Genomic DNA, 114,545 nt, shown 5'->3' on the forward strand with positions numbered 1-114,545 from the left:
CCGGAGGAGCTCGAAGAGCCGATCGGCACGATCGACGGCGAGCGCGCCGTCGAGATCGAACGCCGCTACGTGACCACGTTCTTCGACCAGCACCTCCGCCGCCACCCCTCACCACTACTGACCGGCCCGTCCCCGGACTACCCGGAGGTGACCTTCACCCCCTAGCGGTTGCTGCGGAGCCAGGTCAGGACGGCCAGGACGCGGCGGTTGCCGTCCGTCGTCGGCGGTAGGTCGAGCTTCGTGAGGACGTTGCCGACGTGCTTGCCGACGGCGGCCTCCGACAGGAACAGCCTCTTGGCGATCGTGGCGTTGGAGTGCCCCTCGGCGACGAGCGCGAGTACGTCCCGCTCCCGGTCCGACAGCCGGGTGACCGGGTCGTTGCGCCGCCGCAGGAGCTGCCGGACGACGTCCGGGTCGACGACCGTGTCCCCGGCGACGATCCGACGCAGCGCGGTGACGAAGTCCGCGACGTCGACGACTCGATCCTTGAGCAGATAGCCGACCCGCCGACCGTCGCCGGACTCGAGCAGGTCGGTCGCGTAGGCGTGCTGGACGAACTGGCTGAGCGCTACCACCGCCAGCCCTGGATGGCGTTCCCGCAGCGTGAGGGCCGCGCGTAGCCCTTCGTCGAGAAAGTCGGGCGGCATCCGGACGTCGGTGATCACCAGCTGGGGGTCGACGCGCGCGACGGCGTCCAGCAGAGCGTCGCCATCTCCGACGGCAGCGACCACCTCGAACCCGAAGCGGCCCAGCACACCGGCCAGCCCTTCGCGGAGCAGCACTCCGTCCTCGGCGAGGACGGTCCGGATCAGTTCCACGGCAGCTCCACTCGCAGCCTGGTCGGGCCTCCGTCCGGACTGGACAGCAGGAGCCGACCGCCCACTGCTGCGACGCGGTCGGCCAGGCCGGTGAGTCCGGTGCCGCGGTCGGGAGATGCGCCGCCGCGTCCGTCGTCGCTGACGGCGACAGTGAGGGTCGGCCCCTCCCGCGCGAGGGTGACGGTCGCAGTGTGCCCGTTACTGTGCTTCGCGACGTTCGTCAGCGCCTCCGCGACCACGAAGTACGCGGTGATCTCGACGTGCGGCGCCGGCCGACCCGGCAGCGACGCGTGGACGGCGACCGGCACCGGACTGCGATCGGCCAGCTCCCGAACGGCGTCCGGCAGACCGAGCTCGGTGAGCAGCTGCGGGCGGATGCCGTGAATGAGCTCACGCACCTCCACCATCAGGTTCTTCGCCTGCTGATGGGCGTCGGCGACGGCATGGGCCGCCGGGGTCTCGTCGTCCAGCAACACCTTGGCGACGCCGAGCTGCAGCGTGAGGCTGACCAGCCGCTGCTGGGCACCGTCGTGCAGGTCACGCTCGATCCGGGTGCGCTCGGCCTCGAACGCGTCGACGAGCCGCGACCGCGACCGCGTGACCTCGATCAGTTCCTCGGACTCCCCGAGCATCGCCCTGGCGACGGCACCGTGCGCCCAGGCGGTGAGCGTGACCAGGTACGGGAGCAGCAGGAGGACCACCAGGCCGGCGACCGCGTACGGCAGGGCCTCGGCCACCGTGGTCACCGCTCCCAAGCCGAGCACGACCGGCCCGTCCCCCACCGCCAACGGGGCGACCAGCCAGCTCGCCGTCAGCACGAGGACGAGGGCCAACGCGCTGTACAGCACAGCGCCCGCCGTCAGGAGCAGTAGCGCGTAGGCGACCTCGCGCCAGGTCGCCGCCTCGGTGTAGCGGGTGCGGAGCCAGCTGCCCGGCGACACCGGCCGGTGCCCCGAACGGACGACGCTGTAGCCGAGCAACCGCAGCCGCGCCCGCTCCACGTCGGCGAGGGGCAGCGCCACGAGCGGCCCGAGCCCGACGACCAGCCCTGCTCCCGGCACGATCCACACCGGCTCGTGCCGGGTAAGCGCCAGCAGGAACGGCAGCCCGAGCACCCCGAACGGCACCGCCGCCGCCACACCGACCGGCACCGTCGACGCGACGAACGCGGTCGCGCGCCACGGCCACAGGCTGAGCAGGAAACGACGGTCGAAAACGTTCACCGACGCCAGTGAACCGCCCACGCAGGCCGATGTCGGTAGACCCAGCTCTACTCCGAGTCGATGGCTGCGGTCCGTGTGCGAGGAGCCGTCCCGCTGGTGTGCTCCGACGCATGCCCAGATCGGAAGGCCGCATGATGCTGGAACTCGTCGACCTCACGAAGGACTACCGGAACAAGAAACGCGCTGTGGACGACGTCACGCTGCGGTTGGACGCCGGTGTGCTCGGTCTGCTCGGTCCGAACGGTGCCGGCAAGTCGTCGCTGATGCGCATCGCGGCCACCGTGACGCGCCCGACCGGTGGCCAGGTGCGCTTCGACGGCGTCGACGTCGTGAAGAAGCCGGACGCGCTGCGGCGCACGCTTGGCTACCTGCCGCAGGACTTCGGCGTCCATCCGCACCTGACCGCGCTCGAGTTCCTGTCCTATCTCGCCGCGGTCAAGGGCCTGTCGCGGCGCACGGCGCGGACGCGGATCCCGGAACTGCTGGAGCTGGTCAACCTGAGCTCCGCCGCCAAGCGGCCACTGGGCGGCTACTCCGGCGGCATGCTGCGTCGCGTCGGGATCGCCCAGGCCCTGCTCGCGGACCCGCGCGTGATCGTCGTCGACGAACCGACAGCGGGCCTCGACCCGCAGGAGCGGGTGCGTTTCCGCACGCTGCTCAGCGATCTGGCGTCGGACAAAGTGGTGTTGTTGTCGACGCACATCGTGTCGGACCTGGAGACGGTCACCGACGACATCGCGGTGCTGGCCGGAGGCCGGCTGGTGCACCGCGGAAGCCTCGACCGGCTGCTGGACACCGTGGCCGGGCAGGTGTGGGAGCTGACCGTCGCCCCGGCCGACGTGCCCCGGCTCCAGGCCGGCTACCCCGTGACCCGGCTGATCCGGACACCGTCCGGGGTTCGCGTGCGGGTGCTCGCGCCGTCCTCGCCGAGTCCCCACGCGGAGCAAGCCGTGCCCGACCTGGAAGACGCCTACCTGGGCCTGGTCCGATGATCCTCGCCGTAGCCCTGGCCGGCTTCCGCGAACGCCGCCGACGCCCCGCCTACGCGATCGTGCTGCTCGCCGCCGTCGGCCTGGGATACCTGGCGGTCCCCGCCACGAGTTCGCACTGGACGATCGTCAGCCTCGGTGATTATCGGGGGGTCTACAACAGCGCGTACACCGGCACTGTCGCCGCACTCGCCGGCGCGCTCTGGCTCTGCGTCGGCGGGTTCTACGTGGTGCGCACGGCGCTCGCGCAGGACCGGGCGACCGGCGTGCGTGAGCTGCTCGTCACGTCCCGGCTGCGCAGTGCGTCGTACCTGATCGGGACGTTCCTCGGCAACTTCCTCGTGCTCGCGTCGATGGCCGGCGCGTTGGCGCTCACGGCGGTGCTCATGCAGCTGGCGCGCGGTGAGTCGCACTCGATCGCGCCCGGTGCGCTGCTGCAGCCGTTCGTGCTGCTCACGCTGCCGGTGCTGGCGGTCACCGCCGCGCTCGCGGTGTTCTGGGAGACCGTTCCCGGGCTGCGCGGCGGCCTGGGGAACGTCGTCTGGTTCGGCGTCGCGCTGGTAGGGATGATCGCCGCGCAGTCGCCGACCGCCCCGCTCGGTGGTCTCGGCACCGGTCTGCTCACCGACTCGCTGCAGGCAGCAATGACCTCGCAGGGCCTGCGGCCGGAGGACGGCGCGATCGGGTTCATGTACCTCGACACACCGCCGACCACGTTCCGCTGGAACGGTCTGCCGCTCTCCGCGTCGCTCGTCTCGCAACGCGCGCTGCTGGTGCTCTGCGCCGTCGTGGTGGCGCTGGTGCCCGCGCTCTGGTTCGGGCGGCTCAGTCCGCTCCGGTCGTCGGATGGCCCCGCGCGGCCCACCGGTGATCTCACGACTCCGGATGCTCCGCCGGTCGCCTATCCGCGCGGCGCCGTGCTGGCTCGTTCGACGTTCGGCCGGCTGGTCGTCGGGGAGGCGCGGATCCTGCTCTCCGGCATCTCGCGCTGGTGGTGGCCGGTCGCCGTGGTGCTGTTCGTCGCGGCGATCGTCGTACCGCAGCGGGCCGTCGCGCCGCTGTTGCTGGCGTCGTGGGGGTGGCCGGTGCTCGTCTGGTCGCGGCTCGGGATGCGGGGCCGGGACGTCGGCGTCGACACGCTGCTCGCCGCGTGCCCGGGGCCGGTGGCGCGGTTGCTGGCCGAGTGGATCGCCGGGGTGGCGTTCACGGCTGTGGTCGGCGGTGCGGCGATCGTGCGGCTGGGTTTGTCCGATTCCATCGGCGCAGTGTTCATCCCGTCACTCGCACTGCTGCTCGGGCTGGTCAGTGGTGCGCCCCGCCTGTTCCAGGCCGGGTACCTGACGCTGTGGTGGTGCGTCGTGAACGAGTTCGCGGGGCTGGACTACCTGGGTGTGGTGGCCGGCGGTCCCGGTTCCTGGGAGATCGCCGCCACGGCGCTGGTGCTCCTCGGTTCGGCCGTCGCCGTGACCGTCGTCCGCGAGCGGCTTCGCTGAGCCGACGCACCCCGGAACCGCTCGGAACCAGGCTCGGAACCACGGTGGAACCGCCGTGAATCCACGGCCCCTCACAGTTCTGGCAAGCCCCTGACGGAGGAGGAACCGTGACCAGTCCCCAGCCGGCGATCGCAGTCGCCGGGCTGCGCAAGTCGTTCGGCGAGCAGGTCGTGCTCGACGGCATCGACTTCGACGTAGCCGCCGGAACGATTTTCGCCCTGCTCGGCCCGAACGGTGCCGGCAAGACCACGACGGTGCACATCCTGTCGACGCTGCACTCGGCGGACGCCGGTGAGGTCCGCGTCGCCGGGGCCGACCCCACGAAGAACCCCGACGCCGTCCGCCGGGCGATCGGCGTCACCGGCCAGTTCTCCGCGGTGGACGGCATGCTGACCGGCGCCGAGAACCTGAACCTGATGGCGAAGCTGCACCACCTGGGACGCGGCGAGGGCCGCAAGCGCACCCGGGAACTGCTGGAGCGGTTCGAACTGACCGAGGCCGCCAACAAGCAGGCGTCGACGTACTCGGGAGGCATGCGGCGTCGCCTGGACCTCGCGATGACGCTGATCGGCGACCCGAAGATCATCTTCCTCGACGAGCCGACCACCGGGCTCGACCCCCGCAGCCGGCAGACGATGTGGGAGGTCATCCGGCGGCTGGTCGCCGACGGCGTGACGATCTTCCTCACCACGCAGTACCTCGAGGAAGCGGACCAGCTCGCGGACCGCATCGCGGTCCTCGACCACGGGAAGCTCGTGGCCGTCGGCACTGCTGCCGAGCTGAAGCGGCAGGTCTCGGGCGGTCACGTCCGCCTGGTCTTCGCCGACCTCGCCGCGCTGGACGCCGCTTCCGCCGTGCTGCCGGAGGCGGAGCGGGACGGCCTGGCGCTGACCGTGCCCGGCAACGGCAACGTCCGTGCCCTGCAGTCGCTGCTCGATCGACTCTCCGCCGCCTCGATCGAGGTCGAGGAGTTGTCGCTGCACACCCCGGACCTCGACGACGTGTTCTTCGCCCTCACCGCTTCCAAGGAGATCGTCCGATGACGTACGCACTGAGTGACTCCGCAGCGATGTTCCAGCGAAACATGACGCACCTGCGGCGAAATCCGACAGCGATCATGGTCTCGGTGCTCATCCCGGTGTTCCTGCTGCTGCTGTTCGTCGGCGTCTTCCGCGCTCTCGGGCAGGCCGCGACGACCGGCGGTGGCGACTACATCGACTACCTGGTCCCGGGCATCCTGCTGATGACGATCGCGTACGGCGTGCAGTCGACGACGCTGGCCGTGAACCAGGACATGACCGAGGGCGTCATCCAGCGGTTCCGCACGATGGCGATCGCACCGTCGTCGGTGATGACCGGACACGTGCTGGCCGCGGTGATCCGGACCCTGGTCAGCGTCGCGCTCGTGCTCGGCGTCTCGCTCGCACTGGGGTTCCGGCCGGACGCCGGCCCGCTGGAGTGGCTCGCCGTCCTGGGAATCGTGACGCTGATGACGCTGGCGCTCGCGTGGTTGTCGGTCGCCGTCGGTCTCGCCGCACCGACGGTGGACTCCACCGGTGGCTTCCTGATCATCATCCAGCTGCTGCCGTTCATCAGCAGCGCGTTCGTCCCGACGGAGACGATGTCCGGCGCGGTGCGATGGTTCGCGAGCAATCAGCCGTTCACGGTGATGATCGACGCGATCCGGGCGCTGTTCTCCGGCGCTCCGGTCGGGTCCGACGGGTGGGTCTCCGTCGCCTGGTCCGTCGGGCTCACGCTGGCAGGCTACGTGTGGGCACGGAGGGCGTTCCGACGGATTCGCGTCCGCTGACCGCCGCATGGGCGGCGAGCAGGGCCAGGGCGGCGGCCGGGATCTCGTCACGCGCGAGCGTGGCGTAGCTCTCGACCGCCGCCCGATAGGCGTCCGTGTCCGCGACCCGGTCGCGGATCCGCTCACCACTGCTGATCGACGACGGGAAGCCGCCTCCGCCGAGGCTACAGAGTTCGGCCAGCGCGATCAGATCGCCGTCGGGTCGCACCGCCGCGAGCGCGGTGAGCACCGCGCCGCAGGCGGACATGCTCGGTGACGGGTTCCCCGCCAGCAGCGTCGCGGGGTCGATGTCCGGGATCAGGTCGAGCCGGTCGGCCCCCGCGTGGGCCAGCAGGGCCGCGGACTGCGCCTCGGCCGCCCACGACAGCCCGGAGGACGTCGCGTCGTCGGAGTCCTTGGCGATCTCGACGACCTCCCGCCAGAGCCGCAGCCCGGCGTCGACGTCGCCGCGCTGGAGCATGAGCTCGGCCCGGAGCGCGAGGTCGAACCCGTACATGGTGGTGCGTTCGTCGGGATCGTGGCGCATGCACTCCGCCAGCCAGCGCTCCGCCTCGTCGAGCCGGCCGGCACTCAGATTGGCGAACACGAGCGCCCACCGGATCCGCGTCGCGGTCGCCCAGGCGCCCAGCTCGGTGAAGACGTCGAGCACGACGGTGAAGTGCATCCGCGCTTCCTCGGTGCGGTCGGTGCCCAGCAGCTCGCCGACCCGGGAGTGCGCGGCCGCGCGGATCCAGCGGTTGCCCGCGTCACCCAGCACGCGGAGCGCGCGTTCGGCGGTGGCCAATGCCGTCTCGCGGTCACCGGCGGACTCGGCGGCGTAGCTCAGGACGCTGTTGGCGACCGCGGCGAGCATCGGTTCCGGCCTTCCGGCGAGCTCCCGGATCTCGTCGAAGTCGCGGCAGCGCAGCACCGCGTCGGCGGCGCTGACCAGCGTCGTCGGGCGTGTCGGCGGGAGACGCCGCGCGGTCACCAGCGACCGGGCCGCCCGTTCGGGCTGGAGCAGGCCGACGCTGATCGCGGTGAGCACCGCCGCGACGCGCGCGACCTCGACGCCGTCCGGTTCGGGCCGGTAGTGCGACAGCGCCCAGGCCGGTTCGTCGGGCAGCGTCAGCAGCTTGGTGAGGTTCGACTCGACCATCCACAGGCCGCCGAGCGCGGCGACCGTCGCCGCGATGCTCGGCCCGTCGGACCGCTCGATCGCGAGCCGGAGCGCGAACGCGAGGTTGTCCTGCTCGGCGCGGACCTGGTGGACCGTCCGCACGAAGTCGGGGCCGAACAGCCCCTCGTGGTGGGCGGTGCCGAAGTCGCGGGCCCAGGTGAGGAAGCGGTCGCGGACGCTGTCGTCCTCCCCGGCCTCCGCGCGGCGCAGCGCGCTGAACTCCCGCACGGTCTCCAGCATGCGGAACCGCAGTTCGGAGCCGGTCTCGACGACAGTGAGCAGCGACTGGTCGACGAGGTGGGCGAGCGTGTCGTTCTCGATGCCGAAATCCTCGGCGGTCTCACCGGGAAAGCCGCCGGGGAACACCGACAGCGCCCGCATCGCGGCCTGGCTGGACGGCGTCAGCAGGTGCCAGCTCCAGTCGATGACCGCCGACAGCGTCCGGTGTCGTTCCGGCGCGTCCCGCGAGCCGCCTCGGAGCAGCGTGAACCGTTCCTGCAGCCGGTCGGCGATCTCGCGCACGGGGAGCGCCCGGATCCGCGCGGCGGCCAGTTCGATCGCGAGCGGCAGACCGTCGAGGTGCCCGCAGATCTCACTGACGACGTCGTCCGGCAGATAGGCGCCGGGACGCACGGCGCGGGCGCGCTGCCGGAACAGCTCCTCGCTGTCCCGGGCCTTGAGCTCGGGCAGGAGATGGATCGCCTCGGACGACAGGCCGAGCGGAGTGCGGCTGGTGGTGAGCACACGCAGGTTCCGGCTGCCCGCCACCAGGCGGTGGACCAGGTCGGCGGCGCCGTGGATGACGTGCTCGCAGTTGTCGAGCACGAGCAGCGACGAGCCGAGCGCGTCGACGATCCCGGGAATGTCGGTGGGGCCCTCGGCGATACCGAGGGCGGTCGTGATCTCGCCGAGGACGTCGCTGTCGGCCGCCACGCCGGCGAGCGCGATGAAGTGGACGGTGCTGTTGTCGGTGGCGCGCGCCACCGCTTGCGCCAGGCGCGTCTTGCCCAGTCCACCGATGCCGACGATCGACGTCACGCGGGAGGTGCGGATGAGCGCGGCGACCGCGGCGAGGTCGTCGTCGCGGCCCAGCAGGGGGTTGGGGTCGAACGGGATGCCGTGGTGTTCGGTGCGGGGCTTGGGTCGGAGGAGCTCGGTGTACGTGGCCTGCAGTTCTGGGCCGGGGTCGGCGCCGAGTTCGTCGCGGAGGGTGCGGCGGTAGGTGTCGTAGCGGGCGAGCGCGGCCGCGGGGCCCTGGGTGGTGGCTTCGGCGCGGAGCAGTTCCGCCAGGATCTCCTCGTCGCGCGGGGCGCTGTCGTGCAGCTCGGTCAGGGGCCCGACCGCGTCGGCCCACCGCTCGAGCCCCGCCAGCGCGAGCGCCCGCGCCCGCGCCAGCGCCCGGTAGGTGGCCACGCGCTCCGCCCGGAGCTGCCCGAGCGGATTACCGGCTGCCTCGCCCGAGCCGATCGCGCCGGCGGAGCGGCCCGTGGCGGCGGCCGGGTCGGGGGCGAAGAGGGTCAGGCCGGCTTCGGCGGCTTCGAGGGCGGCCGGGTGCGCGTCCCGTCGGGCTGCTGTTGCGGCTTCCGACGCTCTGAGCAGCACTGCCGTGGCGTCGACCTGTTCTTCGGTGAGCGCGAGGCGGTAGCCGCGCGGCGTGTTCACGATCAGGTCGGGCCCGAGCGCCGACCGGGCCCGGAACACCAGCGCCTGGAGCGCCTTCGTCGGATGCTCCGGCCGTTCGTCGGGCCACAGCTCGTCGATCAGCCGCTCGGAGCTCTGCCCGGACCGCAACTCCCCCGCCAGCAGCGCGAGAAGGTGCCGCACCCGGGGGCCGACGACCTCCACGCCGCGAAAGGCCACCCGGGGCAGCAGGACGAGCTCGACGGTCACACGCTCAGGCTAGTGACCTCCGCCTGGGCCTCGCGCTGCTGTCGGAGCAATAGGAACGCGAGCACGAACGCGGCGACGAGCAGCGCGGTCCCCACCGCGAACGCGGCGTGGTAACCGCTGGTCAACGCGACGGCCCTGCCTTCGTCGAGCATCGATTCGGTGCGCGCCGCCGCGAGTGTGGACAGCACGGCCACACCGAGGGCCATCCCGATCTGCTGCGTCGTGTTGAACAGCCCGGACGCCAGGCCGGCGTCGTCCGCCTTCGCGCCGGACATGCCGAGCGACGTCAACGCGGGCAACGCGAGCCCGAATCCACCCGCGAGGAACATCAGCGGCAGCAGGTCGGTGACGTAGTCGGCGCGCACCGGTACGCGGGTGAGCAGCGCGAGCATGGCGATCAGCAGGAGGATCCCGGCGAGCAGCACGGCCCGCTCCCCGAACCGGGCGTTGAGCCGCGCCGCGACCCCGAGGGAGACAGCGCCGATCGTCAGCGCGGCGGGCAGCATCGCCAACCCGGTCTCCGCGGCCCCGTAGCCCTGGACGTTCTGCAGGTACAGCGCGAACAGGATCTGGAAGCTGAACAGCGCCGCGACCATCAACACTTGCACGCCGTTCGCCACCGACACGCTGCGTGTCATGAAGATGCGCAGCGGCATGAGCGGCGTCTTCGCGGTGGCCTGGCGGACGACGAACCCGATCAGCAGCGCGAGGCCTCCGACGCCGACGAGCGGGGTCTTCGTGACGACCGCGGAGATGCCTGCCATCAGGCCGCCGGTCACCAGGACCGCGCCCACGACGTCGGCACCGGCTTCGAGGCCGATCCCCCGGTCGTCGGGCAGAGCCGGAATCGCGAGCGCGATCGCGGCGATCCCGATCGGCAGGTTGATGAAGAAGATCCAGTGCCAGCTCAGGGCATCGGTGAGCACGCCGCCCACCACCTGCCCGATCGAGGCCCCCGCCGCCCCGGTGAAGCTGAAGACCGCGATCGCTACCGATCGCTCCTTCGCTTCGGTGAACAGCGTCACGAGGATGCCGAGGCTAACCGCGGCGCTCATCGCGCTCCCGATGCCCTGCAGGAAGCGGGCGACGATCAGGATCTCGGGGCCGGTCGCCGCGCCGGCGAGCAGCGAGGCGAGCGTGAACACGGTCGACCCGGCCAGGAACATGCGCTTGCGGCCGATCAGGTCGCCGAGGCGTCCGGCGAGCAGCAGGAAGCTGCCGAATGCGATCAGGTAGGCGTTGACGACCCAGCTCAGCCCGGCGGGTGAGAGCTCCAGGTCGTCCTGGATGGCCGGCATCGCGACGGTGACGATGCTGCCGTCGAGCACGCTCATCAACAGGCCGGTGGCGATCACGCCGAGGGCGATCCAGCGGGACATGACGGTCCTCCCGTAGTGGCTACAGGTAGGACAGTAGTAGATAGTTTTGTTGCAGACAATCCCTTACGAACGTTGTCGTGCTCGACGGGCGGGGCCTTCGGCGGGTTCGGCGAGATGGTGGGTGGCCAGTTCGGTGAGGACCGCGAGCAGCGCGTCGCGGTCCTTCGCTCCGAGTGAGCCGAGGGCGTCCGCGTGCACACGGTCGACGATCTCCTGGCTCCGGCGTGCGACTTCGGCGCCCTTCTCGGTGACCGCGATGATGCGTGCGCGGCGGTCGGTGCTGGACGGGCGGCGCTCGGCGAGGCCGGCCTCGTCGAGGGCGTCGACAGTGACGACCATCGTCGTCTTGTCCATGTCGCCGATCTCGGCGAGTTGGGCCTGCGTCCGCTCTCCTTCCAGCGCGTGGACGAGGACGCAGTGCATCCGGGCGGTGAGGCCGATCTCCGCCAGCGCCGCCGCCATCCTGGTCCGCAGAACGTGGCTCGTGTGGTCGAGCAGGTACGAGAGGTCCGGGCTCGTGCGGTTGGGCGCCATCGCGGTCATGCCCCCAGCGTACGACTGCTCCCGTTGCAGATCATCCGCCTCCGAACGCCGAGAAGGCCCCCGACCGGGGGCCTTCTCGGCGTCCAGGACGCTGGTCCGCCGCGAGCGCGGCGCCGCAGGGCGAGCACCGCCGCAGGTGGCCGTCGGCCAGCGAAGCGCAGCCCGCGGGTGCGGGGGCCGTCAGGCCAGTGGCGCGGGGCCTGCGGGCGCGGACGCCGGGGTCGGCCGAGGGGCGGCGTCGGCATCGGAAGCAGCTTCGGCGGTGTCGAGGCCCAGGCGGCCGCGGGTGGCGATGATGAGGATGATCGCGCCGATCGTCGTGACGATGATCAGGCCGTGCAGCGTGTCCTTGGCGTGGTCGAGCTTCGGGAACACCTCGGGCCACACCAGCGAGTACGTGCTGTTGATCAGCGCGTGCAGCAACATGACCAGCGGCAGGCTCTGCCCACTGCGGTTGAACACCCACGTCATCACGAGGCTCAGCGGGATGCACGACGCGACGAACTCGACCGGCTGGATCCAGTCGACGTCCGGGTAGCCGCCCCACTCGGTGAGGAACAGCGGCAGGTGCCAGCAACCCCAGAGGAACCCGAGCACGCAGGTACCGACGACCGGACCGAACCGGCGCTGCAGACGGGGCAGCGCGAAGTCCCGCCAGCCGGGCTCCTCCGCCGTCGCGGTGGTGATGAACTGCACGATCACCATCGGGATGAACGCGACAGCGATCAGAACCGACGGGGCCCGAACCTCTTCCCACGCCGCGGGCAGAGCAGCCGTGCTGAGCAGGATCGCGGCCGGCACACCGAACAGCACTCCGAGGAACCAGCCCCACCCGACCCGCCAGCGGAACAGCCGCCCCTTCCAGTGCCGCAGCCCGGCCCTGCCCTCCGCGACCATCGTCACGATGAACGCGGCGGTCAACGGCCCGAGGTACGCGCCGGGGAGTAACCCGACGAGCTGACCGGAGCCGCCGATCTCCGGGATGTGGATGTCGGGCTCCACGTTCGTGCCGTGATCCCCCAGCACGTAGGGCATCCAGAACATCCAGCTGACCCCGAAGGCCAGTGCGAAGAAGCTCGTGAGCGGAAAGCGTCGGATCAGGTTTTTCAGCATGGGAAGAGTTCATCGTTCCGCGGCGTTCCGAACACTCCCGCTCATTGCCGTGCTGAAGTAGCGCCTGCTGTACCCCGCCTGCACTACTGCTTGCGGCGGACGTCCTCGAGGTACCGCAGCACCGCGGTGACCCGGCGGTCGTTCTCGTCGTCGGGCGGCAGGTCGAGCTTCGCGAAGATGCTGCGGATGTGCTTGTGCACCGCCCCGTCGGTGACGACGAGCCGCTCCGCGATCGCGGCGTTGCCCAGCCCTTCGGCCATCAACGCCAGCACGTCGCGCTCCCGTGGGCTCAGCCGTTCCAGCCGCGGATCCGTTCTCGTCCGGGACAGCAGCTGCGTGACGACGTCCGGGTCGATCGCGGTGCCACCGTCGGCGACGCGGTACAGCGCCTCCAGGAACTGCTCCACGCGTCCGACGCGCTCTTTGAGCATGTATCCGAGGCCGTTGCTGCCGCCGGCCAGCAGCTCGGTGGCGAACGCCTGCTCGACGTAGGCCGACAGCACGAGGATCGACAGCTTCGGGTGGCGCTTGCGCGCCTCGACCGCGGCCTTGATCCCCTCGTCGGTGTGCGTCGGCGGCATCCGGACGTCGACCAGCGCGACGTCCGGCCGATGGGTGTCGATCGCCTCGAGCAACTCGGCCGCGTCACCGGCCGTCGCCACGACGTCGAGCGCTTCGGCCCTCAACAGGAGAGCGAGCCCCTCACGCAGCAGGGGGTCGTCCTCACCGATCACGATCCGCACGGGAGCTCCACGGCGAGGATCGTAGGGCCTCCCTTCGGACTGTCGAGACGCAGGACTCCGTCATACGCCTCGATCCGGCGCCGGATGCCGTCCAATCCGGACCCGTTCTCGGCGTTGGCGCCGCCGTGGCCGTCGTCGGTGATCTCGACGAGCAGCTTTCCGCCACGCAGCGCGGCGGTGACTCTGGCCTGCTGCGCTCCGCTGTGCTTCGCAACGTTCGTCAACGCTTCGGCGACGACGAAGTACGCCGTGGCCTCGACGGACGCCGCACATCTGCCCGACACGTCGATCTCGGCTTCGCAGGGGACGGCGGACGCGCTGGCCAGGCCGGTCAGAGCTCCGGCCAGGCCGCGGTCGGCGAGTACGGGCGGAAGGATGCTGCGGGCCACGGCACGGAGTTCGGCCAGTGCGGTTTCGGCGGCGTCCTGTGCGCGGGCCAGGATCGCTTCGGCTTCGTCCGGGTTACGCGTCAAGGCTCGGCGAGCGGCGCCGAGCAGCACGTTCACCGCGACGAGGCGGTTCTGGCTGCCGTCGTGCAGGGCCCGTTCGATCCGTCGCAGTTCGACGGCGTGCGCGTCGAGCGCGGCGGCGCGGGTGGAGGTCAGTTCGGCGACCCGCATCGAGAGGTCGACGCTCGGGTCGGGGACGAGCAGCTTGCGCGCCGGCCACGACTGCACCCGCGCGATGTTCGGCACCACGCCGATGATCAACGCGACCCAGCCGACGCCCAGCAGCGTGGCCCAGAGCGCCTCGAACGGGCTGTCCACGTGGCCGATGCCGATCGACGTGGTGGACGGGGTCTCCGGACCGATCCACCACCAGAGGAAGAACGTCAGGTCACGCAGCGCGAAGAGGGGCAGCAGCACGCCGATCAGGCCGATCAGGAACCCGAGCGTCGCGTGGACGGCGATCCAGCCCAGCTCGCGCCGGAGCGACAGATCGGCCAGCGCCCCACGGACCCCACGCGTCGGCGGATCGAGTTCGGGCAGGTCGACGTCGTAGCGGGCCAGCCGATGCCGCTCCCGGTTCGCCAGCGAGCGCACCGTCCTGGCCACCACCGGAACGGCGAGCAGACCGACGCCGGCCAGTGAGGCGACCGCCGTGACGACGATGACCATCAGCAACAACAGCGCCACCACCGCGGTGCCGAACCCGCCGATCAACTGCTCCAGGCCGGTCAGCCCTCGACTGGCGGCTCTGCCGAGCGCCGCGCGCACGCTGCTCCGCTCTGTGCTCATGCTCGACGACCCTAGAGCGTGCCGGTCTACCGGTCGGTACAGCCTGCTGTACCTCGAAACGGCAGTTGAGGGGCTCGGCGCGCGCTCCCGCCGTGCCTAGCGTTCATCTCGTCACCGCGACCGACGAAGGAGCCCACGATGTCCCAGCAGTCCACCTCGAGCAACTCGCAGATCCTCCGCCCCCTCCTCTGGGTCCTGCTGACGATCGGCCTGGTCGGCAACATGGCAGTGTCGCTGGTCGGCGGCTCGATGGTCGTCCACACCGCGTTCGGCGTCGTCACGTTGGCCAGCGGAATCGCGCTGGCGGTGCACTACTTCCGCCACCGCTGACCGCAGGTCGCCGACGTGGCGCTGATCAGTCGGCCCGCGGTGTGCAGGGCAGCTCGCAGGTCGATCTCCGACCGGCCGAGCCCGGCCAGCACACCGTGGGCCGCTTCGGCGAAGTCCAGCGGCGCGCCCGACAGCGCGGCTGCGGCGTCGACAGCGCCTTTCTCGTTGATCAGCCACACACCGGCGTTCGCGTGCAACGCGTGTGCGCAGAGGCCGACCACCCGGAACAGGCAGCCGGCGACGTACGCGGTGTCGCGCCTGCCGACGCCTTTGCGCGCGATCGTGAGCGCGAACTCGGCCTCGTTGAGCGCGGCGGTGACCACGCGCTCCTGGAGCGCGGGCGGGTAGTCCTGTGCTTTCTGCCGAAAGTCCGTGAGTGCCCCGGACGGGTCGGCGAGCACCTGCCCGAGCGCGACCTCGCCGACGTAGGAGAAGTCGGGGACGCCGAACGGGTGCCCGACCTGGAAGTGGAAGCTGAACCGGCCCTCGCGGGCGTCGTGCCAGGCGGTGTCGACGCGGTCGAGTTGGCGGTAGATCCAGTCGACAGGGGTGTCGGCGATGCGAAGCCAGCCGCCGCCGTCGACCCACGGGCCCCAGGCGCCCGTCGCGGTGACGGTTGCCTCGGGGCCGGACAGTTCTCTGGCGAGCGCGCCGAGAGCGTCGACGTCGAGTGGGGGCCGGTAGTACAGGCCGAGGTCGACGTCCGAGGAGTCGGTGTGGGCGCCGCGGGCGCGGCTACCGCCCAGCATCACGCCGATGATCCCCGGTACGTCGACCAGTCGCTGCGCCATGGCGTGCAGTTCGTGGTCGCTGAGCACGTTCTGATGATCTAACAGGCGACCTTGGAAGGGCTGGGGCTAGGGCTCGGACTCGGTGAGCCGGTCGGGGTCGGCGACGTCGACGGGGACGGGCTGGCGCCGCAGGTCTTCGCGGCGGAGCTCGACTTGCTGGGGGTCGCCTTGCTGGGGCTCGCTGACGGCGAGGGCGGCCCGATCGGCGAGGGCGTTCCGGTCGGCGAAGAGGTCGCTGACGGCGAACCCGACGCCGCCCCGGACGGCGATCCGGAGGCCGACCCGGACGGCGAGCCCGACGCCGCCCCGGAGGGCGAACCCGACGCGGTCGCTGACGGCGAACCTGTCGGTGACCCGGACGGCGACCCGGACGGCGAACCCGTCGGTGACCCGGACGGCGAACCTGTCGGTGATCCGGAGGCCGAACCCGATGGCGAGCCCGACGGCGAGCCGGAGGCCGATCCGGATGGCGAACCTGTGGGCGATCCCGACGGGGAACCCGAGGGCGAGCCGGAGGGGGAAGCCGACGGGGACGGGGTCGGCTTTGTGGGGGATGGCGCGGGAGCCGGGGCCGGGACGGGGATCGGCCGCGGCTTCACGCTCCCCGGCGCAACGCGGGTAGCGGCGTAGAACTCCTCCCACCACACGGGAGCAACTCGCACCACGTCCCCGGTGGTCGGCGCGTGCAGCATCTTCCCGTCACCGAGATAAATCGCCACGTGATGGATCGAGTCCCAATTCGACTTGTCGGTCGCGAAGAACAACAGGTCACCGGGGAGCAACTCGGTAGTAGGCACCAACTGCGTAGCCCGGAACTGCGGCCGGGCAGTACGCGGCAACGACACCCCGGCGTACGCGAACGCGGTCTGCACGAGCCCCGAACAGTCATACGTGCTGGGACCTTCAGCCCCCCACACATAAGGCTTCCCACGCTGCGCCAACGCGAACTCGATCGCGTTCAGCACCGCCGGCGCGGCAACCCCCTTCGCGTCCCGGATGTACTCCGACGACCGCGCGGCGTCCACCGCCTCCTGCCCCGCCTCCGCGGCGTCGATCACGTGCTCGCGGCCGGACCGCAGTTTCTTGATCTCCGTAGCCCGGCGGGACAGCTCCGCGCCGATCTGCTCGACGCGATCCGCCGCCGCCTCCGCGAGCGCGGTCGTCACGTTGACGTCGCTGATCGCGGTGCGTTCCGCGGCCTCGGCCCGGGCGAGGAGAGCCTCGGCGGTGTCGGTCTCCGGGTCGGGGTGACCGAACATGCGACGGCGGGGGTCGCCGGGTAACGCGGACGGCTGGTCCGCCGACTCGATGTACGTCTTGCGCGCCCACTCGTCGAAGTCCGCCCGCGCGGAAACGACGTCGTCGGCGGCGGTGGCCCGGCGGCTTTCCGCGCTCGCCTGGTCACCGCGCGCGGTGGCCAGCTCGCCCTTGGCCTCTTCCAGCCGCTCCGCGACTGCTTCGGCGGCGATCTGCTTCTTCTTCACCTGCTGCGCGAGGGTCTCCCCTGCGGCCGGCGCTTCGTCGGACGCCGTTTTCTCCGCGGTCTTCTCCGCGGTCGGCGTGGTGGTCGGCGTCGTCTCGGCCGCTGGGGGTGGCACCGGGGTATCGGCTCGCGCCACGCCCGCTGAACCAAACAATAACCCGGCGGTGACCAGCACCGACACCGCTGCGGTAGTCCTGCGTCGCCCGATCATCGCGTCACCAAGTACCCGGGCCGCCACCGGCCCAGTCCTCACCAAGCGCACTGATCGACGCAAACGCACATCCTCACCAGAGCTATGCCCAACGCGACCTAGGTTTCCATCGTTGCCACAATTGACGGCGAACGCATCGTGAAACGGCAGAAAACCTGAGGATCCACAGGATCGCCTTACGTGAGCGAACCATCCACCTTCCGTCGCCGTGTACCTACCGCTGGTCATGAAGGCGCACGGGAAGGACGGGTCTCAGGATGCAGCACGGCTGAATCTCAGGGTGGCCTCCCAGGGCTCTCCCCGATGTATCGAATCGTCCGAAAGCGAGAGTCTGCAGGCGCCCGGCCGGTGGAGCCGGTGACGCGGAGGTCGCCTCATGCAGACCGTCTTGGACAACCTCCTCGGTCTCCCGGCGCCCGTCGTCGTCGTTCTCGCTTTTCTGATCCTGGCCGGAGAGCCCGCCCTGCTCGCCGGCGTACTCCTGCCGAGCGTCTCGACCGCCCTCGGCTTGGGATTCCTCGCCGACAACGGCACGATCAACCTCCCCACCGCGATCGCCACCGCCATCGCAGCAGTGATCACCGGCGACACCTGCGCCTTCTTCGCCGGCCGCCGGGGCCGTTCTGCCGGAGGGCGCGGTTCGGGGTCGTGGCGGAGGCGGTTCGTCGAGCGGCGGCTCGAGGGGGCGATGGGTCGTGCGGCGGGGCTGACCGCTCGGCACGGCGGGCGGTCGGTGTTCTTGGCGCGCTGGATCGTCGGCGCGCGCACGCTGGTGCCCCGCCTGGCCGGCACCGGCGAGATGCCACTGGGCACGTTCCTCCGGTACAGCGTCCCGGCGGGCGTGCTGTGGTCGGTGTGCTGGGTCGGCGCGGGGCAACTCGCCGGGAGCTCGTACCGCCAGGTCTCGGCGGTCGCGGGACAGGCCACGCTCGGCCTCGTCGTGGCACTGGTCGCCATGGTCGCCGGCATCGTCGCGGGACGTCGACTGGGTCGGCTCGGCGGCACGTCCACCCCGCGGCTCGTCGCCGCACTGACGATGATCGGTGGCGCCCTGACCGCCCTGGTCGTGCTCGCCGTCCAGGCCGGTGGGCTCCCGCGGGTCGACGAACCGGTCGCGGCCGCGCTCGACTCCCTCTCATGGGGCGGCCTGGACCTCGCCGCCGAAGTCCTGCTGACGTCCACGCCGTCGTACAGCGTCATCGCCGTCGCGGCCGTCGTCGTGCTACTTCGCCCCGTGCGCTCACCCCGCCGGCGCGGCGCGCTGGGCCTGCTCGCCTCGGGCGGCGCCGTGGTACCCCTCGTCCTGCTCGTGATCGTGCTGAACGTCGCCGAAGCAGTGGCACACAGCGAGCGTCTCTTCGCGATCCAACACGCGACCTCGACCACCGCGATCGTGCTCGCGTCCTGGACGGTCGCCCGGAAACAACCGACCTTGCTGCGCCGGGGTTCGGCGTGGACGATCGGCGCCGCAGCGGTCACCCTGCTGGCCGCGGGCCGGATCTATCTGGGCTGGGGATCGGTGAGCAGCACCGTGGCGGCGCTGCTCATAGCTGTGGCCTGGGCCGGAGTGTTCGCCGCCGCGTGGGCGGCCACACCGGCAGCCCAGGCCACCGTGGCAGATCGACGAGGTTCAGGCAGCGAGACCGCCGGGGCGGCCGAAGATGCGGCGACGGAGCACAGCTACCGGGCTTCCGCGGTGAACCAGGCTGTTGTGGAGTTCGAGAAGGGCCTGTACCTCGGCTCGGTTGTCACTCGACGCTCCTGGCTGGGCGCAGGCTCCACAGTGAAGTTCGAACATGACGGTTACCTCCTGGCCCTTCCGGCGCCGATCGCTCCGGACGATCGGTTCGCAATCCCCACCGGATAAATCCGGTCTTCGGGTAGTCCCCAGTGGAAACCTGATAGAAACACGTTCTCGAAACGTCACTCTGTGCAGTCAGCGCACGATTCCGGCATCCCGGGCAAGTAGTGCGGCTTGGACACGATCGCTCACGGACAGCTTGTTGAAGACCGCTGACATCTGGTTACGGATCGTTTTCTCGCTGACGTTCAGGTGGCGGGCGATCTGCGCGTTGGTGTCACCCATCGCGAGCCGGTTGACGATCTCCAGCTCGCGTGTCGTGAGCTGGTCGAACGGGGGTGGGAGCACTGCCGGTGCGCGGCGGAGCGCGGTGAGGACCGTCGGCCCCACCCGCGGCCCGAGGACCACGCCGCCGCTGGCCACGGTGCGTAACGCGTCGATCACCATGTCGGGGTCGGTGTCCTTGAGCAGGAAACCCCGGGCACCGGCATTGAGGGCCTTGGCGACGATGTCGTCGTCGTCGGCCATCGTGAGCATCAGCACCGCGGCGTCGGGGCAGGCCTCGAGGATGCGGCGGGTGGCGTCGATGCCGTCCCCGTCGGGGAGTGCGACGTCCATCGCGATGACGTCGGACTGGCACGTGATCGCCTCGCGCACGGCTTCCTCGACGCTGGCGGCCTCGGCGACCTCGCTGACCCAGGGTTCGTCCTCGAGCATCACTTTGAGTCCACGTCGGACGACGGGATGGTCGTCGACGATGAGAACCCGCTTCGGCTCGTCCACCGGTGTGCCTCCCTGGAACGACCACGCGCCGCTCACCGGAATCACACCACGCTCGTCATCGGGACGGCGACCGTGGTGGGCGCGCCACCCGTGAGCACCGGGCAGGCGGCGGCGGTGACGAGGTCGCCGGTGGCGATCGTGCCGTCGCCGGAGACGTCGACGTGCGCCTCGACCGTGTAGACGGCGTCGGGGTCGACGCCGGTGACCGGGACCCGGAACGGGATTCCGGCGCCGCCGCTCAGTGGGACGTTGGTCATCGTCACCTCGCCGACGGGGGTCATCGGTCCGCCGGTCGTGGTCGTGTCCCGAACACTGACCACGACACTCGCGGCTCGGCCGCCCGGACCGTCGTCCGGCAGACGCAGCACCCCGGTCACCGCGTCGACGTCGCCTGGCGCTTCAGCGGGCGCCCCCACGACAGCGGGCGCCCCCGCGGCGGCGGGCGCCGCGGCGGATGCGCCGACTCCGGCGGACGCCGCGGTGGGCGCGCCGACTTCGGTGGGCGCCGCGGTGGGTGCGCCGACCTCGGTGGGTGCCGTCGTGGGCGCCGGTTCTTCGGCCGGCGCGTCTTGGTACATCCGCTCGAGTACGCGGCAGTCGCCGTCGGAGAGTTGTCGCCGCTGCCCGAGCGGGAGGCCGCCCGGGGGCGGGGGCATCACGGTGTCGAGGGTCCGCTCGCCGTTCAGCGAAAAGGCCACCCGGGGGTAATGCATGATCGACTCGTAGTCGTAGGGGCCGGATTCCGGGCCGACCGCCTGGATGAGGAAGTTCGGCCGGGCCTCGGTGGTGATGTTCTGCCAGTGGATCGTGACGTACTCGTCGCGGTCGGTGCGGCAGTGCTCGTGCCAGCGGCCGAGCGTGTGGACCATCTCGTGCAGGACGCGGCCCATCTCTCCGCCCGCGAGGATTTCGATGAGCTGCTCGCCGCCGATGCGTCCGACCCGGGACGCGAATGACTCACCGATTACGAACCGGACGTAGTCGACGTGCTCGCTCGCCCGCGGCACGAACCGAATCCGGGTGCGGCTGTGCAGATGCGCGATCGCCTCCGCAACGTGCTCCTCCGCCCCCACCTCCCCCGCAACCTCAAACGGAACCACTCCCCCCGGCCACAACCGGACCCCCACCCCGAGCCCCGCCGCAGGCGCTCCGGGCACGGCAGGCGCGGGAACGCCCCCCGGCGCGGCAGGCGCAAACAAGCCACCTGGCCCGACGGGCGCGGGCCCGGCGGGCGCCGCGGGCGCGGAGGGCACGGCAGGCGCCGCGGGCGCGGGCGCGGAGGGCGCGGCAGGCGCCGCGGGCGCGGGCGCGGAGGGCACGGAGGGCCCGGTGGGCGCGGTACGCGGAGCCGCCGGCGCGAAGGCGCTACCCAGCGGCGCGGGCTCGAGCGCGCCATCCGGCGCGGAGGGCGTGGGGGCGCCGCTCGGCGCGACGGGTGTGGGTGCGGCGAGCGGGGGCGCGGAGGATCGAGGGGGGAGGGTTGGGGTGGGGGCGTCGGCGGCTCGGGGGGTGGGTATCGGGGCGGCGGGCTCGACGAGCAGCAACGATGCGGCGGGGAAGTGAACCCGCACCGTTGTGCCCGTCGGCTGCGCCGGCACGATCTCGCATTCGCCCCCGAGCTCACCGGCCCGGTCCCGCATCGACGCCAACCCCACCCCGCCCCGCACCGGGCCGGCGATCCCCACCCCGTCGTCGGTGACCTCGATCGTCAGATCGCGCCCCCGCCGCACGGTGACCCGGCAGTTCCGCGCCCCGGCGTGCCGGGTGACGTTGTTGAGCGCCTCGGCCACGACCCGGTACGCCGCCACCTCCACCGCGGCAGGCAGCCGGTCGAGGTCGTCGTGCAGATCGAGATGGACGGACAGCGCCGAGCTGTCGAACCGACGACACTCGTCCCGCAGCGCGACCGCGAGCCCACGGTCGAGCGCCGGCGGGCGTAGCTCGTCGACCAGCTGCCGCACCTCGGCCGTGCAGGCCGCGAGGTCACCGGCCAGCGCGTCGAGGATGTCCCGCACCCGCCCGGGCCCCGCGACCTTCCGCGCAGCCCGCACCTGCATCGACATCCCGGTAAGCGAAGGCCCCAACCCGTCGTGCAGGTCACGACGCAGCCGCCGCCGCTCCTCCTCCTGCGCACGCACCAACCGTTCGCGCGACTCCTGCAGGTCGCGAGTGAGACGGCTCGCCTCGACGGCCACCCCGGCGTGCAACGCGATGTCGGCGAGCAGCTGCGTCTCGCGCGGCGTGAAGTGCCCCCCGTCGGTCCGCGGCGACACCAGCAACCGTCCGATGTGCTCACCACGCGAGATCATGTCGAACGCCTGCACAGTGGGCCCGACCTGCCCGTACCAGGCCAGCAACCGGGACCCCTGCTGCTCGGACACCTCCACCGCCACGTACGGCACCTGCAACGAGCTCGCGATCGTGCCGGTGAGCAGCGGCAACACGGCGTTCGGCTCCGCGGTCTGCCCGAGCACGTCCCCCATCTCGGCGATGACCTTGTACGGATCGTGCCGGTCGCCGTACAGCAACTGATTGACGCCCTGCTGCACCCGACGGTGCAGCGGCGCGTACGCGATCGCGATCACCCCGGTGGTGACCAGCGAGATCGAGTCCGCTGACGTGTTGCGCATGATCAACTCGCGCAGCACCGTGACGATGGAGACGAAGCCGACCACGACCAGCGCGGTCATGACCAGCCAGACCAGCGTCCGGTTGAGAACGCGGTCGAGGTCGTACAGCCCGTAGCGGACGATCGCGACCGTCATCCCGAGCGGCACGGCGACGGCGGCGAGCACGTACCCGCCGTCGAGGTTGAAGAACGAGAGCCCCCAGCCGAGCAAGAGCAGCACGACCGCGGGCAGCAGACACGCCAGCTGCTGCCGGGTGTCGCTGTCGGCCCGGCGCCAGCGCGACCACAGCGCCCACAGCACTCCGAACGCCGACAGGATCGTCAGGAACAGCGCGACCGCGAAGATCCGGACGAACAGGTGGGAGAACGGCGTCAGTGGCTCGTCGACCCGGCTCAGCAGCGTCCGCGGCTCGTCGTACGCGGCGACGGCCAGCGCCACCGCGCCGACGGTGGTGAACAGCCCCAGCGCGATCGCCAGCGGCCGCCAACCACGACCCGGTAATCGGCCGTCGGGGAAGACCAGCAGCGCCAGGAACAGCAGCCCGTATGCCGGCCACCACGACCACTGGCTGAGCCACGCGACCGGCGTCCACTCGGTCCAGCTCACCGCGACCGTGCCGAGCGCCGCGGTGGCGCCGGCTGCCAGGAGCAGCCGGCCGACCAGGTGGCGCGGCACGGCGACGAGGATGAGAACACCCAACGCGGTGCACGACACGGCGACCGCGATGCTGATCCCCACCGGCCCGGCGTCCGGGTCGTGGTCGCCGACGAGTTGGCCGACCAGAACGGCCGCGACGACGAGGGCCACGACCGACGCCCCCGCAACGGCGCGGGGAGACGGTCTGGTCAGGAAGGGATTAGGCATCCGGTTACCGTTCGCGAGGAGGTCAGAGCTTGTGCATCAGGTTGTGGAACCAGTTTCCGGGGTCTCCCTGGGCCTCCCCGGCCACGCCGGCGCCGTGCGTGATGCCGCTCAGCACCGCGATGCTCTCGGTCAGCGACTTGCCGTCCAGCGCCGGGAGCTCACCGAGAGCCTCGTCGACGCTGAGCCCGTAGTCCTCCGAGATCTCGTCGGGGTGCGACGAGGTGTACTCGGCCAGGTAGGCGAAGACCGCCGCGATCCGCGCCTGCACGGCCGCGGGGTCGGGCTTCTCGTTCGTCTTCACCAGGCCCCGCAGCGTCCAGGCCTCGTCGAACACCGGGGCCAGGCGCTGCCCGTCCTGGTCGTAGAAGTCGAGCCCGCGCGGCGGCTTGAGGTGGGCGCCCTCGTGCGTGTCGAGTAAGTCGCTCACGTTGCAGAACAGGTGGGCGAACCGGTCATTGACGTCGATGACGAAGACGGTCTCCGTCGAGATGGTCTCGTGGTCCGAGATGGTCACAAGAAGTCCTTCGCACTGTGGACGGAGCGGTCGCTCCGTCGATAGGTCAATGGTGGGGTATGCGGGGCTGTCGGCGCCCACGAGTGGGAGCCGAGATCCCCCTCGGATCCCGGCTCGCACCCGGAGGACACCGTCCTCACCAGCCCCCCAGCTCTCACGTCCGTAGGCGTGCGGAAGTTCGCGTGCGGATCGTCTAGCCATCCGTCACGCGAACACCCAGCAGCGACTGGACGGCGACGATGTTGTTCAACACGCTGACCCGCCCGGATCCGGCGAACAGCAGACCCACCGCACCCTCGTCGGGGTCGGTGACGAGGCTGCCGGAGTCTCCGCCGGCCGACATGTTCGTGGTGACGATCTGCTGGCCGAACCGCGCGATCCGGCCCCGGTCGTAGTGGACGTCGACCGTCACATTGACGTTGAGCACGAACCCGGTCGTGAAGTTGGTGGTACGGCCCCACTTCTGCAGGGTGTCGTTGATGTTCGGCTTCGCGTTGAGCGTCGTCACCTCGCCCGCCCAGTAGACGCGGCGGTCGGTGTCGTGCACGCCCTCGGCTATCGCGGCGTCCACGAAGTTCACGGGCTTGCTGGAGCCGTCGTGGAATTGGATCGGAACGAACCGCACCAAGCGGCCGATGACGTCGGCCGGGTAGCGGCCGCCGTCGACCAGCGCCGGTTGGAGCACCGGATCACCCGAGCGACCGGCGTTGCAGTCGGCGAGCGCGTAGTTCGTGCTCAGGATGTAGTAGCGGCCAGCCTCGTCGGTCGCGGGCTGCGCATCGAAGCAGCCGGCGCCGAACGTGCCGGCGTTGCCACGGAAGTGGCCGACGCTGACGCCGGCGAACGCGGGCCGCACCCGCTGGCCCAACTGGAAGGGCCCGACCCCGAGCGATGCGGTGGCGCTGCCCCGATCGGCCCAGGGCTGCGGACCGCCGCCGGCGCGGATGAGCCCGACCTCCTGCACGTCGGTCGCGATGCCGTCGAGTTCCGCGGGAACGATCGCGGTGGGTGAGAGGTAGCGGGCGTCGACTTTCCGGTGGACCAGAACGGTGATCGCCCGTTCGCCGGTGTTGATGCCGCCGCTGTAGCGGTGGCCGAGACCCACACCGACGACGTTCGGGCGGCCCAGCAATGCGTCCTGGTATTTGACCTGGGTCTCGACCAGAGGGAGGAACTCTGAGCGAACGACCTGCGGGAGCATGCGGTGTCCCTTCGGGGGAGTTGCACTCCACCCTGGTGGGTCCGCTGACCCGGTCGACAGAGACGGCTGTCCCGACTCGTCGGGCACCCTGCCCGAACCACCGGGACCCGCTTGGACCGTCTCGGGAGAACCTAACCCGCGAATGCGAACGGCGTCAGCCCACGGACGCCGGGCCGGACGTGGAACAGCGCGCCCGCCTGCGGTTCGGCGTCCGACGGCAGGTTCTCGCGCGTCGTCGTGACGAACAGGTCCCGGTCGACGAACGCGCAGGACGTCGGCTGGCTCACCGGCAGTTCGACGACGAGGTCGAGCCGACCAGACGAGTCGTAGCGGTGCACCGCGCCGGCCCCGTAGAGCGCCACCCACACGCCGCCGTCCGCGTCGATCGTGAGGCCGTCCGGCGTACCCTCGTCGATCGCGACGAATTCGCGCCGCTCGTGCAGGTCCCCCGACGAGGGGTCGACGTCGAACACGTCGACCCGCTTGGTCGGCGAGTCGACGAAGTAGGCGCGGGCGCCGTCGGGCGTCCAGGACAGACCGTTGGAGACCGTGAGATCGGTGAGCACCGGGTGCACGCTGCGGTCGGGGTCGAGCCGGTAGAGGGTGCCGCGGCCCGGCTCCTGGCCGTAGGACATCGTGCCGCAGTAGAAGCGGCCCCGCGGATCGGCTCCCCCGTCGTTCATCCGGATCCCGTCCTCGCTGAACGCCTCGATCCAGACCGGTTCGGCCTCGTCGGGGGCGTCCAGGTCACCGGGGTCGAGCAGGGCGAAGCCCCGCTCGGTGGCGAGCACCCAGCCGCCGTCGCGCCGGGGACGGAGCGCAGCCGCGACGTCCGACACCAGACGGCGGGTGACTCTGCTGGTGAACGGGTCGTACGTGAGAACGGCACCCTTCAGCATGTCGACGAAGCGGAGAGTTCCCTCCGCCGCGTCCCACACCGGTCCCTCGCCGTGCTCCGTGCACGCGTCGGTCACCTGCTCCGCTCGCACGTCCACCTCCTGTCGACGGGCTACCTGTACCCCGAGCGTCCGCCGTTATGCGGAGCGTGTCACCACCCGGCGCAGCGCGTTGCGCGGCACCGCGGCGGCGATCGCCCCGGCGGCCGTCGTCAGCGCGGCCAGCGTGAACGCCAGCGCCACACCGGACTCCCGCTCGACCAGCACACCGGCCACGGCAGCACCCGCCGCCGAGGCGGCGAACACCACTGTCGCGACCCAGGTGTAAGCCTCGTTCACCATTCCGGCCGGCGCGATCCGCGAGACCAGGTTGTTCTCGACGGTCAGCGCCGGAGCCAGCGTCAGTCCGGCGACCACCAGCACCACGGCCATGAAGCCCGCCGACGGCACGAGCGCCATCGTCGCCAGACCCGCAGCGACCGCGCCGAGCGCGACCGCCCACTGCGTCGGCAGCGACCGTCGGAACGAACGCGTGCCGTACCAGAGCCCGCCGGTGACGCTACCCACGCCCCAGAGGCCGAGCAGCAGGCCGGCCAGCCCGTCGGCGTCGGCAGCGGACCGCTCGGCCGCGAACGCCGGGATCGCGACCCCGACGACGCCGAACGCGAACGCCAGACCGGACGAGACCGCGAGCAGCAGCGGCATGCCGAGCGCGACCGCCGGGCCCAGACCGCGCGCGGGGGCACGACCGGGCTCCGGACGCCAGGCGCGCGTCGCCTTGCCGGCCGCCACCGCGAGCGTGCCGCCGAGAGCCAGCACCGCGGCCACGACCAGCGAGACCGACGGCTCGGTGACGATCGCCAGCGCACCGACGACCATCGGGCCGAGCACGAACACCAGCTCGAACGCCGTGGTCTCCAGCGCCAGCGCGGACTCCCGCAGCCGGCTCGTCTCCGGGGTGGCCGTGAGCTCGGCCCAGACGCTGCGCACGGTCGCGGTCAGCGGGGGCAGGCATGCGCCGAGCAGCGCGGACACGGCCCAGAGCACGGGCGCGGCGGCGTCGGCCGCCGTGGCCACCAACACCGCTGCCGTGGCCACCGGCCACGCCACCCCGGTCGCGACCAGCACCGGAGCCGGTCGGAACCGGTCGGCGAGCCGGCCGAGCACCGGGCCGACGATCGCGTTCGCGACGGCGTACGCGGCGCTGGCGATACCCGCTGCCGCGTACGAGCCGGTGGACCGCTCGACCAACAGCACCAGCAGCAGCGGCGCCATGCCGATCGGGAGCCGTCCCAGAATGCTGCCGACGAGCATCGTCCGGGCTCCGGGCAGCCGCCACACCTCTGCGTAGCGGCTCAGACCCGCGCTCACGCTTCCACCTCCGACGTAGTAGTCAGTCCGGTGCCGGGCACCGTGGCGACCGCCCAGGCGATCGCCGCGGTCAGCGCGGCGAGAAGAAGGGCCACTGTCACGCCGCCGGGCCGGTCGACGAGCAGGCCACCGATGGCGGTGCCGGACGCCACGGCGGCGTACGTGATCGTGGACAGCCAGGTGAACGACTCGGTCAGCGAGCCGCGCGGAGCGAGCGCGGCCACCAGCGAGTTCTGCACGGTGATGGCCGGGGCGAACGCAGTGCCGCCGAGGAACAGCACCAGGCCGATGAGCCAGGCGTTGCCGAGGAACGCGAGCGGGGCGAAGCCCACCGCACACGCTGCGAGCGTCCACCGGTACTGCCGGATCATCGGTGCCGCGAAGCGCCGGGCGCCGAACCACAGGCCGCCGATCGCGCTGCCGACGCTCCACACCGCGAGCAGCACGCCGGACAGCGCCGGAGTGCCGTGCGCATCCGCGAAGCCGGCCACCGCGGCCTCGATCGCACCGGTGCCGAACAACAGCGCGAACGCCACGAGCAGCGCCGGGGCCATCCCACGGGCGCGCAGCGGCGTGCGCCGCACGGTGCCCGGCTCGGTCGGCCGCGGCCGCCAGCGACGGCTCGGGCGGCTCGCGGCGACGGCCAGCGAGCCGACCAGCGCGGCAGTGGCGGCGCCGAACAGCGCCAGCACCGGGCCCGTCGTTCCCGAGGTGGTCGCCACGGCGAAGGCCACCAGCACCGGGCCGATCATCCAGACGAGCTCGAGCGCGATGGCGTCGAGCGCGAACGCGGTCTGCCGGGTGGAGTCTGTGCCGGACAGGTCGGTCCAGATCGCGCGCAGCGTCGAATTGAGTAGTGGAACCACCGTTCCGGCGAGCCCGGCAGCGAGGTACACCGCGATCACCGGGGCGTCGGACAACGCAGTGAAGACGAGCACGGCGACGGCGAGCGGATAACCGACGCCGGTGCCGATCAGGACGGCGGTGAAGCCGCGCCGGTCGGCGAAGCGACCCAGCAGCGGCGCGACCGCCGCGGTGGACAAGCCGTACACACCGACCGCGATCCCGCCTACTCCGTACGAGCCGGTGCGGTCAGCCAGGAACAGCAGAATCGCCAGCGGGGCGATGCCTGCGGGTAACCGGCCGACGATTCCGGCGACGATCAGCAGCGGGGCCGACGGTAGGCGCCAGAGTTCTGCATAGCGGCGCATGACGCGTCGAACCTGCCTTCGCACTCGAAGCTGTTATGGGCATAAATGATTTAGCCCCCTACACTTGCTCCCGACACTACCTCTGGAAGCGGTAGGTGGCCAAATGGAATACGACACTTACAACGCTGACGCCGTGCAGCTCGCGGTGGACCTCGCCAACCTCACCTCGGCGGATGACGTGGCGGTGGCCGATCTGACTCCGGCCAGCGAAGAACTGCGGGCGACGTGCGAAACGTTCGTGGCGACGCACGTCGACTGGTTCTCCGAGCTCGCCGACGTGCCGATGACCGACGTCGAGGTCGTCGAGATCGCGGAGTTGTCGCACTGTCTGCGTGACGTCGCGGAGGCGAGCACCGACCAGGAGTCGGTCGACCGGCTCAACGCGCTGTTGCACCAGTGCAGGCCGGCGCCGCGCGCGACGAACCACGACGGGCGGATGCACCTCCACTACTCCGACGACGACGCCCCGCTCACCGAGCAGCTCGGCGCCACCGTGTCGATGGCATTCGCCAACGTCATCGTCCGGCAGGGGCGGAATCGGATCGGAATCTGCGCCGCGACCGACTGTGCCGATGTGTTCGTCGACACGTCCCGCAACCGCTCGCGCCGCTACTGCTCCGAAACCTGCGCCTCCCGCACGACGGTGTCCGCCTACCGCAAACGCCAGAAGGCTGGCGCGGCCAAGAACGCCTAACCGGCCCTACGACGGCTTCCCGGGCCTACAGTCGCCCGCCGTAGGCCCGGGAACTCGTCGAAGGCCCGGTTGGCCGTCGTCGGCCCCGGACACGCGAACGCCCGCCCGGCGTACCCCGGGCGGGCGTTCGACAGCAGGCCATCAGCGGGCGGGCATGTACCTGGCCATGTCCTCCAGGCGCGCGACTCGCTGCTCCATCGGTGGGTGGGTGCTGAACAGGTTGGCCACGCCGGACTTGCGGAACGGGTTGTCGATCATCAGGTGGCTCGACGACAGCAGCCGCGACTCCTGCGGCAGCGGCAGCGTCTGCGTCCCCATGTGGATCTTCCGCAGGGCGCTGGCCAGTGCCAGCGGGTCACTCGACAGCTTCGCGCCGTCGGCGTCGGCCTGGAACTCGCGGCTACGGCTGATCGCCAGCTGAACCAGCGACGCCGCGATCGGCCCCACGATCAGCGTCAACAGCAGGACGGCCGGGTTCGGGGAGTCGTCGTCGTCGCCCCCGCCGAGCGGGATGAAGAACGCGAGGTTCGCGATCATCGTGATCATCGTGGCGAGCGCGCCGGCCACCGACGAGATCAGGATGTCGCGGTTGTAGACGTGGGACAGTTCGTGCCCGATCACCGCCCGCAGCTCGCGCGGGGTGAGGATCTGCGTGATCCCCTCGGTGACGGCGACCGCCGCGTTCCGCGGGTTGCGTCCGGTCGCGAACGCGTTGGGCTGATTGGTCGGGCTGACGTACAGCCTCGGCATCGGCTGCCCGGCGACGGTCGCGAGCTCGCGGACCATCGCGTACAGCGCGGGCTGGTCGACCTCGCTCACCGGGTAAGCGCGCATCGAGCGGAGGGCCAGCTTGTCGGAGTAGAAGTAGCTGAATCCGTTCATGCCGATCGCGATGATCCCAGCGATCACCAGGCCGGTCGACCCGCCGAACACGTACCCCACGGCCAGAATGAGGCCGCTGAGGACGCCGAGCAGTAGCGCAGTCTTCAGCCCGTTGAAGTGGTGGTGCACCATTCCTCCAGGCGAGTGGTAGCACGGAGTGGGAAAGCTCCGTCAGTCCGTAGAACGCGAGGTACAGCTCGGACGTTCCCGTCGTTAACCCAGCTCACACCCGACTACGGCGCGTCACGCCAGCGCGTTCGCGACCCGCTCAGCGACGTCGAACACCCACTGCGGCCACGCTCCGAGCGTCACACCCGCCGTCGCCGTCAACACCACCGTTGCTCCAACAACCGCTGTCGACGCCCGGCCGCTGCCCGCCGGTAGCTCGGTGACCGCGGCCGCGGCAACCGCCGGCTCGAGCGCGGGCGCGGACGCCACGGGCGCGGGCTCCGCGGGTGGCGCGAAGCAGGCTGTGGCTGCGCGGGCGTAGTAGGCGAGGCCGATGACCGCGTTGAGGGCGATCACGACGGCGAGCCAGCCCGCTGAGCCGTCGAGCGCGGCCTTGATCACGACGACCTTCGCGAACAGCCCGGCGAGGCCCGGCGGCAACCCGGCCAGCCCGGCCAGGCCCAGGACGAACGCGGCAGTGGCCCACGGAGCTCGCCGAGCGGATCCGGCGAGATCGTCGAGCGTCCCGCCGTCCCCGGCGCTCCGCAGCGCGACGACAGCGGCGAACACCCCGACGCTGGCCACGAGGTACAGCGCAGTGAACCCGGCCAGCCCGGCGATCGCGTCCCGGAGTTCGTCCCCCCGCGCAACGGCCAGCGGCGCCAGTAGATACCCGGTCTGCGCCACCGACGACCACGCCAACAGCCGCAGCAACCGGCGCTGCCGCAGCGCGACCAGGTTGCCGACCGTCATCGTGCCCACCGCGACGACCGCCAGCACCGGCCCCACGACGTCGAGCATCGGACGCAGCGCGATACCGACGGTCACCACGACCGCGATCGCCCCACCGAGCTTCGACGCGGTGCCGAGCCACGCGGCGATCGGCAGCGGCGCGCCGTCGTACGTGGCCGGCGCCCAGGCGTGGAACGGCGCGGCCGCGAGCTTGAACAGCAGCCCGGCGAGCACGAGCAGCGCCGCCGCGCCAACCAGCGGCAGGTCGCGGGCGTCGGGTCGGGCCGCCAGCGCCGCCGCGACCCGGTCCAGGTGCACGGCCCCGACGATGCCGTAGAGCAGCCCGATGCCGAGCAGCGTGAGCGTCGTCGCAACCACCGACGTGACGAAGAACGTCACCGCGGCCTCCGCCGACGCCGGGCGCCGCACCAGCCCCACCAGGACGTAGACCGGAAGCGTCAGCGTCTCGACCGCGACGAGCAGCGTCAGCAGGTCACGGGCCGACGCGAGGACGACGAGCCCGGCCAGCGAGCAGAGCAGCAGGAACACGTACTCGCCGGGAGGCACCGTGTTGTCGCGGACGATCGGCACCGACATCCCGAGCACGACCAGCGCGAGCGCACACCCGAACACGGTCACCGCGACCGACGCGGAGTCCACCACGAACGAACACGACGGCGAAACGGACACCCCGCCAGGCAACACACCCCCAGGCGTACAGAACGTCCCCCGCCGCCCGGTTCCGACCACCAAGGCGGCAACGATCGCAGCAACAGGCCCGAGCGCCCCGACTCCGAGCAGCAAGGCACCGCGTCCCCACCGGGAGCGGTCCCGTTCCGACGCCCCGGAGCCCGCCGGAACGGGACCGCTCGGCGGGCGCCCACCAGCCGCAGGGCGCCGCTCGCCCGGCGTGAGCACCAGATCCACGAGCAGCGCCAGCACCGCGGCTGCCACGATCGCGTACACCGGCGCCAACGCGGCATGGTCCACACTTTGGACGGTCACGGATTGACCACCGCCACGAGAGCCTCGACCGGGGCGACCGTCAGCGACAGCAGCAGATCCGGCGCCAACCCGAACGCCAGCGCCAGCACGATCAGCGGTGTCCACGCGACCGCCTCGGCGGCGTCGATCCGCCGTACGTCGGCAACGACGGCGGACCCCAGTGGGCCCACCGTCGTCCGCCGCAGAAGGCGCAGGAAGTACGCGGCGGCCAGCGCCGCACCCAGCGCAGCCACGACGGCGAGTGCGGTGAAGAACCCACCCCGCGCAAGCGCGCCGACCACAGCGAACGCTTCACCCCAGAACCCGGCGAGCCCTGGCAACCCCAGACTGCCGACCGCCGCGAACGCGAGCACCCCGGCGAGCGCCGGGAACACGGTCGCGATGCCACCCAGCCGGTCGAGGTCACCGGTCCCGTACCGGTCCTTCACGGCCCCGACGAGGAAGAACAACAACCCGGTGAGGACGCCGTGCGCGATGTTGCCGAACAGCGCCGCCTGGATCCCCGGGACGCTCAGCGTGGCGATACCGAGCAGCACGAACCCCATGTGCCCCACCGACGAGTACGCGATCAACCGCTTGAGCTCGACGGACGCAAGGCAGACGAGCCCCGCGACGACGATCGCCGCCACCGCGAGCACGCCGAGCGCCGGCGCGACCGCGCGCGCCCCCTCGGGCGCCGCCGGCAACGCGACCCGCACCAGCCCGTACGTACCCATCTTCAGCAGCACGGCGGCCAGCACCACCGACCCGACGGTCGGGGCCTCGGTGTGGGCGTCGGGCAGCCAACTGTGCAGCGGCCAGAGCGGACTCTTCACCGCGAACGCCACCAGCAGCACGACGAACACCGCGATCTGCCCGCGCTCGGACATCCGCGAGCCCGCCTCGGCCCATGCGGCCAGGTCAGCGGTGCCGCGACCGATCGTCGCCGCGATCACGCCCACGAGCAGGAGCACGGAACCGAACAGCGTGTAAAGCAGGAACTGCCGCGCGGCGGCCCGCCGACCCGCCCCGCCCCAGACCGCGATCACCGCGAACATCGGCAGCAGCGTGACCTCGAAGAATACGAAGAATACGACTGCATCCAGCGCCATGAATACGCCGAATACACCGCATTCCAAGACGCTGAGCAGGGCCAGAAGTTTGCGCGGATTCCCCGGCGATGGGGTGTGCCGGAGTGAATACAGGGCGCACAACAGGAAGGTGAGCCCCGTCAGCGCGATCAGCGGCCACGAAATCCCGTCCACACCCAGGTGCAGGCGCACGTCCAGGCTCGGTATCCAGGCGACGTCCACCTCGTGCCACGTGCCGGGGGAACGGCCGCTCAGCAGCACCAGCGCGAGCGCGAACACCACCGCGCTGAGCGCCACGGCGAACCATCCGGCCGCCCGCTCCGCACGTGCGGGCCACAGCGCCAGCGCGACCGCACCCAGCGCCGGGAGGACCAGCACCGCCACCAGCACCGTGCTCACCAGCGGCTCCCCACCACTGCGAGAACGGCCAGCAGCACGCCCCCGGCCAGCGCTGTGGTCACGTATCCGCCCAGGCCACGGGCGTGGGTACCAGCAAGCGCCCGCCCGAGTCGCACCACACCCCGGCCAGTGCCCAGCACCGCTCCCCCGACCACGCGGGCGTCCAGACTCCGCACCACACCGGCCAGCACCGTCACCGGCCGCACCACCAGCGCACGCTGGACGGCGTCCAGGCCGAAGCCGGTCGCGTACAGCTCGGCGCCGGGCAGCGCGGGATCTCTCCGCCGCCACCGCCACCACGTCGCGCCGGCGCCCAGCAGCGTGAGCGCGGTCGCCCCGATCGCCAGCACGGGGTGCAGCGTGAACGCGCCGGGTGCCGTCAGCTGCGCCAGCTGGTCGCTCGCGACGTAGCCGAACCAGCCCACGTCGTCGGGCACGGTCCAGAGCACGACCACACCGCCCAGCGCCGCCGGCACCGCGAGCAGCACCACCGGCCAGCGCATCAGCGCCGGTGGGTCGTGCGGCGGCTCGCTGCCCTGGTACAGGCCGAAGAACGTACGCAGCCAGAGCCGCATCGCGTACGCGCCGGTGAGCGCCGCGGTGAGCAGCCCCGCGACCAGCACGACCCCGCCCACCCACGGCTCGACCCCGCCGTGCCCGGACGCGGCCTCCTCCGCCGCGCCCAGCACGCCCTCCTTCGTCCAGAAGCCGGAGAACGGCGGGATGCCGGCGAGCGCGGCGAGGCCGATCGTCGTCGCCCAGAACGTCACCGGCATGGTTCTGCGCAGGCCACCCATCGAGCCCATCGAGTTCGACACGACCGCGTGGATCACCGCCCCGGCTGCGAGGAACAGCAGCGCCTTGAACGCGGCGTGCGTGAGCAGGTGGTGCAGCGCGGCGCCGGAGCGTCCGACGGCGAGCGCCCCGCTCATGTACGCGAGCTGGCTCACGGTGGACCAGGCCAGTACGCGTTTGAGGTCGTCCTGGGCGAGCGCGGCGAACGCTGCCAGCACCATCGTCACCGCTGCGATCAGACCCAGTACCGCGAGCGCGTTGGGCGTCGCCGTATACAGCGGGTACAGCCGGAACACGACGTAGATGCCGGCCGCGACCATCGTCGCCGCGTGGATCAGCGCGCTGATCGGCGTCGGGCCGGCCATCGCGTCGGGGAGCCAGGTGTGCAGCGGGAACTGCGCCGACTTGCCGGCGACGCCCGCGAGCAGCAACAGGCACGCGGCGAGCAGCGTGCCCCGGCTGTAGTCGGCGCTCAGCACGTCGGCGATCCGGAACGAGCCGGCCCCGACGCCGAGCAGCACGATGCCGAGCAGGAATCCGACGTCACCGACGCGGGTGACCAGGAACGCCTTGACCGCTGCGCCCGGCGCTTCGGGCAGGCTGCGGTCGTGGCCGATCAGCAGGTACGAGCAGAGGCCCATGACCTCCCAGCCGACCAGCAGGAGGAACAGGTCGCCGCTGACGACGACCAGCAGCATCGCGGCGGTGAACAGTGACACCTGGGCGGCGTAGGGGCCGTACCGGTCGTCGTCGTGCAGGTAGGCGATCGAGTAGACCTGCACGGCGAGCGCGACCAGGCAGACCATGATCGCGACCACCGCCGCCGCGGTGTCGATGCGGACCGCGAGGTCCACGTGGAGCGGGCCGAAGTCGGCGAGGCGGGTCGAGGCGTCAGAGGTCGCGATGTAATCGGCATAGCGCCGGGGCATCGCATTGGTGCTGACGACGCGCCACCAGAGCACGACAGCAGCGACCAGAGCCACCCCCGCGGTGGCCACCCCCAGCGCAGCAGCCCACCGCCGACGCGCCGGCGGCACCAGCAGCCCGAGCAACCCCGCCCCGCCCGGCAGCACCGGCAGCGCCGCCGCGAGCGCCACGTTCGCGTTCACCGGCTCTCCCCCGCATCCGCCGCAGGCGCCGCTGCGGCTGCCGCGTCCGCCGGGGCGTCGACGTGGTCGACAGCTACCGTCTGGCGCAGCCGGTAGAGCTGCAGGATCAACGCCAGGCCGACGCCGACCTCCGCCGCCGCGAGCACGATCACGAACAGCGCGAACACGCTCCCGGACCGCGGCACGCCAACCGTCGAGACGTCCGCGGTGACCAGGATCAGGTTCACGGCGTTGAGCAGCAGCTCGACTGCCATCAGCAGCAGGATCAGGTTGCGCCGGACCAGCACCCCGTAGAGACCGATCCCGAACAGCACCGCCGCGAGCAGGTAGGGCACTACCGGATGCATCAGGCGCGCTCCTTCCGCGCCGACACCACGATCGCGCCGACGAGCGCGGCCAGCAACAACACCGACAGCACCTCGAACGGCAAGACCCACTGCCGGAAGATCTCGGTACCCACCTGCTCGGCGGTACCGGCCGGAACGTCGTCCAGATCGATTGTGGACCAGCGGTAGGCGTCGATCAGCAGGACGATCAGCGCGGCAGCGGACCCGCCACCCACCAGGAACGCGGGCCACCGGGCGCGGTCGAGATCGGGGCTGGCGCCGATCGGCGCCCGGGTGAGCATCACCGCGAACAGCAACAACACGACGACCGCGCCGACGTAGACGAGCATCTGCACCCACGCGACGAGTTCCGCGGTGAGCACCAGGTAGACGCCGGCCAGCCCGCCGAGCGTGACCACCAGCCACAGACCGGCACGAACCACGTGCGTGGTGGTGACCACCGCCAGCGCAGCGCCCACCACGACGACGCCGAGCGCCGCGACGAGCCAGTCGGTCAGGGTCACCGGGGCATCCTGTCAGGCCCCACCGACAGGCGGGTGGTCAAAACTCCGGTCACTGCTCTTCGCGGATCTCTGATGCCTCATCGCGCGCGGCGTCGGCGGCGCGCTGGGCGGCCACCGCGCGGTCGGCAGCGACGACCTCCTTGGCCGGCTCGCCGAGCGGGTCGTGCGCCGGCGGCGGCGGCACCGTCCACATCCACTCGCGGAGGCGATCGGACTCGTGCAGCAGGTCCTTGATGTCGTACTCGGAGAACTCGAACTCCGGCGACCAGTACAGCGCGTCGAACGGACACACCTCGATGCAGATGCCGCACCACATGCAGAGCGAGAAGTCGATAGCGAACCGGTCGAGCATGTTGCGCTGCCGGGCCCGTGCGGCGCCGGGCGTCTCGACGGTCTCCTTGTGACTGTCGATGTAGATGCACCAGTCCGGGCACTCCCGGGCGCAGAGCATGCACACCGTGCAGTTCTCTTCCAGCAGCGCGATCACTCCGCGGCTGCGTGGCGGCAGGTCGGGCTTCACGTCCGGGTACTGATGGGTGTGGGCGCGCCGGGACAGCGTCCGCAGCGTCACCGCCAGACCCTTCGCCAGCCCTGCTCCCGGAACACCCATGCGCCGCATCCTAGAGCGCCACCTTCACGACGGCGGTGAGAACGAGTTGGGCGAGGGCGAGCGGGACGAGTACCAGCCAGCAGAAGCGCTGGAGCTGGTCCTCGCGCAGGCGCGGGAACGACACCCGCACCCAGATGACGACGAACGCGATCGCGAACACCTTGAGCAGCGTCCAGAGCCACCCGAAGTGGGCGTCGTCGAACGGGCCGCGCCAGCCGCCGAGGAACAGCACGGTCGTCAGACCGGAGATGACGACGATGCCCGCGTACTCGGCGAGCAGGAAGAACGCGAACCGCAGACCGGTGTACTCGGTGAAGTAGCCGGCGACGAGCTCGGACTCGGCGATCGGCATGTCGAACGGCGGGCGGCGGATCTCGGCCAGGCCCGCGACGAAGAACACGAACGCGGCCGGTGCCTGCCAGAGCAGCCACAGGGGATGCCAGGCGTCGACGATGCCCGGCAGGCTCAGCGTCCCGGCGGCCATTGCGACGCTCGCGGCCGAGAGCACGAACGGCAGCTCGTAGCCGAGCAGCTGGGCGGCACCGCGGACGCCCCCGAGCAGCGCGTATTTGTTCGCCGACGACCAGGCAGCCATCAGCACACCGACCACACCGACGCCGACGACCGCCAGCACCAGGAACAGCCCGATCTCCAGCGGCTGCGCGACCAGGCCGTTCGGGCCCAGCGGCAGCACGAGGAAGACGAACAGGTACGGCAGCAGGCTCACCGCCGGCGCCAGCCGGAAGACCGGGCGATCGGCGTTCGCGGGAACGATCTCTTCTTTCTGGACGAACTTCACGCCGTCGGCGATCAGCTGCGCCCAGCCGTGGAACGCGCCCGCGTACATCGGCCCCAGCCGGCCCTGCATGTGGGCCATCGCCTTGTGTTCGAGCTGCCCGACGAGCAACGGCAACGTGAGGAACGCCCCCAGCGCCGCCACGACCCGCAACACCAATTCCAACCAGGCAGGCATCATTCACTCCCGCCGTCGGGCTTCTCTTCCCTCGGCCGACGCGCAGCGCGAGCCGGCCGTTCGCGGCGACCGGCGGGTTCCGGCGGGAGTTTCCCCTTGTCGGGGCCCCACTCGTTCGGATCGGGGACGCCGGGCGGGCGGGCGCGGCGACGGCTGGGGGCGCCGGTGTCGCTCTCCCCCGGTTCCTTCGCGCCGGGCCACGCCTTGGCCACCCGGGCGGCGAGCACGAACTCCTTGCGCAGCGGATGGCCTTCGAACTCGTCCGGCAGCAGCAATTTGCCGGGGTTCGGATGCCCGGTGAACTCCACACCGAACATCTCCGCGGTCTCCCGCTCCGGCCACGAGGCGCCGGGGAACACACCGGTCAGCGTCGGCACCGTCGGCGTCTCGCGGGGCACGACGGTGCGCAGCAGAACGCCGAACCGCTCGGTCAGCGACCACAGGTGCACGACGACAGCGAACCCTTCGTCGCCCTCGTCGACACCGCTGAGCCAGTCGAAGTACTGCAGGTCCAGCGCATCGCGGGCAGTCCGCACGGTGTCGACCCACGACGCCACCGGCACCGTGGCGCACGGCCGCGCGAACGAGCCGCCGGCGGACACGGAGACGTCCGCACCGATCGCCTCGGCGAGCCTCGCCCCCACTTCCTCCGCCGTCACGAGCGCCGATCCTACGGGCAGCCCCCGTCAAGAATGTTTTAGACTGACCGTTCCAGATTCAGTTATCGTGTCCCCATGCCACGCCCGAAGGGGTTCGACCCGGCCGAGGCGCTCGACGCCGCCATGCAGGCGTTCTGCGCCCGCGGCTACGAAGCCACCTCCGCTGCGGACCTGTGCGAGTCGACCGGCCTCGGCCGTTCCAGCCTCTACAACGCGTTCGAGAGCAAAGAGGCGCTGTACTCCCAGTGCCTCGACCGGTTCGCCGAGCTCCAGACCCTCGGCCAGGCCCAGTTCCTCGACGGCCCCGGCACCGGCTACGACCGCATCCGCGCCGTGCTCATGGCCACGGTGGACGACGAGGACCGCCCGAACTCCACCGGTTGCCTGGTCACCCGCACCGCGGTGGAGCGCGACGACGAGGCCACGACCGAAACTGTCAGACGCCTGATGGACACTTTCGTCGCTCGGCTGACGGGCGTGATCACCGAAGGCCAGGCAGACGGCTCGATCACCACCCGGCAGAGCGCGCGGACGCTGGCCCGGTTCGTGCACGGCGCGATCAGCGGCCTACGCGTCCAGGGCCGGGCCGCGGCGCCGCGCGATCTCCTCGTCGACGTCGTCGACGTGACCTGCTCCGCGCTTCGCACGTGAGAGGACCGGAATGCCCGTCGTCGTCTACGTTCTCGGCCTGAGCATCTTCGGCCTCGGCACCACCGAGTTCATGATCGCCGGGCTCCTGCCGCTGATCGCCGACGACCTCGGGGTGAGCGTTCCGGCCGTCGGTGGCCTGATCTCCGCGTTCGCGATCGGCATGGTCGTCGGCGCACCCGCGCTGACCGCCGCCAGCCTCCGGCTTCCGCGCAAGACGACGCTGATCGCCGCACTGACCCTGTTCATCGCCGGGCAGGTACTGGGCGCACTCGCACCGACCTACGCGCTGCTGCTGGTCGCGCGTGTCGTCACCGCTGTCGCGACCGGGGCGTTCTGGGGTGTTGCGGCCGTGACAGCCGTGCGGGCGGTGACGCCCGACCGCACCTCCCGTGCGCTGTCGGTCCTGCTCAGCGGGTTGACGGTCGCGAACGTGGTCGGGGTGCCGGCCGGCACCTGGATCGGCCAGTGGCTCGGCTGGCGGGCGACGTTCTGGGCGGTGGCGATCGTCGCAGTCCTCTCGCTGGTCGGCGTCGTCGTCGCCGTGCCGCGCGACAGCCGCGAGACGGCCGTGCCGCGCCTGCGCGACGAACTCCGCACGTTCACCAGCGCGCGGCTCTGGGTCGCACTGACGACGATCGTGCTCTACGGCGGCGCGGTGTTCGGCATCTTCAGCTACGCGGCGCCGCTGATCACCGACGTCGCGGGAATGCGGGAGTCGGCGGTGCCCGCGATTCTGTTCCTGTTCGGACTCGGGGCGTTCTTCGGCAACGTGATCGGCGGGCGGGTCGCCGATCGCGGCATCCTGATGAACCTGCACATCTCGTTCGTCGCGCTGCTGGCCACGATGGTCGCGCTGGGCCTCGCCGCCGGGTCCGCGGTCGCCGTCGTCGCGCTGCTGTTCACGATGGGCGTCACCGGTTACTCGGCGGCGGCCGCGCTCAACGGCCGGGTGTTCCGGCTCGCCGAGGAGGCACCGACGCTGGCCAGTGCGGTGAACACGTCGGCGTTCAACGTCGGCAACACGATCGGACCGTGGCTCGGCGGCACCGCGATCGCGGCCGGCCTCGGCTTCCGCGCCCCGATCTGGGTCGGCGTGGCCCTCCTGCTCGGCGCTCTGACCCTCACCTTCGTCTCCCGCGCGATGGACGCGCGGCTACGGACGAACGAGCGGCGCGGTGAGCTCAGCGGCGCCGGGGCGGGCGCCACCCCGTAGCGAGACCGATTCGTCGGCGATCTTCTGCTGGAGCCGCAGGATGCCCTGCAGCAGCGCCTCCGGCCGCGGCGGGCAGCCCGGTACGTAGACGTCGACCGGAATGATCTGGTCGACGCCCTTCGTGACGCTGTACGAGTCCCAGTACGGCCCACCGCAGTTCGCGCACGACCCGAACGAGATCACGTACTTCGGCTCGGGCATCTGGTCGTAGAGCCGCCGCACGGCCGGCGCCATCTTGTCGGTGACAGTGCCCGACACCACCATCAGGTCGGCCTGGCGCGGCCCGTTCGCGAACGGGATGACACCGAACCGGATGAAGTCGTGCCGCGCCATCGACGTCGCGATGAACTCGATCGCGCAGCACGCCAGCCCGAAGTTGAACACCCAGAGCGAGTACTTCCGGCCCCAGTTCAGGACGAACTTGATCGGATCGGGCAGCGTCGGCCCCGCGCTGCGTTCCCGGCGTGCAGGCATCGGCAGGTCAGTGGCCATCGCACGAGACTACGACAGGCTTCAAGTTACAGAACTTGAAATCTGTAACCCACAGCCTCTACGGTGCCGCCATGAACCCACGAATCGGCCTCGGCTGCGAAGGACTCACCGGCAAGTCGGGCGAAAAGACGTCCGTCGCCACCCTCCACGCCGCCACGAACAGCGGAATCACCCTGTTGGACACCGGCGACTTCTACGGAATGGGAAGCAACGAAGCGTTCCTCGGCCGGCACCTCGGCGACCGCGAGAACACCGTCCTGAGTGTGAAGTTCGGCGGGCTGCGCGACCCGAACGGCAACTTCGTCGGCATCGAGGGCCGACCCGCGCACGTAAAGGCCTCACTCGCCTACTCGCTCCAGCGGCTGAACACCGACCACGTCGACGTCTACCGTCCCGCCCGGCTCGACCCCGCAGTGCCGATCGAGGACACCATCGGCGCGATCGCCGAGATGGTCCAGGCCGGTTACGTGCGCCGGATCGGCCTGTCCGAAGTGGGCGCCGAAACGATTCGCCGCGCCCACGCCGTGCACCCGATCGTGGACCTGCAGATCGAGTACTCGCTGTTCAGCCGCAGCATCGAGACGAACGGCATCCTCGAGACCTGCCGCGAGCTGGGCATCGGCATCACCGCGTACGGCGTGCTGGCCCACGGTCTGCTGACCGGCAGCTACCGGCCCACCGGGCAGCCGCCGTTCCACCTGCCGTGGTTCCACGAGGAGAACCTCGCCACGAACCTCGCGCTCGTCGACGCGCTCCGGACGATCGCCGACACCAAGGGCGTCTCGGTGGCGCAGCTCGCGATCGCGTGGGTGCTCGCGCAGGGCGAGGACATCGTCCCGCTCGTCGGCGCCAGCCGACCGGAGCGGATTCCCGAGGCGGTAGCCGCCGCGGAACTGCACCTGTCCGACGACGACCTGGCCGCGATCGCGGCAGCGGTGCCGCCGTCCGCCGTCGCCGGTACCCGTTACGCTGCTCCCCTGATGAGACTGCTTGATAGCGAGCGTTGATGCTGGATGCCGAGGCGATCCTCGCGGCGACCGAGGACGTCCTTCGCCGCTACGGACCGGCGAAGGCCACCGTCGTCGACGTCGCCCGCGCACTCGACGTGAGCCACGCCGCTGTCTACCGCCACTTCCCGTCGAAAGCGGCACTGCGCGAGGCCGTCATCCGGCGGTGGCTCGGACGCGGCCTCGAGCACCTGGTCGGCATCGCCGAGGATCCGCGGGTGCCGCCGCCGGCCCGGCTGCGCGCTTGGCTCGTCGCGATGAGTGCCGCGAAACAGGCGAAGGTCCGCGAGGAGCCGGAGCTGTTCGCCACGTACAAGCGGCTGGCGGAGGAGCACAGCGAGGTCGCCGCCGAGTTCGCCGGTGGCCTGATCGCGCAGCTTCGGACGATCGTCGACGACGGGATCGCCTCCGGCGACTTCTCCGCCCGGGACGGGGCGGCCACCACCCGCACGGTCTTCGAGGCGACAGCCCTGTTCCACTACCCGGCCTTCGCGGAGGCCTGGCTCGCGGACGACATCAACGCGCGGCTGGAGGCCGTCTGCGACGTCCTCCTGGACGGCCTCCGCGCGCGCTGAGCGTTGCACGCCTTGGTGGGTTATGACCCCCCAACGCGTGCAGGCCTCACCAGCGGTCGTGGACGTGCGGGCGGATCAGGCGGTCGTACACCTCGGCGACAGCGGCGTGGGCCTCCGACGGCAGCGGCGAAAGCTCGCCGACCGCGGCGTTGCCGCGCGCCTGCTCCGGGTTGCGCGCGCCCGGAATCACGGTGCTGACCTGCGGCTGGTCGATGATCCAGCGCAACGCGAGCTGCGCCGTGGTCCACCCCGAAGGAGCAATACCCTGCAACTCGCGAACCGCGTCCAGCCCGACCTCGAACGGCACACCCGAGAACGTCTCACCGACGTCGAACGACTCGCCGTGCCGGTTGAAGTTGCGGTGGTCGTTGGCCGCGAACTGCGTGTTCGCGTCGTACTTGCCCGACAGCAGCCCGCTCGCCAGCGGCACTCGCGCGATGATCCCGACGCCCGCCTCGGCCGCGGCCGGCAGCACCCGCTCGAGCGGCTTGAGCCGGAACGCGTTCAGGATGATCTGGACGGTGGCGACACCCGGCCGCGCGATCGCGGTGAGCGCCTCGTCGACGGTCTCCACGCTGACGCCGTACGCCGCGATCGCTTTCTCTTCGACCAGCGTGTCCAGCACCTCGAACACCCGGTCGTCGGAGTAGACCGGCGTCGGCGGGCAGTGCAACTGCACCAGGTCGAGCGTATCGACGCCGAGGTTCTGCCGTGACCTGTCGATCCACGCGCGCAGATTCGCCGCCGTGTACTCCTCGGGCACGAACGGGTCGGCCCGGCGGCCGGCCTTCGTGGCCACGGTGATGCCCGGAACTGCGGCGCCGCTTTCGAGGTACGAGCGGATCAGCCGCTCGCTGCGCCCGTCGCCGTAGACGTCGGCGGTGTCGAAGAACGTCACACCCGCGTCGGCCGCGGCCGCGAGGACGCCGATCGCGTCCTGCTCGTCGACGTCTCCCCAGTCGGCGCCCAGCTGCCAGCAGCCCAGTCCGACCACGCTGACGTTCCGTCCGGTACGCCCCAGCTTTCGACTCTCCATGACAGTGAGCGTAGTACCGCCCGACGCAGGCCCGCGCTCAGCAGGACCTGCCGTCGATCGCGATGATGACCTGCCGGTTCTGAACGGCCTTGGTCTCGATCAGGTTCCCGTTCTTGTCGGTGTCGGGGACGAACCCGTCGAAGTTGATGCCGACGCCGCGCGTCTCCAATGAGTCGGCGGGGACCCCCAGGTTGACCAAGCGGGCTTTCACCGCCTCGGCGCGTCGGAGCGACAGACCGGTTCGGTCCGGCACCGCGGTCGTGCCGGTCAGCGTCGCGGAGGCCGACTCCGCCTTGAGCTTCTCGGCGGTGGGGCGCAGTACGTCTTCGGCTGCGGCGTCGTCGCGGAAGGTTGCCTCGTCCGGGAGGAAGCCGATCTGGTCCTCGCGGACGCGAATGCACGGCAGCGGCACGGGCGGCTTGGGTTCCTCCACCGGAACCTCGGTAACGGCCGGTAGACCGCCCAACGGCGGGTTGTCGACAAGCTGCGCGGTGTCGATCTGAACTTTCGCGCCGCCGGCCTCCAGCACCGTCTGCCACAGCTTCTTCAGCGTGCTTCTCTTTCCTGCCGGCAGTGGTGTCTGCGGCTTGACGGTCGATCCGAGGCCGGTGAAGAGAACGTTCACGCCCTTCAACGAGTCCAGAGAGCCGGCCTTCTTGAGGGCGGTCGCGACCGCTTTCGGATCGGCGGCCATCGCGCCGGGGTCCTGCAACGGCATCTCTCCGGCCGTCTGGAGGCCGCTGTCCACGACGACGAGCTGCTTGGGGCCGCTCCCGGTGAAGGCGGACAGGTTATCCGCCGCGATGCCGATCGCCCCGAGTGTGTCCGCTTCGGGCGCCTCGGCCTTGGCGTCCTCGATAGCCCGAGCGATCGCCTGCGTCTGCTTCCCGACCTCGGTATCGCAGGCCTTCTTTGAGTCGCAGTCGTGCTCGATCTTCAGCTGACGGACCAGTTTCGGCTCACCGGACACCGCAACCAGGTAGACGGTGTCCTTACTCAAAATCGAGTCCTCGATGATGTCGACCACGCGTTTTGGCAGTACCGGGAGCGGCATGTTGCTCCGATTGCCGATCACTAGGGCGAGCGCACCGGGCTCGTGCGGAGCATCCGGCGCCTCGAAGCACCCGGTGAGAACCAGCACCCCGGCCGTCACCCATGCGGCAGACAGTAATCTTCGGCTGAACATGACCCACCGTCACTTGTCGTTGAGACCGAATATCTCGTCGGAATTCCGTGGATCGGGCCGGCTGCGGGCGAACGCCATCTTGACTTCCTGATTGAGGATTCCTTCGTGGACTTCGAGCCCCTCGTGCCGGAGGTCGCGGTCGTCGTCGTTGAACTTCTGCAGGGCGTCGAACTGCTCGAGCCGGCGTCGTTCCTCCGCTACCGCGATTCGATCCAGCGCCAGCTGCCGCATCAGCCGCTGTCGCCGACGGAGATAGGCCCGCAGCTCGCGGCCGCGGGGATCGGAAGTTCGATAGGCGTGCCACATCGCCAGCAGGCCGGTCATGAGGAAGAGCGAGACCAGGAGCACCGTGATGCCGATGTCACCGGCTCCGCTGGTGCTCACCGCGGATTCCTGATTGCCGAGCAGAGAACTCTTGCTACCACCCGACCCGGCATCGGAACCGTGCGACAACCGGATGTAGGCGATGGAGGTTCCGAGGGCCAGCCAGGCCACGACCAGCGCTCCCACCCACGCCCAGCTGCCGCCCTGCGAATCCTTGATCGACCTGGCGATCTGGCCGGCGACGTGCGGGCCCGTCACCGCACCGATCCCCAGTGCGACGACGAGGACGATGAGGAGCGCGCTGTCGCGCCCGAAGATCTCCACCAGGGTGTTCCAGAACCCGTAGGCGTCGGCGGCCGCCATGACCGCCAACAGCGGATAGATGACGATCGACGACGTCCAACGCCGCTCCACGCCGATGATCGGAGCGATGTCGTCCCGGGGGCTCTGGAACCGGAGACGCGAGGGGCCGTCCGGCTCGGCTGAGGGAGGTGCGTCGGTGGAGGACGCTCCCGGAGCGGGCGCGCCCGAGGTCGGCGTCTCCCTCGACGAGTCCGAGCGCCGTCCGGTGGCGTTGCCCTCGTCGCGAACCCGGCCCTGCGCTGCCCGGGGGTCAGTTTCGCGGCGCGCCCTCGCCCTGGGAATCGACTCCCCAGGCGCCCAGGCCGGGCGCCCGTCCGTCGGACCGTCACTCATCGCGGGTCTTCCTCACGTTGTTCTTCTTCGGTGGTGGCCGATCGTCCGGAGGCGGCGGGTTTCTCGGCGGATTCGGCCGGTCCGCCGTCCAGCCGGATCCACCGCTGCGCCTGCGGCCAGGCCGCGTGAACTGCACGAATCTGTTCCTCGACGTACATCAACTCGTCGCCGGTCGCCGCCAGCTGGTCTTCCCGACGACGTAGCCGATAGCTCTGTTCGAGGCGCGCACGCTGGATGGACATGCGCGCTCGCAGGTGGTCGCCGTCGATGGAGTTCGCGAGGTGCCGGCTCCACAGCTGGATCGTCGGCTCGAACACCGGGAGGTGATAGGTGTCGATCGCGTCCTTCGTCAGCAGCTCCGCCACCAGGCTGCTGATCACGGCGCTGGAGTGGTTGAGCTTCGGCACCAGAACCCCCGACTCGTGCGTGAGGTGATCGAGCCCGGCTATGTCCCCGACACTCTCGGGAGCGGGCTCCGGTGGGCGGTCGGGGAACAGGTAGTTCAGCCAGCGCCGCAACCCGCCGGTCAGGTCCCGCCGGATCGTTCCCCGCCAGGACCGCGGATACGTCGTCACGCGCCGTCTCCCATGGTCCGCTTGAGGTCAGTCAGCCAGTCCGGCTTCGGCGGATCGGAGGTGTCGAGTTGGTGAGCGAGCATCAGGCCATCCGGATGCCGAGCGATCAGAGCGTGGTCATACGCGGCGCGCCGAGCGCGGAATAGCTGGTACTGCCGCTCGGCGTCCCGCACGGTTTCGGCACCGAGCTTGCCCAACTCGGCGGATCGAGCAGCCTTCGCTCCATCGTGTTTCTTGAGCGCCTGCTGTAAGCGGTCCCGTTCGTTCAGAAGTGCGCTCCGGTTCCGGTCACGACGACGTCGGTAGCGGTCCCTGACCACGTCTTCCGGCGTGTTGCGGTCACGCCATCCACGCTCGTCGGACCAGTTCGTCGACCGGGACCGGTCAGCCGCCTCGCGGTCGATCTCCGCCTGTACCTCTTTCAGATCCTGCTCGATCGCGGCCCGCTCATCCGACGAGACCGAGAAGCGCTGCTCGATGTCGATGCGTCGCGTGTCCCACGTCGCCCTCAACCCGGCGCATTCCTCGTACAACGCGTGGACCAGAAACGCCCGGGCAGGCGTTGTCACGGCCGAATCCGACACCGTGAGATCAGGAACGCCGTAACGCCCGTCCGTCCGGCCGAGGCGTTTCAAGGCTTTGACCTCCGCCTCGGGCAAGGTCGCGGAATTCCCGGACGGTGGCACGCGGAAGACCCCCGATCACAGACGTACCGACAACGACCTTCGATGTTCTCGCCGGAAAAGTGACGGACAGTTCCCCACACCGTCCGCGCCTGGCACCCCCGCCATTCTGTCCGTCAAAACATAATCAGGGTTCGGGCCGCAGCGCTCCCCTATCCACATCCTCCGGAGGCACGATGACGGACAACGTTTCCCCGCGCGACGTAACGACTAGTACAGACGGAGACGGCGTGGGCGCCTGGCTGCGCATCGACGGCGGCAGCGGCTATTACTGGCTCAAGGGATACGAGCGTATCGTCATCGGACGCAACTGCGAGAACGAATGGATCGCCGCTCGCCTTACCTCCAAGAAGATCGGTAAACTGCACGTCGCTGTGACGATCAACGACTCGCAGGTGCTGGTTGAGGATCTGAAATCGAGGAACGGCACCTGGGTCAACGGCCGGCTGCTCGTGCCGTTCAAGCCGTACTGGTTCTCACTCCCGACCGAGATCCGCCTCGGCCAGACGCAGCTACTCCACCTGGAGCTTCCTACGTTCGTCCCGCCCGGCCGATGACGCAGGCGGAGTGAGTCGTGCCGGAGTACGAGGAAGATTACGACCGGCTCCCGGTCGAGGTCCGCGAAAACCTGTCCGGTCCGGAGTATCTCGCCAAGGGGGGCCAGGCGGTCCTCTGGAAAGCACGGTGGCACGGCCCCTGGCCGACGGCTCTGGCCGCCGACGGTGACCACGAGGTCGTCGTCAAGGTCTACGACGAAGGGCGCCGCACCAAGGAGGACGTTTGGGAGCCGTGGCGTGCGTTGCCCCCAGAATGCGCCGTTCCCCTGATCAAGTTCGCTTACGTCAACGAAACGGATACGACGTACGAGATCACGCAGTATCTGCCACACGGGTCGTTGAAAGAATATGCGGCTAGGCGCGGGGGAAATCTCGACTTTGCGGACGCCAAATCGCTACTCGAGAGCCTGTACGACGCTTTCCAGTACATTCATGATCTGCAACCAGCGGACGGACATAGTTATCGGTTGATCCATCGCGACATCAAACCGGACAATCTGCTCGTCACCGGCCTCGATCCCTTACGCGTCTGTCTCGCCGACTTTGGAATCGCCAACCTACAGCCCGGAATGGAGGTGGAAGCGAAGAACTGGAACATGCGCAGCGCGGCCTACGCCCCACCCGATTTCGAATCGAAAGTGTCCTCGCCGGCTGCGGATTGGTGGAGCGTCGGCATCACCCTGCTCGAAGCACTCGACCGACACCCGTTCAGGAAGAACGACGGCTGGATGGAACGCCAGGCCATCGTGGACCGATTCCACGCCGGGCCGATCGAGGTCCGGCTCTCCGACCCTCGATGGACGCAGGCCATTCGCGGACTGGTGACCAGGGCGAAGAGCAAACGGTGGGGCGCCGCCCAGGTCGCCGAGTGGCTGGATGACGGTAACCCGCGTGTCCGGGAGACAGGTGGCGATCTGCGCGAGGAGCCCGTCTTCTTCGCCGGCGACGTGCTGGACAGCCCCGCCGCGCTGGCCGCCGCGATGGCCCGGCGGTGGGATGCGGCGGCCGGGCTGCTGCTCAGCCCATTGGAGTGGGACGGAATTCGCACCTGGGCCCGGTCCGTGTCCGCGACGCTCGGGGACGCCTTGGACGACGTCGATCGTCAGTACGTCCAGACGAGGCAACCGGTCGACCGGAGCATCACCGAGGTGATCACCCGGTTGAACCCCTCTGGCCACCCTGTCTTCCGCGAGTACCAGGTGACTCAACCGGATCTCGTCGACACCGCCCGCTGGGCCGCCCGTGGGAACGCGGAAGCGATCGAGTTCCTCGACGCGCTGTTCGACTCCGGCAGTCTGCTGGCATTCCGCCACCTCGACGACTACCGCGGTCTATCGATCGCCGACGTGCGATGGCAGAGATTGTGCATGCTCGCGGGCGAGGCGGCTGCCCTCGCGGTGTCGCACGGACCACGGGCGCGGTCCGACGCAGAGGACGGCTCGGACGCCACGCTCGGCGCCCTGGAGAGCGCGTTACCGGGAAGCAGCGCGTTCATTCGCGCCGAACTGCTCAACGCGGCGCTGGACGAGCAGCACGTCACGGTGCTGCGGGCCGACGCCGCGCAGCTCATGACTCGGCAGAACCTCCGAGTGGGCTGGTTCCGAGCCATCTGCGAGGAAGCCGAGAGAGCCGAGCGGGCCCAGGATCCCGAGCGCGCCGTCGCGCACTACGTCGCCGCGCTGGTCTTTCGCAACGTCATCCTCGAGCGCGAGTGGCGGGTCGGCGGCGCGACGCTCGAACAGGCACGGCGCGCGATCGAAGACCGGCGCGCGATCATCGAACAACGCCTGCGAACGTTCCGGACGTTCAGGCGCCTCGCCGGTCGCACCCTCCGGGAGGCGATTCGCGAGGTGCAGCTCAACCGGTGGCGCTCGCAGCTGAATCGGTGGGTGGGGATATTCCACGGCATCCTGACGGTGCTCACGGCGGTCGGCGTGGCGATCTCGACGAGACTCGCGGTGGGCTTGGTGGTCGGCGCTCTGCTCGCCGTCTGCGGGGGTGCGATCGGCGTCGCGCGCAGTAGTTCCAGTGCGCGGGGGGCCGACATCGCACTCGGCACGACGATCGGCGCCTGGATCGGTTTCGTCGCCGCGGCGATCATCGCGTCGTGGTTGACGATCCCTCTCGGGCCGGCCGTCGGCTGGCCGGCATTTTGGTTGGTCTGGCTCGGCACGACCGTTCTCGGCGGGGTCAACGGCAGCCGTCGAGCAGCCCAGCACGACCGGGGCCTGGTTTCGACAGATCACTCGCGACGAAGCAGGAGTACCCTATGAAGGTACAGGTCAGCGGTTTCCGGATCGGTATCGCGGCGGCGGGCGACGACCCGTCCGACGATTCTCCGCGCTATGCGGTCGGGCTCAACGGCTGGGCTATCACAGCCGTCCACGCCACCCCCGTCAGCCTCTGGGTTCCGGTCGACGGGAGAACACCGCTCCGGCTCGCGCTCGCCACGACGCTGTCGAACGGTGGACGTGGCCCCGCGGCGCTGGTCCGTCAGCTCACGAGCCCCTCCACCAAATTACGAAAACGGCGGGCGCCCGCCGACTCGGACCCGAACAGGGCTGCGACCGGTCTCACCATGGACGTCACCGGTGAGGTCGCGGTGCTCGACACCACTGCCACCCGGATCTACCGATTGGCCGACGGATACCTCGGCTTGACCAATCCGAGAGAGGAGTCGCCGATCGCGGACCGCATCGACGACCGGCCGACCAACATGGCACTGTCTGTGCTACCGAACGATCGCCTCATCCTGGTCGCCGGCCACCGCCTCGCCGGAGAGAGTTCACTGGCCGCCGAAGACGCCGGCCTCACGGATCCGATCTTCGCCGCATACGCGCTTCTGCGGACCGCCCTCACCAAGCGCACCGAGTACGCGGTCGTCGTCGTGATCGATGCGGAGGGCACCGTCGAGCGAGAAACATCCGTTGGATCCGGCGTCGCTCGTCGGTCGGTCGAGAGGGAGCCCGCCGCCCTCGCCGGCACCTCCCTTTCCGTCACTCGGGGGGCAGAGCCGGCTGAATGACCGTCCGGCGCGACAGGATCTCGCCGCGGCGCTGCCAGGCCCGCCCGTACGTGTCACAGAACTCCAACCGCACCGGTGTCCGAGCGCCCGGCGCTCCGGACTGAACGCTCGCTGCCAGCAGCGCTTCCGCCTCGACGCCGATCAGCTCCCACCGCACAGCGACGCTCTGCGTCGGACCGAGCATCGCGCGCTGAACCGGCTGCCGCGCGCCGTCGATCCCCGCGGTGACGTCGAATACCGGCGCTTCGCTGAAGTTGAACAGCTCCCCCGTGACCTCGACCCCGTCCGTCCACGTCGTGCCCAGCTCGGACATTCCGCACGGCACCCTAGTCGGGCAAACCTCGCCGAACCGGACGCGGATCAAGCGGGCCTGCCTGGCCTCTTCGTCCCGCCGAACGCTCTGCCGGATCTCCTCGGCAGAACGACGCGCCTTGCTCTCCCGCGAGATGAGTACGAGCCCCGTGAAGAACGCAGCGACCGAACCGATGCCGCCCAACATTCCCCCGAGCGCTTCCCACCAATCCGCGCTCAACCCCAACACCGTCATGACCGGGCCCTCCTCATCCGGCGTCTTTCCAGGACATTCCATGGGTTCCGTTGTCACGCAGGATTTGACGCGCCTGCCCGGCGATGCGCCGACGGTAGAACGGGTCACGAAGCTGCTCCGTGATCCAGTCCGCCGCTTCGGTGGGGACCTCGGCCGCGGAGCCGAACAGCGCGTCGACGGTGTCCGCGACCGCCGAGACGAAGCCGCCGTCGACGGCGTCCTCCGCTCCGCCGACCGCGGCCCGGTGTGCGCCCAGTCGCTGCAGAGCCAGGGCGGCGCGCTGCGTCAGGTCGTCCTCGTGGGACGGTTCTGCTACCCGGTCGGCGAGGCTAGCCATGAGTTGGTCGGGCGAGAGCGCTACGGCCCGTACGTCCCGACGGTCGAGCGGACCGGCGATGTGCGCTTCATACCAATTCGCCCGGGCGCGCATGGCCTGCAGCACCCGCTCGATATCCGCGGCGGTGGCGGCGGGGTCGGGCCGCATGTCACCGAGCCGCCACATGCGACGCTCGGCCCAGGCAGGTGTCGGCCACGGATCGAGGCCCACCGCCTCCGCACCGCCGACCCAATCGATGATGTAGAGCGCCAAGTCGCAGAGCCAGGGGTCGCCGCCGAGGCGCGTACCGAGCCAGGCGGGGAGACGCGGCCGCTGGATCGCCCCACGAGCACCCCGGCGATGCCGGTTGCCGTCTGCGGTGGCGTACGGCAGCTTCCGCACGATGAAGCCCTCCAGGTTGCCGATCGGACCTCCCGCGTACCGCATCGTGTAATCGACGACCGCCTCCAGGTCGTCCTCGAATCGGTCGACGCAGCCGGGCACGAGCCGCTCGACGGCGGAAGCACACCAAGGGTGGCCTCGCCGGTACTCGAGCGGACGGGTGTGCCGGACGAAGACGAGAGACCAGCTCACCGCGTACAGACCAGCGCGGATGGCCCGCCCGCGGAGAGGATCCGACGCCGCCACCGCTGACAGAGACGGCACTGTGGCCGCCAAGCGCTTGACCTCGATCGCTTCGTAAGACAGCTGAGGAGAGATTTTCATAGTCGATTACTTTAATATCTAAATTGGGATCTTGCTACTGAGAGGATTCTCTTTCATGAACTCGCAGCTAGGCTGATGCCGTGGAACCCTTCGCCGTGTCCGTGCCCGACGCCGAGGTGCGTCGATCCGAAGTCGTGATCGCGCGAGTGGCCCGGAAGGTGGCACCCCTCTTTGGCGTCGTCTGGGACCAGAACCCGTACGACTGCACATGGGTCTCCGACTTCCGGCGCATCACGCTGGCGGAGATCGCACGCGGCGCCCCGTTCCCGTCCCGGGAACAGCAGTCGGCGCTCGATGCGCAGAACCGCGACGATCCGCAAGCGATGAAGGCAGGCACGTACGGTGCCGGCTGGGCGCTCCGCGACCGGGCGGTCTGGACGCCGAATCGCGCACAGACACCGACCGGCCTGGCAAATGCGACCGTGAACCGCTTCGGCCCGGACACCAAGGCCGCCGTGGTCCTCGCCGGGGCCAACCGGTTGTTCGAGACCGCAACGGCCGCGATCGAGGATGTCTGCCGTCGCTCGCGCGATGCCGCCGTCGACCCAGCGATACGGATGGCGATGTGGGCCGGGATGATCGTCGAGACCTACCGCGCGCAACCAGCTCTGGTATCGGCCGCACTCCAAGCACGAGCTATTCAGCGTGCTCTGCTGCTGTCGTGGAGCGACCGGATGGATTCGCGTGGCTTGGCGGACGGCGCTCGAAGTGAGCCCGAGGAGCCGGAACCGTACGCGGGACCGACCGACGCCGACCCCGACAGCAATCAACCCGACCAGTTCAACCTGCTCGATGTGAGCGTGCGGGCCGTCGGCGCGATCGATGACTACGGCGCCGCTGACGGGGACGAGATCCGCAACGACCTCGTCGACTACCTCACTCGGCTGCTGCTGTCGATTGGATCGTCCGGCCACGGCATGCTGTGGGTCCGGGAGCGCCCGACCGACCACCGCACGATGCAGGCTCACCTGCGGGTCGCCGACGTCGCGGTTCCGCTCGTCTCCCGGTGGAGTCGCCTGACCGGCGGGCACCTCCCGTCGCCGTCGGCACCCAATCTGCCCACTCCAGAACTGTTCCGAGCGCTGACACCAACCGCTCGAAGTGCGTACGCCGTCGCCGCCTACGCGGCCGCCGAGTACACCCGGGTGACGCATCCGGCACGATCGGGCGACACACCGTTCGGGTGGAACTCGCCATACCTGACGGAGACCGCGAGTCTCGCCGCCCAGTACTGCGATCGCCATGACGTGGCGTTGCTGTTGCTGGACTGCCACCGGATCACCGAACAGGTAGCAGGCCTGTGCGCGGATCCCGCCCGGAACGACGCCGAGCTGGAGGAGCGGGTGCAGCGCCTCGATCGCTTCCACCGCCTGCTGGGCGATCGCTGGCGCCGTGACCGGATGAGCGCAGGCACAGCGTCGATGCTGCTCGAGACGGTGTGCCTCACGCTGGACCGCGCGAGCACGATTCTCGGGAGGCCGGAACAGGTGGAGGTCGGTCTGGAGCGTCGCTGGAGAGACGCGCTGTCCAGCCGCGAGTTGACCGACGATCTCGTCGTCAGCGGCGCGGTGCGGACGATCGGTACGGCGAAACTCGCGGCGCTGTCGCACTACACGGCTTACCGGATGAGCCGATCGGCCGGTGACGAGCTAGGGCCGCTGATCCGGCTGCAGGAGATGATCCTGGAAGTCGAACCCCGGAACGGCCCCGAGGCGCCCCTCACCCGTGCCCGGCTGCACGCCGTCGCCGCCCTGGGCTACTACCGCCGGACCGATGTCGACGACACCGCGGACGGCGCGCTCGATCACGCCTTGCTGGCGCTGCGCGCGCTGGACATCGATGCGGTGCGCGCCCGGTCGGAGCCCGCGTTCGCGTTGGTCGAGCTGGCGGAGTGGACGCTGCCGCCGCTCGCGGGCGCAGTCCGCACCGGTCTCCTCGAGCCGGACGACGAATCAGTGCGGCTCGCTGGGTGTCTCCTCGATGCCGCACGCGACGCGATCGCCGCCGCCGGAGCCACGGAAGGAAGCTATGAACAGCGGTCAGTGGCAGGTCTGGCGAATGTGCTGGCGGACACCTAGTGTCCAGTGCTCGATCCAGGTGCGGATGTCAGTTTCGAGTGCAGTGTCTGAGCGGTGGACGCCGCGGCAGATGAGTGCAGGTGGAAGCGGATGGGCCAGCAGCCACGCGCGGACGGCGGGTGTTTGTGGGTGGCGTAGTTGTCCAGGATCAGGTGCAGATCCAGGCCCGCTGGGCTGTTGCGGTCGATGGCGCGGATGAACTGCAGGATTCCTGATTTGTCGGGCTGGCACGCCGGGCAGCCTCGGCAGCACGGGCGCTGAGCGGTCCAGCGCCTGGATCTGGGACTTCTTGTCCACGCAGAGCACCAGCGCCCGTTCGGGCGGGTCGAGATACAGACCCTGTGCGGTTTGAGGCCGAACGCCGCCAGATCCGGGAGACCGCCGACTAGCTCATCCCGGTCCGCGCCGCCAGCGACCGGGTGGACCAATGAGTGGCGTCGACAGGTGTCTCTTCCAGCGTCGTCACCATTACCTGCTCGACCTGCTGTTCGGTCACCGATCGAGGCCGGCCTGGACGAGGCTCGGCCAGCAGCCCGTTCGGGCCTTCACGCAGAATCGCGACCGCCGACGATCCACATCACGTCCAGCGCAGTACGCCCTTGCGCCAGGCGTAGAGCAGGCCGAGCGCCAACAGCCCAACAAAAATGCCCATTTCGACGAGAGTCACCACGCCGAACCCTGGGCGGTCGAACACGACCGCCCAGGGGAAGAGGAACACACTCTCCACCGCGAACAGCACGTACAGATACGCGTAGACGTAGTACCGGATCTGCGCCTGGGCCCAGTCGCCACCGACGGGGTCGACACCGCACTCGTAGGTGCTGAGCTTGGCCGCCGACGGCCGGTACGGCGCCAGCACGCGATTCGCGCCGAACGACACCGCGACGAACCCCACGCCGACGATCAGCAGCAGCCCCAAGCTCGCGTACTGACCCAGGTACCCGTCCATGGGCTCAGATTACGGCCATCGCGGTGACCAGACCGATCGCTATGTTCGTGATGCCCAGGAGCACGGCGGCCGGCGAGACGGTCGGCTCGTGCACCAGCCGACGCACATCGATCCGCGTCAGGATGTTGAACACGAACGCAGCGACGACCTGCGACACGATGCCGATCAACCCGAAGATCGCGGTCGAGATCAGGCCCTCCACCAGCCGTCCGCCCGACGACCAGATCGCCGCGACGATGATCAGCGCCACCGCGAACACACCGCAGCCGGCGAGCACCGTCGCGTTGATGTTCCGCTCGTCGCGGATGATCGTCGACAGGCGGCCCGGCGTCGCGAGGTCGATCGAGTAGTAGCCGACGACCAGCAGCACGAGGCCCAGCGCCGCGTACGCCACGATCGAGCCGGCTCCCTTGCCGACCGCGTTCCAGTACGTGCTGTCGAGCGCCAAAACAACGTCGGTGGCCATGCTGCCTCTCATTGGGACGAAAGAATTCGGTGGGGAACGTAGGAGGACGTGTCGTCGGTGATCAGGCCGGTCGTCTCGCGGATGCCCAGCCCGGCGGCCTCGTCCTCGACGACCCAGGCGCCCAGCACCGGACGCTGGTTGTCGAACTCCGGCAACGGCCAGAACTCCTGATAGACGAAGCCCTCGGCACCGTACTGGCCATGGGTGGCCTGTGTCCCGGACGGCGTGACGATCTGCATGCTCGCGCCCTCACGTCCGAGCAGAGGCTTCTGGATGTAGCTGAGCAGCGGCCCCGGCGTGCGCAGGTACGCGGGCAGCAGATTGGGGTGGTTGGGATACATCTCCCAGAGCACCGCCAGCAACGCCTTGTTGGACAGCAGCATCTTCCAGATCGGTTCGACCCAGAGCATCGTCGATAGCGTGTCGACGACGTTGCGGCCGAACAGGTCGTCGACCGCCCACTCCCACGGGTAGAGCTTGCAGACCGTGTTGATCTCGCGCTCCTGCAGGTCGACGAAGCGCTTGCGCCCGTAATGCCAGCCGATGTCCTCGACAGCGATCGAGATGCCGTCGAGGCCGGCCTGCTGCGCGGTCTCCTGCAGGTAGGCGATCGTCATCACTTCTTCGCCGGACTCGTCCTCGTTGGTCCAGGTGAAGTGGACGGGACCGGACGGCGCGCGGGCCGCGACCTTCTTCCAACCCTCGACCAGGCGCTCGTGCAGCGAGTTCCACTGGTCGTCGTCGGGGTAGACGTCCTCTTTCCAGTACCACTGGATGATCGACGTCTCGACGAGGCTCGTCGGGGTGTCGGCGTTGTACTCCAGCATCTTGGCCGGGCCCGTGCCGTCGTAACGCAGGTCGAAGCGGCCGAACAGGTGCGGGTCACGCCGCCGCCAGGAGGCTTCTATGGAGGGCGCGACCCAGCCGGGGATGCCGAAGTCGACGTACCGCCCCGTGCTGATCACGTGCTCGACGGCTTCCAGGCACATCTGGTGCAGCGTCTCGACGTCCGCCTCGATCGACAGGACCTCGTCCATCGTGAACGTGTAGTGCACCGATTCGTCCCAATAGGGACGAATCAGGTGGTCGGGGTGGGACGTGCGGTGGAACGCCAGACCCTGGGACTCGATCTTCTCTTCCCACCCCGGACGCGGGGTGGACTTCTCACGGCGCATGCCCTCAGCTTCCGCTGGAGGAACGACTACCGAACCCGCCGCGCTGCAGTGTCTTGCCCTTGGTGGTCGTGATGTGCGCGTCCTTGGGCTTCACGGTGGTGCCCCGGTAGATACGGGAGCCCCGACTGGTGCCGCCGTAGTACCAGAAGTAACCGCCGTGGCTGCCGTAGTAGCGGCCGTCGTCGTCGCAGTAGTCGTCGTCGACGACGTTGTAGGAGCCGTCGTTGTTCTGATAACTGCGCTGGTCGACGCAGCGCGCCTGGACGTCGTCGCCGCTACCGCACGCAGCGACAGTCAACGAGAGCGCGCCGATCATGCCGATGCGGACCTTCGCGGAACTCATCCGGCGGCCCGGCGGCTTCCGCGTCACCGTCGGGACCGGTCGGCTGGTCGGAATCTCGCGCTCGGCAGGGCCGGTGCCCACTGTCGGAACTCCATCCGTTTTCCCACACCTGATCGGCGACCGAGTGTAGGCGCATCTCGCCGGTTCACACATGTTCTGCGTCGAAGTTCCGACCCGTGAGCTGGCTCATTACGGTTTCGCGGCAACCCGGTGGTGCACGCGGACCCACGTCGGTCGACGACGTACGCTAGCCCCGCGTTAATCCCTACCGTTCGAGTCGGAGATCCGATGAACCGCTCCTTGCCCGTTGCAGCCCTTGCCCTGTTCGTCGCGCTGGGGGCCGTCGGCTGCGCGCCGGCCGACGAGGACACGGAGACCACCGCGAGCGCCTCTGCCTCGAGCGGCGACTGCGCTGCCGGTGCCCTTCCCACGCTCACCGCGGGAACGCTGACGATCGGCACCGACAAGCCTGCCTACGAGCCCTGGTTCTCCGACGACGACCCGACGAACGGCAAGGGCTACGAGGCCGCGACCGCCTACGCGGTGGCCGAGCAGCTCGGCTACTCGAAGGACAAGGTCGCCTGGGTGACCGTGCCGTTCAACAACGCGATCGCGCCCGGCAAGAAGACGTTCGACTTCGACATCAACCAGGTCAGCATCTCCGACGAGCGGAAGAACGCCGTCGACTTCTCGTCCGGCTACTACGACGTCCGGCAGGCGATCATCGCGCTGAAGAGCTCGCCGGCCGCGAAGGCGAAGTCGATCGCCGACCTGAAGGGCTACAAGATCGGCGCCCAGGTCGGCACCACCTCGCTGGACACGATCAACGACGTCATCAAGCCGACGACGAAGCCCTCGATCTACCAGAAGAACGACCTGGCCAAGACCGCGCTGAAGAACGGCCAGGTCGACGCGATCGTCGTCGACCTGCCGACCGCGTTCTACATCACCGGCGCCGAGGTCACCGACGCGGCCGTCGTCGGCCAGTTCGAGAACACTGTCGGGACGCCGGAGCAGTTCGGTCTCGTGCTGGACAAGGGCTCGAAGCTCACCGCGTGCGTCTCGAAGGCCGTCGAGGCGATCGGTGAGGACGGCACGCTCGCGAACATCGAAGAGGAGTGGCTGTCCAAGGCCACGAACGCTCCTGTTCTCAAGTGACCCAGCCTTACGTCAAAAGCGAACGGCAACTCGCCCGGGAGCAGTACCGCCGCTCCCGGGCGATTCGTTCCGCCGGGATCGCCGGTGCCAGCTCGCTGGTCGTCGTCGTCGCGCTGGTCGTCGGCGTCGTCAGTTCACCCGGCTGGCAGCGCGTCCAGGACACGTTCTTCAGCTGGAAGGACGCGCGCGCCGCGTTTCCGGCGATCCTCGAAGGGCTCTGGCTCAACGTCCGCCTGCTGCTCTTCTGCGGGGTGGTCATCCTCGCGTTCGGGCTGCTGCTCGCCCTGATGCGGACGCTCCGCGGGCCGGTGTTCTTTCCGCTGCGGGCGTTGGCCACCGTCTACACCGACCTGTTCCGCGGGATGCCGGTGATCATCACGTTGCTGCTGATGATCTACGGCGTGCCGGCGCTGCGGCTGACCGGCGTCACGAACGATCCGATCTATCTCGGTGGGGCGGCGCTGGTGCTGACGTACTCGGCGTACGTCGCCGAGGTGTTCCGGGCCGGCATCGAGTCCGTGCACCCGTCGCAGCGGGCCGCGGCCCGGTCGCTCGGGCTCAACTGGCGGCAGACGATGCGGTTCGTCGTGTTGCCGCAGGCGGTGCGGCGGGTCGTGCCGCCGTTGCTCAACGACATGGTGTCGCTGCAGAAGGACACCGGGCTGGTGTCGATCGCCGGGGCCGTGGACGCGGTGTACGCAGCGCAGATCTACACCGGCCAGACGTTCAACTACACGTCGTACGTGGTGGCCGGGTTGTTGTTCGTGGCGCTGACGATTCCGATGACGCGGTTCACCGACTGGGTGACCGCGCGGATGAACCGGCGCCAGTCGCAGGGTGGTGTGGTGTGAGCGTCCTGAGGTGCGAGAACGTTCGGAAGGTGTTCGGGTCGCACGTCGTGTTGGACGACGTCGATCTGGACGTGCCGTCGCACACGGTGACGGTGTTGATCGGGGCGTCCGGGTCGGGGAAGTCGACGCTGCTGCGGTGCGCGAACCTGCTCGAGACGATCGACGACGGGGCGATCTTTCTGGAAGATCGGGACATCACCGATCCGCGGGTGAACGCGGACGGGGTTCGGCAGCAGATCGGTGTCGTTTTTCAGGCCTACAACCTGTTTCCGCATCTGTCGGTGCTGGAGAACATCACGTTGGCGCCGCGACGGGTTCACGGAGTTGCCCGAGCCGCGGCGGAAGAGAAAGCGGTGGCGCTCCTCGACCGGCTAGGGCTGGCCGCCAAAGCTCACGATTACCCGGACCGGTTGTCGGGTGGGCAGCAGCAGCGGGTGGCGATCGTGCGGGCGCTGGCCACCGACCCGAAGCTCCTGCTGCTCGACGAGATCACCGCGGCGCTCGACCCCGAGCTGGTCGGGGAGGTGCTCGAGGTCGTGCGGTCGTTGAAGGACGACGGCATGACGATGGTGATCGCCACCCACGAGATGGGGTTCGCCCGCGAGGTAGCCGACCAGGTCTGCTTCCTGGCCGACGGCAAGGTCCACGAACGCGGCACCCCGCAACAACTCTTCGGCGCCCCCCGGGAAGAACGCACCCAACAGTTCCTACGCCGAATCACCGAAGCCCACCGGCTCTAACGGACTGACTTGATGGGTTGGACGGTCAGGGCGGCTATCAGTGCTGTGATCAGGGAGAGGGCGTAGAGGACCGGGTAGCCGAGGGCTTCTCGGCCGAAGAGGGCCAGGGCGGCGCCGCCCAGGGCGCCGGCGAAGACGTAGGGCAGGTTGTTGGCGATGTTGATGACGCCGAGGTCCTTGCCGCGATCCTCCGGCCGGGGCAGCACCTGCGTGATCAGCGCCTGATCAACCGCCGCATAACACCCGAACCCGACCCCGAGCAGCAGCGATCCGATGATCGCTCCCCACGTCGTCGGCCAGACCATGTAGAAGATCGCCGCGATCCCCTGCAACACCGACGACCACACGATCAGCATCTTCCGACGCCCGGTGCGGTCGGAGATCCGCCCGGCGACGATCGCCGCCCCCACGACCCCAGCCGTGTAGAGCACCACCAGATACAGCGTCCAGTCGTCCGGGTCCACACCCACCCGGTCTCGCAGGTAGAACCACAAATAGACCTGAGCCAGCGCATTCGAGAGCTGGATGAAGAACCGTCCCACCCAGGCCCACGCGAAATCCGGGAACTTCAACGGCGCGAGCGTCCCCCGCACGATCGCCCCGAACGACGTGCTCGGCCGCTCCGCGGCCAACAGCGGCACCCCCCGCGTGAACACCGCGAACGGCAACGCCAGGAACACGGTCAGCACGGCAAGCGCGAGATACGCCGAAACCACCCCGGCGAACACCGTGCTCACGAGCGCGATCCCGATCAACGGCCCGGCCGCCGACGCGATCCCCCACAGCGAGGACGCCCGCGCCCGCTCGGTCACCGGCACCTCGTCCGGCAACGCCGCAGTCAGGGCGGCACTGATCGACGAGAGCCCGACCTGCACCAGCGCCCAGATCACCACCATCCCGACGACGGTGTTCTGATACCCCTGCGCCACCAGCCCGATGATCGTGACGACAGCACCCAGCAGCACCCAGATCTGCCGCCGCCCCCGAGCCGCCAACGTCCGATCGGAATACGCCCCGACCAGCACGTTCACCACGATCGTCACCAGCGCGGCCACCAGCGTGACGACGCTGACCACCGTCTCCCTGTGTGCCGGCGAGATCGCCTCGGCCTGCCGCGGCAATACCACCTGCGCCGCAGCGAACATCACCATGAAGAACGCGAAGTGCCCGAGCGTCCAGGACGTCAGCCAGCGACCACCGGGCGATCTGGTCGGCTCGTCGAGCGCGGACCGACGAGCGACCATAATCCGTCCTCATTCAACGGGCGGAACGTGAATGCGACTCTTATATCGCCAGCGCCTCCGATACCGCAACGTACCGCTGGTACCGCTCGTCCAGGTCCTGCGAAGGCTCGTGTCGCCGCACCACCCGTACACACGCGTCGACGGATGCCCCGAGATCCGAATACACCCCAACCCCGACGCCGGCCAGCATCGCCGCACCCCGCGCCCCAGCCTCGGTCGCGTCGGTCACCTCCACCGGCAACCCGAGCGCATCAGCCAGCAGCTGCGCCCACTCCGCGCTGCGCGCACCACCCCCGCACAGCCGCGCCGGACCCGTCAGCGGGAACGACGACCCGAGCGCCGAGACGTGCCAGCGATGGTTGAAAACGACGCCCTCGAGCACGGCCCGGAACACGTCGGCGCGCGTGTGCCAGCCCCGCAACCCGACCAACCCGGCCCCGGACGAAGGCACCGGCGCGCCGTACAGGAACGGCAGGTACAGCGGATCGTCGGCGTGCGGCACCAACCCGCCGTCGCGCGCCGACGCTTCCGCGATCGCTTCCCCGTACGACGAAGAAAACTGCCGAACTGCCCACTCCAGGTTCGACGCCCCGCTCGGCGACGTCGACATGTGCAGCCACCGCGGCGAACCGCGGTCGGTGAAGAACGTGCGTGCCTGCCAGCGCGGATCGGCCACGGGGGCGTTCCCCACCACCTGGTTGATGCTGAAAGTGCCCATCACCAGGCTCAGCGCGCCGGTACCGACCGCCCCGATGCCGAGCGCGTTGGCGTCGACGTCGTGGCAGCCGGTCACCACCGGAGTGCCGACCCGGAGGCCGGTACGTGCCGAAGCCTCCGCCGTCACCCCTCCGACGACGGCGGAGGAGGCACGCATCGGCGGCAGCAGCCGGGCGAACTCGTCCAGGCCGTACATCTCCAGCACGGCCGCGGACCACTCCTGCGTCCACAGGTCGGTCGCGAACGCACTCCCGTCGGTGGGATCGGTGGCCACCTCGCCGACCAGCCGCAACCGCAGCCAGTCCTTGCAGTACAGCAGCGCGGCGGCTGCTTCGAGCGACTCCGGTTCGTGTTTCCGCAGCCAGGCGAGCAACCCGGCCGGGTTCCACGGCCACGGCACCTGGCCGGTCAGCGTCAGCGCCTCGTCGCCCGCGGCCTCGCGCAGCGCGGCGGCCTCCGCGGTGGCCCGCGAGTCCGTCGCGAGGATCGCCGGGCGCACCGGCCGCCCGGCGGTGTCGACGAGGTGCGCCCCGTCGTTGTGGCCCGCCAACCCGACCGCCAGCACCGCGGTCGGGTCGACGTCCGCGGCCTGCAGCGCGCGGTGCACCGCGTCGGCGGCCACGTCCCACGCCGCGTCCATGTCCCGCTCCTGCCAGTGCGGGCGTGGCGAGGAGATCGCGGTGGCGCCCTGCGCGACCGCGATCTCCTTACCCGAGAGGTCGAACAGCGCCGCCTTGATGACGGTCTGCCCGGCGTCGATTCCGAGCAGCAGTTCGCCCCCCAAAGTCAAGGGATTACCTCGATCTTGCGACCCTTTCCGGCCGCGAACTGATCCAGGGCCGCCGCGTACGAGTCCAGCGGAAGGCGGTCGGAGATGAACACGTCCGGGTCGAGGACACCGGCGGCGAACAGCTCGGCAGCACGCTCGAAGCTGTGCAGCACGGCCATCGAGCCGGTGATCGTGATCTCCTGGTTGTAGATCTTGTACGGCTCGATCGTGGCCCGCGCGGCATAGTCCGACACCCCGAACTGCAGGAACGTGCCGCCCTTGCCCACCCGGCCGAGGCCGTCCTGGATCGCTTTGGCGTTGCCGGTCGCGTCGATGACCAGCTCCCATCCACGCGGGCGGTCGAACTCGTCCGGCGTGGCCGCCGTCCCGGTGACCCCGAGCAGGTCCGCGGTCTTCAGCCGCTCCGGGTTGAGGTCGACGATCTCGACGCTGGCGGCGCCGACGCGCTTGGCCAGCTGCAGCATCATCAGGCCCATCGTGCCCGAGCCGTAGATCAGGATGTGCGCGCCGAGCTGCGACTTCAGCACGTCGTACCCGCGCACGGCGCACGACAGCGGCTCGATCAACGCCGCGTCCTCGGTGCGGATGTGGTCGGGCAGCTTCACGCAGTTGGCCACCGGCGCCACCGCGTACTCGGCTGCGCCACCGGCCGTGGTGACGCCGATCGCCGCCCACCGCTCGCACATGTTGTTCTTGCCGAGCCGGCAGTAGTGGCACTCGTGGCAGTAGAGCGACGGGTCCACCGCGACCCGGTCACCCACGGCCAGCTCGGTGACCGCCGAGCCGATTTCGACGATCACCCCCGCGAATTCGTGCCCGGGTACGACGGGAAGCGTCGGCGCGAACTCCCCCTGCAGGATGTGCAGGTCGGTCCCGCACAGACCGCAGGCGGCGACGTCGACGACGACCTCACGCGGGTTGGGTGTCGGGTCGTCGACGGTGGTCACCTCGACCGAGCCGACTCCGGTGATGACGGCGGCTTTCATGGAGCATCTCCCAGAGTGGTTATTTGACGGCACCGAGCGAAAGGCCCTGGACCAGCTTGTCCTGGGCGGCGAACCCGGCGGCCAGCACCGGCAGCGAGATGACGGTCGCTGCCGCGCAGACCTTCGCCAGGAACAGACCCTGGCTGGTGACGAAGCTGGTCAGGAACACCGGGGCGGTCTGTGCCACGACGCCGGTGAGGACGCGGGCGAACAGCATCTCGTTCCAGCTGAAGATGAAGCAGATCAGCGCGGTGGCGGCGATGCCGGGCATCGCTACCGGCACGATCACCCGGCGCAGCACGGTGATGAGCCCGGCGCCGTCGATCGCGGCCGCTTCCAGGATCTCGACCGGTACCTCGGCCAGGAACGAACGCATCATCCACACCGCGATCGGCAGGTTCATCGACGTGTAAAGGATGACGAGCGTCCAGACGTTGTCGAGCATCCCGGCCTGCTGCGCGATCAGGTAGATCGGGAGCAGACCGGCGACGGCCGGCAGCATCTTCGTCGAGAGGAAGAAGAACAGGACGTCGGTCCACTTCCGGACCGGCCGGATCGCCAGTGCGTACGCCGCGGGGATCGAGAGCGCCAGCACGATGAGCGTCGAGACGATCGACGCCATCGCGGAGTTGATCAGCGGCGGCCACGGGGACGCGCCGCTGGTGGCGCCGAAGAACTCCCGGAAGCCCTGGAGCGTCAGGTCGGCGGCGATCGACGGGGGGTTCGTGGCGGCGTCGGACTCGCTGTGGAAGGCGGTGAGCACCATCCAGGCCACCGGCAGGAAGAACGTGATCCCGATGATCCACGCCAGCAGCCCCAGCAGCGGAGCGCCCTTGCTGCGGGCCGGACCCGCCTTCGTGGGTTTCACCTTCGCGACGGCGGTCGTCATGCCCGGCCCTCCTCTTCCCTGAACAGCGACGACACGACGCGCAGCGCGAACGTGGCGATCGCGATCGTTCCGATGACCACGACCACGCCCGCCGCGGACGCTCGTCCGTAGTCGTGGGCCTGGTAGAAGGTCTGGTAGATGGTGTACGGCAGGTTCGCCGTGCCCAAACCACCCGACGTCAGCGTGAACACCGCGTCGAAGTTCTGGACGATGTAGATCGAGCCGAGCAGCGCGCCCAACTCCAGGTATCGGCGCATGTGCGGCAGCGTCAGGAACCGGAACATCTGCACCGGCGTCGCGCCGTCGACCTTGGCGGCCTCGAGCGCGTCCAGCGGCTGGCTCTGCAGGCCGGCCAGGAGGATCAGCATCATGAACGGCGTCCACTGCCAGACCAGCGACGCGATGACCGCCCACAGCGGCGCCTCGGTGATCCAGTCCGGCTGCGGGGCGTCGTCCCCGAAGATCCAGGTGAGGACGCCGTTGAACAGGCCGTACTCCGGGTTGAACAGCGCGTGCTTCCAGAGCAGCGCGGCCGCCACCGGAACGACCAGGAACGGTGCGATCATCAGCGTCCGCACGATGCCCCGGCCGCGGAACGCGCGGTTGAGCAACAGCGCGATGCCCAGGCCCAGCACGAGGCTGATCAGGACGACCGCGACCGTGAGGACGATCGTCGTGACCACCGACGAGCGCAGCGACGCGTCGGTGAAGACGTCGACGTAGTTGCCGAGGCCGGCGAAACCGCGCTGGTCGGGGTAGAGCGAGTTCCAGTCCATGAACGAGATCACCAGCGTGGCCACGAACGGCAGCTGGGTCACGATGATCAGGAAGACGAGCGCGGGCAGTAGCGGCGCCCGACGGGCCCAGTCCCCGGTGCGGCGAATCGCGCTGGGCTGTCGCCCGGGGTCGGGCGGGGCCGTCTTCTCGGCCGGCGGAGCGATGGCGGTCATTGAAACCCCCTTCAGGGCGCCATCGGAGGGTGCCGGGGCCGGGCCGGGAGGCCCGGCCCCGGAAGGGGATTACTTGTACTTGTCGGCGGTCTTCTGGGCCAGGGCCTGGCCCTTGTCGAGCGCCTCCTTGACCGTCTGCCTACCGGCGATCGCGGCGCTCACTTCCTGCGAGACCTGCGTCCCGAGGTCCGTGAACTCCGGGATCCCGACGAACTGGATGCCGGGCGCCGGCCGCGGCTGCAGACCGGGGTTCTCCGGGTCGGCGTTCGTGATCGCCGCGTCCGTGACCTTGTAGAACGCCGACGCCGCTTCCTGGTACTTCGGGTTGTCGTACAGCGACTGGCGCTTGCCCGACGGCACCTTCGCCCAGCCGAGCTTGGTACCGACCAGCTCCTCGTACTTCTGGCTGGACGCCCAGGAGATGAACTTCCAGGCGTTGTCCTGCCGCTTGCTGGCCTTCTGGATCGCCCAGGCCCAGGTGTAGAGCCAGCCGGAGCTCTTGGTCTTGACGACCGGCGCCTCGACGTAGGCGAGCTTGCCCTTGACCGGCGAGTCGTCGGCCTCGAGCGAACCGGCGGCCGACGTGGCGTCGTACCACATCGCGGTCTTGCTCTGCTGCATGTTGTTCAGGCACTCGGTGAAGCCGGCCTGCGGGGCACCGGACTCGCCGTGCGACTTCACCAGGTTCACGTAGAACTCGGTGGCCTGCTGGAACTCCGGCGCGTTGACCTTCGGCGTCCAGTCCTTCTCGAACCAGGTGCCGCCGAACGTGTTGACGACCGTCGTCAGCGGGGCGAACACCTCACCCCAGCCGGGCAGACCGCGCAGGCAGATGCCTCGCATGCCGGGCTGCGCGTTGTCGACCTTCGCCGCCAGGTCCGCGACCTGCTGCCAGGTCGGCTTCTCCGGCATCTTGAGGCCCTTGGCCTCGAAGACGTCCTTGCGGTACATGAGGAACGACGACTCACCGTAGAACGGCTCGGCGTAGAGCTTGCCGTCCTCCGCGGTCAGCGACTTGGTCATCGAGCCGAGGACGTCGTCCTGCTTGAACGCACTGTCCTTGGAGACGTAGTCGTCGAGCGGGGCGAGCCACTGGTTCTTCGCGTACGACGGCACCTCGAAGTTCGAGATCGTCGCGACGTCGTACTGACCGGCCTGGCTGGAGAACTCCTGGCTGATCTTGTCGCGGACGTCGTTCTCCGGCAGCACCGTGTAGTTGACCTTGATGCCGGTCTCTTTGGTGAAGTTGTCCGCGGTCAGCTTCTGGATGTCGAGCATCTGCGGGTTGTTGACCATCAGGACGTTGACCGTGTCGCCGTCGCTCGACGTGCCGCCGCCGCCCGCGCCGCTACACGCGGAGAGCGCCATGGACGCGAGAACGACAGCTGAGAGCGAAGCAACTACTCTGCGTAATGGCATAGAGCCCACGCGAGCCACAAGCGCCTCCGTTGGTGCGATAGGGGGTTAGTTGTTACGAAGGGTCAAGCCATCAGGGCCCTGCTGCGGGAACCCCGAGATCATGGATCTGGACGCGTTGCGGGTCGGCCGTCGCGGCGACGTCACCCGCCGTGGACGCGAGCAGACAGGCGGCTGTGCCCCAGGCGACGGCGGTCCGGAGTCTCAGTGCCGGGTCCATGCCGCCGGCCAGCCAGCCGGCGAGCAGTGCGTCGCCGGCACCCGCGGTGTTCACCGGTGTCACCGGTGGCGCCACCCCGTGCAGGGCGTTCTCCGCGTCCACCCAGACCGCGCCGTCCGGTCCGAGGCTGACCAGCACACCACCGCCGGTGTCGGCGGCCAGCGAGTGCGCGGCGTCGAGCGCGGCCCGGACGAGCGGCCGCCCGCCGGGCGGGAACGCACGGCCGGTGAGCTCGCCGAGCTCCTCGGCGTTCGGCGCGAGCAGATCGGGGCCGGCTTCGGTGGCGGCGACCAGCGCCGCACCGGAGGCGTCCACAGCGGTCAGCGCGCCGGAACGCCGTCCGGCTTCGACCACGCGACCGATCAGGTCCGCCGGGGTCCGCGGTGGCAGCGATCCGCTGCAGACGACCCAGTCGGCGCCGAGCGCGAGGTCCTCGACGGCGGCGACCAGCGCATCGGCGTCCGCGGGGGTGAGCGGATGGCCGGGCGCGTTGATCTTCGTGGTGCGGCCCGGTTCGAGCAGCGTCACGTTGGTGCGGACCGGGGTGCCGGTCGGAACGATTCGGTGGGTGAGGCCTTCGGCCTCCAGCAGCGTGTTCAGCTGCGCGCCTTCCGGCCCGCCCGCGGGAAGCACGACGCCCGTGCGGACTCCGGCTGCCAACAGCGTCCGGGCGACGTTGACGCCCTTGCCGCTGGCCTCGAGCGTGTCGGTGCCGGCGCGGTTGAGTTCGCCGAACCGGATCGTCGTCAGCGCGTAGGTGCGGTCCAAGCTGGGGTTGGGCGTGACGGTGAGGATCATGCGCGGATCACCTGGGGCCCGAGCACGGAGTAGCGCTGCGCCTCGACCGCCGACAACCCGGTGTCGGTGACGATCGCCTCGAAGTCGGCGACCGACGCGAAGCGGCAGAAGCTGTTGACGCCGAACTTGGTGTGCACGCCGGCGAAGACCCGGCGCCGGGAGGCCCGGACGACCTGCGCCTTGACGTTCGCGACCGCGGGGTCGGGCGTGGTGAGCCCGTACCGGCGGGAGATGCCGTTGGCCCCGAGGAACGCCAGGTCGATGACGAACCCGGAGAGCATCTGGGTGGCCCAGTGGTCGACGGTCGCCAGCGTGCGGCCGCGGACCCGTCCGCCGAGCAGGTAGACGGTGGTCTCCGGCTTCGAGGCGAGGTGGCTCGCGACCGGGATGCTGGCCGTGATGACGGTGAGCGGGCGCCCCGGCGGTAAGGCCTCGGCGACGAGCTGCGGGCCGAACCCCTCGTCGATGAACACGGTCTCGGCGTCGCCGAGCAGTTCGACGGCCGCCGTCGCGATCCGACGCTTCTCCGGGACCCGGAGAGTGGCGCGGTCCACGAGGTTCGTCTCGAAGCCTGCGCTCTCCACCGGATAGGCGCCGCCGTGGGTACGGCGGACCAGTCCGTGCTGCTCCAGCAGGCGGAGGTCACGGCGGACCGTTTCGGGCGCGACCGCGAGGTCCGCGGCGATGTCGCTCACGTCGACCCGGCCGTCGCTGCGGGCCCGCGCGAGGATGCGGTGTTGGCGTTCCTCAGCGCGCATCCCCGGCCTCCTTCGGCAGCTGCCCGAGTCTCCGTCGACTCTGGCCTGTGACCTGTTTAACACCTCCATTTAACGGCTCCAACAGGTTGAGTGGGCGGAATGCCGCCCGGTCCTGCCCGGATAACAGGTTGGTCTCTTCGCTGGCCAGGCCGGGAGCAAGCGCTTTCATGCGGAGAACGGCATGCCCGAATCACGGAGTATCGGTGCCCGGATGACGCCCGTCCGGCTAAAACGGGCACCCGCTCGGCCGGGCACCATCCGGCGGCCACGATCGTTCCGGCGAGAGTTGCCGTAAGGTTTTCGGGAGAGGCTTCCCGGCTCCCTGTGTGATGGCGGTAACAAGCCTCTCGGCGGCGCACCGAAAGCCGAGAACACTGACATACGGACGTAGCATCGAGAACAAAGTCCGGCAACAAGCCGCCCGCTCCCCGAGGTGCGGCAGAGGAGGACAGCCGAGTGAGCAAGCAGGTCCAGCGGTTGGACCGTGTGGTTATCCGGTTTGCCGGTGATTCCGGTGATGGGATGCAGTTGACCGGTGATCGGTTCACGTCGGAGACCGCGTCGTTCGGTAATGACCTGTCGACGCTGCCGAACTTCCCGGCCGAGATCCGCGCGCCCCAGGGCACGCTGCCCGGTGTCTCGTCCTTCCAGGTGCATTTCGCCGACCACGACATCATGACGCCGGGGGACCGTCCGGATGTCCTGGTGGCGATGAACCCGGCGGCGTTGAAGGCGAACCTGCCGGATCTGCCGCGGGGAGCGACGATCATCGTCGACACCCACGACTTCACCAAGCGCGCGCTGGCGAAGGTCGGCTACGACGCGTCGCCCTTGGACGACGGGTCGCTCGAGGCCTACCACGTGCACACGCTGGCGCTCACCGACCTGACGCTGCAGGCCGTCGACGGGTTGGGGCTCTCGCGCAAGGACGCCGGCCGGGCGAAGAACATGTTCGCGCTCGGGCTGGTTTCCTGGCTGTACTCGCGCCCGATCGACTCGACGGTGACGTTCCTCGAGAAGAAGTTCGCCACCAAGCCCGACGTCGCGCAGGCCAACGTCGCAGCGCTCAAGGCCGGCTGGAACTACGGCGAGACCACCGAGGACTTCTCGGTCACCTACGAGGTGAAGCCGGCACCGATGCCCTCGGGCACGTACCGCAACATCTCGGGCAACCTCGCGATGGCCTACGGGCTGCTGGCGGCCGGACAGCGCGCCGAGCTGCCGCTGTTCCTCGGCGCGTACCCGATCACCCCCGCCTCCGACGTGCTGCACGAACTCTCGAAGCACAAGCGGTTCGGCGTCCGGGCGTTCCAGGCCGAGGACGAGATCGCCGCGATCGGCGCCGCCCTCGGTGCGAGCTTCGGTGGCGCGCTGGGCATCACCACGTCCAGCGGCCCGGGCGTCGCGCTGAAGTCCGAGACGATCGGCCTGGCCGTGTCGCTCGAACTGCCGCTGGTCGTCGTCGACATCCAGCGCGGTGGTCCCTCCACCGGCCTGCCGACCAAGACCGAGCAGTCCGACCTGCTGCAGGCCATGTTCGGCCGCAACGGCGAGGCGCCGGTGCCGATCGTGGCCCCGCGCTCGCCGAGCGACTGCTTCGACGCCGCGATCGAGGCCGCACGGATCGCGATCACCTACCGCACGCCGGTGTTCGTGCTCTCCGACGGTTACCTGGCCAACGGCTCCGAGCCGTGGCAGGTCCCCACCGTGGACGCGTTGCCCGACCTGCGCACCGAGTTCGCCACCGAGAAGAACCACGGCGACGAGTTCTGGCCGTTCCTGCGCGATCCGGAGACGCTGGCGCGCCCGTGGGCCGTGCCCGGCACGCCGGGCCTGGAGCACCGCATCGGTGGCATCGAGAAGGCCGACGGCTCGGGCAACATCTCCTACGACCCGGCCAACCACGACCTGATGGTCCGCACCCGCCAGGCCAAGATCGACGGCATCGCCCGCTCGATCCCGGCGCTCGAGGTCGACGACCCCTCGGGTGACGCGGACGTCCTGGTCCTGGGCTGGGGCTCGACGTACGGCCCCATCGGTGCCGCCGCGCGTCGCGTCCGGAAGGCAGGCTTGAAGGTGGCGCAGGCGCACCTGCGGCACCTCAACCCGTTCCCGGCCAACCTCGGCGAGGTACTGCGCGGCTATCAGCGCGTGGTGGTGCCGGAGATGAACCTCGGTCAGCTCGCCCTGCTGCTGCGGGCGAAGTACCTGGTCGACGTCATCTCGTACAACCAGGTCCGCGGGCTGCCGTTCCGCGCCGAAGAACTGCAAGAAGTCCTCACCAACGTCATCACGCAGGCCGCCGGCACCACCGACACGGCCGATGAGATTGGGATCACCCGATGACTGAGCCCCAGCTGCCCTCCGAGCGGCAGGTGGAAGAAGGCCGCGCTCCCGAAGCGCTGCAGTCCCCCAACCGCCGCAGCCCCGTCGCCAGCGGGAAGGGCGCCACCGTCGCCTTGGACTTCCCGAGCATGCGGCTGGTGCCGAAGACCGACACCCCGCAGAAGGCCGGCGACTTCAAGACCGACCAGGAAGTCCGCTGGTGCCCCGGCTGCGGTGACTACGCGATCCTCGCCGCCGTCCAGAGCTTCATGCCGCAGCTCGGCCTCAAGCGCGAGAACATCGTGTTCGTGTCGGGCATCGGCTGCTCCAGCCGCTTCCCGTACTACATGAACACGTACGGGATGCACTCCATCCACGGACGCGCCCCGGCGATCGCGACCGGCCTGTCCACGTCGCGGCCCGACCTGAGCGTGTGGGTCGTGACCGGTGACGGCGACGCGCTGTCGATCGGTGGCAACCACCTCATCCACGCGCTGCGTCGTAACGTCAATCTGAAGATCTTGCTGTTCAACAACCGCATCTACGGGCTGACCAAGGGTCAGTACTCCCCCACGTCCGAGGTCGGCAAGATCACCAAGTCGACGCCGATGGGATCGCTGGACTACCCGTTCAACCCGGTGTCGCTGGCGTTGGGCGCGGAGGCCAGCTTCGTCGGCCGGGCGATCGACTCGGACCGCAAGCAGCTCACGTCCGTGCTGCAGGCCGCGGCCCAGCACGAGGGCTCCGCGCTCGTCGAGATCTACCAGAACTGCAACATCTTCAACGACGGTGCGTTCGAGCTGCTGAAGGACAACAGCACGAAGGACGACTGGACGATCCGCCTGGAGCACGGCCAGCCGCTGCGCTTCGGCAGGGAGAGCGAGAAGGGCGTCGTCCGGAACCCCAACACCGGCGCGTTCGAGATCGTCGACGTGAACGCGGACAACGAGGACAAGCTCGTCGTCCACGACGCACACGTCGACGACCCGTCGTACGCGTTCGCGCTGTCCCGGATCTCGACGCAGGACCTGCGCTACACCCCCGTCGGCGTCTTCCGGTCGGTCCAGCGGCCGACCTACGACGCCGAGATGGCGGCGCAGCTCGAGACCGCTCAGTCCCGCGGCGGCGCCGACCTGCAGAAGCTCATCCAGGGCAACGACACCTGGACCGTGGCTTAACTCACGGCGTCGGGCGGCCGCTTCGGCGGCCGCCCCATTACCGTGGGATTACGTGACTGATCAGCGACGTGGACTGCTCTTCGGAGTGGCCGCATACGGTGCCTGGGGCATCTTTCCGCTCTACTTCCGGCTGCTGAAGCCGGCCGGGGCGCTGGAGATCCTCGCCCATCGCATCATCTGGTCGCTGGTCACCGTGGGCGTGCTGATCCTCGTGCTCCGCCGCTGGCGCTGGTTCCGCACCGCCGGGCTGCGGTCGCTCGCCCTGCTGACGCTCGGTGCGCTGCTGATCGCTGTCAACTGGTACACGTACATCTACGGCGTCAACTCCTCGCGCGTCGTCGAGACCGCACTCGGCTACTTCATCAACCCGCTGATCTCGGTGCTGCTCGGCGTCGTCGTGCTGCACGAACGGCTGCGTCGCCTGCAGTGGGTGGCGTTGGCGATCGGCGCGGTCGCGGTCGCGGTGCTCACCGTCGACTACGGGCGGCCGCCGTGGATCGCGATCACGCTCGCGCTCAGCTTCGGCACGTACGGGCTGATCAAGAAGGTCGTGGGCGCCCCGGCCGTGGAGGGACTGGCGACCGAGTCGCTGGTGCTGCTGCTGCCCGCGCTCGGCTACGTCACCTGGTTGACCTGGCAGGGCGACGCCGAGTTCGGGCACGTGAGCGCCGGGCACACGGCGCTGATGGTGCTCTCGGGAGCGCTCACCGCCGGTCCGCTGCTGGCGTTCGCCGCCGCGGCCAACCTGGTGCCGCTCACCACGATCGGACTGCTCCAGTACATGACGCCGACGCTGCAGTTCCTGCTCGGCGTCACGATCCTCGGCGAGCACATGCCGCTCGCCCGCTGGGCCGGCTTCGCGCTCGTCTGGATCGCCCTGATCGTCTTCAGCGCGGACGCGCTCAGGCGACCGCGTCCGCGTGCAGCGCCCGTTCCCGTTCCGTCTGACCCGCGACCAGCGGTCCGACGTCGAGGATGAGCGCGACCTCGCCGTTGCCGAGGATCGTCGCGCCGCTGATGTACTTCGCCCTGGCGAACAAGGGCCCGAGCGGCTTGATCACGGTCTGGAACTCCCCCATCAGCGCATCGACGACCAGCCCGGTGCGCTGACCGGACTGCTCGACCACCACGACGCTCTGCCGCCGCGCGGGCTGCCCGTCGATGTCGAACATCGTCCGCAGCCGGATGAACGGGAGCACCTCACCGCGCAGGTCCATGACGTTGCGCGCTTCGCCACCAGGGACGAGAGCCCCCGGGGGTAGCTCGACGCACTCGGTCACCCGGTCCAGCGGAACGATGAAGTAGCGCGACCCGACCCCGACCAGGAACCCGTCGATGATCGCGAGCGTCAGCGGCAGCCGGAGCCGCATCGTGGTGCCGACCCCGACCTCGGTCTCCACCTCGATCGTGCCCCGCAGCGCGGTGACGTTCTTGCGGACGACGTCCATGCCCACGCCCCGACCGGACAGGTTCGACACGGCCGCCGCGGTGGAGAACCCCGGTTCGAAGATCAGCTCGTAGATCTCGGAATCGCTGAGCACCGCGCCCGGCTCCACCAGGCCCCGCTCGACCGCCCGCTCCAGGATGCGGTCCCGGTCGAGCCCTTTCCCGTCGTCCGCCACCTCGATGACGATGTTCCCGGCGTCGTGGAACGCGTTGAGGCGCAGCGTCCCGCGGGCGGGCTTGCCCCGCCGCAGACGGTCGGCCGGCGACTCGATGCCGTGGTCGAGCGAGTTGCGGACGAGGTGGACGAGCGGGTCGCCGATGCGCTCGACGAGCGCCTTGTCGACCTCGGCGTCGCCGCCGGTCACGACCAGACCGACCTCCTTTCCCAGCTCGTGGCTCACGTCACGGACGACACGCTCGAAGCGGCGGAACGTCGTCCCGATCGGCACCATTCGCAGCGAGAGCGCGCTGTCGCGGACCTCCTCGACCAGCCGCATGACCTCGCTCTGCGCCTCGGCCATCCCGGACCGGTCCTCGCCGTCTGCCAAACACACGACACCGGCGCTGGCCTGGGCGATCACGAGCTCGCCGACCAGGTCGATGAGCTTGTCCAGCCGAGCGGCGTCGACCCGGAGCGTCTGGGTGTCCTGCTGGGCACGAGTCTCGCCGCTCTTGCGCTGCTTGCGCAGCGCGGCGTCGACGACCTGGCGCGGGACGATGTTCAGTTCGACGAGGATCTCGCCGAGCGGCGCCATCGTGTTGCTGCCCCGGGAGCGCTCCTGCTGGAGGCTCATCGCGTCGGCGATCTCGCGCTCGGTCGCGGCGCCGCTGCGGATCAGGATGTCGCCGATCCGGTCGCTCTCCGGCAGCGTCCCGATCAGCCGCACGTAGGAGTCGACCTGCGCGGCACCGGGCGCGATCCGGATGTCGCTGTCCTCGCGGACGAACTCGAAGATGCTCTCGATGTCGGCCTTGGGCACCGACGTCTCGTACTCGACCTCGAAGCCGAGGTAGCAGGTCTCCGGGTCCATCTCCTCCAGCGACGGCAGGTCCTCGACCTGGACGGTCAGGTTCGTGATCGTGCCGACGGTGGAGAGGTAGCGGATGAACGCGAGCGGGTCCATGCCGTTGCGCAGGCTGTCGGGGCCGAAGCGCAGGGTGAGGCGCCAGGAGCGTTCGTCTTCCTGAGTGTGGACCTCCTCCGGGGGCGGTGCGGCGGCTGAGCCGCCGGGAAGACCCGTGCTTCCTGGAAGAAAGGGCTCGAGTCGGCTCAGCAGCACGGCCCCCGTGCTGAGCTCGTCCGGCGTCGCGTCCGCCCGCCCGTGCGCGATGGCCTCCACGAGGTTGAGGATGTGGTCACCGCAGGGCAGAAGAGCGCTCACCAGGTCGGGCGTCACCGCCAGCTCGCCCTGCCGCACCAGGTCGAGCAGCGTCTCGATCACGTGCGTGAACTGCACCATGTGGTCCAGGCCGAACAGCCCAGACGACCCTTTGAGCGTGTGGATCGCCCGGAACAGCGCGTTGACGCTCTCGGTCTCGACCGGCGCTTCTTCCAGGCGCAGAATGCCTTCCTCGACGTCCTGGACGAGCTCCCGCGCCTCGGTGATGAAGATTTCCAGCGACTCGTCCTCGAAGCTCATTGCGCGCTCAATCGGGTGAAGTCCAGCAGGTCACTGACGGTCGGGCTCGGTTCGGACAGCACTGCGCCCTCCTGCCGCGCCGCGAGCAGCAGCTGGAGTCCTGCGGTGTCGATGTCGGACACCGCGGACAGGTCGAGCTCCAGCGCCGTCCCGGTTTTCAGGTAGGGCACGAGCCGTTCGCGCGTCTCTGCGGCGGTGACGATCGTCAGCTCGTCGCCCAGCTCCACTCGGGTCACGGCGCGATGAGCTTCTGGACCGCGGCGAGCATCTGCGGCGGCTGGAACGGCTTCGTCACCCACGCCTTGGCGCCGGCGGCCTGCGCGGCCTTCTTCTTGTCCTCCTGCGACTCGGTGGTCAGCATGATCACCGGCGTGAACTTGTACGCCGGGAGCTTCTTGACCTCCTGGACGAACGTGATGCCGTCCATGTTCGGCATGTTCACGTCGGAGATGATCAGGTGGACGCGCTGGCCGGACAGCTTCGCGAGCCCGTCTTTGCCATCGACGCCCGCGATCACGTCGTATCCGGCGCCTTTCAGCGCGATCGTCACCACCTGCCGCACCGACGCCGAGTCGTCGACGATCAGGATCGTTTTGGCCATGACAAGCTCCCTTCAGAAGAACGTGATCTCGGAGTCGCGCTGCTGGACTGCACCACCGGTCTCGTGCGCCACGCGTTCTTCCTCCATCGTGTAGTCGGCGGCCAGCGCGTCGAGCAGGACGTGGGCGTCGAGCGGCAGCGGCTCACCGGTGGGACCGGTGGGCGCGTCCGCGACGACCGTCGGCAACTGCGCGATGCTGTCCCGCAGGTGTTCGAGCACCTGGCACACCCGGTCCTGGAACTGCAGCTCGACGAGTGACGTCGAGATCTGCTCGCGGATGCCGACCGCCGCGGACTCGAGCTCGCCGGACGACTGCTGGAACCCGGCGACGACCGACTGCAGGTCCTCGAGCACTTCGTTGACGTCACCGTTGGCCTGCGAGACCGCGACGTCCTCCCGGTCGGTGCCGGCCTGCGCGTTGCTGATCACCGTGTCGATCGCCCCGCTGATGCCGGTGACCTTGTCGGTGATGCGGCTGCTGGTGTCGAGTGACCGTTCGGCCAGGTGTCGCACCTCGAGCGCCACGACCTCGAACGCGGCACCGGCCTCGCCGACCCGCACGGCCTCGATCGCGGCGTTGAGCGCCAGCAGGTGGGTCTGCGACGCGATCGCGGTGACCTCGGACGCCATCTGCTTGAGTTCGCCGGTCAGGTCGTCCAGCGTGCGCAGTTCCTCCAGCGCCTGTCGCTTCATCGCCACCGCGTTGTCGAGCGTGCTCACGACGTCGCCCAGCCGTTCGCGGCTGCGGTCGAAGACCGCCGCCGAGTCGCCGTGCAGCACCCCCGCGGACGATTCGAGCACGGTGTCCAGGTTGTCGACGATGCCCGCGAACTGTTCGGTGACACCGCTGATCGCGTTCTCCATCTGGGCCCGCGACGTGTCCACCTGGGCCGACCAGACCGGCGCCACCGCACCGGCGAAGTCGACGACGCTGCGGTGGAACTCGACGGCGGGGTCACCGGCCGGCTTGATCTCCCGGCTACTTCCTCGTTTCCCCACGACGACGCCGACGCCCAGCCCGACCACGAGCGTCACCAGAGCTAGCAGCAACTCAGCCATGTTTGGAGATCACCTCGGAGATCGCGGAGAGCGGTGCCTCCCGGTCGGCCGCGCCCAGCAGCACCGCTTCGTGCGGCATGCCGTAGACCAGGCTGGTGGCCTCGTCCTGGGCCACCGTGTAGGCGCCGGCCTGGCGCATGTCGAGCAGACCGCGGGCGCCGTCGTCGCCCATGCCGGTCATGATGATGCCGAGCGCGTTGCGCCCGGCGGCCTTCGCGACCGACCGGAACAGCACGTCCACCGAGGGCCGGTGCCGGTTGACCAGCGGCCCGTCGAACACGCGGACGCGGTACTGCGCGCCGTCGCGGCGCAGCTCCATGTGGCGGCCGCCGGGAGCGACCAGCGCCCGCCCGGTCAGCACCCGGTCGCCGTCGGCGGCCTCGACCACCTCGATCTCGCACAGGTTGTTCAGACGCGACGAGAACGCGGCCGTGAACTTCTCCGGCATGTGCTGCACGATCGCGATTCCGGGGCAGTCCGCGCGCAGCGCGGTGAGCACGACTTCGAGCGCCTGCGTGCCGCCGGTGGACGTGCCGATCGCGACGATCCGGTCGGTGGTCGTGGGAAGCGCGCTCACCGGCGGCGACGGCGCCCCCACCGTCACCGGTTGCCGCACCGCGCGTCGCACGTTGCTGGCCGCCGCGGTCCGCACGGCCGTGACGATGTCGCCGCCCTCGTCCTGGATGAACTGCTTGAGCCCGGTCGTGGGTTTCGGGATCACGCTCACCGCCCCCGCCGCGAGCGCCTCCATCGTCGTCTCCGCGCCGCGGGTGGTCATCGTCGACACGATCACCACCGGCGTCGGATGTGTCGCCATGATCTTCTTGAGGAACGTGATGCCGTCCATCCGGGGCATCTCGAGGTCCAGCACGACGACGTCGGGCCAGGTCTTGTTCATCCGGTCCATCGCGAAGATCGGATCGGATGCCACGCCGATGACGTCGATGTCGCCGCCGCTGGTCAGCCGCGCGGTCAGCGCCTGCCGCACGACAGCGGAGTCGTCGACGATGAACACGCTGATGCGGGGCCGACTCATGCCAGCACCCGCTCGGAATGCTTCATCCACACGCCGCCGTCGGCGAGGTCGAGCAGGATGTGTCGCGCCCCGGTGCCGCCCAGGTGGGTCGCGGTGACCTCGAAGCCGTGCCGGTCCAGCAACTCCAGGCCGATCTCGATGTTCTGCCGGGGTATGTCCACCGCGCGGCTGGTGTCCGGGAACTGGTTGCCGCCGCCGAACATCTTGACCTGGTATTCGTGCGGCAGCGTGTTCGTCCGGCGCAGCTCGTTCATGAACAGCTCGATCGCCTCGTCGGCGTAGCGGCCGGACAGCTCGCCGCTGACCCGGTTGCGGCGACGAGGGTTCATGTAGTGGCACATGCCGCCGACGTGCAGCCGCGGGTGCCACATCGAGATCGAGACGCACGACCCGAGCAGCGTCCGGATGCGCGTGCCCTCGGACGCGAAGCAGAAGTCACCCGGGTTGAGGATCACGTCGTCCGCGCTAAACATCGGCGGGACGCTGGTAAACCGAGGGTTCGACCAGCTGGAGCCGCGACGTGACGCCCTTGAGCGTCTCCGACAGGCTGACGATCAGGTGCCCGCCCGGCTGCAGCATCGCCTCCAGCCGCTCCAGCAGCGCGATCTTCGTCTCCGGTCCGAAGTAGATCATCACGTTGCGCAGGAAGATCACGTCGAAGCGGCCCAGGCCTTCGAGGTTGTTCATGAGGTTGGCGCGCACGAACGTCACCCGGGAGCGCAGCTCGGGCGCGACCGCCATCAGGCCCGTGTACTCCTCGCGGCCCTTGCGGCAGTACCGGCGCAGCAGCGGCATCGGGATCCGCTCGGCTGCCGCGATCGGGTAGAGACCCCGCTGCGCGCTGGCGACCACCCGGGCGGACACGTCGGTGCCGACGACCTCCCACGGCGCGTTCGGGAGGGCCTCGGCCAGCACCATCGCCGCGGTGTAGGCCTCCTCGCCGCTGGAGCTGGCCGCGCTCCAGAGCCGGAACGGCCGGTTCGGCGGATGCGCGGGCAACACCTCCTCGCGGAGGTAGTCGAAGTGCCGCGGCTCGCGGAAGAAGAACGTCTCGTTGGTCGTGAGCAGGTCGATGGCCTGGTGGATCTCCGGTTCCTCCGGCCGGGCCAGCAGGTCCAGGTACTCCCGGTAGGACGTCAGGCCGAGCTGCCGCAGACGCTTGTCCAGCCGGCCCATGACCAGCGATTCCTTGCCCGGCGTCAGACGGATGCCGGTGCGGCGCAGCAGCAGCTCGCTGATCTCCGCGAACTCCGAGCGGGTGATCGGCTTGGGATGGTTGGTGGTCACTGTCATGACGACTCAGCCACGGCGTTCTGCAGGTGCACCATGTCGGCGATCGAAAGCACGCGGCTGACGTCGAGCACGATCACGAAGTCGTCGCCGGTGCCGTCGTCGCGCTTGGCCATGCCGCTGATGTAGTCGGCGCGGATGCCGGCGCCGAACGCGGGTGCCGGTTCGATCTCGTCGTCGGAGAGCCGCACGACCTTGTTGACGACGTCGACGAGCACGCCGATGTCCTGCGTGGTCTCGGTGTCCTCGTCACCGGCCGTCGGCGCCTGGATGCGCACGATGATGATGCAGGTCCGGCGCACGATCGACGTCACACCGCGCCCGAAGCGGATCGCCAGGTCGATGACCGGCACCACGCGTCCGCGCAGGTTGATCACGCCGCGGATGAAGTCCGGCATCATCGGCACCGGAGTGAGCGCACGGTGCTCGAGGATCTCGGTGACGTTGAAGATGTTCAGCGCGTACATCTCGCCGTTGAGCGTGAACCTCAGGTAGCGGTCGGAACCGGTGCGGGGAGGCTCGGTCTGCGTGCTGGTCACCGCTACCTCCGCTCAGAACCGGTCGAACTTGCTGTCGTCGACGTCGGACGGGCCGGAGCCGACCGGCAGCGCACCGGCCGGGGTCACCCTGGCCGATCCCGTCGCTCTCTTCGGGGTACCGCCGCCGCCGTACGTGCCCCCTCCGTAGCTGAGAACCGGTGGCCGGCGGCGCGCGTTCGACGTCTGGAAGAAGCCCATGACCTCCTGGAGCTGCGCGGTCTGCGCCGACATCTGCTGGGCGGTCGCGGCGAGCTCCTCGCTGGAGGACGCGTTCGTCTGCGTGATCTTGCTGATCTGGTTCATCGCGGTGTCGATCTGGCGGATGCCCGACGTCTGCTCGCTGCTGGCCGCGGCGATCTCCTGCACCAGGTCGGACGTCCGGGTGATGCCGGGCAGGATGTCCTGCAGCAGCTGACCGGCGCGCTCGGCGGTGTGGACGCTGCCGGCCGCCAGTTCGCTGATCTCGGCGGCGGCGACCTGGCTGCGTTCGGCGAGTTTCCCGACCTCGGTCGCGACGACGGCGAAGCCCTTGCCGTGCTCACCGGCGCGGGCGGCTTCGATCGTCGCGTTGAGCGCCAGCATGTTCGTCTGGAACGCGATGTCGTCGATGATCGAGATCTTGCTGGCGATCTGCTTCATCGCGTCGACGGTCTGCAGCACCGCGCTGCCGCCCTCGGTGGCGTCGGCGGCGGCCTTGGTTGCGATGCCCTCGGTGACGCCGGCGTTCTCGCTGTTCTGCGAGATGCCCGCGCCCATCTGCTGGATGCTCGCCGTGGTCTCCTCGACGCTCGCGGCCTGCTCGGTGGCGGCCTGCGAGAGCGACTGCGACGCACCGCTGATCTGGCTGGACGCGCTGTTGAGCTGGTCGGTGGACTCGATGACGGTGCCGACGGTGTCCGACAGCTTCTCCAGTGCGCTGTTGAGCGCGCCGCCCATCTGCCCGACCTCGTCCCGGCTGTCGACGGCCAGCCGCTGGTCGAGACGTCCGTCGGCCAGCCCGTCGAGTACCCGGACGGTCTCGCGCAGCGGACGGGAGATCGACCGGGTGATCAGCTGAACGACGACGAACGTGGCGATCAGCGCGACGACGATCAGTGCGATCGTCAGGACGCGGGCCGTGGCGTAGGCGTCGGCGGCTTGGTCGAGTGACGTCTTCGCTTCCACGGACTCCAACCGGGCCAGCTCTGTGAGCGCGGCGACGCCGGAGTTGGCCAGCGGTGTCATCGTGGACGCGCGAAGTTGGTTGAACGCCGCGTAGTTGTTCGCGCGGGCGAGCGGGATCGCCTGATCCAACCCCTTCTGGTAACCCGACCATGCCGTGCTGAACGCTTGCCGCTCGTCGCCGCCTTCACCGACCTGCGTCTTCGCGAACTCCGCCCAACCGGTGTTGAGCTTGTCGGCCGCGGACTGCAGGTTGGTGGTGGCCTTCTCGGTCTGTTCGGTGGTCTGCGCGACCGCAAGGTTGAGCAACTCGCGCCGGACGTCGCCGTAGTCCATCGCGATCGAGTTGATCAGCAGAACGTTCTGCAGATTCGAGTCGTAGAGCTGTTTCAGCCGATCCTGGGTGCTGCCGAGCTGGACCAGCCCGTAAAGCCCGATCACCAGGAGCAGCGCGCAGACCAGCGCGGCCAGCGACCGGAGTTTCCACGCCACCGGGAGGTGCCGGAAGGCGAAGCCGCCGGAGCGGCGCGATTCGACGGTCGTCTCGGCCATTCGGAAGCTCCTCGATCGTGATCACGCGTCGCATCCCCACATCGGCTCGGGTGTCAACCGCCTGAGTCGTTCGGTGCGGTTCGGGAGTAATAACATTGTCGTAGATAAATAACACTGTTACTGTCGAACGCATGGACACCTGGACCGTGCTCGACGGCACCACCACTTCTCCCCTGCGCGCTTCGGTCGACGCCACCGGGACGCTGCGCGCCGACCCGACGCAGGACGTGTTCGGCTGGCACCGCTCGGCCCCGGGCTGGTGCCGCGGGGACGCCTGCATCCCGAACTTCCGCGTGAGCGACCTGGAAAACGACGACGGCCTGGACGTCGTCGGGTTCGCGGCCCTGGCCGGCCTGGTGACCGCCGTCGATCCCGACGCGCGGGCGCTCGCCACCGTTCCGGACGCCGCGTCCCGGGGCCGCTCGCTGACCGGCGCTCTCGCGCCGGAGTTGATCCTGCCCACGGTGACCGGTGCGCCGGTGGCGCTGTCCTCGTTCCGGGGGACGAAAGTCGCGCTGGTGTTCTGGGCGTCGTGGTGTGGTTGCCGCTACGACCTCGGCGCCTGGCAGGAGCGTTCCGCGGCACTGGCGTCGTCCGGGTTCAGCGTCGTGACGATCGCGCTGGACACCGACGTCGCGAGCGCGGCGCCGTGGCACGCCGAGGCCGGGACGACCCATCCCGCGCTGGTGGACGTCGACGGGGTGGCCGCGGACGCGTTCGACGTCGTCAACGTGCCGACCGTCGTCTGGCTGAACGAGGAGGGCCGGATCGTCCGGCCGCAGGACTCGCAGACCGCGACCGACACGTTCCGCGACTGGAACGGGCTGAGCGCGCAGACGTCCGGGGACGCGCTGCGGCGCTGGGTGCTCGACGGGGACCCCGGGCTGACGCCCGAGCAGGTGCGGGAGCAGTTGCGCCTGCCGTCGCAGGCCGACCAGTTCGCTCGCGCGGAGACGCGGCTGGCCGGGTGGTTGGCTTCGGCCGGGCACGCGGACGCCGCCGAGCGACACTTCGCGCTCGCCGCGGAGGCGGCGCCGCACAACGTGGCGCTGCGCCGGGGCGCGATGCCGCAGCGGGGCGTGGACCCGTTCGGCGACGAGTACTTCCGCCTCGCCACGGAACTCTCCGAAGCCGGAATCCCCCTCCATCGTCCGCTCACCTGAGCGCGCGGGAGCACAATGAGCACCGCCACGAAGGAGAGCCGATGACGACGGACACGCCGTACCGGCGGGCGCAGGCGGCTGGGCACGATGCGCTGCGGCGCACCGTGCTGGACGCGGCGAGCGCGCTGCTGGTCGCCGAGGGGCCGCAGGCGCTGACCATGCGGCGGATCTCCGGCGAGATCGGCTGCTCGACGACGGTGCTGTACACGATGTTCGGCGGGAAAGACGGGCTCGCCGAGGCGCTGTACCGCGAGGGGTTCGCCCGGCTGCGGCGCCGGCTGACCGCAGCGGTCGAGGCCGCCGGCGACGACCCGGCGGACCGGCTCGCCGCCACCGGCCGGGCCTACCGGGAGAACGCACTCGCCGAACGCGCCTACTACGGCGTGATGTTCGGCCACGCGATCCCCGGCTTCACCCCCTCCCCCGAGGCGGTAGCCGAATCCAAGCAGGCCTTCACCGTCCTCGCCGACGCGGTCGGGCGCCTTCGAGCGCCGAGCGCTCGCGACGCGGACCGCGACCTGAGCGCGGCGGAGCTCGCGCTCGTGGACGCGACGGACCTGTTGTGGGCGACCGCGCACGGCGTGGTCAGTTTCGAGCTGGCCGGCCACTACCCCGACGAAGCCACGGCCGCGGCCACCTACCGCACCGCGCTCACCGCGGTGAGCACCTACCTCGGCCTACGGTGACTGCAGGAACTCGAGAATCCGCTGCCGGAACTCCGGATTACCGAGCACCGAGACGTGGTCACCGGTCACGAACCGGCCGACCGCCTTGGGAATCGCGTGCACCAGCACCTCCGGCCGGGCCGCCAACCGGTCCTCCGACCCGGCGAGCACGAGCGTCCGCGCGGTGATCCGCCGCAGCGGGATCGGATCGTCGTGCAGCGCGACGAGCTGCGCGGCCAGCGCCTCCCGATCCGACTGCACCGCGTCCACCCACTGCCGGAACTCGCGCGCGTACGGATCGGTCAGCGCCTCGGCGTCGGGCGCACGCAACGCCGCGAGCAACATCCGCGGGTCCCGCGCCCGGGTGTCGACCCCGCCGATCTCCACCACGCTCGCCCCGACGCCGCCCGCGACCACGCGCCGCACGCGCACGTCCTGGACGGCCGCCAGCAGCGCGACCACCGACCCCATCCCGTAACCGACCACGTCGACGGCGTCGGCCTTCATCTCGTCGATCAGCGCGACGAGATCCCGTGCCATCGTCCGCTCGCCGTAGCGGGCCGGATCGCGCGGCTTGTCCGAGTCGCCGTGGCCGCGCGCATCGAGCGCGATCACCGGCCGGCCGGTGCGGATCACCGCGTCGACCACGCCGGTGGCGATCCAGTTCAAGGCGTGATTCAGACCGAACTCGTGGAGCAACACCACCGGCGGTAAGTCGCGAACACCGCCCCACCGCCGATATGCCAACGAACTGCCGTCAAAGGAGACATAGTTCTCCATTGTTTCCCCCACCCATTCCGCAGCCCGCCCCCGGGCTTGGAACGCATGTTTCCCGATCGCGGTTCGCTTACGCAGCCAACTCCCGGACATGCGACGCAAGACACGGATGTATCGGTCCAACTTTCCCCGAACGACCCGATCGATCCGTCTTCGCGCCCTACCGTGTGACCGAGTGTCGATGCCATCCTCGGGAGGCGCGTTGCGTCGGCTGGTGATCGCGGCCTGCGTGGTGCTCGCACTGCTCGCGGGGATAGCCGTCGTGCTGCTGCGCACGTCCGGCGACGACGCTCCCCCGCCGCCCGAACTCGCGTCGAAGCGGTACGGGTTCGCCACCGACGACGGGGCCGCCTGGGCGCCCGAAGCCGGGCAGCTCACGATGGAAAAGCGCGGCAAGACCCAGCAGGTCGGGATCCGGTTCCGGTTCCGCACTGCCGACGCGATCGAGCGGCTCGACGACCACGGTCTGGAGCTGCGCCTCGCGGTGCGGACGGCCGGCCCGTGCGGGGGTTCGCCCGGCTGGATGGGAGCCGAGTCCGACGGCGCCGCGATGAGCGTCGATGGCTTACCGAAGGAAGCTCAGCCGTACCTGGCGGTAGAGGTCGGACGGACCTGCACCGAGACGTTGGTGCGGATCGGCGCTCTGCGCCCGGAGCAGTTCTCGCCCGGACGCGACTACGCGGTGACGGCGCAGCTGCCCGCCGGACCGGAGGCGGCGACCGGCGCGACGCTGACGGTCGCCCGACGCAGCCTCGTGGACTGCGGCGACGCGCCCGACGTGCCGGCCAACTGCGTGACCGGCACGGTCGCGCCCAGCGGCGACGACGTGGAGGAACTGGTCAGCGCCGAGCGGGGCTGGGCGTTCGACGGCACCGGCTGCCGCCGCTGGTACACCGACGCCACGACGAGCTTCCCGTGCTTACCGGACCAGGGCGCCCGCATCATGACGCTCGGCGACAGCATCACGTCGGGCGCGCTCGGCGACCACACCTGGCGGTACTGGGCCTGGCAGAAGCTCGACCCGACGACGCGGCCGACGTGGGTGGGCAGCAAGACCGAGACCTGGACCGGCGACTACGCGGTTCCGCACACGCAGTGGGGCAGCCGGCACGACTCGCAGGCTGGTGTCGCGGCGTCGACGGTCGTCGGCTGGGTGCCGGATCTGATGCGGTCCGAACGCCCGGACCTCGTGATGATCGACCTCGGTACCAACGACACGCTCGCGATCCAGGGCTCCACCGCCGCCGACACCGCGGCCAACCTCGACCGGATCGTCGCCGAGGTGCAGGAGGCCAATCCACGCGCCCAGATCCTGCTGGGCCAGCCTTTCGGGCACCGGGAGGTCGCGCAGCCGGTGATGGTGGAGCTCGCGACGCGCCTGACCGAGGTGGCCAGCGCCCGCACCACGAGCGACTCGCTGGTCAGCGTCGTCGACCTGCGTTCGGGCTGGAAACAGAATCTGCACACGTGGGACGGGACGCACCCGACGCAGGCGGGCGAGTTCTTCATCGCCAGCCGGTTCGTGAACCAACTGGCGCACTCGTACGCGTACGGCCGGGTCTTCGGTGCGGTCCCCGGGCCGCCCGTGCCCGCGACGCCGAAGGACGTGAAGTCGCTGGCCCAGAACGGGGCGCTGCTGATCGCCTGGGAGCGGGTGCCGCAGACCGCCGAGTACCGCATCTACTTGCGTGACGCCACCGCCGGCGGTGAGTTCGAGCTGGCCGGGCAGGGCTCGCGTGACGTGCAGTGGGGCCGGCAGGGGCTGACCGTCGGGCACGAGTACGAGTACTACGTGACGGCGGTGTCGTCGGGTCGGGAGAGCCCGCCCTCCACCATCGGGTCGGTCAAGGCTGTGTGACCCAACACGTTGGTAGGCAAAACAAATAGCTCGGGTGTTCGCTGGAGGCGTGCCCGAACTGTCCCGTCGTCACCGACTCGCCGTCCTCGCCACCTGCTGCCTCGCCCTGTTCCTCGTGGGCCTGGACAACACGATCGTCAACGTCGCCCTGCCGTCGCTGGGCAAGGAGCTGGACGCTCCGCTCTCCGGCCTGCAGTGGACCGTCGACGCCTACCTGGTGGTGCTCGCGTCGCTGCTGCTGCTCGCCGGCTCGATGGGTGACCGGTTCGGGCGTCGCCGGGTCTTCCAGACGGGGCTGGTGCTGTTCACGATCGGCTCGCTGCTCTGCAGCCTGGCGCCAAGCCTCGGCTGGCTCGTGGTGTTCCGCGGGCTCCAGGCGATCGGCGGGTCGATGCTCACGCCGATCGCGATGTCGATCATCACGAACACGTTCACCGACGCCCGCGAGCGCGCGCAGGCGATCGGCGCCTGGGGCTCGGTGGCCGGGATCAGCATGGCGCTCGGTCCGCTGGTCGGTGGGCTGCTCGTCGACACGATCGGGTGGCGGTCTATCTTCTGGATCAACGTGCCGGTGGGTCTCATCGGCGTGGTGGTGACGTACCTGATCGTGCCGGAGTCGAAAGCCTCGGTGCCGCGGCGCTTCGACCCGGTGGGGCAGGTGCTGGTCGTGGTGGCGCTGGCGTCGGCCACGTACGGGCTGATCGAGGGGCCGACGGCGGGGTGGGCGTCGGTCGAGATCTTCGGGCTGTTGATCTTGGCGGTGGTTGCCGTGGCCGCGTTGGTCTTCTACGAGCTCCGCCGTTCGCAGCCGCTCATCGACGTCCGGTTCTTCCGCAGTGTGCCGTTCGCCGGGGCGAGCGTCGTCGCGGTGCTGCACTTCGCCGCGCTGGCGGCGCTGCTGTTCCTGAACACGCTCTACCTGCAGCAGAACCGGGGGTACTCGGCGCTGGCCGCGGGCGCGCTCACCCTGCCGCTGGCGCTGGCGGCCGTGGTCTGTTCCCCGCTGGCGGGGCGGCTGGTCGGGCGGATCGGGGTGCGGGTTCCGATGATGCTGGCGGGGAGCGCAGTGCTGGTCTCCGGGGTGATCCTGTCCTTCCTGACCGGATCGACGTCACTCGGAGTGCTGGCCGTCGCGTACGCGGTGTTCGGCGTCGGGCACGGCCTGGTGAACACGCCGATCACGAACACCGCAGTCTCGTCGATGCCGAAGGCGCAGGCCGGGGTCGCGTCGGCGACGACGTCGGCGGCGCGGCAGATCGGCCAGGTGCTCGGCGTCGCGGTGGCCGGAACGTTGACGGCGGGGGCCGCGGCCCAGGACCCGGGCTTCCCGGAGGCGACCCACCCGGCCTGGTGGCTGGTCGCGGTGATCGGCGTCGTGGTGGCGGCCACCGGCGTGCTCACGACGACGCGCTGGGCGTCGCGGACCGCAGCACCGGAGGCGGTCCCTGTTGCCGCCTGACGGTGCTTACTCCGGCCTGACGTGGACGACGTCGCCGGCTGCGATCGCGCGGCCGTCGACGACCAGGCGCCCTTCTGCGTCGACGTCGGTGGCCCGGCCGTGCAGCGTCTCGCCGGCGGGGAGCGAGACCCGGACCAGGCGGCCGATCGTGTCGCAGCGCTCCCGGTAGGCGGCGCGCAGGGCTTCGTCCCCCCCGGTGCGCCAGGACTCGTAGTTCTCGGCCAGGGCGTCGAGGATCGCGGGCAGGAGCAGTTCCCGATCGAGGACCGGCGCCCCGGCCAACGCCAGTGACGTCGTGTCGGGGCGGTCCGGGGGCAGTTCGTCGGCGGTGAGCGTCACGTTGAGCCCGATGCCGAGCACGACGGCGTCTCCCGCGACCTCGGCGAGGATGCCGGCGGCCTTCTTGCGCTCGGGCCCGACGAGCAGGTCGTTCGGCCACTTCAGGTGAGCATCGACGCCGGTCAGGGCGTCGACGCACGCGACACCGGCCAGCAGCGGGAGCCAGCCCCAGCGCTCGCGCGGCACCTCGGTCGGCCGCAGCAGGGCCGAGAACAGCAGCCCCGCGCCGGGCGGGGACGTCCACGCCCGCCCGATCCGGCCGCGCCCGGCGTCCTGCACCTCGGCGACCAGGACCGTGCCCTCCGGGAGGCCGACCGCGGCGGCCAGATCCGCGTTCGTCGAACCGGTCCGTTCGACCACGTCGACGTCGACCCAGAACGGGTGCCGAATCTTATCCCGCAACGTTGCACGATTCAGTGCCTGCCTACCGTTGTCCACACCAAGCACCGTAAAGAGTGATCCACGCCTTACTTCGCTCACCCTCCGAGAAAACTGCTTTAGGCTCGCCAACGCGCCGCTGCGGAGGAGGGCAATCAACGATGACTCTCGAAGCCACTCAGTCGTCCGAGCCGATCGACGGGCCGGACATCCACACCACGGCCGGGAAACTCGCCGACCTGGAACGACGAGTGGACGAGGCGGTGCACTCCGGATCCGAGCGGGCCGTCGAGAAGCAGCATGCCAAGGGCAAGAAAACGGCGCGCGAGCGCATCGAGGCTCTCCTCGACGAGGGTTCTTTCGTCGAACTCGACGAGTTCGCCCGGCACCGCTCGACGCAATTCGGCCTGGAGAAGAATCGCCCTTACGGCGACGGCGTGATCACCGGGTACGGCACGATCGACGGTCGCCAGGTGTGCGTCTTCAGCCAGGACGTGACCGTGTACGGTGGCGCGCTCGGTGAGGTCTACGGCGAGAAGATCGTCAAGGTGCAGGACCTCGCGATGAAGATCGGCTGCCCGATCATCGGCATCAACGAGGGCGGCGGCGCGCGCATCCAGGAGGGTGTGGTCTCGCTCGGCCTCTACGGGGAGATCTTCCAGCGACACGTGCTGGCCTCCGGCGTCATCCCGCAGATCTCGCTGATCATGGGCGCCACCGCCGGCGGGCACGTCTACGGCCCGGCGCTCACCGACTTCGTGATCATGGTCGACCAGACCTCGCACATGTTCATCACCGGGCCCGACGTCATCAAGACCGTCACCGGCGAGGAGGTCTCGTTCGAGGACCTCGGCGGCGCACGCACCCACAACACGAAGTCGGGCAACGCCCATCACATGGCTGCCGACGAGGACGACGCGCTGGAGTACGTGAAAGCGCTCCTGTCGTACCTGCCGAGCAACAACCTCGACGAGGCGCCGGTCTACGAGAACTCCTCGGACACCGACGCGGACTTCCTGGACACGTTCATCCCGGACTCGGCGAACCAGCCGTACGACATGCACCGGGTGATCGAGGCGATCGTCGACGACTCCGAGTTCCTCGAGGTGCAGGCGCTGTTCGCCCCGAACATCCTGATCGGATTCGGCCGCGTCGAGGGCCGCCCGGTCGGCATCGTCGCGAACCAGCCGATGCAGTTCGCCGGCACGCTCGACATCGACGCCTCCGAGAAGGCTGCGCGCTTCGTGCGGTTCTGCGACGCGTTCAACGTCCCGGTCATCACGCTCGTCGACGTCCCCGGCTTCCTGCCCGGCACCGGCCAGGAGTGGGACGGCATCATCCGCCGCGGCGCGAAGCTGATCTACGCCTACACCGAGGCCACGGTCCCGAAGGTCACGCTGATCACCCGCAAGGCGTTCGGCGGCGCGTACGACGTCATGGGCTCCAAGCACCTGCGCGCCGACCTCAACCTGGCCTGGCCCACCGCCCAGATCGCGGTGATGGGCGCACAGGGGGCAGCCAACATCGTCTACCGGCGGGAACTGCAGTCGATCGACGACCCCGAGCAGCAGGCCGTCCGCCGCCGGGAACTGATCGCGGAGTACGAGGACACGCTGTTCAACCCGTACATCGCAGCCGAGCGCGGGTACGTCGACCAGATAATCCGGCCGTCGCAGACCCGCGTCCAGATCGCGCGGGCTCTGCGTATGCTGCGCGGGAAGCGGGAGACGCTGCCTCCGAAGAAGCACGGCAACATTCCGCTGTGAACTTGCCGCACGGTCGCTCCGCACCGGACGATGGGGACGTGATGACCACCAAGGACGACGAGCCGGTTATCCGAGTCCTTCGAGGCGTGCCCACTGCCGAGGAACTCGCCGCGCTGGTCGGTGTACTCGCGGCCCGATCGGCGGCGGTTTCTTCGGCCCCGCCGCGTCCGCGGGAGCTCTGGCGCAGACAGGAAGCACGGATCGGCGCTCCGCTCGCCGCGGGTCCGGGGGCGTGGCGCGCCTCCGGCCTCCCGCGATGAGCCTTTCGATCCGACCGCTCCGGCGGGACGACGTCGAGGGCTGCCTGCGGGTCATCGCGTCCCTGCCGCGGTTCTTCGCGGTCAGCGACGAGGCCACGAAGAAGGCCGCCGCGAAGGACGTCGCCAAAGACGTCGAGACGCTCGACGTCGAGCCGGAGCAGGTGGGTGCCCACCGTCCGAAAGTGCACGCGGCGAGTGCACCCCGAAGCGCACACCGGGTGACCGCGTCGCATCCGGTCCGCCAGAGCCGCGGCCGCCACGGAATGCCCGACGACGAGGAGGAGTCGGCTCCTCCCGGCCGCAGCATCGCCCAGGCCGCGCGTGACCTCGGTACACAGGGTGGGCTGGTCGCGCTCGGGCCGGGCGGCGACGTGCTGGCGTTCCTCACGTGGAAGCGGCACGGCGACAAGGCCGCCGAGATCACGTGGATGGCCGTGCACGCGGCGATGCGGCACCACGGGGTCGGTACGACGCTGCTGACCAGAGTGGAGCGGCTGCTGGCCGCTCAGGGGTTCCAGAACATCTCGGCGATCACGTCGGCGTCGTCGCACACGTACGAGCCCACCCGGCAGTTCTGGCGGGGTCGGGGATACGCGCCGATCCTGCAGCTCGAGGATCTGTGGGAGACCGACGTGGCGCTCGTCCTCACGAAGTCGTTGACGTCGTGAGGCGGCTGGTTCTGGCGTCGCAGTCGCCGGCCCGGCTCGCGTTGCTGCAGGCGGCGGGCTTCGCGCCGGAGGTCGTGGTGTCCGGTGTCGACGAGTCCGGGGCCACCGGGACGCCCACGGAGATCTGCCTGTCGCTGGCGCAGCTCAAGTGCCGCGCCGTCGTCGCTGGCCTGTCCGCTCCGGACGCCGTGGTGGTCGGCTGTGACTCCGTGCTGGAGTTGGACGGGGTGGCCTACGGGAAGCCGAAGGACGCCGCGGATGCGGTAGCGCGGTGGCAGTTGATGTCGGGGCGCACCGGCATCCTGCGGACCGGGCACTGCATCGTGGTCGGTGGGCGTGAATGCTCGGCCGTGGCGTCCACCGTCGTGCGGTTCGGCACGCCGAGCGGGGACGAGATCGCGGCGTACGTCGCTACCGGGGAGCCGCTGTTCGTGGCGGGGGCGTTCACCATCGACGGGCGAGGTTCGCTGTTCGTCGACGGCATCGACGGGGACCACACGAACGTGGTCGGGTTGTCGCTACCGACGTTCCGCCGGCTCCTGGCCGAGCTCGACGTCAGCGCTGTTGATCTGTGGGTGTGAGCTTCATTCGGCGAATCGTCAGGACGCCGGCCAGGGCGGTGAGGAAGAGGGCTGGGACCACCAGGAAGGCGCCGTGGGGGCCGACCTGGTCGGCCAGGGCGCCGAGAGCGAACGGGCCGCTGCCGATCGCCAGGCCGGCGGCGTACGAGGCGTAGCCCGCGGCACGGTCGGGCTGACCGTCGGACGCCTGCATCGCGAGGTCGACCGCGAGCGGATACGTCGGGCCCAGCCCGAGGCCCAGCACCGCGAGCCCGACGATCGCGACCACCGGCGACGTCGTGACCCAGAAAATGCCTCCGCCGACCAGCGCGACCGCCAACGCGGGCAGGAGCAGCAACGACCCCGGCGCACGGGCAGCCGACACCGCACCGACGATCCGTCCGGCGCACATCCCCCCGATCACCGCCGTGACCGCGGCCGTGGCGAGGGCGGCGCTCGAACCCGTGCGGTGACGCAGCACGTCGGAGGCCCACAGCGTGGTGGCGAACTCCGCGGCGATGCAGCAGAGCATGATCGCCCAGGTCACCCAGAATCGGCGCGGCATGGGTCGCCGGGTCGTCATGGCGTCCTGATCGACGTCGGGCTCGGCGGCGGCTTGATCGACGTCGGGATGAAGAACCGTTCCGGAAGGCAGGCGGGTCGCCGTGACCCGGGCGAGCACAGCGATTCCGGCCGCGAGGACGCTCGCCACGACGAGCGCGGGCCGCCAACCGTAACCCTGGTCGAGGGAGAACCCGACCGCCAACGGAGCCACCAGCCCGACGCCGCAGGCGATCGCGTTGCCCTCGGTGAGCGCGGCACCGGAGAACGCGGAGCCGTGGATGCTGAGCAGGGTGGGCGCGATGCTGTTGACCAGCACGGCTCCCGCGGTGCCCGCGCAGAGCGTGGCGGCGATCGTCAGCACGGGCACCGACGGCACCAGCGCGATCACCACGATGCCGACGGACAGTCCGCCGAGGGTTGTCCACAGGGTCCTCGCGCGCCCGAGCCGGCGGGCGAGGAGCGGATAGAGTGCTCCCGCGGCGAGGGCGCCGACGGCGAGCGCGGTGCCGTGCAGGCTGGCCACGGCTCTGCTCGTGCCTTGCTCGTCGCGCAGCAGTGGCACCACGGGCCCGAATCCGTAGATGAACCAGCCGTAGAACCCGAGCACTGCGTAGACGAGGTAGGTAGCTCGGGTACGCGTCACTGGAACCAGCCTACGGTGGTTCCGTGACGCATCGAAACGAGTGGATGCCAGGAGACCTGTACGACTACACGATCGCGATCGGACCGTCGCTGGACGAGCTGGCGGAGGATCTGATCGCCGAGACCGCCGAGCTGTTCCCGAGCTCCGCGGGGATCCAGATCCCGCCGGAGCAGGCAGGGTTCCTCACGTTGATGACGCAGCTGGTCGGGGCGCGCTCGGCGGTGGAGGTCGGCACGTTCACGGGGTTCTCGTCGCTCGCCATCGCCCGTGGCCTGGCCGACGGCGGGCGCCTGCTGTGTCTCGACGTCAACGAGGAGTGGACGTCGGTGGCGCAGCGGTACTGGGAGCGCGCCGGGGTCGCCGACCGGATCGAGCTCCAGCTGGGGCCGGCCCTCGACTCCCTGCGCGCGCTACCCGCCGAGCCGACGATCGACCTCGTGTTCCTCGACGCCGACAAGCCGAACTACCTCGCGTACTGGGAGGAGCTGGTGCCGCGGATGCGGCCGGGAGGTCTGTTGCTGGTCGACAACGTGTTCTTCCACCTGTCGGTACTGGAGGAGAATCCGACGCGTCCGGGAGGCGCGGCGATCCGCGCGTTCAACGAGCACGTGCGCGCCGATCCGCGGGTGACGCACGCGGTTCTGCCGCTGGGCGACGGGGTCACGGTGGCCCGTCGCGTGTCTTCGGTATAAGTGTCGGTACGTGTCGCTACCGTAACTACATGCGGATCGCGCTCGGGTTGGTAGCGGCACTCGCCGTCACGGTGGTCACAGGCAGCAGCGTGCCGTCGTCGCCGAGACCGGCCGCTGCCGCTGCCTCCGCGGTCACCGCCGGCGCGACCGTCGAGACCGAGCCGGTCGATCACTCCGGCGACGCCGCCGACGACCCCGCGTTCTGGTTCCACCCCACCGACTCGTCGCAATCGATGGTGATCGGCACCGACAAGAAGGGCGCACTCGAGACGTACGACCTCACCGGCAAGCGACTCCAGCGCATCCCCGACGTGTTCCCGAACAACGTCGACGTGCGGGGCAACGTCGTGGTGGCGGCCGACGACGACACGGACGAGGGTGTGCTGCAGATCTTCCTGGTGGATCCGGCCACCCGGCGTCTCTCGTCGGCGGCCGTCGTGCCGACGACCGTGACCGCGCACGGCCTGTGCATGTATCAGTCTCCGAAGACGAGCAAGCTGTACGCCTTCCCGAATGCGGTGTCGGGCCGGGTCGAGCAGTGGGAGTTGACCGTGACCGGCTCGCGCGTGTCCGCCAAGTCCGTGCGCCTGTTCAACCTGGGCCGAGCCGTCGAGGGCTGCGTCGCCGACGACGCGTCCGGTGCGCTCTACATCGGCCAGGAGAAGGTCGGCATCTGGCGCTACGGTGCCGAGCCCGACGCCGGCCGCACCCGCACCCTGGTCGACGGCGCCCGCCCCGAACGGGAGGGCAACATCCAGGCCGACGTCGAGGGTCTGGCCATCGCCGGTGACCGGCTGTACGCGTCGTCCCAGGGCAGCAGCGATTTCACCGTGTACGGCCGGATGGACAACAAGTACCTCGGGCGGTTCCGCGTGGTGAACAGCGGCGGCGTGGACGGGTGCCAGGACACCGACGGCATCGACGCCACGTCCCGGCCGCTCGGCCCGGCGTTCCCGACCGGCATGTTCATCTGCCAGGACGGTTACAACGTGCAGGGGCAGACCGTGCTGAAGCAGAACTTCAAGTTCGTGCCCCTGGACCGGGTGGTACTCCCCATCGGCGAACAGCCGATCCCCTATCCGTGAATGTGACTGCTGATACTGCTGTGATTTAACGGTCGGTTACCGGACCGGTCGGGGTCCACTGTGTTGTTTGCGCGAACTCTGGCCAACTGCCCTTCATTCCGCGTGGGTTACGCTAGCTTTAGGCGAATAGCGTGGTACGGAGGCTCGCGAATGACCGAACCGCACCCTGAACTCGACTCCGATCTGGTCGATCTGACCGGCGTTGATCTGGCGGATCTCGCCGACATGGAGGACTCGACACTAAAGGATGCGCTGACGCGGCTCGCTCAAGAGGCAAAGTCCTCCGATCAGACCACGGCATCGTTCAGTTCCAGTATTTAACAATGCTGGAAGCCGACCGGGGGCGGACTGCATGCCGTTAACTCACCGCAGCGAGCACGCTCGGTCAGAGTGGCCGAACGATGAACTCGACATCGATGCGCTGGTCGGAAGCGGCTGGCGACCTGTACCAATAACACAATTCATCCTCAAGGTGCACAGCCGTTGCAACCTCGCTTGCACCTATTGCTATGTGTATGAGCACGCCGATCAGAGCTGGCGAGACCGACCGCGCCGCATGTCCGAGGAAACCCTCACGGATGCAGCGCGCCGAATAGGACAGCACGCCGCTGCGCATCGCGTGAAGCGAGTCGCGATCGTCTTCCACGGCGGAGAGCCACTGCTCACTGGATCCGCATATCTCCGCCGTGCCGTCGATCTTCTGCAGGATGCGCTGCCGCCCGGCGTCACGCTCGACGCGTCCCTGCAAACGAACGGTGTGCTACTCGACGAAGCCACGTTGGACGTGCTCCGATCCCGAAACATTCGCATCGGGGTCAGCATCGATGGGACCCGAGCCGCACATGACCGCCATCGTCGCTACCTCGACGGCAGTTCGAGTGGGCCCGCTGTGGAGCGCGCACTGGCCCTTCTGACGCGTCCCGAGAACCGCGGGATCTACGCCGGATTGCTCTGCGTCATCGACCTCGACCAGGAACCGATCGAGGCCTACGCACGACTGGCCGGATTCGACCCACCCCGGCTCGATTTTTTGTTGCCGCACGGCGATTGGACCACTCGGCCGCCGGGCCGTCCCGACGACGCCTCGACCCCGTATGCCGATTGGCTGATCCCGATCTTTGAGCGATGGTACGCGGACAGCGGCAACCGCCCCGGGATCCGCTTGTTCGAGGAGATCATCCAGTTGCTGATCGGCGGTCGGAGCCGGAGCGAGAACGTGGGCTTGTCGCCGGTGGCTACCCTCGTAGTTGAAACCGACGGAGCGATCGAGCAGGTCGATACGCTGCGAAATGCGTATGCCGGCGCCGCGGCTACAGGGCTGCACGTGCGGACCGATTCAATCGACGCAGCCTTACGTCATCCTGGAGTCGTTGCGCGCCAAATCGGCGTAGAAGCACTCGCTCCAGAGTGCCGGCAGTGCCGGTTCGGAAAGGTGTGCGGCGGCGGTTTCTATGGTCATAGATACCGCACCGGGTCGGGCTTCCGAAATCCGTCCGTCTATTGTCCAGACCTGTTCGCACTGGCGAAGCGAATCAGATCGACGATTGCTCAGGATCTCGGTGGGCACTCCTGAGGTGTCGAATCACCGCGTACCAGGCGCAGTATTCCTCGCGCTGGCGACAGGTGGCGCTGACGAGACCGAGGCCCTTCCTGCCGCCCTCCACAGCAAGAGGCGGCTTCTCCTTCTTGCTGTCCGCCGTCGACTGGAACCCGACTATCTCGCGTCGGTGGACGCCGCGTGGGCCCTCCTCGCCAATGCGGCACGGGTAGCGCCCGCCGCTGTGGACAGCGTGCTCGATCATCCAGCGATCGGCGGGTGGGGAATGCAGGTCCTCCGAGAATCTGGCGATCTCGTAAACGCGGCGGGATACTTCGGCGGAATCGTAGCCGCCGCGCTCTACCGGGCCGGGCTGACGGGTGATGTAAGCGTCAGGGTTCGGGCAGACGGCACCGTGCCGCTGCCGAGCGTCGGACGCTACAGCGGGTTGGGCGTGCAACGGTGGCTCACGGCGTCGGTGACACCTGGTGTGATTCGCCTCGAAGCTTCCGGCAACTGGGAGCCGGTCCGGCAATTCATCGCGGAAACAGACGGCCGCCGTCTCGAGCTTCTCCTCGACGACGTCGATCCGCATCGGGTGCCGGATGAGTTGGCGGCTGCCGAACGCCTGGCGGACGAAGTGATCCCCCAGTGGCAGGCGAGCCTGCGGGATGCTTGGGACCGGTTGGTACGACGCCACCCCCACCGGGCGGCGTCGATCGCGCGCGACGTCACGTCCCTCACACCGTTGATCACCCCGGTAGGTGAGCTACAGGTCAGCGCTTCGTCGAGTGACCGACCTGGCGGCGTGGCACTCACTAAGCCGGCGAGCGGGTCAACGATGGCTGAGACACTGGTCCACGAACACCAACACCTCAAACTGGCTTCTCTTCTCGCCCTCGTGCCCCTCACTCGATCGAGCGACAGGCTCTTCTACGCACCCTGGCGCACGGACCCGCGACCCGCTCTCGGACTGCTACACGGCGCATATGCCCACTTGGGCCTGGTCCAGTACTGGGCTATCGAACGAGACCACGATGACGGACTGACGATGCATTACTCGTTCGCGCGCTGGCGACAGGCGACGGCCCTCGTCCTTGACGCTTTGTCACAGTCCGACGTGCTGACTGACACCGGTGTCAGGTTCGTAGCAGGAATGCGCGAAGCCTTGGCACCCCATCTTGCCGAACCCGTACCCGCGGTCGCGGCTGAGGTGGCAGAAGATGCCGAACGAGAAAACCGGATCAGCTGGCGCCTTCGTAATGTCCGCCCCGACGAGAACGTCGTACTCGCCTTGGCAGACGCCTGGCGACATGGCCGACCGTACGTGTCTCCCGCACCGATGTCGATTCGCCCGGTAGCGGGCTCCCGAGCGTCTCGGAGCAGCGGCCGCCAGCGCCTTGCGATGACACGTTTGATCAGTTCGCAAGCCGCCGGCGTCCGTCATGCCGACGGTTTGCGGGAAGCCGATTTGGCGTACTCACGCGGTGACCACGCCAACGCGGCTCGGTTGTACGGCTCGACCATCCGCGCCGGTACGGCTGAGTCCGAGGCGTGGGTCGGCCTCGCATTGGCCCATCATCACCTCGGGACACCGGCAGGCATCGCTTTGGTCGACCATCCGGCGCTCGTCCGGGCACTCCACGAGATACTTCCGCCGAGCGACTCGCCCGAACCCGAATTCATCGCTGACTGGATCGCGACCGGCGCCGCACTAAACGGGCGGAGGCTCGATCACTGAGGAGACACGTCCGCGCCGCCGAGCGGTCTCCACGTCGTAGTGGTCGGCTCCGAGAACTGATGCGAAGCGGGTCAACGCCTCCTGCCGCAGCGCCTCGCCGTCTTCGCCAGCACCAGTCTTGATGCGGTCGAGGCCGAGATTGAGCACGGCGCCGAGCGTATGGGGGTGGTCCTTGCCCAGGGATGCTCGAAGCCTAGGAACAATGGCTTCGCCGATTTGCCGGGCTTCTTCTGCACGATCGAGTTCAGCGAGCGCGGTCGCCAGATTGCTCAAGCAAATCAGTGTGTAGTGGTGTCCGTCGCCAACGGTGGCCTCGAGACCGTCACGGGCAGCCTCCAGGTAGCTCCTGGCGACTTCGTAGTTGTTCAGCGTGAATTGGGCGATCGCGAGATTGATGCGAGCGGCGTGCGCGAACGGGTGCGTCTCGCGCCAGACCTCGCCGTAACGCTCGACTGTGTTGTTCAACAAGTCGACGGCGGCCTGCAGATCGCCGCCAGGCAGACCGAGAGAGTCGGCCAGTCGCAGGGCGTTGCCGAGGTTGATGCCGGCCGCCAGCGCGTCAGGGTGGTCCTCGCCGAACTCTGACATGCGGAAGTCGTCGTACGCCGCGCGTGCGCGGGCCAAGGCAGGTTCGACCTGGCCGGCTAGCCGCTCACCGATCGACAGGTCACGGTTCTGAGTAAGCACCCACAGATGGCTCTTGTTCAGGGTCTTCTGGGCGATGAGCCGCTGGTAGCGGTCGTACGCGAGATATGCGCGCTCCAACGACTCGCCATATCGACCTTCGTGGCGAAGGTTACGTGACATCCCGCTCAATGTGAGCACGACGAACGGGTGGTCGTCCTGGCTGTAGAACGCCAGAGCTTCGGTGTAGTTCTCTTCGTAGAGTTTGCGTGCGTCCGGGTAACGACCAGTCAGCTCGTTGTCTACTGCAAGATTGTTCCGCGCGTTGAACGTCTCTGCACTGCTCTCGCCGAAGACCTGTAGGTGGCGGCGCAACGAGTCGCCGTCGGAGTCCAAGGCGGCCTGGAATTCCCCGCGTACTCGTAGGTCGGCCCCGAAGCCATTGGTGACGAACAGGGTGTTCTCGTCGTCCGCGCCCAGCACCGTACGCATGAGCTCGAGCGTGGGACGGCGAAGACGGTAAGCCTCCCGATAGCGCCCGAGCCCCCACAGCGCATCTGCCTTCTGCGCCTGCACCAATAGCACGTCAGGATTGTCCGGGCCCGAGGTCTTACCCCAGCTCTCCAGCGCCTGGTCGATCAGCGCGAGACATGCGCGGTACTCCCCCGTCGCGTACAAGTACAGCGCGGTGTTGCGAATCAGGCGACGCACCTTCGGGTCGGCCGACTCGGCAGCATCGGACGGGCCCAAGTGGACGTACAGCTCCTGGTAGCGGCCCCAGCTTTCGATCTCCGAAGGCGTCCCCGGGTCGCGCTCGGCGAGGAGGAGGTGCACTTCGTTCCGGATCTGCGCGATCTGCTCCGGCGTCAGGCCATCCCGGACGAGCCGTTGGATCAACCGGTGCACCTGGACGGTTCGCCGGTTGTTGTCGATCCGCGCCAGCGCGTACCGGCCGAGCTCACGCATCGCGCGACCCACGACGATGGGGTCCTGCAAGCTCTCACCGAACGTACCGGGAAGCACCCGGGCGCCACGGATGAGCAGGTCACGAGGGATCGGCTCGGGCCCGAACAGAGCACACCGCTGCAGCATCTCCAGTGCGAACGGCGTCTGCCTGCTCACGTGAGCCATCGAGATGTTCCACGCGGCGGCTACCGAGAACGGGTAGTCCGTTGGCTGATTCTCGGTGAGGAGCTTCGACGCCTCGGCCTGAAGTAGTTTGAGGTAGTCAGCGACCGGCATACCGGTTTCCACCATCAGGGCGCCGGCCTGCTCGAGAGCCAGCGGTAGGTCGCCGAGTTCCTCCGACAGCCGGTCGGCGTCAGCGGTGCTGATTTCGACCACGCGGCGGCTGAGGAACTTGAGGCTCTCCGGCCGGGCGAACACGTCGACCTCGACCGTCTCGGCCACGCTTTGCCAGCGGTGGTTGCGAGAGGTCACGAGGACATGTCCATCGGCCTGCCCTTGCGGAAGGAGCTCCCGGAGTTCCTCCGGCTGATCTGCATTGTCGAAAATCAGCAGCCATCGTGCGAACGGCACGCCGCGACGCAAGGAGTCCAATACTGCCGCTACGGCTTCTTCCGTCGTACGACCGGTGCTCAATTCCTGCAGACCGAGGCGCGGCGCCAGCGTCGACAGACCACTGCGGGCGGTGGCCAGGTCTTCCGCCGAAACCCACCAGACGACCTGATACCGACCACTGTTGCGATAGGCGTACTCGGCCGCGAGCTGTGTTTTACCCACGCCGCCGAGACCCCGGATCGCGAACGGGAGGACCGCGGTCTGCTGCCGGGCGGCCAATTGCGTCTTCAACTGATCAAGGAGATCCTCGCGTCCGGTGAAGTTCTTGTTCCGCTGCGGGACATTCCCCCAGACCACAGGGATATCGCGGGCCGGACCGCTGGTCTCCGTCACCAGATCATCCCCATCGTCCGAGCGTTACACCTGATTCAGGACACGGGGGGATTGCAATGGTGAACATGAGAGTCTCCAGTTCCCCCCATTCAGGCTAGCGCAGCGTCGCGACGCCGTGACACGGTTGGGGCAGCAACCGATCCGGCCTCGCGCGACCTTCTGCACCGATTAAGCCATATGGGCATCGCCAGTTCCAGTCACGCGGCGGAGGGACTAGTTTGCTCGGTGCTGACCGACTCGAAGGGAGAGGTGTTGCCGCCGGTACAGGAGAAGGACTGGAACCGACTCGTGCGGCAACTCAGGGACGGCGAATGTATACCGTTCATCGGGGCAGGTGCGTCCGCAGGCGCTCTTCCGACCGGTGGCCAACTCGCGAGAGACTACGCCGACCGCTACGACTACCCATTCGACGATCGGGACGACCTGGCCCGCGTCATGCAGTACGCGGCCTTTGAGGTGGGTGATGCCGTGGACCTCAAACGCCAAGTCGCGGCGGACCTGTCTCGCTACCGGCCACCGCATTTCGGCGCGCCCGACTCAGCGCACGGCATCCTCGCAGCTCAGCCCCTCCCTCTGTATTTCACGACCAACTACGACGCGTTCATGTCGGAGGCACTGACACAACGCGGCCGGACACCGCAGACGGCGATGTGCCCGTGGTATCGGACGTCGAAGGACGACGAAGTCGATCCCCGCTCCGACGCTCCGACGGTATTCCACTTACACGGAGCCGCGGTCGATCCACCGTCGATGGTGTTGACGCAGGAAGACTATTTGAACTTCCTGCTGGCACTGGCCGTCGACGAGGGGTTTGCCGATCGGCGTCTGATTCCGCGGAAGATCGAACCGCTGCTGACGCTCAGGCCGTTGCTGTTCATCGGGTACAGCCTGAAGGACTGGTCGTTCCAAGTTCTCTGGAAGGGACTGTCCCGGCTTTTCCCTCGCGAAGAGCGGCGACGCCATATCAGCGTCCAGCTCGTCGACGGTTTGCAGGACGGCCTTCCGGGCACCCGCGACCGCGCGTTGAAATTCTTGGACGACTACTTCGACCAGCAGAAGATCTCCGTCTACTGGGGCACGACCAACGAGTTCTGCGCGGAGCTCAACGACCGACTCGGCGGCCCCCATGCCACCTGAGCCGGCAAATCCCTACGTCGGACTCCGTCCGTATCGGCGAGCCGAACGAAGCCAATTTTTCGGCCGCGCCAGCGAGATCGAGCAAATTCGAGATCTGTGGCTCAGCCATCGGTTGGTCGTGGTGTACGGCGCGTCCGGAGTCGGCAAGACGTCCTTACTGAACGCAGGCGTACTTCCCGCGTTCACCGAGCCCGACGCCAAGTACCGGGCCGACGTCCTTCCCGTCGGCCGCATCCCCCAGTCGAGCGCCGAACTCCTCCCCGACCCCACCGAGCCGAACCCGTATGTATACCGTCTGCTCTCCTCCTGGAGGACCGAGGCGAACAGCGTCGCGGGCGGCGAATCCGTGACCGCGTTCCTGCAGGGACAGCCCCGGAGAACCGACGAAGACGGGTTCGTGCTCCCACTCCTCGTCGCGATCGACCAGTTCGAGCAGGCCTTCGGAGGCGACTCCCAAGGATCCGAGGACCTGGACGACTTCCTCGATCAACTCGCGACCGCCACCGAGGAGATCGAGCAGCTGCGCCTGCTGATCTCCATCCGAGCGGAGCAGCTGGCCCCATTGCTGCGCTACGAAGCGCGGATCGGGTCGCGACACCGAGCCCGCTTCGAGGTGTTCCCGCTCGGCCGGACCGCGGCGTTCCAAGCCGTCACCGGCCCGCTCGCTGACGCCCCGCGATCGTTCGCACCGGGCGTCGCGGAGTCCCTCGTCGAAAATCTGTGCACGATCACCGTGACCAGCTCGGTCGGCGAGACGACGACGCTGGTCCGCGACTCGGTCGAACCGGTTCACCTGCAGGTCGCGTGTTACGGGTTGTGGGAGTCGCTGCCGGCGGACATCACCGAGATCACCGCGGCGAATCTCGAGAACTACGGGAATGTCGACGAGTTGCTGCTCCGGTTCTGTACCGCTGCGGTCGAAGACGTAGCGCATGACTTCGGGCGTCAACCCGAAGACGTGTGGGTGTGGTTGGCACGAACCTTCCTCACGGAGCGAGGTAATCGGAGTACGGTAAGCGAGGGAATTGCCCAGATTGGGTCGATGCCCAACGAAGTAGCCCAAGCACTCGAGGCCCGGCGCGTACTCAGGGCCGAAGATCGACTAGGCTCACGTTGGTATGAGCTGCCGCACGATCGATTGCTCAGCACGGTGCGCGACGGCGCCCGGCCGTGGTGGAACCCGTCGGGTAAGCAGATCGACCGCAGCGCGTACGGGTTCCTGCGGCAGGCGCAGGCGGCCCTGACGGAGGGAAGGCAGACGCTGGTCGAGAACTACGCTCTCGAAGCGGCTCGGCTCAGCGGCCCGTCCGACGCCGGCGTCCGCGGTGAAGCTCTCACACTCCTCGCCCGCACCCAGGCCGGGCGAGGCAACACCGATGACGCCATCGCGCACTACCGGCAGGCGATCGAGACCTACCTGCAACTGGAGAACGAGCCGGCGGTCGGACGACTCCGAGCCGAGCTGGGGCGCCTCTTCTACCGGACCGGCGACGAGTTGAAGGCGATGGACGAGCTGACCATCGCCGTCCGGCTGCTGCCCGGTGACCTCACGGCCAAGATCGACCTCGCCCGGGTCTTCCGCGATCTCGCTCAATTTCCCGGTGCGCTCTCGATGCTGAACACCGCGCTCAACATCGCCCCCGACCACGTCGAAGCGCTCGTCGAGCGCGGCCTGCTGCACGCCGCCCGCGGCTCCCGCCGCGACGCCGAAAGCGACCTCCGCAACGCGATCCGCCTCGACCCCACCGTCGCCGACCGCGACGATGTGCGAGACGCGCTGGCGCCACCCCACGAGAATGGGTTGTAGACGCCAACGGGGAGGAACCGGATGCGCGGGGTTGCTCGACGGGTCACTGCCGACCTCACCGCTCGCCGTCACCTCGACGCCTACGTCGTCTCCGCGTTAGCCCTGGTCTTCGCGATCGTCACCGTCGTCAGCGACGCCATCTCCGTCGACCTGCGCTGGGCGGTCGCGCTCGCCGGCCTCGGCGTGCTCGTCTACCGCACCACTGCTCCCAAGCCGGACGTCACGATCGACGAGTTGTTGCAGGACCGGCAGGGGTTCGAAGCGACACCGATCGCCAAGCGGCTCCGCACGGCCCGCGAGGTCTGGCTGTTCGCGCCGACCGGCATCAATTTCCTGTCCGAGGAGAATCTCGCGGCGCTGCGCACAGGAGCGCTCAACCGCCCCGACGGCAGCCTCCGCATCGTGGTGCTCGACCCGGCGAACGAGGCCGCGATGAACCTCGCGGTGCGGCAGCTGGACGACTCGATCACGTATCCACTGCAGGAGTTCGGGGCGTGCCACCAACAGGTGGTGCGGCGGCTCGAGGCGATCGCGCGGAACTGGCCGAAGGCCGGCACGTTCGAGTACCGGTACCTGGACTACAACCCCGGTTTCAGCCTCGTGGCCATCGACCCGACCGGTAAGGACGGCCGGGTCATTGTCGAATTCCACGGCTTCCGCAACGAGGCGACTTCATCCCGGATGCACTTCGAGTTAGAGGCGTCCGACAGCCGGAGATGGTTCCTTTACTGGACGAATCAGTTCGAACAGATGTGGGCTGCGGCCCGCACGGCCTAACTGAACCGAGTCAGACAAACGCGACGAACGTCACCCTGATTTGGATCCGGGCGTGCGCCATGATTACCAGCGAGTACAACTGATTCGGCTACCACACAGCCGCCACCGCTGGCGACGACGAGGGAGACGAGCGTGCACAAGGTTCTCATCGCCAATCGGGGTGAGATCGCGGTCCGCGTGGTTCGCGCCTGCCGTGATGCGGGGCTGGTCAGCGTGGCCGTCTACGCCGACTCCGACCGGGACGCGCTGCACACGCGACTGGCCGATGAGGCGTACGCGCTGGGCGGTGACACCCCCGGCGACTCGTACCTGCGCATCGACAAGCTGATCGACGTCGCCAAGCAGTCCGGTGCGGACGCGGTCCACCCCGGCTACGGCTTCCTCTCCGAGAACGCCGACTTCGCGCAGGCCGTGATCGACGCCGACCTCACCTGGATCGGCCCGACGCCGGACGCGATCCGGGCGCTCGGCGACAAGGTGGAGGCCCGGCACATCGCCACCGCGGCCGGCGCTCCGCTGGTGCCCGGCACGAAGGACCCGGTCGACGGCGCGGACGAGGTCGTCGCATTCGCGGAGGAACACGGTCTGCCGGTCGCGATCAAGGCCGCGTTCGGCGGCGGCGGGCGTGGCCTGAAGGTCGCCCGCACGCTGGAGGAGATCCCGGAACTGTTCGCGTCCGCCGTACGCGAGGCGGAAGCCGCGTTCGGTCGCGGCGAGTGCTTCGTCGAGCGGTACCTGGACCACCCGCGACACGTCGAGGCCCAGGTACTGGCCGATCAGCACGGCACCGTCGTGGTCGTCGGTACCCGTGACTGCTCGCTGCAGCGGCGCCACCAGAAGCTGGTGGAAGAGGCTCCGGCGCCGTTCTTGAACGACACGCAGCGAAAAAACATCCACGACGCCGCCAAGGCCATCTGCAAGGCGGCCGGTTACCACGGCGCCGGCACGGTGGAGTTCCTCGTCGGGGTCGACGGCACGATCAGCTTCCTCGAGGTCAACACGCGACTGCAGGTGGAGCACCCGGTCAGCGAGGAGACCGCTGGCGTCGACCTGGTCCGGGAGCAGTTCCGCATCGCCGACGGTGAGCCGCTGCGGTTCACCGAGGACCCCACGCCGCGCGGCCACTCGTTCGAGTTCCGCATCAACGGTGAGGACCCGGGTCGCAACTTCCTGCCCGCTCCCGGCGCGGTCAACTCGTTCGTCCTGCCCACCGGGCCGGGTGTGCGGGTCGACACGGGTGTCGAGCCGGGCTCGGTGATCGGTGGGAACTTCGACTCGCTGCTGGCCAAGCTCATCGTCTCCGGTGCGACCCGGCAGGAGGCGCTCGAGCGGTCCCGTCGCGCGCTGGACGAGATGCAGGTCGACGGCATCGCGACCGTGTTGCCGTTCCACCGCGTGGTCGTGCGGGACCCGGCGTTCGCGCCGGCGGACGCGGACGAGGCGTTCAGCGTCCACACACGATGGATCGAGACCGAGTTCGACAATCAGATCGCGCCGTACTCCGGGAGCGCTCCGGATGTCGCGGAGGTGGCCGAGCGCGAGACGGTGGTCGTCGAGGTCGGCGGCAAGCGGCTCGAGGTTTCGCTACCGGCTGGGCTCGGGGTCTCAGCGAGTGCTCCGGCGAAAAAGCCGAAGAAGCGCGTCGGGGGCGCCCAGGCCGGCGCTGCCGCGAGTGGTGACTCGGTGGTGTCCCCGATGCAGGGCACGATCGTGAAGATCGCGGTCGCGGACGGGGACGAGGTCGCCGAGGGTGACCTGGTCGTCGTGCTCGAGGCCATGAAGATGGAGCAGCCGCTCACCGCACACAAGTCCGGCACCGTCACCGGCCTCTCCGCCGCCGTCGGCGACGTCATCGCCTCCGGCGCTGCGGTCTGCGAAATCAAGTAGGCGCCGCGCCACCGGCGCTGCGGCGCAGCGTTACCGCGAAGCGAACACCCCGCGCGAAGCGCGGGGTGTTTCGCGTGACGGCTGGGTCAGTCGGTGTACTCGGTGATCGATTCGACGAGCGTCGCCAAGAACTCCTTCGGCTTCTCGACGTGCGGCGCGTGCCCGGTGTCAGTGAGGACGAGTTCCTCGTACCGCCCACCCGCCAACACGTACCGATCCAACACGTGCCGGGTCTGCGACACCATCGGCTGCGGTGGCGCCACCGCATCCCCGGGCCACCCCGGCACCGCGCCGATCTTCCCCAGGTAAGCCAGGTCGAACAGCGACGTGTCCGACACGATCACGTCCGAGTCACCCCGGATCCAGTAGATCGGCGGCTTCGGCTCGATCACGTCCAGGTCGTCGACCCGGAAGAACGTCGGCGCCATCGTGTTCAGCACACCGCGCGTCCCCGGCAGCGCGCCCGGCCACTCCGGCGTGACCTCCGCGGTGCCCGGGTAGTTGTCGTCACCGGTGCGGGTGCTGAGCATCGAGCTGACCCAGCGGTCGGCGTCGTCCGGCTCCGGCGTGAAGCCGGCCTTCACGTAGCTGCTGAGCAGCACCGACCGCGGCGACACCGCCGCATCTGCGGTGCGGTCACCGGTGGCGAGGCGCTGGACGAACTCGTCGTTCGCGCTGCCGGCCCCGGCGCCGAGTCCCGGCGGGTCCAGGTGCTGACCGTCGACGCCCTTCGTGCCACCGAACCCGTACGGCGACACCGGGTTGACCAGCGTCACCGTCCGCACGAGCTCGGGGTGCTCGCGCAGGAGGTGCAGCACCACACCGCCGCCCATGCTCCACCCGACGAGGTGCACCCGGTCCAGCTCGAGCGCTGTGAGGAGCCCCAGGACGTCGTCGCTGAAGTCACGCAGCCCGCGGGTGGCGTCGACCGGCAGGTGGTCGGTGTCGCCGAAACCGCGCAGGTCGACGGCGATCGGACGGAACGTCGCCGGGAGGTCGCGCATCGCGTACTGCCAGAACAGCGACGACGACACGTTCCCGTGGACGAACACGACCGGCTCACCGTCGGTGCGGTGCTCCACTTCGAGGATGTTGACCGTCAACCGCTCGGTCGGAACTCTGCGGGTGGAGATTCCGGGCAGCAACAGGTCCATCCCTGGCTCCTACTCGAACTCGTGTTGCATGAGCTGTCGCGCGGCTTCGGTGAGTGAACCGGACAGCGACGGATAGATCGAGATCGTCTGAGCAATCTGATCGACCGTCAAGTGGTTCTGCACCGCCATCGCGACCGGCAGGATCAGCTCGCTCGCCCGCGGCGCGACGACCACACCACCGATCACCAACCCGGACGCAGGGCGGCAGAACAGCTTCACGAAACCGTCGGTCAGCCCCTGCATCTTCGCCCGCGGGTTCGTGCCGAGCGGAAGCGTGACGGTGCGCGCCGGCACCTCCCCCGCTTCCATCGTCGTCTGGCCGAATCCGACGGTGGAGATCTCCGGCTCCGTGAACACGTTCGCGGCGACGGTGCGCAGGCGCAGCGGCTGCACCGCTTCGCCGAGCGCGTGCGCCATCGCGATCCGGCCCTGTGCGGCGGCCACCGACGCGAGCATCAACACGCCGGTGACGTCACCCGCGGCGTAGATGCCGGGAACGTTGGTGCGCGACACCCGGTCGACGGTGACGAACCCGCCACCCCCGGTCTCGACGCCGCTCTCTTTCAGCCCCAGGTCGGTGGTGTTGGGTACCGAGCCGATCGTCATCAGCGCGTGGCTGCCCTCGACCGTGCGACCGTCGGTGAGCCGGACGACGATCCCGTCCCTGGTCTTCTCCACCCGTTCGGCGCGAGCCCGATAGAGGATCGTCATCCCACGCCGGGCGAACACCTGCTCGATCAGGTTGGCCGCGTCCGAGTCCTCGTGCGGCATCACCCGGTCACGGCTGGAGACGAGCGTTACCTGGACGCCCATCGCGAGGTACGCGCTGGCGAACTCGGCACCGGTGACGCCCGAGCCGACGACCACCAGGTGGGTGGGCAGCTCCGGCAGGTCGTAGACGTCACGCCAGGTGAGGATGCGCTCTCCGTCGGGCTCGGCGCCGGGGATGATGCGCGGAGCGGCGCCGGTCGCGAGCAGGACGTTGTCGGCCTCGACCTGGTACGGCGTTCCGCCGGTCGGCTCGATCGTCACGACGTGCCGCAGCTCGACGCGGCCGTCGAGGCGGGCGCTGCCGTTGATCACCTCGACGCCGGCCGCGGCCACGGTGCTGCGGATGTCGGCCGACTGCGCCAGCGCCAGGCCCTTGACCCGCCCGTGCACGGCGACGGCGTTGACCTTCACGTCCTCGGGCTCGCAGGCCATGACGCCGACCGAGTCGCCGTGCCGGAACGCGTTCGCGGCGTCCGACGACGCGATGAACGTCTTGCTGGGCACGCAGTCGTAGAGAACGCACGCCCCGCCGAGGCCGTCGCGCTCGACGAGCGTCACCTCGGCACCCAGCCGGGCAGCGACGAGCGCTGCCTCATATCCGGCGGGACCGCCACCAATGATCACGATGCGCGAGGACACAGGGGAAACCCTAGCCCGTATCCGGCAGACGTTAGAGTGCCCACCCATGGGCCTCTACGCCGCCTACGGGACGAACATGCACCCGAGTCAGATGCAGGAGCGCTGCCCGCGCTCCCCGAGCGCCGGAATCGGCTGGCTCGAGGGATGGCGGTTGACGTTCGGCGGTGAGGAGCTCGGCTGGGACGGGGCGCTCGCCACGATCGTCGAGGCTCCGGACGAGCGGGTGTTCGTCGCGCTGTACGACGTCAGCGAGTTCGACGAGCCGACGCTCGACGCCTGGGAGGGCGCCGACCGCGGCCTGTACCGCAAGCTCAAGGTGCGGGTGCACACGCTCGAGGGTGAGGCGCTGGCCTGGCTGCACGTGCTCGACTCGTTCGAGGGCGGGCTCCCGTCCGCGCGGTACCTCGGCCTGATCGCCGAGGCCGCCCAGGCCGCCGGCGCCCCCGACGACTACGTCGGCGCGCTCCGCGCCCGCCCCTGCACGAGCACCGAGCTCTGACCCCTGAACGTTGTGGTGGCTCACGGGCCACCACAACGTTCACAGCTCGAGCACCCAGTGCTCGGCCAGCCCGTTCGGGTCCAGTGAGTCCGCCGAGCTGGTGTGGTCGAGGGTGAACCCCGCCTTGGCGTAGATCGCCCTCGCGGCGGTGAGCGCGTCCTGCGTGTGCAGCACCACGCGCTCGTACCCCTCGGCGCGCGCGTACGCCACGCACTCGTCCACCAGGCGGACGCCCAGCCGGTGACCGCGCGCGGCCGGCTCGACCAGCAGGAGTCGCAGCCGCGCGGTGGACGCATCGTCCGAGGCGCACGCGATCGAACCCAGCAAGCGTCCGGCCCGCTCGGCCACCCAGACGCGTGTCTCGTCCGGGTGTCCGAGGAGGTCCGCGACGATCGCCGCGACCGCCGCTTCGAATCCCGGCCAGCCGTACTCCTCCTCGTAGAGCTGCGCGTGTCGCGTCAGCACCCAGCCGAGCTCGCCGGTCCGCGCCGGCCGGATCAGCACGTCGGCGGAAGCGCCGAACAGCAGGCCCTCGACGGTGTCCAGCGCACCCACCAACGCTCTGCGCTCCCCCGGCCCCAGCGGATCGAGCAACTCCGCGACCCGGGTGTCCGCCCGCGAGGCCAGCTGCGAAGCGACCGCCAGCCCCGCGTCGGTAACTGCCACCAGCTGCCGACGACGATCGTCCGGATCAACCGTACGAGTGAGCAACCCCCGCTCGGCGAGCCGGTCCAGCAGGCGGGTCGTGTAGCCGGGATCCAGCTGCAGCCGGCTGCGGAGCTCCACCACCGGCTGCGGACTCCGCTGCGTGACCTCGTACACCAGCCGGGCCTCGGGGAGGGTCAGGCCCGAGTGCAGGTAGCTGTCGTCGAGGAGCGCTGTCACCTCGGTCCAGGCGCGGTTGAAGCGCCGGACACTCGCGATCTGCGTCACCGTCATCACCGGATCATCGCCGTATTCTTTGACAGAGTCAAAGGTTAACGGTGATAAAGAAGAACAGTGGCCGAGAAGGACCGGCTGGAGCGCTACCGGGCGAAGCGTTCCGCCGACCGCACGCCCGAGCCCGTACCGGACGCCGCTCCGGAAAACCGTGCTGGAAACTCTTTCGTCATCCAGGAACACCACGCGCGCGCCCTGCACTGGGACTTCCGCCTCGAACGCGACGGCGTCCTCGTCTCCTGGGCGATCCCCAAGGGCCTCCCGCCCGACCCGAAGCAGAACCACCTCGCGGTCCAGACCGAGGACCACCCGCTCGACTACGCGGCGTTCGAGGGCGCCATCCCGGCCGGCGAGTACGGCGGCGGCAACGTCTCGGTGTGGGACCACGGCACGTACGACCTGGAGAAGTGGACCGAGCGCGAAGTAAAGGTCGTTCTCCACGGGACACGCTCGAATGGGCGATATGTCCTGTTCAAAACCGGGAAAGACTGGATGATCCACCGCATGGATCCGGTTCCGGAAGGTTGGCAGCCGCTCCCCGAGCTGGTGCCACCGATGCTCGCCACGCTCGGCACCCTGCCGGGCGACGACGCCGAGTTCGCCTACGAGATGAAGTGGGACGGCGTCCGGCTGGTGCTGTACATCTCGGGCGGTCGGGTCAAGGCACTCACCCGCAGCAACCGCGACGTCACGAGCAACTACCCGGAGCTGCACCAGCTCGCCGCGTCGGTCGGCACCCGGCAGATGGTCGTCGACGGCGAGGTCGTCGCCACGGACGACAACGGGCGGATCAGCTTCGGCGCGCTCCAGAACCGCATGCACGTGTCGCGACCGAGCAAGAAGCTGCTGAGCGGCTGGCCGGTCACTTTCCTGGCCTTCGACCTGCTCCACCTCGACGGCGAGTCGCTGCTCGATCTGCCGTACGCCGAGCGAAGAACGCGCCTCACCGAACTGGAACTGCGCGGCCCGCACTGGTCGACGCCACCGCACTTCGCCGGCGGGGGCGCCGACGCCGCGGCCACCAGCCGGGCCCAGGGCCTCGAGGGCATCGTCGCCAAGCGACTGACGTCGAAATACCTGGCGGGGAAACGCACGCGGGACTGGCTCAAGGTCAAGAACATCCGCATGCAGGAGGTCGTGGTCGGCGGCTGGCGCCCGGGCGCGGGACGACGCGAGGGGCGGATCGGGTCGCTGTTGCTCGGCATCCCCGGGCCGGACGGGCTGGAGTACGTCGGGCACGTCGGCACCGGCTTCACCGACGCGGTGCTCGACGACCTGACCCGGCGCCTGACCCGCACCGAACGCAAGACCAGCCCGTTCGCCACGCCGCTCCCCCGCCCCCACGCGAAGGATGCGCGCTGGGTGACGCCGCACCTGGTGGGTGAGGTCGCGTTCGGCGAGTGGACGGGCGAGGGCCTGCTCCGGCATCCGGCCTGGCGCGGCCTCCGCTCGGACAAGAAGCCGAGCGACGTCCGCCTAGAGGGCGCGTTCCCGGAGCGCGATCAGCGCGGTGTTGGCGAGTAGGCGAACCCCGATACCGATCGCTTTTTCGTCGACGTCGAACGACCCCTGGTGCAGGTCGAGCGCTTCTCCCGGACGGCCGACGCCGAGCCGCGCCATCGCGCCCCAGCAGTGCTCGAGGTACCAGGAGAAGTCCTCGCCGCCCATGCTCTGCTGGGTGTCGACGAGCGCGTCCGGGCCGAGCGTCTCGACCGTCGCCTCGCTCAGCACGCCGGCTGAGTGCGGGTGGTTGACCACCGGGGGCATGCCGCGGTTGTACTCGACGTTCGCGACCGCACCGGTGGGCGCGACGACCTGGTGCACGAGCTGCTCGATCAGCTTCGGCGCCAGCTCCCAGGCCGAGTGGTCCAGACAGCGCACCGAGCCGCTCACCGTGCCGGTCTGCGGGATCGCGTTCGGCGCGACGCCGCTGTGCACGGCTCCGAAGACCAACGACAGCGCCGACCGGACGTCGACCCGGCGGGCCAGCAGCGCCGGCACGTCGGTGACGACCCGGGCCAGCGCGCTCACCAGGTCGACGGTCAGGTGTGGACGCGCAGTGTGACCACCCGGCCCGGACAAGTCGACTTTCACGAAGTCGGCCGCGGCCGTGATCGGGCCGGTGCGCAGCCCGACCTGCCCGGTGAGCGTCCGCGGGTCGCAGTGAATGGCGAAGATCTCTTCGACGCCAGCCATCCGCCCGGCGTTGATCACGTCGAGCGACCCCGACGGCAGCGCCTCCTCGGCCGGCTGGAACAGCAGCCGCACCCGCCCGGGCAGCGCGTCCCCCAGCGACGCCAGCGCGAGCCCCGCCCCGAGGACGACCGTCGTGTGCACGTCGTGCCCGCACGCGTGGCACACACCCTCGACCGTGGACCGGTACGGCACGTTCTTCACGTCCGGCAGTGGCAGCGCGTCGAGATCGGCACGGAGAGCAACCATGTGGTCACCGGAGCCGATGTCGCAGGACAGGCCGTTGCCCCTGGGCAACATCACCGGCTGCAACCCGGCCTCGGTGAGCCGATCGGCGACGCGCGCAGCGGTGGGCTGCTCGGTGTTCGAGAGGTCAGGATGCGCGTGCAGGTACCGCCGGAAGCGGATGAGCTCGTCTTCGTGCGCTGCGACCCAGGCGTCCAGGTTCACCGCGGAAGGCCGTCTGCAATCGACATGAGGCCGCTTGGCATCGGCAGAGTGTACCTCTCGGTCAAATACACCGCGTGACCGGTCGATTCCGACTTGATCATCCAACTGATACTGATTCTGAACTGGGCGAACCGGGCTTTCGTGTCACTTAGCGACCGCGACTGTGCCACACCGCACTTGCTCGACGCCGTCTGGTCCGAGACCCTTCAGGGACGGTGATCGAGGCCGGGCTGGCACGATTGCACCCGAGCGCTAGGACGGGCGAGTAGAAAAGGTGAGCGTGGACGCACCCACCCCGGTAGACGGCACCTCGGCCGCCGGCGCGCCAGACGGCCGCACGGTCGGCAGGCGGTACACCCTGCGATCATCCGTGGGGTCCGGCGGCATGGGTACGGTCTGGCGCGCCTTCGACGAGTTGTTGCGTCGCGAGGTCGCGGTCAAGGAAGTGCTGCTCCCAGCCGGTATTCCGGCCCCGGAGCGCGCGGTCCTGTGCGAGCGGACGCTGCGCGAGGCGCGCGCCGCCGCCGCGCTCAACCACCCCGCGGTGATCCGGGTCTACGACGTCGTGAACGACGGTGACCGGCCCTGGATCGTCATGGAGCTGCTCGACGCCGCGAGCCTGGCCGACACGCTGCGGGACGAGGGGCCGCTGCCCTACGACCGGGTCGCCGAGATCGGCCTGGCCGTGCTCGGCGCGCTGGAGGCCGCGCACCGCGTCGGTGTCCTGCACCGCGACGTGAAGCCCGGCAACGTGCTGCTCGGCACCGATGGGCGGGTGACGCTCACCGACTTCGGTGTCGCGCGTTCGCCGAACGAGTCGCCGCTGACCAGTACCGGCCTGCTGCTCGGTTCTCCGCAGTACATCGCGCCGGAGCGTGCCCGCGGCCGCTCGTTCGGCCCGCCCAGCGACCTGTTCTCGCTCGGCGCGACGCTCTACACGGCGGTCGAGGGCCGACCGCCGTTCGACCGGGGCGACCCGCTGCCGACGATGACCGCCGTCGTCGTCGAACCGCCGGACCAGATGGCCTTCGCCGGGCCGCTGGCGCCGGTGCTCCTCGGCCTGCTCGAGAAGGACCCCGAGCAGCGCTGGGACTCGATCAAGACCCGGAACGCACTGCGCACTGTGCTCTCCGGCGGTCGCATCACGTCGCTGGACGGCGGCGGTGGGCGCGCGCCCCGGCAGCAGCCCGCCGGTTCCGCCGACCGGGCGCAGCCCGCGCGTCGGCGTCCGGAGACGTCGAGCCCGAGCTCCGGGACGCCCGGAGTGACCTCCGGCCCGGGTGGAACCGCAACGCCGCCTCCGCCGCCTTCGGGTGCCGCGGCGTCGAAGCGTCCCGCGCCTCCGGCGCCTCCCGGTGCTCCGCCCACGCCTCCCGGTGCGCGGCCGGCCGCTGCCGACGGCGCACCCGGACAGCGCGGTGCCCTCGAGGGCACCGCGGCGATGGCAGTGAATCCGTTCAGCACCGATGGGGTTCCGTCACTGCCACCGCCCAAGTCCGACGCCAATCAGGGCGACGCTGCGAAGCAGCAGTCCGATCAGCCGGGGTCACGCGGACCCGTGCCGAACGGTGGCGCGCCGGGCCGGCCCGGGAGTGGGCGGGCGACCGTGCGCGGCAGCGTGTCGGTGCCCGGGCAGCCGGGTGGCGGGCCGGGTCCCGGCGGGGCCGGGCAGCACGGCGCCGGGCAGCAGGGGCAACCGCCGATTTCGGGGTATGCGCGGGTGCCGGGGGTGGCGCCGGCGCCGCCGCACGGGCAACCGCCTGGTTCGCACCCGCAGAGCGGTTACGGTCCGTCGACGTACGGCTCCCCGTACGGTGGTGCGGGCGGTTACGGCGACCAACCGGCCTACGAGCAGCAGGGTCACCAGCAGCAGGGATACGAGCAGCAGCCGCCGCAGAACTCCACGGCGCCGCTGCCCTCGGCGCCGCCGTCGGCGAACCCGCGGCGCTCCGCGTACATGGGCGGGCACACGATGGTGTCGCCCACGCCGGGCCACCTCGACCAGCACGGCTCCGGCAGCCACGAGGCCCCCGACAGCCGTCGCCGCACGATGTTCATCGTCGCGGCGGTCGTCGTCGCGGTGATCCTGATCGGCCTGATCAGCTACCTCGTCAGCGTGGCGTTCTCCGGCGACGACAAGGCCTCGGCCGGCAAGTCGACGACCTCCACCGCCGCCGGCACCGGCGTCGACCTGAAGTCGTACGA

106 protein-coding genes and 1 pseudogene (2 of these 107 only partly in view) are annotated in these 114,545 nt (G+C 69.5%); 42 read left to right on the forward strand and 65 right to left on the reverse strand.

Annotated elements, in window-relative coordinates; translation table 11 throughout:
* Positions 1–165 carry the 3' portion of an alpha/beta hydrolase family protein gene (locus tag ACGFY5_RS31950; RefSeq protein ID WP_392725682.1) on the forward strand. Its footprint begins 951 nt before the window's first position, so only the last 165 of its 1,116 coding nucleotides appear in the window; its start codon lies beyond the left edge, outside the window; its stop codon occupies positions 163–165.
* Here the strand turns inward: ACGFY5_RS31950 and ACGFY5_RS31955 are convergent.
* Both ACGFY5_RS31955 and ACGFY5_RS31960 read right to left on the reverse strand, forming a co-directional pair.
* Positions 162–809 (reverse strand): LuxR C-terminal-related transcriptional regulator, encoded by a 648-nt coding sequence (locus ACGFY5_RS31955; protein WP_392726363.1) that lies wholly within the window; start codon positions 807–809, stop codon positions 162–164. The genes ACGFY5_RS31950 and ACGFY5_RS31955 overlap by 4 nt on opposite strands.
* Entirely contained in the window at positions 809–2,041 is a 1,233-nt protein-coding gene (locus ACGFY5_RS31960; protein ID WP_392725683.1) for a sensor histidine kinase, read from the reverse strand. The genes ACGFY5_RS31955 and ACGFY5_RS31960 overlap by 1 nt, the downstream gene beginning before the upstream one ends.
* 134 nt (positions 2,042–2,175) lie before the next feature.
* Here ACGFY5_RS31960 and ACGFY5_RS31965 point away from each other — a divergent pair, with 134 nt between their 5' ends.
* The 4 genes from ACGFY5_RS31965 (at position 2,176) to ACGFY5_RS31980 (ending at position 6,333) form a co-directional block, all read left to right on the forward strand.
* Positions 2,176–3,033 (forward strand): ABC transporter ATP-binding protein, encoded by an 858-nt coding sequence (locus ACGFY5_RS31965; RefSeq protein ID WP_392726365.1) that lies wholly within the window; start codon positions 2,176–2,178, stop codon positions 3,031–3,033.
* A complete protein-coding gene (locus ACGFY5_RS31970) occupies positions 3,030–4,523 on the forward strand; it encodes a hypothetical protein (RefSeq protein WP_392725686.1) in 1,494 nt (497 codons plus the stop codon). Before ACGFY5_RS31965 ends, ACGFY5_RS31970 begins: the two co-directional genes overlap by 4 nt.
* A gap of 107 nt (positions 4,524–4,630) precedes the next feature.
* Positions 4,631–5,566, forward strand: coding sequence for an ATP-binding cassette domain-containing protein (locus ACGFY5_RS31975; protein WP_392725688.1), 936 nt, complete (start codon positions 4,631–4,633; stop codon positions 5,564–5,566).
* Positions 5,563–6,333: an ABC transporter permease gene (locus tag ACGFY5_RS31980; protein ID WP_392725691.1), complete on the forward strand. Its 771-nt coding sequence runs from the start codon at positions 5,563–5,565 to the stop codon at positions 6,331–6,333. Before ACGFY5_RS31975 ends, ACGFY5_RS31980 begins: the two co-directional genes overlap by 4 nt.
* Here ACGFY5_RS31980 and ACGFY5_RS31985 read toward each other — a convergent pair.
* The 6 genes from ACGFY5_RS31985 to ACGFY5_RS32010 form a co-directional block, all read right to left on the reverse strand.
* A complete protein-coding gene (locus ACGFY5_RS31985) occupies positions 6,275–9,382 on the reverse strand; it encodes a BTAD domain-containing putative transcriptional regulator (protein ID WP_392725693.1) in 3,108 nt (1,035 codons plus the stop codon). The genes ACGFY5_RS31980 and ACGFY5_RS31985 overlap by 59 nt on opposite strands.
* The gene (locus ACGFY5_RS31990; RefSeq protein ID WP_392725695.1) at positions 9,379–10,761 is read right to left on the reverse strand and encodes an MFS transporter; all 1,383 of its coding nucleotides are present in this window, start codon (positions 10,759–10,761) and stop codon (positions 9,379–9,381) included. Before ACGFY5_RS31990 ends, ACGFY5_RS31985 begins: the two co-directional genes overlap by 4 nt.
* 63 nt (positions 10,762–10,824) lie before the next feature.
* Positions 10,825–11,304, reverse strand: a complete 480-nt coding sequence (locus tag ACGFY5_RS31995; RefSeq protein WP_392725697.1) for a MarR family winged helix-turn-helix transcriptional regulator — start codon at positions 11,302–11,304, stop codon at positions 10,825–10,827.
* 180 nt (positions 11,305–11,484) lie between these two features.
* Positions 11,485–12,417 (reverse strand): CPBP family intramembrane glutamic endopeptidase, encoded by a 933-nt coding sequence (locus ACGFY5_RS32000; protein ID WP_392725700.1) that lies wholly within the window; start codon positions 12,415–12,417, stop codon positions 11,485–11,487.
* Positions 12,418–12,500: 83 nt separating this feature from the next.
* Positions 12,501–13,160 carry a response regulator gene (locus ACGFY5_RS32005; protein ID WP_392725703.1) on the reverse strand — a complete coding sequence of 220 codons (660 nt, stop codon included), beginning with the start codon at positions 13,158–13,160 and terminating at the stop codon, positions 12,501–12,503.
* Complete coding sequence (locus ACGFY5_RS32010; RefSeq protein WP_392725705.1) at positions 13,148–14,398, reverse strand: sensor histidine kinase; 1,251 nt, start codon at positions 14,396–14,398, stop codon at positions 13,148–13,150. The genes ACGFY5_RS32005 and ACGFY5_RS32010 overlap by 13 nt, the downstream gene beginning before the upstream one ends.
* A gap of 138 nt (positions 14,399–14,536) precedes the next feature.
* Between ACGFY5_RS32010 and ACGFY5_RS32015 the strand changes: the two genes are divergently transcribed.
* Positions 14,537–14,728, forward strand: coding sequence for a hypothetical protein (locus ACGFY5_RS32015; RefSeq protein ID WP_392725708.1), 192 nt, complete (start codon positions 14,537–14,539; stop codon positions 14,726–14,728).
* Here the strand turns inward: ACGFY5_RS32015 and ACGFY5_RS32020 are convergent.
* A complete protein-coding gene (locus tag ACGFY5_RS32020) occupies positions 14,710–15,546 on the reverse strand; it encodes a nucleotidyltransferase family protein (protein ID WP_392725711.1) in 837 nt (278 codons plus the stop codon). The two genes, ACGFY5_RS32015 and ACGFY5_RS32020, sit on opposite strands and share 19 nt — an antisense overlap.
* An 11-nt stretch (positions 15,547–15,557) precedes the next feature.
* Positions 15,558–17,138, reverse strand: coding sequence for a C40 family peptidase (locus ACGFY5_RS32025; protein WP_392725714.1), 1,581 nt, complete (start codon positions 17,136–17,138; stop codon positions 15,558–15,560).
* A gap of 451 nt (positions 17,139–17,589) precedes the next feature.
* Between ACGFY5_RS32025 and ACGFY5_RS32030 the strand changes: the two genes are divergently transcribed.
* The gene (locus tag ACGFY5_RS32030) at positions 17,590–19,080 is read left to right on the forward strand and encodes a DedA family protein (protein WP_392725716.1); all 1,491 of its coding nucleotides are present in this window, start codon (positions 17,590–17,592) and stop codon (positions 19,078–19,080) included.
* Between the two features lie 69 nt (positions 19,081–19,149).
* Here ACGFY5_RS32030 and ACGFY5_RS32035 read toward each other — a convergent pair whose 3' ends face one another.
* The 7 genes from ACGFY5_RS32035 to ACGFY5_RS32065 all read right to left on the reverse strand — a co-directional run bounded on the left by ACGFY5_RS32035 (position 19,150) and on the right by ACGFY5_RS32065 (position 28,484).
* Positions 19,150–19,797 (reverse strand): response regulator, encoded by a 648-nt coding sequence (locus ACGFY5_RS32035; RefSeq protein WP_392725718.1) that lies wholly within the window; start codon positions 19,795–19,797, stop codon positions 19,150–19,152.
* 41 nt (positions 19,798–19,838) lie between these two features.
* The gene (locus tag ACGFY5_RS32040) at positions 19,839–23,291 is read right to left on the reverse strand and encodes a M12 family metallopeptidase (RefSeq protein ID WP_392725720.1); all 3,453 of its coding nucleotides are present in this window, start codon (positions 23,289–23,291) and stop codon (positions 19,839–19,841) included.
* Positions 23,292–23,313: 22 nt separating this feature from the next.
* Positions 23,314–23,805, reverse strand: coding sequence for a hypothetical protein (locus ACGFY5_RS32045; RefSeq protein ID WP_392725722.1), 492 nt, complete (start codon positions 23,803–23,805; stop codon positions 23,314–23,316).
* Between the two features lie 193 nt (positions 23,806–23,998).
* Positions 23,999–25,006, reverse strand: coding sequence for a serine protease (locus ACGFY5_RS32050; RefSeq protein WP_392725724.1), 1,008 nt, complete (start codon positions 25,004–25,006; stop codon positions 23,999–24,001).
* Positions 25,007–25,137: 131 nt separating this feature from the next.
* The gene (locus tag ACGFY5_RS32055; RefSeq protein WP_392725725.1) at positions 25,138–25,995 is read right to left on the reverse strand and encodes an SMP-30/gluconolactonase/LRE family protein; all 858 of its coding nucleotides are present in this window, start codon (positions 25,993–25,995) and stop codon (positions 25,138–25,140) included.
* Between the two features lie 45 nt (positions 25,996–26,040).
* Positions 26,041–27,273 (reverse strand): MFS transporter, encoded by a 1,233-nt coding sequence (locus ACGFY5_RS32060; protein ID WP_392725726.1) that lies wholly within the window; start codon positions 27,271–27,273, stop codon positions 26,041–26,043.
* Entirely contained in the window at positions 27,270–28,484 is a 1,215-nt protein-coding gene (locus ACGFY5_RS32065) for an MFS transporter (protein ID WP_392725727.1), read from the reverse strand. Before ACGFY5_RS32065 ends, ACGFY5_RS32060 begins: the two co-directional genes overlap by 4 nt.
* Before the next feature lie 103 nt (positions 28,485–28,587).
* Between ACGFY5_RS32065 and ACGFY5_RS32070 the strand changes: the two genes are divergently transcribed.
* Entirely contained in the window at positions 28,588–29,178 is a 591-nt protein-coding gene (locus ACGFY5_RS32070; protein ID WP_392725728.1) for a CGNR zinc finger domain-containing protein, read from the forward strand.
* 141 nt (positions 29,179–29,319) lie between these two features.
* On the opposite strand, the gene htpX is transcribed toward ACGFY5_RS32070, so the two are convergent.
* The 9 genes from htpX to ACGFY5_RS32115 form a co-directional block, all read right to left on the reverse strand.
* Entirely contained in the window at positions 29,320–30,192 is an 873-nt protein-coding gene (gene htpX / locus ACGFY5_RS32075) for a zinc metalloprotease HtpX (RefSeq protein ID WP_392725731.1), read from the reverse strand.
* Positions 30,193–30,303: 111 nt separating this feature from the next.
* Positions 30,304–31,965 (reverse strand): NADH-quinone oxidoreductase subunit N, encoded by a 1,662-nt coding sequence (locus ACGFY5_RS32080; RefSeq protein WP_392725733.1) that lies wholly within the window; start codon positions 31,963–31,965, stop codon positions 30,304–30,306.
* Entirely contained in the window at positions 31,962–33,434 is a 1,473-nt protein-coding gene (locus tag ACGFY5_RS32085) for a NuoM family protein (protein WP_392725736.1), read from the reverse strand. Before ACGFY5_RS32085 ends, ACGFY5_RS32080 begins: the two co-directional genes overlap by 4 nt.
* Positions 33,431–35,338 (reverse strand): NADH-quinone oxidoreductase subunit L, encoded by a 1,908-nt coding sequence (locus tag ACGFY5_RS32090; protein ID WP_392725738.1) that lies wholly within the window; start codon positions 35,336–35,338, stop codon positions 33,431–33,433. Before ACGFY5_RS32090 ends, ACGFY5_RS32085 begins: the two co-directional genes overlap by 4 nt.
* The gene (nuoK, locus tag ACGFY5_RS32095) at positions 35,335–35,685 is read right to left on the reverse strand and encodes an NADH-quinone oxidoreductase subunit NuoK (protein WP_392725740.1); all 351 of its coding nucleotides are present in this window, start codon (positions 35,683–35,685) and stop codon (positions 35,335–35,337) included. Before nuoK ends, ACGFY5_RS32090 begins: the two co-directional genes overlap by 4 nt.
* Positions 35,685–36,188 carry an NADH-quinone oxidoreductase subunit J gene (locus ACGFY5_RS32100; RefSeq protein ID WP_392725741.1) on the reverse strand — a complete coding sequence of 168 codons (504 nt, stop codon included), beginning with the start codon at positions 36,186–36,188 and terminating at the stop codon, positions 35,685–35,687. Before ACGFY5_RS32100 ends, nuoK begins: the two co-directional genes overlap by 1 nt.
* 49 nt (positions 36,189–36,237) lie before the next feature.
* Positions 36,238–36,798, reverse strand: a complete 561-nt coding sequence (locus ACGFY5_RS32105) for a NuoI/complex I 23 kDa subunit family protein (protein WP_392725744.1) — start codon at positions 36,796–36,798, stop codon at positions 36,238–36,240.
* Between the two features lie 10 nt (positions 36,799–36,808).
* Positions 36,809–37,771, reverse strand: coding sequence for an NADH-quinone oxidoreductase subunit H (locus tag ACGFY5_RS32110; RefSeq protein ID WP_392725747.1), 963 nt, complete (start codon positions 37,769–37,771; stop codon positions 36,809–36,811).
* Positions 37,771–38,430, reverse strand: a complete 660-nt coding sequence (locus ACGFY5_RS32115; protein WP_392725750.1) for an NADH-quinone oxidoreductase subunit C — start codon at positions 38,428–38,430, stop codon at positions 37,771–37,773. The genes ACGFY5_RS32110 and ACGFY5_RS32115 overlap by 1 nt, the downstream gene beginning before the upstream one ends.
* 75 nt (positions 38,431–38,505) lie before the next feature.
* On the opposite strand from ACGFY5_RS32115, the gene ACGFY5_RS32120 reads away from it, so the two are divergent.
* Both ACGFY5_RS32120 and ACGFY5_RS32125 read left to right on the forward strand, forming a co-directional pair.
* Positions 38,506–39,081 carry a TetR/AcrR family transcriptional regulator gene (locus ACGFY5_RS32120; RefSeq protein WP_392725751.1) on the forward strand — a complete coding sequence of 192 codons (576 nt, stop codon included), beginning with the start codon at positions 38,506–38,508 and terminating at the stop codon, positions 39,079–39,081.
* Between the two features lie 10 nt (positions 39,082–39,091).
* A complete protein-coding gene (locus ACGFY5_RS32125) occupies positions 39,092–40,294 on the forward strand; it encodes a Cmx/CmrA family chloramphenicol efflux MFS transporter (protein WP_392725754.1) in 1,203 nt (400 codons plus the stop codon).
* Here the strand turns inward: ACGFY5_RS32125 and ACGFY5_RS32130 are convergent.
* Positions 40,235–40,786 (reverse strand): NADH-quinone oxidoreductase subunit B, encoded by a 552-nt coding sequence (locus tag ACGFY5_RS32130; protein WP_392725757.1) that lies wholly within the window; start codon positions 40,784–40,786, stop codon positions 40,235–40,237. The two genes, ACGFY5_RS32125 and ACGFY5_RS32130, sit on opposite strands and share 60 nt — an antisense overlap.
* A 71-nt stretch (positions 40,787–40,857) precedes the next feature.
* Between ACGFY5_RS32130 and ACGFY5_RS32135 the strand changes: the two genes are divergently transcribed.
* Together ACGFY5_RS32135 and ACGFY5_RS32140 are read left to right on the forward strand one after the other, a co-directional pair.
* Entirely contained in the window at positions 40,858–41,793 is a 936-nt protein-coding gene (locus ACGFY5_RS32135; protein WP_392725759.1) for an aldo/keto reductase, read from the forward strand.
* Positions 41,793–42,368: a TetR family transcriptional regulator gene (locus tag ACGFY5_RS32140; protein ID WP_392725762.1), complete on the forward strand. Its 576-nt coding sequence runs from the start codon at positions 41,793–41,795 to the stop codon at positions 42,366–42,368. Before ACGFY5_RS32135 ends, ACGFY5_RS32140 begins: the two co-directional genes overlap by 1 nt.
* A gap of 46 nt (positions 42,369–42,414) precedes the next feature.
* On the opposite strand, the gene ACGFY5_RS32145 is transcribed toward ACGFY5_RS32140, so the two are convergent.
* The 5 genes from ACGFY5_RS32145 to ACGFY5_RS32165 are packed head-to-tail and all read right to left on the reverse strand — an operon-like array spanning position 42,415 to position 46,844.
* The gene (locus ACGFY5_RS32145) at positions 42,415–43,404 is read right to left on the reverse strand and encodes an aldo/keto reductase (protein ID WP_392725765.1); all 990 of its coding nucleotides are present in this window, start codon (positions 43,402–43,404) and stop codon (positions 42,415–42,417) included.
* 37 nt (positions 43,405–43,441) lie between these two features.
* On the reverse strand, positions 43,442–44,590 hold the full coding sequence (locus tag ACGFY5_RS32150) for an OmpA family protein (protein WP_392725768.1): 1,149 nt from the start codon (positions 44,588–44,590) through the stop codon (positions 43,442–43,444).
* A gap of 9 nt (positions 44,591–44,599) precedes the next feature.
* Complete coding sequence (locus ACGFY5_RS32155; protein WP_392725771.1) at positions 44,600–45,610, reverse strand: hypothetical protein; 1,011 nt, start codon at positions 45,608–45,610, stop codon at positions 44,600–44,602.
* Positions 45,607–46,185, reverse strand: a complete 579-nt coding sequence (locus ACGFY5_RS32160) for a hypothetical protein (RefSeq protein WP_392725774.1) — start codon at positions 46,183–46,185, stop codon at positions 45,607–45,609. The genes ACGFY5_RS32155 and ACGFY5_RS32160 overlap by 4 nt, the downstream gene beginning before the upstream one ends.
* Entirely contained in the window at positions 46,182–46,844 is a 663-nt protein-coding gene (locus ACGFY5_RS32165; RefSeq protein ID WP_392725777.1) for a hypothetical protein, read from the reverse strand. Before ACGFY5_RS32165 ends, ACGFY5_RS32160 begins: the two co-directional genes overlap by 4 nt.
* A gap of 254 nt (positions 46,845–47,098) precedes the next feature.
* Between ACGFY5_RS32165 and ACGFY5_RS32170 the strand changes: the two genes are divergently transcribed.
* Genes ACGFY5_RS32170 through ACGFY5_RS32180 form a run of 3 tightly spaced genes read left to right on the forward strand, consistent with a single transcriptional unit; the run spans position 47,099 to position 50,450 of the window.
* Positions 47,099–47,425, forward strand: a complete 327-nt coding sequence (locus ACGFY5_RS32170; protein ID WP_392725778.1) for an FHA domain-containing protein — start codon at positions 47,099–47,101, stop codon at positions 47,423–47,425.
* A 17-nt stretch (positions 47,426–47,442) separates the two neighbouring features.
* Positions 47,443–49,698 (forward strand): protein kinase, encoded by a 2,256-nt coding sequence (locus tag ACGFY5_RS32175; RefSeq protein WP_392725781.1) that lies wholly within the window; start codon positions 47,443–47,445, stop codon positions 49,696–49,698.
* Positions 49,695–50,450, forward strand: a complete 756-nt coding sequence (locus ACGFY5_RS32180; RefSeq protein ID WP_392725782.1) for a hypothetical protein — start codon at positions 49,695–49,697, stop codon at positions 50,448–50,450. The genes ACGFY5_RS32175 and ACGFY5_RS32180 overlap by 4 nt, the downstream gene beginning before the upstream one ends.
* Here ACGFY5_RS32180 and ACGFY5_RS32185 read toward each other — a convergent pair.
* Positions 50,422–50,997: a hypothetical protein gene (locus tag ACGFY5_RS32185; protein ID WP_392725784.1), complete on the reverse strand. Its 576-nt coding sequence runs from the start codon at positions 50,995–50,997 to the stop codon at positions 50,422–50,424. The genes ACGFY5_RS32180 and ACGFY5_RS32185 overlap by 29 nt on opposite strands.
* 13 nt (positions 50,998–51,010) lie before the next feature.
* Positions 51,011–52,039, reverse strand: a complete 1,029-nt coding sequence (locus ACGFY5_RS32190) for a hypothetical protein (protein WP_392725786.1) — start codon at positions 52,037–52,039, stop codon at positions 51,011–51,013.
* Between the two features lie 80 nt (positions 52,040–52,119).
* Here ACGFY5_RS32190 and ACGFY5_RS32195 point away from each other — a divergent pair, with 80 nt between their 5' ends.
* On the forward strand, positions 52,120–54,117 hold the full coding sequence (locus ACGFY5_RS32195; RefSeq protein WP_392725789.1) for a hypothetical protein: 1,998 nt from the start codon (positions 52,120–52,122) through the stop codon (positions 54,115–54,117).
* Between the two features lie 87 nt (positions 54,118–54,204).
* Here the strand turns inward: ACGFY5_RS32195 and ACGFY5_RS32200 are convergent.
* From ACGFY5_RS32200 to ACGFY5_RS32225, 6 genes and pseudogenes are all read right to left on the reverse strand, one after another.
* A pseudogene (locus tag ACGFY5_RS32200) lies at positions 54,205–54,456 on the reverse strand (hypothetical protein); the annotation flags it as partial.
* 46 nt (positions 54,457–54,502) lie between these two features.
* The gene (locus ACGFY5_RS32205; protein WP_392725792.1) at positions 54,503–54,613 is read right to left on the reverse strand and encodes a hypothetical protein; all 111 of its coding nucleotides are present in this window, start codon (positions 54,611–54,613) and stop codon (positions 54,503–54,505) included.
* Between the two features lie 81 nt (positions 54,614–54,694).
* Positions 54,695–55,066, reverse strand: coding sequence for an NADH-quinone oxidoreductase subunit A (locus ACGFY5_RS32210; RefSeq protein ID WP_392725795.1), 372 nt, complete (start codon positions 55,064–55,066; stop codon positions 54,695–54,697).
* Between the two features lie 4 nt (positions 55,067–55,070).
* Complete coding sequence (locus ACGFY5_RS32215) at positions 55,071–55,532, reverse strand: DUF350 domain-containing protein (protein WP_392725797.1); 462 nt, start codon at positions 55,530–55,532, stop codon at positions 55,071–55,073.
* An 8-nt stretch (positions 55,533–55,540) separates the two neighbouring features.
* The gene (locus ACGFY5_RS32220; protein WP_392725800.1) at positions 55,541–56,707 is read right to left on the reverse strand and encodes a glutathionylspermidine synthase family protein; all 1,167 of its coding nucleotides are present in this window, start codon (positions 56,705–56,707) and stop codon (positions 55,541–55,543) included.
* 4 nt (positions 56,708–56,711) lie between these two features.
* Positions 56,712–57,131: a hypothetical protein gene (locus tag ACGFY5_RS32225; protein ID WP_392725802.1), complete on the reverse strand. Its 420-nt coding sequence runs from the start codon at positions 57,129–57,131 to the stop codon at positions 56,712–56,714.
* Positions 57,132–57,338: 207 nt separating this feature from the next.
* Here ACGFY5_RS32225 and ACGFY5_RS32230 point away from each other — a divergent pair, with 207 nt between their 5' ends.
* From ACGFY5_RS32230 to ACGFY5_RS32240, 3 genes are read left to right on the forward strand one after another with little or no spacing between them, the layout of a single operon-like run.
* Positions 57,339–58,208 (forward strand): ABC transporter substrate-binding protein, encoded by an 870-nt coding sequence (locus tag ACGFY5_RS32230; protein WP_392725805.1) that lies wholly within the window; start codon positions 57,339–57,341, stop codon positions 58,206–58,208.
* Positions 58,205–59,059 (forward strand): amino acid ABC transporter permease, encoded by an 855-nt coding sequence (locus ACGFY5_RS32235; RefSeq protein WP_392725807.1) that lies wholly within the window; start codon positions 58,205–58,207, stop codon positions 59,057–59,059. The genes ACGFY5_RS32230 and ACGFY5_RS32235 overlap by 4 nt, the downstream gene beginning before the upstream one ends.
* Entirely contained in the window at positions 59,056–59,799 is a 744-nt protein-coding gene (locus tag ACGFY5_RS32240; RefSeq protein WP_392725809.1) for an amino acid ABC transporter ATP-binding protein, read from the forward strand. The genes ACGFY5_RS32235 and ACGFY5_RS32240 overlap by 4 nt, the downstream gene beginning before the upstream one ends.
* On the opposite strand, the gene ACGFY5_RS32245 is transcribed toward ACGFY5_RS32240, so the two are convergent.
* From ACGFY5_RS32245 to ACGFY5_RS32280, 8 genes are all read right to left on the reverse strand, one after another.
* A complete protein-coding gene (locus ACGFY5_RS32245) occupies positions 59,796–61,043 on the reverse strand; it encodes an MFS transporter (protein WP_392725812.1) in 1,248 nt (415 codons plus the stop codon). The genes ACGFY5_RS32240 and ACGFY5_RS32245 overlap by 4 nt on opposite strands.
* A 40-nt stretch (positions 61,044–61,083) precedes the next feature.
* Positions 61,084–62,550, reverse strand: a complete 1,467-nt coding sequence (locus ACGFY5_RS32250) for an FGGY-family carbohydrate kinase (RefSeq protein ID WP_392725814.1) — start codon at positions 62,548–62,550, stop codon at positions 61,084–61,086.
* Positions 62,547–63,536 (reverse strand): zinc-dependent alcohol dehydrogenase family protein, encoded by a 990-nt coding sequence (locus ACGFY5_RS32255; protein ID WP_392725817.1) that lies wholly within the window; start codon positions 63,534–63,536, stop codon positions 62,547–62,549. The genes ACGFY5_RS32250 and ACGFY5_RS32255 overlap by 4 nt, the downstream gene beginning before the upstream one ends.
* A 19-nt stretch (positions 63,537–63,555) precedes the next feature.
* Positions 63,556–64,425, reverse strand: coding sequence for a carbohydrate ABC transporter permease (locus ACGFY5_RS32260; protein WP_392725819.1), 870 nt, complete (start codon positions 64,423–64,425; stop codon positions 63,556–63,558).
* The gene (locus tag ACGFY5_RS32265) at positions 64,422–65,375 is read right to left on the reverse strand and encodes a carbohydrate ABC transporter permease (protein WP_392725822.1); all 954 of its coding nucleotides are present in this window, start codon (positions 65,373–65,375) and stop codon (positions 64,422–64,424) included. The genes ACGFY5_RS32260 and ACGFY5_RS32265 overlap by 4 nt, the downstream gene beginning before the upstream one ends.
* Positions 65,376–65,444: 69 nt before the next feature.
* Positions 65,445–66,794, reverse strand: coding sequence for an ABC transporter substrate-binding protein (locus tag ACGFY5_RS32270; protein ID WP_392725825.1), 1,350 nt, complete (start codon positions 66,792–66,794; stop codon positions 65,445–65,447).
* A gap of 70 nt (positions 66,795–66,864) precedes the next feature.
* A complete protein-coding gene (locus tag ACGFY5_RS32275) occupies positions 66,865–67,809 on the reverse strand; it encodes a 1-phosphofructokinase family hexose kinase (RefSeq protein ID WP_392725826.1) in 945 nt (314 codons plus the stop codon).
* The gene (locus ACGFY5_RS32280) at positions 67,806–68,567 is read right to left on the reverse strand and encodes a DeoR/GlpR family DNA-binding transcription regulator (protein ID WP_392725828.1); all 762 of its coding nucleotides are present in this window, start codon (positions 68,565–68,567) and stop codon (positions 67,806–67,808) included. Before ACGFY5_RS32280 ends, ACGFY5_RS32275 begins: the two co-directional genes overlap by 4 nt.
* A 456-nt stretch (positions 68,568–69,023) precedes the next feature.
* Here ACGFY5_RS32280 and ACGFY5_RS32285 point away from each other — a divergent pair, with 456 nt between their 5' ends.
* The 3 genes from ACGFY5_RS32285 (at position 69,024) to rarD (ending at position 73,049) form a co-directional block, all read left to right on the forward strand.
* Positions 69,024–70,913: a 2-oxoacid:acceptor oxidoreductase subunit alpha gene (locus tag ACGFY5_RS32285; protein WP_392725831.1), complete on the forward strand. Its 1,890-nt coding sequence runs from the start codon at positions 69,024–69,026 to the stop codon at positions 70,911–70,913.
* A 128-nt stretch (positions 70,914–71,041) separates the two neighbouring features.
* Positions 71,042–72,070, forward strand: a complete 1,029-nt coding sequence (locus ACGFY5_RS32290) for a 2-oxoacid:ferredoxin oxidoreductase subunit beta (protein ID WP_392726367.1) — start codon at positions 71,042–71,044, stop codon at positions 72,068–72,070.
* Between the two features lie 52 nt (positions 72,071–72,122).
* Positions 72,123–73,049 (forward strand): EamA family transporter RarD, encoded by a 927-nt coding sequence (gene rarD, locus ACGFY5_RS32295; protein ID WP_392725834.1) that lies wholly within the window; start codon positions 72,123–72,125, stop codon positions 73,047–73,049.
* Here the strand turns inward: rarD and ACGFY5_RS32300 are convergent.
* From ACGFY5_RS32300 to ACGFY5_RS32340, 9 genes are read right to left on the reverse strand one after another with little or no spacing between them, the layout of a single operon-like run.
* Positions 72,973–75,156, reverse strand: coding sequence for a chemotaxis protein CheA (locus ACGFY5_RS32300; RefSeq protein ID WP_392725837.1), 2,184 nt, complete (start codon positions 75,154–75,156; stop codon positions 72,973–72,975). The two genes, rarD and ACGFY5_RS32300, sit on opposite strands and share 77 nt — an antisense overlap.
* Complete coding sequence (locus ACGFY5_RS32305) at positions 75,153–75,392, reverse strand: lipid asymmetry maintenance protein MlaB (RefSeq protein WP_392725840.1); 240 nt, start codon at positions 75,390–75,392, stop codon at positions 75,153–75,155. Before ACGFY5_RS32305 ends, ACGFY5_RS32300 begins: the two co-directional genes overlap by 4 nt.
* Entirely contained in the window at positions 75,389–75,757 is a 369-nt protein-coding gene (locus ACGFY5_RS32310; protein ID WP_392725843.1) for a response regulator, read from the reverse strand. Before ACGFY5_RS32310 ends, ACGFY5_RS32305 begins: the two co-directional genes overlap by 4 nt.
* Positions 75,758–75,769: 12 nt before the next feature.
* Positions 75,770–76,816, reverse strand: coding sequence for a methyl-accepting chemotaxis protein (locus ACGFY5_RS32315; RefSeq protein WP_392725846.1), 1,047 nt, complete (start codon positions 76,814–76,816; stop codon positions 75,770–75,772).
* Complete coding sequence (locus tag ACGFY5_RS32320; RefSeq protein ID WP_392725849.1) at positions 76,809–77,852, reverse strand: chemotaxis response regulator protein-glutamate methylesterase; 1,044 nt, start codon at positions 77,850–77,852, stop codon at positions 76,809–76,811. The genes ACGFY5_RS32315 and ACGFY5_RS32320 overlap by 8 nt, the downstream gene beginning before the upstream one ends.
* Positions 77,849–78,325: a chemotaxis protein CheD gene (locus tag ACGFY5_RS32325; RefSeq protein WP_392725851.1), complete on the reverse strand. Its 477-nt coding sequence runs from the start codon at positions 78,323–78,325 to the stop codon at positions 77,849–77,851. The genes ACGFY5_RS32320 and ACGFY5_RS32325 overlap by 4 nt, the downstream gene beginning before the upstream one ends.
* Positions 78,318–79,145 carry a CheR family methyltransferase gene (locus tag ACGFY5_RS32330; RefSeq protein WP_392725853.1) on the reverse strand — a complete coding sequence of 276 codons (828 nt, stop codon included), beginning with the start codon at positions 79,143–79,145 and terminating at the stop codon, positions 78,318–78,320. Before ACGFY5_RS32330 ends, ACGFY5_RS32325 begins: the two co-directional genes overlap by 8 nt.
* Complete coding sequence (locus tag ACGFY5_RS32335) at positions 79,142–79,681, reverse strand: chemotaxis protein CheW (RefSeq protein WP_392725855.1); 540 nt, start codon at positions 79,679–79,681, stop codon at positions 79,142–79,144. The genes ACGFY5_RS32330 and ACGFY5_RS32335 overlap by 4 nt, the downstream gene beginning before the upstream one ends.
* A 12-nt stretch (positions 79,682–79,693) precedes the next feature.
* Positions 79,694–81,394 (reverse strand): methyl-accepting chemotaxis protein, encoded by a 1,701-nt coding sequence (locus tag ACGFY5_RS32340; RefSeq protein ID WP_392725857.1) that lies wholly within the window; start codon positions 81,392–81,394, stop codon positions 79,694–79,696.
* 131 nt (positions 81,395–81,525) lie between these two features.
* Here ACGFY5_RS32340 and ACGFY5_RS32345 point away from each other — a divergent pair, with 131 nt between their 5' ends.
* Both ACGFY5_RS32345 and ACGFY5_RS32350 read left to right on the forward strand, forming a co-directional pair.
* Positions 81,526–82,557 (forward strand): redoxin domain-containing protein, encoded by a 1,032-nt coding sequence (locus ACGFY5_RS32345; RefSeq protein WP_392725859.1) that lies wholly within the window; start codon positions 81,526–81,528, stop codon positions 82,555–82,557.
* Positions 82,558–82,598: 41 nt separating this feature from the next.
* A complete protein-coding gene (locus ACGFY5_RS32350) occupies positions 82,599–83,243 on the forward strand; it encodes a TetR/AcrR family transcriptional regulator (protein ID WP_392725861.1) in 645 nt (214 codons plus the stop codon).
* On the opposite strand, the gene ACGFY5_RS32355 is transcribed toward ACGFY5_RS32350, so the two are convergent.
* Positions 83,235–84,002, reverse strand: coding sequence for an alpha/beta fold hydrolase (locus ACGFY5_RS32355; protein ID WP_392725864.1), 768 nt, complete (start codon positions 84,000–84,002; stop codon positions 83,235–83,237). The two genes, ACGFY5_RS32350 and ACGFY5_RS32355, sit on opposite strands and share 9 nt — an antisense overlap.
* Before the next feature lie 178 nt (positions 84,003–84,180).
* On the opposite strand from ACGFY5_RS32355, the gene ACGFY5_RS32360 reads away from it, so the two are divergent.
* Both ACGFY5_RS32360 and ACGFY5_RS32365 read left to right on the forward strand, forming a co-directional pair.
* Positions 84,181–85,857 carry a GDSL-type esterase/lipase family protein gene (locus ACGFY5_RS32360; protein ID WP_392726369.1) on the forward strand — a complete coding sequence of 559 codons (1,677 nt, stop codon included), beginning with the start codon at positions 84,181–84,183 and terminating at the stop codon, positions 85,855–85,857.
* Positions 85,858–85,906: 49 nt separating this feature from the next.
* The gene (locus ACGFY5_RS32365) at positions 85,907–87,316 is read left to right on the forward strand and encodes an MFS transporter (RefSeq protein ID WP_392725867.1); all 1,410 of its coding nucleotides are present in this window, start codon (positions 85,907–85,909) and stop codon (positions 87,314–87,316) included.
* A 6-nt stretch (positions 87,317–87,322) separates the two neighbouring features.
* Here the strand turns inward: ACGFY5_RS32365 and ACGFY5_RS32370 are convergent, their stop codons facing one another.
* The gene (locus tag ACGFY5_RS32370; RefSeq protein ID WP_392725869.1) at positions 87,323–88,057 is read right to left on the reverse strand and encodes a biotin--[acetyl-CoA-carboxylase] ligase; all 735 of its coding nucleotides are present in this window, start codon (positions 88,055–88,057) and stop codon (positions 87,323–87,325) included.
* Positions 88,058–88,194: 137 nt separating this feature from the next.
* Between ACGFY5_RS32370 and ACGFY5_RS32375 the strand changes: the two genes are divergently transcribed.
* Genes ACGFY5_RS32375 through ACGFY5_RS32390 form a run of 4 tightly spaced genes read left to right on the forward strand, consistent with a single transcriptional unit; the run spans position 88,195 to position 91,308 of the window.
* Positions 88,195–89,799 (forward strand): acyl-CoA carboxylase subunit beta, encoded by a 1,605-nt coding sequence (locus ACGFY5_RS32375; protein ID WP_392725872.1) that lies wholly within the window; start codon positions 88,195–88,197, stop codon positions 89,797–89,799.
* Between the two features lie 41 nt (positions 89,800–89,840).
* Positions 89,841–90,059, forward strand: coding sequence for an acyl-CoA carboxylase subunit epsilon (locus ACGFY5_RS32380; RefSeq protein ID WP_392726372.1), 219 nt, complete (start codon positions 89,841–89,843; stop codon positions 90,057–90,059).
* The gene (locus tag ACGFY5_RS32385) at positions 90,056–90,727 is read left to right on the forward strand and encodes a GNAT family N-acetyltransferase (protein ID WP_392725875.1); all 672 of its coding nucleotides are present in this window, start codon (positions 90,056–90,058) and stop codon (positions 90,725–90,727) included. The genes ACGFY5_RS32380 and ACGFY5_RS32385 overlap by 4 nt, the downstream gene beginning before the upstream one ends.
* Positions 90,724–91,308 (forward strand): Maf family protein, encoded by a 585-nt coding sequence (locus ACGFY5_RS32390; protein ID WP_392725877.1) that lies wholly within the window; start codon positions 90,724–90,726, stop codon positions 91,306–91,308. The genes ACGFY5_RS32385 and ACGFY5_RS32390 overlap by 4 nt, the downstream gene beginning before the upstream one ends.
* On the opposite strand, the gene ACGFY5_RS32395 is transcribed toward ACGFY5_RS32390, so the two are convergent.
* On the reverse strand, positions 91,283–92,494 hold the full coding sequence (locus ACGFY5_RS32395) for an MFS transporter (protein ID WP_392725880.1): 1,212 nt from the start codon (positions 92,492–92,494) through the stop codon (positions 91,283–91,285). The genes ACGFY5_RS32390 and ACGFY5_RS32395 overlap by 26 nt on opposite strands.
* 23 nt (positions 92,495–92,517) lie before the next feature.
* Between ACGFY5_RS32395 and ACGFY5_RS32400 the strand changes: the two genes are divergently transcribed.
* The 5 genes from ACGFY5_RS32400 (at position 92,518) to ACGFY5_RS32420 (ending at position 97,549) form a co-directional block, all read left to right on the forward strand.
* Positions 92,518–93,186 (forward strand): O-methyltransferase, encoded by a 669-nt coding sequence (locus ACGFY5_RS32400; RefSeq protein WP_392725881.1) that lies wholly within the window; start codon positions 92,518–92,520, stop codon positions 93,184–93,186.
* 29 nt (positions 93,187–93,215) lie between these two features.
* A complete protein-coding gene (locus ACGFY5_RS32405) occupies positions 93,216–94,271 on the forward strand; it encodes a phytase (RefSeq protein WP_392725884.1) in 1,056 nt (351 codons plus the stop codon).
* 150 nt (positions 94,272–94,421) lie between these two features.
* The gene (gene fxsA, locus ACGFY5_RS32410; protein ID WP_392725887.1) at positions 94,422–94,592 is read left to right on the forward strand and encodes an FxSxx-COOH cyclophane-containing RiPP peptide; all 171 of its coding nucleotides are present in this window, start codon (positions 94,422–94,424) and stop codon (positions 94,590–94,592) included.
* Positions 94,593–94,623: 31 nt separating this feature from the next.
* Positions 94,624–95,844, forward strand: coding sequence for an FxsB family cyclophane-forming radical SAM/SPASM peptide maturase (locus tag ACGFY5_RS32415; RefSeq protein WP_392725890.1), 1,221 nt, complete (start codon positions 94,624–94,626; stop codon positions 95,842–95,844).
* Positions 95,831–97,549 carry an aKG-HExxH-type peptide beta-hydroxylase gene (locus tag ACGFY5_RS32420; protein ID WP_392725892.1) on the forward strand — a complete coding sequence of 573 codons (1,719 nt, stop codon included), beginning with the start codon at positions 95,831–95,833 and terminating at the stop codon, positions 97,547–97,549. Before ACGFY5_RS32415 ends, ACGFY5_RS32420 begins: the two co-directional genes overlap by 14 nt.
* On the opposite strand, the gene fxsT is transcribed toward ACGFY5_RS32420, so the two are convergent.
* Complete coding sequence (gene fxsT / locus ACGFY5_RS32425) at positions 97,523–100,087, reverse strand: FxSxx-COOH system tetratricopeptide repeat protein (protein WP_392725894.1); 2,565 nt, start codon at positions 100,085–100,087, stop codon at positions 97,523–97,525. The two genes, ACGFY5_RS32420 and fxsT, sit on opposite strands and share 27 nt — an antisense overlap.
* 225 nt (positions 100,088–100,312) lie before the next feature.
* Between fxsT and ACGFY5_RS32430 the strand changes: the two genes are divergently transcribed.
* The 4 genes from ACGFY5_RS32430 to ACGFY5_RS32445 all read left to right on the forward strand — a co-directional run bounded on the left by ACGFY5_RS32430 (position 100,313) and on the right by ACGFY5_RS32445 (position 105,695).
* A complete protein-coding gene (locus tag ACGFY5_RS32430) occupies positions 100,313–101,224 on the forward strand; it encodes an SIR2 family protein (protein ID WP_392725897.1) in 912 nt (303 codons plus the stop codon).
* Complete coding sequence (locus ACGFY5_RS32435; RefSeq protein ID WP_392725898.1) at positions 101,214–103,031, forward strand: tetratricopeptide repeat protein; 1,818 nt, start codon at positions 101,214–101,216, stop codon at positions 103,029–103,031. Before ACGFY5_RS32430 ends, ACGFY5_RS32435 begins: the two co-directional genes overlap by 11 nt.
* A 21-nt stretch (positions 103,032–103,052) precedes the next feature.
* A complete protein-coding gene (locus ACGFY5_RS32440) occupies positions 103,053–103,808 on the forward strand; it encodes a hypothetical protein (RefSeq protein WP_392725900.1) in 756 nt (251 codons plus the stop codon).
* 132 nt (positions 103,809–103,940) lie between these two features.
* Positions 103,941–105,695 (forward strand): acetyl/propionyl/methylcrotonyl-CoA carboxylase subunit alpha, encoded by a 1,755-nt coding sequence (locus ACGFY5_RS32445; protein ID WP_392725901.1) that lies wholly within the window; start codon positions 103,941–103,943, stop codon positions 105,693–105,695.
* 86 nt (positions 105,696–105,781) lie between these two features.
* On the opposite strand, the gene ACGFY5_RS32450 is transcribed toward ACGFY5_RS32445, so the two are convergent.
* Together ACGFY5_RS32450 and ACGFY5_RS32455 are read right to left on the reverse strand one after the other, a co-directional pair.
* On the reverse strand, positions 105,782–106,849 hold the full coding sequence (locus tag ACGFY5_RS32450) for an alpha/beta fold hydrolase (protein WP_392725902.1): 1,068 nt from the start codon (positions 106,847–106,849) through the stop codon (positions 105,782–105,784).
* 9 nt (positions 106,850–106,858) lie between these two features.
* Positions 106,859–108,259: an NAD(P)H-quinone dehydrogenase gene (locus ACGFY5_RS32455; RefSeq protein ID WP_392725905.1), complete on the reverse strand. Its 1,401-nt coding sequence runs from the start codon at positions 108,257–108,259 to the stop codon at positions 106,859–106,861.
* 46 nt (positions 108,260–108,305) lie between these two features.
* Here ACGFY5_RS32455 and ACGFY5_RS32460 point away from each other — a divergent pair, with 46 nt between their 5' ends.
* Positions 108,306–108,758 carry a gamma-glutamylcyclotransferase family protein gene (locus tag ACGFY5_RS32460; RefSeq protein WP_392725908.1) on the forward strand — a complete coding sequence of 151 codons (453 nt, stop codon included), beginning with the start codon at positions 108,306–108,308 and terminating at the stop codon, positions 108,756–108,758.
* A 39-nt stretch (positions 108,759–108,797) separates the two neighbouring features.
* On the opposite strand, the gene ACGFY5_RS32465 is transcribed toward ACGFY5_RS32460, so the two are convergent.
* Positions 108,798–109,697, reverse strand: coding sequence for a GNAT family N-acetyltransferase (locus ACGFY5_RS32465; RefSeq protein ID WP_392725910.1), 900 nt, complete (start codon positions 109,695–109,697; stop codon positions 108,798–108,800).
* A 60-nt stretch (positions 109,698–109,757) separates the two neighbouring features.
* Between ACGFY5_RS32465 and ligD the strand changes: the two genes are divergently transcribed.
* Positions 109,758–111,221, forward strand: coding sequence for a non-homologous end-joining DNA ligase (gene ligD / locus ACGFY5_RS32470; protein ID WP_392725913.1), 1,464 nt, complete (start codon positions 109,758–109,760; stop codon positions 111,219–111,221).
* Here the strand turns inward: ligD and ACGFY5_RS32475 are convergent.
* Positions 111,174–112,340, reverse strand: a complete 1,167-nt coding sequence (locus ACGFY5_RS32475; RefSeq protein ID WP_392725916.1) for an amidohydrolase — start codon at positions 112,338–112,340, stop codon at positions 111,174–111,176. The genes ligD and ACGFY5_RS32475 overlap by 48 nt on opposite strands.
* Positions 112,341–112,620: 280 nt before the next feature.
* Here ACGFY5_RS32475 and ACGFY5_RS32480 point away from each other — a divergent pair, with 280 nt between their 5' ends.
* On the forward strand, positions 112,621–114,545 hold the 5' portion of the coding sequence (locus ACGFY5_RS32480; protein ID WP_392725918.1) for a protein kinase. The gene runs 427 nt beyond the window's last position; 1,925 of the gene's 2,352 nt are visible here — the first part of the coding sequence; it begins with the start codon at positions 112,621–112,623; the stop codon falls past the right edge of the window.

Source organism: Cryptosporangium sp. NPDC048952, assembly GCF_043197895.1.
Taxonomy (GTDB): domain Bacteria; phylum Actinomycetota; class Actinomycetes; order Mycobacteriales; family Cryptosporangiaceae; genus Cryptosporangium.

Coding starts and splice junctions, on each gene's coding strand:
- ACGFY5_RS31965 (WP_392726365.1), top strand. CDS start 2,176: ATGCTGGAACTCGTCGACCTCACGAAGGACTACCGGAACAAGAAACGC.
- ACGFY5_RS31970 (WP_392725686.1), top strand. CDS start 3,030: ATGATCCTCGCCGTAGCCCTGGCCGGCTTCCGCGAACGCCGCCGACGC.
- ACGFY5_RS31980 (WP_392725691.1), top strand. CDS start 5,563: ATGACGTACGCACTGAGTGACTCCGCAGCGATGTTCCAGCGAAACATG.
- ACGFY5_RS31990 (WP_392725695.1), bottom strand. CDS start 10,761: ATGTCCCGCTGGATCGCCCTCGGCGTGATCGCCACCGGCCTGTTGATG.
- ACGFY5_RS31995 (WP_392725697.1), bottom strand. CDS start 11,304: ATGACCGCGATGGCGCCCAACCGCACGAGCCCGGACCTCTCGTACCTG.
- ACGFY5_RS32000 (WP_392725700.1), bottom strand. CDS start 12,417: ATGCTGAAAAACCTGATCCGACGCTTTCCGCTCACGAGCTTCTTCGCA.
- ACGFY5_RS32010 (WP_392725705.1), bottom strand. CDS start 14,398: ATGAGCACAGAGCGGAGCAGCGTGCGCGCGGCGCTCGGCAGAGCCGCC.
- ACGFY5_RS32015 (WP_392725708.1), top strand. CDS start 14,537: ATGTCCCAGCAGTCCACCTCGAGCAACTCGCAGATCCTCCGCCCCCTC.
- ACGFY5_RS32030 (WP_392725716.1), top strand. CDS start 17,590: ATGCAGACCGTCTTGGACAACCTCCTCGGTCTCCCGGCGCCCGTCGTC.
- ACGFY5_RS32040 (WP_392725720.1), bottom strand. CDS start 23,291: ATGCCTAATCCCTTCCTGACCAGACCGTCTCCCCGCGCCGTTGCGGGG.
- ACGFY5_RS32050 (WP_392725724.1), bottom strand. CDS start 25,006: ATGCTCCCGCAGGTCGTTCGCTCAGAGTTCCTCCCTCTGGTCGAGACC.
- ACGFY5_RS32065 (WP_392725727.1), bottom strand. CDS start 28,484: ATGCGCCGCTATGCAGAACTCTGGCGCCTACCGTCGGCCCCGCTGCTG.
- ACGFY5_RS32070 (WP_392725728.1), top strand. CDS start 28,588: ATGGAATACGACACTTACAACGCTGACGCCGTGCAGCTCGCGGTGGAC.
- htpX (WP_392725731.1), bottom strand. CDS start 30,192: ATGGTGCACCACCACTTCAACGGGCTGAAGACTGCGCTACTGCTCGGC.
- nuoK (WP_392725740.1), bottom strand. CDS start 35,685: ATGCATCCGGTAGTGCCCTACCTGCTCGCGGCGGTGCTGTTCGGGATC.
- ACGFY5_RS32105 (WP_392725744.1), bottom strand. CDS start 36,798: ATGGGTGTTCCGGGAGCAGGGCTGGCGAAGGGTCTGGCGGTGACGCTG.
- ACGFY5_RS32110 (WP_392725747.1), bottom strand. CDS start 37,771: ATGCCTGCCTGGTTGGAATTGGTGTTGCGGGTCGTGGCGGCGCTGGGG.
- ACGFY5_RS32120 (WP_392725751.1), top strand. CDS start 38,506: ATGCCACGCCCGAAGGGGTTCGACCCGGCCGAGGCGCTCGACGCCGCC.
- ACGFY5_RS32125 (WP_392725754.1), top strand. CDS start 39,092: ATGCCCGTCGTCGTCTACGTTCTCGGCCTGAGCATCTTCGGCCTCGGC.
- ACGFY5_RS32130 (WP_392725757.1), bottom strand. CDS start 40,786: ATGGCCACTGACCTGCCGATGCCTGCACGCCGGGAACGCAGCGCGGGG.
- ACGFY5_RS32135 (WP_392725759.1), top strand. CDS start 40,858: ATGAACCCACGAATCGGCCTCGGCTGCGAAGGACTCACCGGCAAGTCG.
- ACGFY5_RS32140 (WP_392725762.1), top strand. CDS start 41,793: ATGCTGGATGCCGAGGCGATCCTCGCGGCGACCGAGGACGTCCTTCGC.
- ACGFY5_RS32145 (WP_392725765.1), bottom strand. CDS start 43,404: ATGGAGAGTCGAAAGCTGGGGCGTACCGGACGGAACGTCAGCGTGGTC.
- ACGFY5_RS32150 (WP_392725768.1), bottom strand. CDS start 44,590: ATGTTCAGCCGAAGATTACTGTCTGCCGCATGGGTGACGGCCGGGGTG.
- ACGFY5_RS32155 (WP_392725771.1), bottom strand. CDS start 45,610: ATGAGTGACGGTCCGACGGACGGGCGCCCGGCCTGGGCGCCTGGGGAG.
- ACGFY5_RS32180 (WP_392725782.1), top strand. CDS start 49,695: ATGAAGGTACAGGTCAGCGGTTTCCGGATCGGTATCGCGGCGGCGGGC.
- ACGFY5_RS32185 (WP_392725784.1), bottom strand. CDS start 50,997: ATGACGGTGTTGGGGTTGAGCGCGGATTGGTGGGAAGCGCTCGGGGGA.
- ACGFY5_RS32190 (WP_392725786.1), bottom strand. CDS start 52,039: ATGAAAATCTCTCCTCAGCTGTCTTACGAAGCGATCGAGGTCAAGCGC.
- ACGFY5_RS32210 (WP_392725795.1), bottom strand. CDS start 55,066: ATGGACGGGTACCTGGGTCAGTACGCGAGCTTGGGGCTGCTGCTGATC.
- ACGFY5_RS32215 (WP_392725797.1), bottom strand. CDS start 55,532: ATGGCCACCGACGTTGTTTTGGCGCTCGACAGCACGTACTGGAACGCG.
- ACGFY5_RS32220 (WP_392725800.1), bottom strand. CDS start 56,707: ATGCGCCGTGAGAAGTCCACCCCGCGTCCGGGGTGGGAAGAGAAGATC.
- ACGFY5_RS32230 (WP_392725805.1), top strand. CDS start 57,339: ATGAACCGCTCCTTGCCCGTTGCAGCCCTTGCCCTGTTCGTCGCGCTG.
- ACGFY5_RS32245 (WP_392725812.1), bottom strand. CDS start 61,043: ATGGTCGCTCGTCGGTCCGCGCTCGACGAGCCGACCAGATCGCCCGGT.
- ACGFY5_RS32255 (WP_392725817.1), bottom strand. CDS start 63,536: ATGAAAGCCGCCGTCATCACCGGAGTCGGCTCGGTCGAGGTGACCACC.
- ACGFY5_RS32260 (WP_392725819.1), bottom strand. CDS start 64,425: ATGACGACCGCCGTCGCGAAGGTGAAACCCACGAAGGCGGGTCCGGCC.
- ACGFY5_RS32265 (WP_392725822.1), bottom strand. CDS start 65,375: ATGACCGCCATCGCTCCGCCGGCCGAGAAGACGGCCCCGCCCGACCCC.
- ACGFY5_RS32270 (WP_392725825.1), bottom strand. CDS start 66,794: ATGCCATTACGCAGAGTAGTTGCTTCGCTCTCAGCTGTCGTTCTCGCG.
- ACGFY5_RS32275 (WP_392725826.1), bottom strand. CDS start 67,809: ATGATCCTCACCGTCACGCCCAACCCCAGCTTGGACCGCACCTACGCG.
- ACGFY5_RS32280 (WP_392725828.1), bottom strand. CDS start 68,567: ATGCGCGCTGAGGAACGCCAACACCGCATCCTCGCGCGGGCCCGCAGC.
- ACGFY5_RS32290 (WP_392726367.1), top strand. CDS start 71,042: ATGCGGCTGGTGCCGAAGACCGACACCCCGCAGAAGGCCGGCGACTTC.
- ACGFY5_RS32300 (WP_392725837.1), bottom strand. CDS start 75,156: ATGAGCTTCGAGGACGAGTCGCTGGAAATCTTCATCACCGAGGCGCGG.
- ACGFY5_RS32310 (WP_392725843.1), bottom strand. CDS start 75,757: ATGGCCAAAACGATCCTGATCGTCGACGACTCGGCGTCGGTGCGGCAG.
- ACGFY5_RS32315 (WP_392725846.1), bottom strand. CDS start 76,816: ATGGCTGAGTTGCTGCTAGCTCTGGTGACGCTCGTGGTCGGGCTGGGC.
- ACGFY5_RS32320 (WP_392725849.1), bottom strand. CDS start 77,852: ATGAGTCGGCCCCGCATCAGCGTGTTCATCGTCGACGACTCCGCTGTC.
- ACGFY5_RS32325 (WP_392725851.1), bottom strand. CDS start 78,325: ATGTTTAGCGCGGACGACGTGATCCTCAACCCGGGTGACTTCTGCTTC.
- ACGFY5_RS32330 (WP_392725853.1), bottom strand. CDS start 79,145: ATGACAGTGACCACCAACCATCCCAAGCCGATCACCCGCTCGGAGTTC.
- ACGFY5_RS32340 (WP_392725857.1), bottom strand. CDS start 81,394: ATGGCCGAGACGACCGTCGAATCGCGCCGCTCCGGCGGCTTCGCCTTC.
- ACGFY5_RS32345 (WP_392725859.1), top strand. CDS start 81,526: ATGGACACCTGGACCGTGCTCGACGGCACCACCACTTCTCCCCTGCGC.
- ACGFY5_RS32350 (WP_392725861.1), top strand. CDS start 82,599: ATGACGACGGACACGCCGTACCGGCGGGCGCAGGCGGCTGGGCACGAT.
- ACGFY5_RS32355 (WP_392725864.1), bottom strand. CDS start 84,002: ATGGAGAACTATGTCTCCTTTGACGGCAGTTCGTTGGCATATCGGCGG.
- ACGFY5_RS32360 (WP_392726369.1), top strand. CDS start 84,181: ATGCCATCCTCGGGAGGCGCGTTGCGTCGGCTGGTGATCGCGGCCTGC.
- ACGFY5_RS32375 (WP_392725872.1), top strand. CDS start 88,195: ATGACTCTCGAAGCCACTCAGTCGTCCGAGCCGATCGACGGGCCGGAC.
- ACGFY5_RS32380 (WP_392726372.1), top strand. CDS start 89,841: ATGACCACCAAGGACGACGAGCCGGTTATCCGAGTCCTTCGAGGCGTG.
- ACGFY5_RS32385 (WP_392725875.1), top strand. CDS start 90,056: ATGAGCCTTTCGATCCGACCGCTCCGGCGGGACGACGTCGAGGGCTGC.
- ACGFY5_RS32405 (WP_392725884.1), top strand. CDS start 93,216: ATGCGGATCGCGCTCGGGTTGGTAGCGGCACTCGCCGTCACGGTGGTC.
- fxsA (WP_392725887.1), top strand. CDS start 94,422: ATGACCGAACCGCACCCTGAACTCGACTCCGATCTGGTCGATCTGACC.
- ACGFY5_RS32415 (WP_392725890.1), top strand. CDS start 94,624: ATGCCGTTAACTCACCGCAGCGAGCACGCTCGGTCAGAGTGGCCGAAC.
- ACGFY5_RS32435 (WP_392725898.1), top strand. CDS start 101,214: ATGCCACCTGAGCCGGCAAATCCCTACGTCGGACTCCGTCCGTATCGG.
- ACGFY5_RS32440 (WP_392725900.1), top strand. CDS start 103,053: ATGCGCGGGGTTGCTCGACGGGTCACTGCCGACCTCACCGCTCGCCGT.
- ACGFY5_RS32450 (WP_392725902.1), bottom strand. CDS start 106,849: ATGGACCTGTTGCTGCCCGGAATCTCCACCCGCAGAGTTCCGACCGAG.
- ACGFY5_RS32460 (WP_392725908.1), top strand. CDS start 108,306: ATGGGCCTCTACGCCGCCTACGGGACGAACATGCACCCGAGTCAGATG.
- ACGFY5_RS32465 (WP_392725910.1), bottom strand. CDS start 109,697: ATGACGGTGACGCAGATCGCGAGTGTCCGGCGCTTCAACCGCGCCTGG.